The 115,343-nt window shown below is 44.4% G+C and carries 95 protein-coding genes, 2 tRNA genes and 3 rRNA genes (2 of these 100 running past the window's edge); 34 read left to right on the top strand and 66 right to left on the bottom strand.

All coding sequences use genetic code 11. The annotated features are described in order from the left end of the window. The 4 genes from ADH67_RS04890 to ADH67_RS04875 form a co-directional block, all read right to left on the bottom strand. Positions 1 to 158, bottom strand: the 5' end (the start) of a protein-coding gene (locus tag ADH67_RS04890; RefSeq protein WP_158212624.1) for a DUF4198 domain-containing protein. Its footprint begins 496 nt before the window's first position; the window shows 158 of its 654 coding nt (coding positions 1–158); its start codon is at positions 156 to 158; its stop codon lies off the left edge, out of view. 457 nt (positions 159 to 615) lie between these two features. Beyond that, a complete protein-coding gene (gene yddG / locus ADH67_RS04885) occupies positions 616 to 1,503 on the bottom strand; it encodes an aromatic amino acid DMT transporter YddG (RefSeq protein ID WP_066591822.1) in 888 nt (295 codons plus the stop codon). Positions 1,504 to 1,505: 2 nt separating this feature from the next. Next, positions 1,506 to 2,324: an ABC transporter permease gene (locus ADH67_RS04880; RefSeq protein WP_066591819.1), complete on the bottom strand. Its 819-nt coding sequence runs from the start codon at positions 2,322 to 2,324 to the stop codon at positions 1,506 to 1,508. Positions 2,325 to 2,333: 9 nt separating this feature from the next. Further along, positions 2,334 to 3,074 (bottom strand): ABC transporter ATP-binding protein, encoded by a 741-nt coding sequence (locus ADH67_RS04875; RefSeq protein WP_066591816.1) that lies wholly within the window; start codon positions 3,072 to 3,074, stop codon positions 2,334 to 2,336. A 190-nt stretch (positions 3,075 to 3,264) separates the two neighbouring features. Here ADH67_RS04875 and ADH67_RS04870 point away from each other — a divergent pair, with 190 nt between their 5' ends. Next, positions 3,265 to 4,065 carry an aspartate dehydrogenase domain-containing protein gene (locus tag ADH67_RS04870; RefSeq protein ID WP_066591812.1) on the top strand — a complete coding sequence of 267 codons (801 nt, stop codon included), beginning with the start codon at positions 3,265 to 3,267 and terminating at the stop codon, positions 4,063 to 4,065. Between the two features lie 135 nt (positions 4,066 to 4,200). On the opposite strand, the gene ADH67_RS04865 is transcribed toward ADH67_RS04870, so the two are convergent. The 11 genes from ADH67_RS04865 to earP all read right to left on the bottom strand — a co-directional run bounded on the left by ADH67_RS04865 (position 4,201) and on the right by earP (position 16,722). Continuing rightward, on the bottom strand, positions 4,201 to 4,923 hold the full coding sequence (locus tag ADH67_RS04865; protein WP_066591809.1) for a reverse transcriptase domain-containing protein: 723 nt from the start codon (positions 4,921 to 4,923) through the stop codon (positions 4,201 to 4,203). A 107-nt stretch (positions 4,924 to 5,030) separates the two neighbouring features. Further along, positions 5,031 to 5,145, bottom strand: a 5S ribosomal RNA gene (rrf, locus tag ADH67_RS04860). A 122-nt stretch (positions 5,146 to 5,267) separates the two neighbouring features. After that, positions 5,268 to 8,152 (bottom strand): 23S ribosomal RNA (locus tag ADH67_RS04855). 250 nt (positions 8,153 to 8,402) lie between these two features. Continuing rightward, positions 8,403 to 8,478 (bottom strand) — tRNA-Ala (locus tag ADH67_RS04850). Between the two features lie 11 nt (positions 8,479 to 8,489). Continuing rightward, positions 8,490 to 8,566, bottom strand: a tRNA-Ile gene (locus ADH67_RS04845). 81 nt (positions 8,567 to 8,647) lie between these two features. Then, a 16S ribosomal RNA gene (locus ADH67_RS04840) occupies positions 8,648 to 10,189 on the bottom strand. Together the 16S, 23S and 5S rRNA genes with 2 tRNA genes alongside form the textbook arrangement of a ribosomal RNA operon. 374 nt (positions 10,190 to 10,563) lie before the next feature. Beyond that, positions 10,564 to 11,160 (bottom strand): CDP-diacylglycerol--glycerol-3-phosphate 3-phosphatidyltransferase, encoded by a 597-nt coding sequence (gene pgsA / locus ADH67_RS04835; RefSeq protein WP_066591805.1) that lies wholly within the window; start codon positions 11,158 to 11,160, stop codon positions 10,564 to 10,566. Beyond that, positions 11,153 to 13,021, bottom strand: a complete 1,869-nt coding sequence (gene uvrC / locus ADH67_RS04830) for an excinuclease ABC subunit UvrC (protein ID WP_066591804.1) — start codon at positions 13,019 to 13,021, stop codon at positions 11,153 to 11,155. The genes pgsA and uvrC overlap by 8 nt, the downstream gene beginning before the upstream one ends. 272 nt (positions 13,022 to 13,293) lie before the next feature. Next, positions 13,294 to 14,877 carry a Na+/H+ antiporter NhaC family protein gene (locus ADH67_RS04825; RefSeq protein WP_066591797.1) on the bottom strand — a complete coding sequence of 528 codons (1,584 nt, stop codon included), beginning with the start codon at positions 14,875 to 14,877 and terminating at the stop codon, positions 13,294 to 13,296. Between the two features lie 125 nt (positions 14,878 to 15,002). Continuing rightward, positions 15,003 to 15,560, bottom strand: a complete 558-nt coding sequence (efp, locus tag ADH67_RS04820) for an elongation factor P (RefSeq protein ID WP_066591789.1) — start codon at positions 15,558 to 15,560, stop codon at positions 15,003 to 15,005. Between the two features lie 52 nt (positions 15,561 to 15,612). Beyond that, positions 15,613 to 16,722 (bottom strand): elongation factor P maturation arginine rhamnosyltransferase EarP, encoded by a 1,110-nt coding sequence (gene earP / locus ADH67_RS04815; protein WP_066591779.1) that lies wholly within the window; start codon positions 16,720 to 16,722, stop codon positions 15,613 to 15,615. Positions 16,723 to 16,853: 131 nt separating this feature from the next. Between earP and ADH67_RS04810 the strand changes: the two genes are divergently transcribed. Next, on the top strand, positions 16,854 to 17,279 hold the full coding sequence (locus ADH67_RS04810; RefSeq protein ID WP_066591776.1) for a hypothetical protein: 426 nt from the start codon (positions 16,854 to 16,856) through the stop codon (positions 17,277 to 17,279). Positions 17,280 to 17,344: 65 nt separating this feature from the next. On the opposite strand, the gene ADH67_RS04805 is transcribed toward ADH67_RS04810, so the two are convergent. The 4 genes from ADH67_RS04805 to ADH67_RS04795 all read right to left on the bottom strand — a co-directional run bounded on the left by ADH67_RS04805 (position 17,345) and on the right by ADH67_RS04795 (position 21,043). Then, on the bottom strand, positions 17,345 to 17,953 hold the full coding sequence (locus ADH67_RS04805) for a thermonuclease family protein (protein ID WP_084081444.1): 609 nt from the start codon (positions 17,951 to 17,953) through the stop codon (positions 17,345 to 17,347). Positions 17,954 to 17,957: 4 nt separating this feature from the next. After that, positions 17,958 to 18,725: an anaerobic ribonucleoside-triphosphate reductase activating protein gene (locus ADH67_RS04800; RefSeq protein WP_066591773.1), complete on the bottom strand. Its 768-nt coding sequence runs from the start codon at positions 18,723 to 18,725 to the stop codon at positions 17,958 to 17,960. Positions 18,726 to 18,804: 79 nt separating this feature from the next. After that, on the bottom strand, positions 18,805 to 18,978 hold the full coding sequence (nrdD, locus tag ADH67_RS13620) for an anaerobic ribonucleoside-triphosphate reductase (protein ID WP_143597725.1): 174 nt from the start codon (positions 18,976 to 18,978) through the stop codon (positions 18,805 to 18,807). 34 nt (positions 18,979 to 19,012) lie between these two features. Next, the gene (locus ADH67_RS04795) at positions 19,013 to 21,043 is read right to left on the bottom strand and encodes a ribonucleoside triphosphate reductase (RefSeq protein ID WP_066591770.1); all 2,031 of its coding nucleotides are present in this window, start codon (positions 21,041 to 21,043) and stop codon (positions 19,013 to 19,015) included. A gap of 1,231 nt (positions 21,044 to 22,274) precedes the next feature. On the opposite strand from ADH67_RS04795, the gene ADH67_RS04790 reads away from it, so the two are divergent. The 3 genes from ADH67_RS04790 (at position 22,275) to ADH67_RS04780 (ending at position 26,915) form a co-directional block, all read left to right on the top strand. Beyond that, a complete protein-coding gene (locus ADH67_RS04790) occupies positions 22,275 to 23,069 on the top strand; it encodes a hypothetical protein (protein WP_143597722.1) in 795 nt (264 codons plus the stop codon). A gap of 131 nt (positions 23,070 to 23,200) precedes the next feature. Continuing rightward, positions 23,201 to 25,078 (top strand): AMP-dependent synthetase/ligase, encoded by a 1,878-nt coding sequence (locus ADH67_RS04785; protein ID WP_236578473.1) that lies wholly within the window; start codon positions 23,201 to 23,203, stop codon positions 25,076 to 25,078. Between the two features lies 1 nt (position 25,079). After that, positions 25,080 to 26,915 (top strand): AMP-dependent synthetase/ligase, encoded by a 1,836-nt coding sequence (locus tag ADH67_RS04780; protein WP_066591761.1) that lies wholly within the window; start codon positions 25,080 to 25,082, stop codon positions 26,913 to 26,915. Between the two features lie 55 nt (positions 26,916 to 26,970). Here ADH67_RS04780 and cysE read toward each other — a convergent pair whose 3' ends face one another. Further along, a complete protein-coding gene (gene cysE, locus ADH67_RS04775; RefSeq protein ID WP_066591757.1) occupies positions 26,971 to 27,681 on the bottom strand; it encodes a serine O-acetyltransferase in 711 nt (236 codons plus the stop codon). A gap of 42 nt (positions 27,682 to 27,723) precedes the next feature. Continuing rightward, entirely contained in the window at positions 27,724 to 28,503 is a 780-nt protein-coding gene (locus ADH67_RS04770) for an RNA methyltransferase (RefSeq protein ID WP_066591754.1), read from the bottom strand. 91 nt (positions 28,504 to 28,594) lie between these two features. Here ADH67_RS04770 and ADH67_RS04765 point away from each other — a divergent pair, with 91 nt between their 5' ends. After that, positions 28,595 to 29,515, top strand: a complete 921-nt coding sequence (locus ADH67_RS04765; RefSeq protein ID WP_084081443.1) for an inositol monophosphatase family protein — start codon at positions 28,595 to 28,597, stop codon at positions 29,513 to 29,515. A gap of 95 nt (positions 29,516 to 29,610) precedes the next feature. After that, entirely contained in the window at positions 29,611 to 32,250 is a 2,640-nt protein-coding gene (gene mutS, locus ADH67_RS04760; RefSeq protein ID WP_066591749.1) for a DNA mismatch repair protein MutS, read from the top strand. Between the two features lie 56 nt (positions 32,251 to 32,306). On the opposite strand, the gene ADH67_RS04755 is transcribed toward mutS, so the two are convergent. Beyond that, positions 32,307 to 33,413, bottom strand: a complete 1,107-nt coding sequence (locus ADH67_RS04755; protein WP_066591748.1) for an amidohydrolase — start codon at positions 33,411 to 33,413, stop codon at positions 32,307 to 32,309. A 204-nt stretch (positions 33,414 to 33,617) separates the two neighbouring features. Next, entirely contained in the window at positions 33,618 to 34,943 is a 1,326-nt protein-coding gene (ltrA, locus tag ADH67_RS04750; RefSeq protein WP_066591653.1) for a group II intron reverse transcriptase/maturase, read from the bottom strand. A 658-nt stretch (positions 34,944 to 35,601) separates the two neighbouring features. Here ltrA and ADH67_RS04745 point away from each other — a divergent pair. After that, on the top strand, positions 35,602 to 36,528 hold the full coding sequence (locus ADH67_RS04745) for an autotransporter outer membrane beta-barrel domain-containing protein (protein ID WP_066593728.1): 927 nt from the start codon (positions 35,602 to 35,604) through the stop codon (positions 36,526 to 36,528). Between the two features lie 79 nt (positions 36,529 to 36,607). Next, a complete protein-coding gene (locus ADH67_RS04740) occupies positions 36,608 to 37,792 on the top strand; it encodes an MFS transporter (protein ID WP_066593731.1) in 1,185 nt (394 codons plus the stop codon). Here ADH67_RS04740 and miaA read toward each other — a convergent pair. Together miaA and mutL are read right to left on the bottom strand one after the other, a co-directional pair. Next, on the bottom strand, positions 37,785 to 38,690 hold the full coding sequence (gene miaA / locus ADH67_RS04735; RefSeq protein WP_066595833.1) for a tRNA (adenosine(37)-N6)-dimethylallyltransferase MiaA: 906 nt from the start codon (positions 38,688 to 38,690) through the stop codon (positions 37,785 to 37,787). The genes ADH67_RS04740 and miaA overlap by 8 nt on opposite strands. A 36-nt stretch (positions 38,691 to 38,726) precedes the next feature. Then, complete coding sequence (gene mutL / locus ADH67_RS04730) at positions 38,727 to 40,631, bottom strand: DNA mismatch repair endonuclease MutL (RefSeq protein ID WP_066593733.1); 1,905 nt, start codon at positions 40,629 to 40,631, stop codon at positions 38,727 to 38,729. A gap of 176 nt (positions 40,632 to 40,807) precedes the next feature. Between mutL and ADH67_RS04725 the strand changes: the two genes are divergently transcribed. Then, complete coding sequence (locus tag ADH67_RS04725) at positions 40,808 to 41,464, top strand: VTT domain-containing protein (protein WP_066593736.1); 657 nt, start codon at positions 40,808 to 40,810, stop codon at positions 41,462 to 41,464. Positions 41,465 to 41,583: 119 nt separating this feature from the next. On the opposite strand, the gene ADH67_RS04720 is transcribed toward ADH67_RS04725, so the two are convergent. The 4 genes from ADH67_RS04720 to tkt form a co-directional block, all read right to left on the bottom strand. After that, positions 41,584 to 42,393, bottom strand: coding sequence for a MetQ/NlpA family ABC transporter substrate-binding protein (locus ADH67_RS04720; protein WP_066593737.1), 810 nt, complete (start codon positions 42,391 to 42,393; stop codon positions 41,584 to 41,586). 506 nt (positions 42,394 to 42,899) lie between these two features. Beyond that, positions 42,900 to 44,108 (bottom strand): phosphoglycerate kinase, encoded by a 1,209-nt coding sequence (locus ADH67_RS04715; protein WP_066593738.1) that lies wholly within the window; start codon positions 44,106 to 44,108, stop codon positions 42,900 to 42,902. A gap of 56 nt (positions 44,109 to 44,164) precedes the next feature. Beyond that, positions 44,165 to 45,178, bottom strand: coding sequence for a type I glyceraldehyde-3-phosphate dehydrogenase (gene gap / locus ADH67_RS04710; protein ID WP_066593740.1), 1,014 nt, complete (start codon positions 45,176 to 45,178; stop codon positions 44,165 to 44,167). A 3-nt stretch (positions 45,179 to 45,181) separates the two neighbouring features. Then, positions 45,182 to 47,173 carry a transketolase gene (tkt, locus tag ADH67_RS04705; protein ID WP_066593742.1) on the bottom strand — a complete coding sequence of 664 codons (1,992 nt, stop codon included), beginning with the start codon at positions 47,171 to 47,173 and terminating at the stop codon, positions 45,182 to 45,184. Between the two features lie 217 nt (positions 47,174 to 47,390). Here tkt and ADH67_RS04700 point away from each other — a divergent pair, with 217 nt between their 5' ends. Then, on the top strand, positions 47,391 to 48,104 hold the full coding sequence (locus ADH67_RS04700) for a 16S rRNA (uracil(1498)-N(3))-methyltransferase (RefSeq protein ID WP_066593744.1): 714 nt from the start codon (positions 47,391 to 47,393) through the stop codon (positions 48,102 to 48,104). Between the two features lie 76 nt (positions 48,105 to 48,180). On the opposite strand, the gene ADH67_RS04695 is transcribed toward ADH67_RS04700, so the two are convergent. The 7 genes from ADH67_RS04695 to ADH67_RS04665 form a co-directional block, all read right to left on the bottom strand. Continuing rightward, positions 48,181 to 49,017 carry a transglycosylase SLT domain-containing protein gene (locus ADH67_RS04695; protein ID WP_066593746.1) on the bottom strand — a complete coding sequence of 279 codons (837 nt, stop codon included), beginning with the start codon at positions 49,015 to 49,017 and terminating at the stop codon, positions 48,181 to 48,183. Between the two features lie 335 nt (positions 49,018 to 49,352). Next, a complete protein-coding gene (locus tag ADH67_RS04690; RefSeq protein WP_066593748.1) occupies positions 49,353 to 50,552 on the bottom strand; it encodes an MFS transporter in 1,200 nt (399 codons plus the stop codon). Positions 50,553 to 50,707: 155 nt separating this feature from the next. Continuing rightward, entirely contained in the window at positions 50,708 to 51,703 is a 996-nt protein-coding gene (locus ADH67_RS04685) for an asparaginase (protein WP_066593751.1), read from the bottom strand. A 10-nt stretch (positions 51,704 to 51,713) separates the two neighbouring features. Continuing rightward, the gene (locus tag ADH67_RS04680) at positions 51,714 to 52,928 is read right to left on the bottom strand and encodes a hypothetical protein (protein WP_066593754.1); all 1,215 of its coding nucleotides are present in this window, start codon (positions 52,926 to 52,928) and stop codon (positions 51,714 to 51,716) included. A gap of 50 nt (positions 52,929 to 52,978) precedes the next feature. Continuing rightward, positions 52,979 to 54,262 carry a citrate transporter gene (locus ADH67_RS04675; RefSeq protein ID WP_066593761.1) on the bottom strand — a complete coding sequence of 428 codons (1,284 nt, stop codon included), beginning with the start codon at positions 54,260 to 54,262 and terminating at the stop codon, positions 52,979 to 52,981. A 169-nt stretch (positions 54,263 to 54,431) separates the two neighbouring features. Beyond that, positions 54,432 to 55,142 (bottom strand): response regulator transcription factor, encoded by a 711-nt coding sequence (locus ADH67_RS04670; RefSeq protein ID WP_066593763.1) that lies wholly within the window; start codon positions 55,140 to 55,142, stop codon positions 54,432 to 54,434. Then, a complete protein-coding gene (locus ADH67_RS04665; RefSeq protein ID WP_158212623.1) occupies positions 55,139 to 57,643 on the bottom strand; it encodes a sensor histidine kinase in 2,505 nt (834 codons plus the stop codon). Before ADH67_RS04665 ends, ADH67_RS04670 begins: the two co-directional genes overlap by 4 nt. A 333-nt stretch (positions 57,644 to 57,976) precedes the next feature. Between ADH67_RS04665 and ADH67_RS04660 the strand changes: the two genes are divergently transcribed. The 3 genes from ADH67_RS04660 (at position 57,977) to ADH67_RS04650 (ending at position 61,297) form a co-directional block, all read left to right on the top strand. Continuing rightward, positions 57,977 to 59,467 carry an FAD-dependent oxidoreductase gene (locus ADH67_RS04660; protein WP_066593765.1) on the top strand — a complete coding sequence of 497 codons (1,491 nt, stop codon included), beginning with the start codon at positions 57,977 to 57,979 and terminating at the stop codon, positions 59,465 to 59,467. A gap of 135 nt (positions 59,468 to 59,602) precedes the next feature. After that, entirely contained in the window at positions 59,603 to 60,292 is a 690-nt protein-coding gene (locus tag ADH67_RS04655; RefSeq protein WP_066593767.1) for a Crp/Fnr family transcriptional regulator, read from the top strand. A 42-nt stretch (positions 60,293 to 60,334) separates the two neighbouring features. After that, positions 60,335 to 61,297 (top strand): NAD(P)-dependent oxidoreductase, encoded by a 963-nt coding sequence (locus ADH67_RS04650; RefSeq protein WP_066593769.1) that lies wholly within the window; start codon positions 60,335 to 60,337, stop codon positions 61,295 to 61,297. A gap of 62 nt (positions 61,298 to 61,359) precedes the next feature. Here the strand turns inward: ADH67_RS04650 and ADH67_RS04645 are convergent, their stop codons facing one another. Beyond that, a complete protein-coding gene (locus ADH67_RS04645) occupies positions 61,360 to 62,529 on the bottom strand; it encodes a histidine-type phosphatase (protein ID WP_236578539.1) in 1,170 nt (389 codons plus the stop codon). 452 nt (positions 62,530 to 62,981) lie between these two features. Here ADH67_RS04645 and ADH67_RS04640 point away from each other — a divergent pair, with 452 nt between their 5' ends. Further along, positions 62,982 to 63,194 carry a TOBE domain-containing protein gene (locus tag ADH67_RS04640; protein ID WP_066593772.1) on the top strand — a complete coding sequence of 71 codons (213 nt, stop codon included), beginning with the start codon at positions 62,982 to 62,984 and terminating at the stop codon, positions 63,192 to 63,194. A gap of 117 nt (positions 63,195 to 63,311) precedes the next feature. Here the strand turns inward: ADH67_RS04640 and mgtE are convergent, their stop codons facing one another. The 5 genes from mgtE to mpl all read right to left on the bottom strand — a co-directional run bounded on the left by mgtE (position 63,312) and on the right by mpl (position 69,869). Next, positions 63,312 to 64,769 (bottom strand): magnesium transporter, encoded by a 1,458-nt coding sequence (gene mgtE, locus ADH67_RS04635; RefSeq protein ID WP_066593773.1) that lies wholly within the window; start codon positions 64,767 to 64,769, stop codon positions 63,312 to 63,314. Positions 64,770 to 64,807: 38 nt separating this feature from the next. Further along, the gene (aroE, locus tag ADH67_RS04630; RefSeq protein WP_066593776.1) at positions 64,808 to 65,629 is read right to left on the bottom strand and encodes a shikimate dehydrogenase; all 822 of its coding nucleotides are present in this window, start codon (positions 65,627 to 65,629) and stop codon (positions 64,808 to 64,810) included. 284 nt (positions 65,630 to 65,913) lie between these two features. Further along, on the bottom strand, positions 65,914 to 67,905 hold the full coding sequence (locus tag ADH67_RS04625; RefSeq protein WP_066595845.1) for a ribonuclease catalytic domain-containing protein: 1,992 nt from the start codon (positions 67,903 to 67,905) through the stop codon (positions 65,914 to 65,916). 28 nt (positions 67,906 to 67,933) lie between these two features. Then, positions 67,934 to 68,515, bottom strand: coding sequence for a YqiA/YcfP family alpha/beta fold hydrolase (locus ADH67_RS04620; protein WP_066593779.1), 582 nt, complete (start codon positions 68,513 to 68,515; stop codon positions 67,934 to 67,936). Continuing rightward, the gene (mpl, locus tag ADH67_RS04615) at positions 68,508 to 69,869 is read right to left on the bottom strand and encodes a UDP-N-acetylmuramate:L-alanyl-gamma-D-glutamyl-meso-diaminopimelate ligase (protein WP_066595848.1); all 1,362 of its coding nucleotides are present in this window, start codon (positions 69,867 to 69,869) and stop codon (positions 68,508 to 68,510) included. Before mpl ends, ADH67_RS04620 begins: the two co-directional genes overlap by 8 nt. A 186-nt stretch (positions 69,870 to 70,055) precedes the next feature. Here mpl and ADH67_RS04610 point away from each other — a divergent pair, with 186 nt between their 5' ends. From ADH67_RS04610 to ADH67_RS04585, 6 genes are all read left to right on the top strand, one after another. Then, on the top strand, positions 70,056 to 70,685 hold the full coding sequence (locus ADH67_RS04610; RefSeq protein ID WP_066593781.1) for a hypothetical protein: 630 nt from the start codon (positions 70,056 to 70,058) through the stop codon (positions 70,683 to 70,685). A 225-nt stretch (positions 70,686 to 70,910) separates the two neighbouring features. Next, positions 70,911 to 71,345 (top strand): type II 3-dehydroquinate dehydratase, encoded by a 435-nt coding sequence (gene aroQ, locus ADH67_RS04605; RefSeq protein ID WP_066593785.1) that lies wholly within the window; start codon positions 70,911 to 70,913, stop codon positions 71,343 to 71,345. Positions 71,346 to 71,359: 14 nt separating this feature from the next. After that, entirely contained in the window at positions 71,360 to 71,821 is a 462-nt protein-coding gene (gene accB, locus ADH67_RS04600) for an acetyl-CoA carboxylase biotin carboxyl carrier protein (RefSeq protein WP_066593792.1), read from the top strand. Between the two features lie 2 nt (positions 71,822 to 71,823). Beyond that, positions 71,824 to 73,182, top strand: a complete 1,359-nt coding sequence (gene accC / locus ADH67_RS04595; protein WP_066593795.1) for an acetyl-CoA carboxylase biotin carboxylase subunit — start codon at positions 71,824 to 71,826, stop codon at positions 73,180 to 73,182. 8 nt (positions 73,183 to 73,190) lie between these two features. After that, positions 73,191 to 74,090 carry a 50S ribosomal protein L11 methyltransferase gene (gene prmA, locus ADH67_RS04590; protein ID WP_066593797.1) on the top strand — a complete coding sequence of 300 codons (900 nt, stop codon included), beginning with the start codon at positions 73,191 to 73,193 and terminating at the stop codon, positions 74,088 to 74,090. A gap of 15 nt (positions 74,091 to 74,105) precedes the next feature. Next, positions 74,106 to 74,960, top strand: coding sequence for a DUF3426 domain-containing protein (locus ADH67_RS04585; RefSeq protein ID WP_066593799.1), 855 nt, complete (start codon positions 74,106 to 74,108; stop codon positions 74,958 to 74,960). An 89-nt stretch (positions 74,961 to 75,049) separates the two neighbouring features. Here the strand turns inward: ADH67_RS04585 and modC are convergent, their stop codons facing one another. The 3 genes from modC to modA are packed head-to-tail and all read right to left on the bottom strand — an operon-like array spanning position 75,050 to position 77,592. Continuing rightward, complete coding sequence (gene modC, locus ADH67_RS04580; RefSeq protein ID WP_066593802.1) at positions 75,050 to 76,141, bottom strand: molybdenum ABC transporter ATP-binding protein; 1,092 nt, start codon at positions 76,139 to 76,141, stop codon at positions 75,050 to 75,052. Positions 76,142 to 76,150: 9 nt separating this feature from the next. Continuing rightward, the gene (gene modB / locus ADH67_RS04575; RefSeq protein ID WP_066593804.1) at positions 76,151 to 76,831 is read right to left on the bottom strand and encodes a molybdate ABC transporter permease subunit; all 681 of its coding nucleotides are present in this window, start codon (positions 76,829 to 76,831) and stop codon (positions 76,151 to 76,153) included. Positions 76,832 to 76,842: 11 nt separating this feature from the next. Then, positions 76,843 to 77,592, bottom strand: a complete 750-nt coding sequence (modA, locus tag ADH67_RS04570; protein WP_066593807.1) for a molybdate ABC transporter substrate-binding protein — start codon at positions 77,590 to 77,592, stop codon at positions 76,843 to 76,845. Positions 77,593 to 77,679: 87 nt separating this feature from the next. Between modA and ADH67_RS04565 the strand changes: the two genes are divergently transcribed. Both ADH67_RS04565 and ADH67_RS04560 read left to right on the top strand, forming a co-directional pair. After that, positions 77,680 to 78,423, top strand: coding sequence for a TOBE domain-containing protein (locus ADH67_RS04565; protein ID WP_066593809.1), 744 nt, complete (start codon positions 77,680 to 77,682; stop codon positions 78,421 to 78,423). A 214-nt stretch (positions 78,424 to 78,637) separates the two neighbouring features. Next, positions 78,638 to 79,261: a cytochrome c3 family protein gene (locus ADH67_RS04560; RefSeq protein ID WP_084081509.1), complete on the top strand. Its 624-nt coding sequence runs from the start codon at positions 78,638 to 78,640 to the stop codon at positions 79,259 to 79,261. A gap of 118 nt (positions 79,262 to 79,379) precedes the next feature. On the opposite strand, the gene ADH67_RS04555 is transcribed toward ADH67_RS04560, so the two are convergent. Continuing rightward, a complete protein-coding gene (locus tag ADH67_RS04555; RefSeq protein ID WP_066593811.1) occupies positions 79,380 to 80,810 on the bottom strand; it encodes a C69 family dipeptidase in 1,431 nt (476 codons plus the stop codon). A gap of 185 nt (positions 80,811 to 80,995) precedes the next feature. On the opposite strand from ADH67_RS04555, the gene pepN reads away from it, so the two are divergent. Beyond that, complete coding sequence (gene pepN, locus ADH67_RS04550; RefSeq protein WP_066593822.1) at positions 80,996 to 83,671, top strand: aminopeptidase N; 2,676 nt, start codon at positions 80,996 to 80,998, stop codon at positions 83,669 to 83,671. A gap of 13 nt (positions 83,672 to 83,684) precedes the next feature. Further along, a complete protein-coding gene (locus ADH67_RS04545) occupies positions 83,685 to 84,677 on the top strand; it encodes a class 1 fructose-bisphosphatase (RefSeq protein ID WP_066593823.1) in 993 nt (330 codons plus the stop codon). 58 nt (positions 84,678 to 84,735) lie between these two features. On the opposite strand, the gene ADH67_RS04540 is transcribed toward ADH67_RS04545, so the two are convergent. After that, entirely contained in the window at positions 84,736 to 85,296 is a 561-nt protein-coding gene (locus ADH67_RS04540; protein WP_066593825.1) for a hypothetical protein, read from the bottom strand. A 111-nt stretch (positions 85,297 to 85,407) separates the two neighbouring features. Between ADH67_RS04540 and upp the strand changes: the two genes are divergently transcribed. Together upp and ADH67_RS04530 are read left to right on the top strand one after the other, a co-directional pair. After that, a complete protein-coding gene (upp, locus tag ADH67_RS04535; protein ID WP_066593827.1) occupies positions 85,408 to 86,058 on the top strand; it encodes a uracil phosphoribosyltransferase in 651 nt (216 codons plus the stop codon). Positions 86,059 to 86,225: 167 nt separating this feature from the next. Further along, positions 86,226 to 87,071, top strand: coding sequence for a fumarate reductase cytochrome b subunit (locus ADH67_RS04530; RefSeq protein ID WP_066593829.1), 846 nt, complete (start codon positions 86,226 to 86,228; stop codon positions 87,069 to 87,071). A gap of 335 nt (positions 87,072 to 87,406) precedes the next feature. Here the strand turns inward: ADH67_RS04530 and ADH67_RS04525 are convergent, their stop codons facing one another. Further along, positions 87,407 to 88,675 (bottom strand): amidohydrolase, encoded by a 1,269-nt coding sequence (locus ADH67_RS04525; RefSeq protein WP_066593831.1) that lies wholly within the window; start codon positions 88,673 to 88,675, stop codon positions 87,407 to 87,409. 129 nt (positions 88,676 to 88,804) lie between these two features. Beyond that, a complete protein-coding gene (gene dcuC, locus ADH67_RS04520) occupies positions 88,805 to 90,079 on the bottom strand; it encodes a C4-dicarboxylate transporter DcuC (protein ID WP_066593833.1) in 1,275 nt (424 codons plus the stop codon). 202 nt (positions 90,080 to 90,281) lie between these two features. Between dcuC and ADH67_RS04515 the strand changes: the two genes are divergently transcribed. The 3 genes from ADH67_RS04515 (at position 90,282) to narL (ending at position 94,190) form a co-directional block, all read left to right on the top strand. Then, positions 90,282 to 91,559 carry a Zn-dependent hydrolase gene (locus ADH67_RS04515; RefSeq protein ID WP_066593835.1) on the top strand — a complete coding sequence of 426 codons (1,278 nt, stop codon included), beginning with the start codon at positions 90,282 to 90,284 and terminating at the stop codon, positions 91,557 to 91,559. 156 nt (positions 91,560 to 91,715) lie between these two features. Then, positions 91,716 to 93,506, top strand: coding sequence for a histidine kinase (locus tag ADH67_RS04510; RefSeq protein ID WP_158212622.1), 1,791 nt, complete (start codon positions 91,716 to 91,718; stop codon positions 93,504 to 93,506). A gap of 30 nt (positions 93,507 to 93,536) precedes the next feature. Then, positions 93,537 to 94,190 carry a two-component system response regulator NarL gene (narL, locus tag ADH67_RS04505; protein ID WP_066593838.1) on the top strand — a complete coding sequence of 218 codons (654 nt, stop codon included), beginning with the start codon at positions 93,537 to 93,539 and terminating at the stop codon, positions 94,188 to 94,190. 75 nt (positions 94,191 to 94,265) lie between these two features. Here narL and ADH67_RS04500 read toward each other — a convergent pair whose 3' ends face one another. From ADH67_RS04500 to ADH67_RS04480, 5 genes are read right to left on the bottom strand one after another with little or no spacing between them, the layout of a single operon-like run. Further along, the gene (locus ADH67_RS04500; RefSeq protein ID WP_066593840.1) at positions 94,266 to 94,577 is read right to left on the bottom strand and encodes a nitrate reductase cytochrome c-type subunit; all 312 of its coding nucleotides are present in this window, start codon (positions 94,575 to 94,577) and stop codon (positions 94,266 to 94,268) included. Further along, on the bottom strand, positions 94,570 to 95,475 hold the full coding sequence (gene napH / locus ADH67_RS04495) for a quinol dehydrogenase ferredoxin subunit NapH (RefSeq protein WP_066593842.1): 906 nt from the start codon (positions 95,473 to 95,475) through the stop codon (positions 94,570 to 94,572). The genes ADH67_RS04500 and napH overlap by 8 nt, the downstream gene beginning before the upstream one ends. Continuing rightward, a complete protein-coding gene (gene napG, locus ADH67_RS04490) occupies positions 95,465 to 96,241 on the bottom strand; it encodes a ferredoxin-type protein NapG (protein WP_066593844.1) in 777 nt (258 codons plus the stop codon). Before napG ends, napH begins: the two co-directional genes overlap by 11 nt. A 36-nt stretch (positions 96,242 to 96,277) precedes the next feature. Continuing rightward, positions 96,278 to 99,037 (bottom strand): nitrate reductase catalytic subunit NapA, encoded by a 2,760-nt coding sequence (gene napA, locus ADH67_RS04485; protein ID WP_066593845.1) that lies wholly within the window; start codon positions 99,035 to 99,037, stop codon positions 96,278 to 96,280. A 19-nt stretch (positions 99,038 to 99,056) separates the two neighbouring features. Beyond that, the gene (locus tag ADH67_RS04480) at positions 99,057 to 99,335 is read right to left on the bottom strand and encodes a chaperone NapD (RefSeq protein WP_066593847.1); all 279 of its coding nucleotides are present in this window, start codon (positions 99,333 to 99,335) and stop codon (positions 99,057 to 99,059) included. Between the two features lie 692 nt (positions 99,336 to 100,027). Here ADH67_RS04480 and ADH67_RS13435 point away from each other — a divergent pair. Further along, on the top strand, positions 100,028 to 101,077 hold the full coding sequence (locus ADH67_RS13435; RefSeq protein WP_237307762.1) for a transposase: 1,050 nt from the start codon (positions 100,028 to 100,030) through the stop codon (positions 101,075 to 101,077). A 287-nt stretch (positions 101,078 to 101,364) separates the two neighbouring features. Here ADH67_RS13435 and ADH67_RS04470 read toward each other — a convergent pair whose 3' ends face one another. After that, entirely contained in the window at positions 101,365 to 102,726 is a 1,362-nt protein-coding gene (locus ADH67_RS04470) for an anaerobic C4-dicarboxylate transporter (RefSeq protein WP_066593853.1), read from the bottom strand. A 344-nt stretch (positions 102,727 to 103,070) separates the two neighbouring features. Here ADH67_RS04470 and larB point away from each other — a divergent pair, with 344 nt between their 5' ends. Genes larB through larE form a run of 3 tightly spaced genes read left to right on the top strand, consistent with a single transcriptional unit; the run spans position 103,071 to position 105,404 of the window. Next, a complete protein-coding gene (gene larB / locus ADH67_RS04465) occupies positions 103,071 to 103,739 on the top strand; it encodes a nickel pincer cofactor biosynthesis protein LarB (protein ID WP_066593855.1) in 669 nt (222 codons plus the stop codon). Next, entirely contained in the window at positions 103,736 to 104,581 is an 846-nt protein-coding gene (larC, locus tag ADH67_RS04460; RefSeq protein ID WP_084081510.1) for a nickel pincer cofactor biosynthesis protein LarC, read from the top strand. Before larB ends, larC begins: the two co-directional genes overlap by 4 nt. Then, positions 104,574 to 105,404: an ATP-dependent sacrificial sulfur transferase LarE gene (gene larE, locus ADH67_RS04455; RefSeq protein ID WP_066593857.1), complete on the top strand. Its 831-nt coding sequence runs from the start codon at positions 104,574 to 104,576 to the stop codon at positions 105,402 to 105,404. Before larC ends, larE begins: the two co-directional genes overlap by 8 nt. Here larE and ADH67_RS04450 read toward each other — a convergent pair. The 11 genes from ADH67_RS04450 to ADH67_RS04400 form a co-directional block, all read right to left on the bottom strand. Further along, positions 105,357 to 106,019: a response regulator transcription factor gene (locus ADH67_RS04450; RefSeq protein ID WP_236578543.1), complete on the bottom strand. Its 663-nt coding sequence runs from the start codon at positions 106,017 to 106,019 to the stop codon at positions 105,357 to 105,359. The two genes, larE and ADH67_RS04450, sit on opposite strands and share 48 nt — an antisense overlap. Next, a complete protein-coding gene (locus ADH67_RS04445) occupies positions 106,006 to 107,823 on the bottom strand; it encodes a sensor histidine kinase (RefSeq protein ID WP_066593859.1) in 1,818 nt (605 codons plus the stop codon). The genes ADH67_RS04450 and ADH67_RS04445 overlap by 14 nt, the downstream gene beginning before the upstream one ends. Before the next feature lie 160 nt (positions 107,824 to 107,983). Continuing rightward, entirely contained in the window at positions 107,984 to 108,577 is a 594-nt protein-coding gene (locus ADH67_RS04440) for a TlpA family protein disulfide reductase (RefSeq protein WP_066593861.1), read from the bottom strand. Between the two features lie 11 nt (positions 108,578 to 108,588). Then, entirely contained in the window at positions 108,589 to 109,395 is an 807-nt protein-coding gene (locus tag ADH67_RS04435; protein ID WP_236578545.1) for an ABC transporter permease, read from the bottom strand. Further along, positions 109,392 to 110,267 (bottom strand): ABC transporter ATP-binding protein, encoded by an 876-nt coding sequence (locus tag ADH67_RS04430; protein WP_066593863.1) that lies wholly within the window; start codon positions 110,265 to 110,267, stop codon positions 109,392 to 109,394. The genes ADH67_RS04435 and ADH67_RS04430 overlap by 4 nt, the downstream gene beginning before the upstream one ends. Before the next feature lie 88 nt (positions 110,268 to 110,355). Then, complete coding sequence (nosD, locus tag ADH67_RS04425) at positions 110,356 to 111,648, bottom strand: nitrous oxide reductase family maturation protein NosD (RefSeq protein ID WP_066593865.1); 1,293 nt, start codon at positions 111,646 to 111,648, stop codon at positions 110,356 to 110,358. Then, positions 111,648 to 112,148, bottom strand: a complete 501-nt coding sequence (locus tag ADH67_RS04420) for a nitrous oxide reductase accessory protein NosL (RefSeq protein ID WP_066593867.1) — start codon at positions 112,146 to 112,148, stop codon at positions 111,648 to 111,650. Before ADH67_RS04420 ends, nosD begins: the two co-directional genes overlap by 1 nt. 100 nt (positions 112,149 to 112,248) lie before the next feature. Beyond that, a complete protein-coding gene (nrfD, locus tag ADH67_RS04415; protein WP_066593868.1) occupies positions 112,249 to 113,187 on the bottom strand; it encodes an NrfD/PsrC family molybdoenzyme membrane anchor subunit in 939 nt (312 codons plus the stop codon). A gap of 2 nt (positions 113,188 to 113,189) precedes the next feature. Continuing rightward, the gene (locus tag ADH67_RS04410; RefSeq protein WP_066595855.1) at positions 113,190 to 113,948 is read right to left on the bottom strand and encodes a 4Fe-4S dicluster domain-containing protein; all 759 of its coding nucleotides are present in this window, start codon (positions 113,946 to 113,948) and stop codon (positions 113,190 to 113,192) included. Positions 113,949 to 114,102: 154 nt separating this feature from the next. Further along, positions 114,103 to 114,897 carry an FKBP-type peptidyl-prolyl cis-trans isomerase gene (locus ADH67_RS04405; protein ID WP_066593869.1) on the bottom strand — a complete coding sequence of 265 codons (795 nt, stop codon included), beginning with the start codon at positions 114,895 to 114,897 and terminating at the stop codon, positions 114,103 to 114,105. Positions 114,898 to 114,950: 53 nt separating this feature from the next. Beyond that, positions 114,951 to 115,343 carry the 3' portion of a rhodanese-like domain-containing protein gene (locus ADH67_RS04400; protein ID WP_066593870.1) on the bottom strand. Its footprint extends 33 nt past the window's final position, so the window shows 393 of its 426 coding nt (coding positions 34–426); the start codon falls outside the window, past its right edge; its stop codon occupies positions 114,951 to 114,953.

Genomic DNA, 115,343 nt, shown 5'->3' with positions numbered 1-115,343 from the left:
GCTAATTGGTTGTTGAATTGGGCCATGTAAGTAATGGCTTTACCATTGACTACGATAGTTTCAGGTTTTGCCTGATTCAAAAACCATGCGGGGCTTGAATTGTCAATTAGATAGCTTGCTCCGATTGATTGGGAGAGACAGGGTGTGCTAAGAGACATACTGGCTGCCAGTAAGGAGATTGCAATCGTTCTTTTAAAACAATACATCTGTGTTCCCTTCTTTCATAAGGATAATTATCGGTTTGAGTGTAGGGGATATTGTTAAAAGGAGTAATTGTTTTTGCTTAGATAGGGCAGAGAGAGGGCCTAATTTCAAGCAAGAAGAAAAGATCTATTCCCATTTAGGTTAGAAGTCCAGTCCTTCCTTTAACTGTTATAAGGTTCGATACTGTTTCGAAGCAGTTCTTAAAATACGACTGACATGAAACCATCTCAAAAATACATAGAGTTGCCGAATTCAAACGAGGTGGACCCACAGTCTCTATTCTTGTTCCGAACTCTCTTTTTAGCATTATTAAAAGCTGTTGTTTAAATCTTCGGCAACATCTATAAAAAAGCTCAAACTCTAGGTTCCTATAACCCCATCTTCTAAATTCCGGAGGCTTCGCCTAAGTTCTTATATAGTTGCTCTCCAGCAAATAAAAGAAGCAACAACTACCATACCTACCCCAATCCAGAAAGCTCCTGTTAGCTGAGCCCCAATAAAAATAGATGCAAATACGCATGAGAGGACCGGTGTGAAATAGGAAACAATCGACAGAATGGTAATATTTCCTTTCTGAACACCAATAGTCCAGAAGCCATAAGCAAAGCCTAAAACCAATGCTGCTAAAACTGCGATGCCTAAGCCGAACCAGGTAAAGTCTTTGGGTACTTCAACACCGGATAAGTTCAGCACATTAAAAATAATGACGTCAGCGGCAAAAACTAAGACGGTAGGATTTTCTCCTCTAGACCACGCTTTTGTAAAATTGGAATATGCCGCCCATGAAATAGCAGCCGTCAACCCGAGAAAATAACTCAAAGGATTTTCGAGAATATGGAAATACATTCCTTTGAAGTCAACCAATACATTTCCGCTGAGAACAATACATATACCGTAGATAGCACCGAGCATGCCGATCCCTAACCACCATTTAGCCTTTTGATGGTTAAAAATAACCGCAAAAAGAATTGTCAACGAGGGCCAAAGATAGTTAATCATTCCTACTTCCATGGCCTGAGTCCCGCCCTTAGAAAGAGCCAAAGAAAAAGCAAAGCTCATGGAGCAGGTTATCGCACTTCCTAATCCGCAAAAGTAATATTTCCAAGGAATCTTCTTTAAGTTCGGAAGCCCGAATAGAAAGAACACGATAATAAAGGAAAGTGTATAAGTTATCGCTAAGCCTCTTCCTACCCCCAGATAGTCGGTAATTCCTTTGATAAATGAAACAGAAAGGCCCCAGGTAATTGGGGCTGTACATCCAAGCAATGTGGCCTTTTTAGCCGATAAATTAAACTGCATTTCTAATTTTGTAAGCTTTCTAATCGAATGAATTGATCGTCACGAGTAAAGAACAGGCTTCGAACCATTCTAATTGAAAGCCAAGATACTAAAGCCGCTGACGCAGCAATACAGAAGAAAATTAATAATTGATATCTGACCGCCAATAACGGAGAAACGCCTGCAAGAATCTGACCGCTCATCATCCCGGGCAAAGCTACGATACCGAGAACCATCATAGAGTTGATAATCGGCATCAAGGCTGCTGTCATAGCCACTTTCACAGATTCTCTGCTTGCTTCCGCAGAAGTTGCTCCCAGAGCCAATAAAGTTTCTATTTCATCAGCTCGAGCTTCAAATTCACTTCTCAATCTTTCAACTGCCAGAGATCCGGCAACCATGGATTGAGCAATAAGCATTCCTCCCAAAGGAATGATGTACTTACCCTCCCAAAGAGGCTCAGGTCTAACGACTACAAACTGTAAGTAACATAAGACTGATAAAGCACCTAAGGCAATAGATACGAAAAGAATCTTGATAATTTTAAATTTGATTTTTTTTGAAGATATTCCCTTCAGAGCTCTTTCAGAAGCCTGCGAAGCGAACGCTACCATAATAATGAGCAGCAGAGAGATAACCCAAGGGTTGTCTTGAGCAAATACCCATACCAAAAGATATCCCATGATTCCTAATTGAATACATGCCCTTACTACTGCGATTACTAAAGATTTAATAAGGCCTAATTTATAAACTGCAGACAAAAGAATGACTATTCCAAGAGGAACCATGCCAATTGCCATTTGAGCATACGAGATCTCAATTGAACCTAATGTGGTTGACATATTTTCTCCTTACAATTTATAAGCCTTAAGAAAGTTTGCAACTCTCTCATTGGAAGGATTATTGAAGAACTCATTTACGGGCAAGAAAGCAACAACTTTGCCTTCCTCCAACATCAAAACTTTATCTGCTAAGAAAGATGCCTCTTCAAGCCGATGCGTAATCATCAGACTTGCAGATTTTTTTTCTTTCAGATGCTCTTTTAATACCTTAAGAGTTTTGCAAAATTTATTAGAGGTTTCCACATCCAACGATGCGGTCGGTTCATCAAACAGTAATACAACCGGATCGAGCATTAGGGTTCTGGCAATCCCTACCCTTTGCTGTTGGCCGCCCGACAAATCCGCAGCTTCTACTGACAACATTTCCGGCGTGATTCCCGCTTCTCGGATAGCTTTAACGAACCTTCCCTCAAGCTCCTGTTGGGTAACATTATGTTCAAATTGTGCTCCCATCTTGATATTCTCTTCCGCACTTCCAGGAAACATAACGGCTTTCTGAAAAATATAGGCCACCTGTTCACGAAGAACATGAACGTCATACTCTTCTAAGCTTTTACCATTCCAAAGAATCTGACCGCCAATGCGACCATAATCAAGACGATTTAACTGTCTTAATAATGTGGACTTTCCAGCTCCACTCGGACCGACAATACAGACAAACTCCCCTTCTTGTACATCAAAGGAAACGGAATCGAGAATTTTCTTCTCACCTTTCACAACAGTGAGATTTTGTATACTGAACGCTGTCATTTTTTTATATGTTTCTCAACGTAACTCACGGAACAATCTAAACTTATATTGTAAGAAAGTAAAAGAAATAACTCTAATACGGGTCATCCTCATAGTGGATGGACTGATTTTTAAAGATTTTTTCTGGTTTTTCTGTATTTTCTTTTTACAATTAATATGAAATAAACAATAGGAATGAAAGGAAGAATTTATGAAAAAGATTGCAGTTCTGGGATGTGGAGCTTTGAGTCAAACATTCTGTATGAATGCTATTCGTCTTTTAGAAGATGACTACTTCATTACAGCTGTTTTGGCAAAGCATCATGAACACGCCGTTGATTTGTCTATGAAGATTGGGAGCTTCGCCTGTCGCAGCCTCAGTGAATTGCTCTCTTTAAGACCGGACATAGTCGTTGAATTTGCCGGCGTAGAAGCTGTAGAAAAATATGCTGAAGATATTCTTTCATCCGGATGTGATTTAGTCATCGCCTCTGTGGGAGCTTTGGATGACAAAGACTTCAGAGAACATATTATCAAGGTCGCAAAAGATCATGAACGTCACATCTATGTCACCAGCGGCGCAATCGGCGGCATGGACATCATGTCTACTTTCGCAGCATACGGCAATCCTGAAGTCAGCATTGTCAGCGTAAAACCACCACAGGTTTATGACAACTCTCCGTATTTGGCCAATAAGCCGGTACGTAGAGATCAAGAAGTGGTGGTGTTTGAAGGTGACGTACACGCAGCTATAAGAGGTTTTCCAAGAAACGTTAACGTTTCCGCAGCTACAGCCTTGGCCTCACATGCACATGACATGAAAGTCAAACTGATCAGCGATCCAAGTGCAACAAGAAATACTCATACGGTAACTTTGCATAATCCGATTATGGACGCACAGCTTACCTTCTCTGCTGAACCGGATCATGAAAACGAAAGAGCCAGTATGTCAGCAGCCTGGAGTGTTATCGCTCTTCTGAAGAATTTATCTTCTCCGCTTTCCTTCTTCTAGCTGGACAACCTTCTTAGATACGAAGCCTCGCCCAAACGCGAGGCTTTCTAATTGTGGACAAGATCGAGTAGAGGGTTGGGTTGCCCCGTCCCCCTCTCACAGCACCCACCGTACGGTTCCGTAGTGGGCGCTTCATTAACAAATCGCCATAAAGCGGAGAGAATATAACCCTAATCTGGCGAAACGGGCGTTCTTGATGGTTAGGTTCATATGAGCCTGACCCGAGTTCCACCATGCACCTCTGCCATTAACCGAACTTTTCCAGGCGGTCTCGAGATCCAGACCTAGTTTGATCAGGTTCTGTGCCCTAGTTTTCGGCCTCTTCCATGCAATCCAAATAAGTTCCCGAAGATGATGTCGGATTCGTTCATCCATCTCATTCCAAAATTGCTTCCTGGTGTCCAGTCGATAGTAGTTTCTCCATCCTCTTAGGACTGGCGTCAATCTTTCTATCGTCTTTTTCAAAGAAGTTCCTCGTGCTGAGTTAAACATCTTGTGGAGTTTCGTCCATAGTCTCTTCATCGACTTTTCCGCCACGACAATACGCTTACTGTCTGCTTTGGAGAACGTGTAGCCAAGAAATGTTGAGTCCTTAGGACGAAAGGTTCCGCTCTTGTCACGATTAACTCGTAACTTGAGCTCTCCTTCCACGTATTGTGTGATGCTGTTTAATACTCGTTGAGCTGCTTTCTCAGATTTAACGTATATGTTGCAGTCATCGGCATATCTGACGTGACTCAGCCCTCTAGACTCGATTTCCCAATCGAGTTCGGTGAGCATAACATTTGACAACAGTGGACTTAAGGGGGAGCCTTGTGGAACCCCTTGGGTCCTAGGGCTTACAAGCCCCTCTTCCATGATACCTGCGTTGAAGTATCTCCTGTATAGAGAGACGCCCTGCTGGGCGCACAAAAACAAAACCCTCGGAGCCGTAATGACTTCGAGGGTCTGTTTTAAATAATTGAGCCCGGAGGCTACCTACTTTCGCAAGAAATACAACTCACTATCATCGGCGTGGAGGCGTTTCACTGTCCTGTTCGGGATGGGAAGGAGTGGTTCCACCCTGCTATGGCCTCCGGGCTTTAACTTGTTCTGCATCTTTCGATGCTCGGAAATTCTTATCAATCTTGACGAGCATTTAAGCTCTGCTTTGTTTAACTTTACTTGCTACAACCAACGCGGGCTTTAAGCTTCACGGTTATAGGATCAAGCCTCACGAGCAATTAGTATCAGTTAGCTCAATGCCTTACAGCACTTACACACCTGACCTATCGACGTCCTGGTCTCGAACGACTCTTTTGGGAGGTTTTACCTCCGGGAAGACTCATCTTCAGGCAAGTTTCCCGCTTAGATGCTTTCAGCGGTTATCTCTTCCGCACTTAGCTACCCGGCTATGCCACTGGCGTGACAACCGGTACACCAGAGGTGCGTCCACTCCGGTCCTCTCGTACTAGGAGCAGCCCCCGTCAATCTTCCAACGCCCACGGCAGATAGGGACCAAACTGTCTCACGACGTTTTAAACCCAGCTCACGTACCTCTTTAAATGGCGAACAGCCATACCCTTGGGACCGACTTCAGCCCCAGGATGAGATGAGCCGACATCGAGGTGCCAAACACCGCCGTCGATATGAACTCTTGGGCGGTATCAGCCTGTTATCCCCAGAGTACCTTTTATCCGTTGAGCGATGGCCCTTCCATTCAGTGCCACCGGATCACTATGACCTGCTTTCGCATCTGCTCGAGTTGTAGCTCTCGCAGTCAAGCACGCTTTTGCCATTGCACTATCAGCACGATTTCCGACCGTACCTAGCGTACCTTCGTACTCCTCCGTTACCCTTTAGGAGGAGACCGCCCCAGTCAAACTGCCTACCATGCACGGTCCCAAACAGTGTGGTCCTGTCTTGGTTAGAACCGCAAACAAATCAGGGTGGTATTTCAAGGTTGACTCCAGAGGAGCTGGCGCTCCTCTTTCTCTGTCTCCCACCTATCCTACACAAATCGGTTCACAGTTCAATGCAAAGCTGCAGTAAAGGTTCATGGGGTCTTTCCGTCTAGCCGCGGGTAGATTGCATCATCACAAACACTTCAACTTCACTGAGTCTCGGGAGGAGACAGTGTGGCCATCGTTATGCCATTCGTGCAGGTCGGAACTTACCCGACAAGGAATTTCGCTACCTTAGGACCGTTATAGTTACGGCCGCCGTTTACTGGGACTTCGATCAAGGCCTCTCAGCCCATCAATTAATCTTCCAGCACCGGGCAGGCATCACACCCTATACGTCGTCTTTCGACTTTGCAGAGTGCTGTGTTTTTAATAAACAGTCGCAGCCACCTATTCTCTGAGACCGTCTCACGCTCAAGGTGTCTCTCCTCTCACGCTACTGCGGCACACCTTCTTCCGAAGTTACGGTGTCAATTTGCCGAGTTCCTTCTCCCGAGTTCTCTCAAGCGCCTGAGCATATTCAGCTCGCCCACCAGTGTCGGTTTGCGGTACGGTCCTCTCAGACTGTAGCTTAGAGGTTTTTCCTGGAAGAGTTTCCAATCACTTCGCTCCCGTGGGAGCACCACTTCCGATCCGGACGATCCGTTGGCGGATTTGCCTGCCAACCGTCCTCGTCTAAGTACCGAGTAGTCCAACACTCGGATGACCTTAGCCTCTCCGTCACCCCTTCGCATCTGACAGCGGTCCGGGAATATTAACCCGGTTCCCATCGGCTACGCCTTTCGGCCTGACCTTAGGGGCCGACTCACCCTGCTCCGATGAACGTAGAGCAGGAAACCTTGGGCTTGCGGCGAGAGGGCTTTTCACCCTCTTTAACGTTACTCATGTCAGCATTCGCACTTCTGATATCTCCAGCAGACTTCTCAATCCGCCTTCTCAGACTTACAGAACGCTCCCCTACCACGCATGGATTTTTCCATGCATCCGCGGCTTCGGTTAGCAGCTTAGCCCCGTTACATCTTCCGCGCAGAAAGACTCGACCAGTGAGCTATTACGCTTTCTTTGAAGGATGGCTGCTTCTAAGCCAACTTCCTGGTTGTCACGGCCTTTCCACTTCGTTTTCCACTTAGCTGCTATTGGGGACCTTAGCCGGCGGTCTGGGTTGTTTCCCTTTTGAGTCCGGACGTTAGCACCCGGTGCTCTGTCTCCCGTGTATAGCTTCCAGGTATTCGGAGTTTGCCTTGGTTTGGTAAGACTACATGTCCCCCTAGCCAAAACAGTGCTCTACCCCCTGGAGCCTTCACACGAGGCACTACCTCAATAGTTTTCGGGGAGAACCAGCTATCTCCAGATTTGTTTGGCCTTTCACCCCTATCCACAGCTCATCCGCTAATTTTGCAACACTAGTCGGTTCGGTCCTCCAGTGTGTGTTACCACACCTTCAACCTGGCCATGGATAGCTCATCTGGTTTCGGGTCTACACCCTGCGACTTTTCGCTCTATTCGAACTCGCTTTCGCTTCGGCTTCCCTATTCGGTTAACCTCGCCACAGAATGTAAGTCGCTGACCCATTATGCAAAAGGTACGCAGTCACCTCAAAAAAAGGCTCCTACTGTTTGTATGCATGCGGTTTCAGGTTCTATTTCACTCCCCTCCCGGGGTTCTTTTCGCCTTTCCCTCACGGTACTGGTTCACTATCGGTCGATCACTAGTATTTAGCCTTGGAGGATGGTCCCCCCTTCTTCAGACAGGATTCCTCGTGTCCCGCCTTACTTCTCGTTTCCTTAGTACCATTCGGACAATTTTAAATACAGGGCTATCACCTTCTCTGGCTGAGCTTTCCATCTCATTCTTCTATTATCCAAACTATCAAAAACTAGGCTCCTCCGGGTTCGCTCGCCGCTACTGCCGGAATCTCGGTTGATTTCTTTTCCTGAGGATACTTAGATGTTTCAGTTCTCCTCGTTCGCCTCGCATGACTATGGATTCATCATGCGATAACCCTTATCGGGCTGGGTTCCCCCATTCAGATATCTGCGGATCTATGCTCGTTTGCCAGCTCCCCGCAGCTTTTCGCAGGCTGCCACGTCTTTCTTCGCCTGTGATCGCCAAGGCATCCACCACATGCACTTAGTCGCTTGATCCTATAACCCTGCCGCCTATTGCCCGGCAGCGTTACAAGCAACCGCTAAACGCTGTTCCCATTACGCTGTTTATGTCTTCGCTTTCAAGTTTCTCACAAAGTTTTGCTTTGTTAATGACTCGTCAATCTTTACCCGTTTACGTTTCCATAAACGTTTTCAATTGATTCAAATTTCCGATTTTTTAAAGAACAAATTTTCAGGCTCTAAATTGCCTGAAATAAATACTCACTAAGCACTTATTTCAGTAATCTGGTGGAGGTAAACGGGATCGAACCGTTGACCCCCTGCTTGCAAAGCAGGTGCTCTCCCAGCTGAGCTATACCCCCATGAAAGACTTTGGTGGGTCTTGATGGACTTGAACCATCGACCCCCGCCTTATCAAGACGGTGCTCTAACCAGCTGAGCTAAAGACCCTTAGCCTTTGGCCTATTCTCTTCTTCAATCTATCGACTGCCGATAAGAGCGGACACTCAAATCTTCAAGCAAAAACTCTTGAAAGGAGGTGATCCAGCCGCACCTTCCGGTACGGCTACCTTGTTACGACTTAACATTAGTCACGGTGCTCACCGTGGTCGCCGCCCTCCTTGCGGTTAGGCTAACGACTTCTGGTAAACACCACTCCCATTGTTTGACGGGCGGTGTGTACAAGACCCGGGAACGTATTCACCGCGGCATGCTGATCCGCGATTACTAGCGATTCCGACTTCATGCAGTCGAGTTGCAGACTGCAATCCGGACTACGATCGGTTTTCTGGGATTTGCTCCGCCTCTCGGCTTCGCTGCCCTCTGTTCCGACCATTGTATGACGTGTGAAGCCCTACCCATAAGGGCCATGAGGACTTGACGTCATCCCCACCTTCCTCCGGTTTGTCACCGGCAGTCTCACTAGAGTGCCCTTTCGTAGCAACTAGTGACAAGGGTTGCGCTCGTTGCGGGACTTAACCCAACATCTCACGACACGAGCTGACGACAGCCATGCAGCACCTGTGTGCAGATCCTCTTGCGAGCTCTCCTCATTACAAGGAGTTGTCTGCCATGTCAAGGGTAGGTAAGGTTTTTCGCGTTGCATCGAATTAATCCACATCATCCACCGCTTGTGCGGGTCCCCGTCAATTCCTTTGAGTTTTAGTCTTGCGACCGTACTTCCCAGGCGGTCAACTTCTCGCGTTAGCTGCGTTACTGAAAGTTTTACCTCCCAACAACTAGTTGACATCGTTTAGGGCGTGGACTACCAGGGTATCTAATCCTGTTTGCTCCCCACGCTTTCGTGTATGAGCGTCAGTTGCGTCCCAGGGGGCTGCCTTCGCCATCGGTGTTCTTCCAAATATCTACGCATTTCACTGCTACACTTGGAATTCCACCCCCCTCTGACGCACTCTAGTCTTGCAGTCATGTATGGCTTTCCCAGGTTAAGCCCGGGGCTTTCACATCCATCTTGCAAAACCGCCTGCACACCCTTTACGCCCAGTAATTCCGATTAACGCTCGCACCCTACGTATTACCGCGGCTGCTGGCACGTAGTTAGCCGGTGCTTATTCTTAGAGTACCGTCATCGTCTATCGGTATTATCAATAGACTTTTCGTTCTCTACAAAAGTGGTTTACAACCCGAAGGCCGTCTTCCCACACGCGGAATAGCTGGATCAGGCTTGCGCCCATTGTCCAAAATTCCCCACTGCTGCCTCCCGTAGGAGTCTGGGCCGTGTCTCAGTCCCAGTGTGGCTGGTCGTCCTCTCAGACCAGCTACTGATCGTCGCCTTGGTAAGCCTTTACCTTACCAACTAGCTAATCAGTCATCGGCCGCTCCGCTCGCGAGAGGCCCTCGCGGGTCCCCCTCTTTCATCCTCGGATCTCATGCGGTATTAGCTCCCCTTTCGGGAAGTTGTCCCCCACGAGCGGATACGTTCCGATGTCTTACTCACCCGTTCGCCACTCGTCGACAGAGGAAAGCAAGCTTTCCTCCTCGTTACCGTTCGACTTGCATGTGTAAAGCGTTCCGCCAGCGTTCAATCTGAGCCAGGATCAAACTCTTTTGTTTAATCTCTGTTGTCGCTCTTACTCTTCGTTTCGGTTTTGACGGAGCATTTCCTACTCCGTTTGCCTCACAAAGCGAGCTTCTTAAATTTAATCTCTTTGCTTTCGCTCTTAAACTTAAGTGCCCGCTCTTATCGGTTCGTCGATAAATTTTTAAAGAACTTGCGTCGCTGATTTCGTGTTCGTCATCAACAACGAGGTGCGAACTATAAATACCTTTTTTGAGCTTGTCAAACCTTTTGAGAGAAAAATTTAATAAAAAAGCACTAAAAACTAGTGCTTCTTATTTAATTTCAAATAGTTATATAAAATGTAAAAAAAATTTGTAATTTCACAACATTTTGGATTTTTGGGAATTTAATTAATTTCAAACGGATTTTATTTCCGGGGATTGCTATCAAAATATGGCGCCGCTGCTTTGAGGTATACAAACATGGAATAAAGCGTCAACAGTGCGGCGATATAGATAAGAATCGTACCTAACATTCTCATATCGATACCCCAGAGAGGTTCAAAATAGAGCAGCATCGGGATTGCAACCATTTGCGCAATTGCTTTAATTTTGCCGTACCAATTGACTTTAACCTTTCCGGACATACCGACTTGTGCCATCCACTCTCTTAATGCTGTAACGGTAATTTCTCTGCCGATAATAATTAAAGCAATAAGCATGTCGACTCTTCCAGCCGCTACCAAAACGATGAGAGCCGCGCTGACCATCAGCTTGTCGGCAACCGGATCTAAGAATGCTCCTAGCTTGGTCCCCATTCCAAACTTTCTAGCGAAGTAACCGTCTAGCGCATCTGTAATTGCTGCAATAATAAAAAGGGCGCAGCCGATAATGTTTTGCCACTCCATACTTACCCATGAAATTGGGAGCATAAACACCCCAACAATCAAGGGAATAAAAGCAATCCTTGCCCAAGTGAGCCACATAGGCAAGTTAAAAGATAATTTTTGTATTTGTTTAGCCATGTAATTGCGAATAAATTTGTTTTGCTATCGAATGAGAAATTCCCTCAACACTAGCAATATCCTCTTCTGAAGCATTGGAAAGAGCTTTCAAGCTCCCAAAATGCGCTAATAGTTTTTTTCTGCGCTTGGGACCCACTCCCTCTAAATCTTCAATTTTAGAATAATTTCTTGCTTTCGCACGCTTTGCTCTCATTCCCGTAATAGCAAATCTGTGTGCTTCATCTCGAATTTGCGCAATAAGCATCAAAGCTGCAGACTCTTTTCCCAATTTCAGAGGAAGTTTGTCCGGATCAGCAAAAATTAACTCTTCCAACCCAACTTTTCTTCCTTCACCTTTCGCCACGCCGACGATGGCATTTTTATCTAGTCCAAGTTCATCAAAGACTTCACAAGCCATAGAAACCTGCCCTCTTCCGCCGTCAACTAAAACGATGGTAGGAAGTTTTGCTTCACCACGGGCCACTCGAGAATATCTTCTCGTTAAAACTTGACGCATGGCTGCATAATCATCGCCCGGTGTTACATCGTGAATATTGAATCGGCGGTATTGGCTTGAATCCATTTTATTGTTTGCAAAAACAACGCAGGATGCTTGAGTAGCTTCACCCGAAGAATGACTGATGTCGAAACATTCCACTTTGAAGTTAGAATAATCTTCTCTGTCAAACTGCAGACCTAAAGCCTCTGTCAGAGCCTCTATTCTTCCTACCTGATGAGATTCTTCGCTAAGTTTTCTGCCCAAAGAAATCCTTGCATTCATCGTAGCTAAATCCAGCCACTTCTTTCGGATACCTTGAGGTTTTCTTGCGAAATAAACCGTTCTCGGAGAAAGTGCATTTAGCAGTTCTGAAATCGTATCGCCATTTTCTTCAACATTGGCTAAAACAACCGGCGGTACATCCATTTCTAAGTAATGCTGGGCTACGAAAGCTTCAATGACTTCATCCACAGACGGAAGCTCCGTGTCCTTAGAAAATTTAGGGAAAATAGAACGATCTCCTAAATGCTGACCGCCTCGAACCATTGCCAAATTAACGCAGATTTGACCTCCTTCAATTACGGCGGCAATGATATCGACGTTAAAGTCTGGAGTTGCAGTCATGGTCTGCATCTGGGTAACATTCGAAATGGCTGCCAATTGGTCACGAACTGCAGCCGCTTTTTCGAACTCTAACTTCTCAGCATACCTTTCCATCTTCTGTTGTAAAGTTTTTTGAATCTCCGCACTTTCTCCCCTTAAAAACTCTTTTGAGAGTCGAACTGACTCGGCATATTCTTCTTGACTAATGCAATTACAGCATGGTCCGCTACATCTGCTAATCTGGTGGAGAAGACAGGGTCGGGAACGATTATTAAAGACAGAATTCTCACAAACACGGATCTGGAATACCTTCTGCACCACATTTAGAGCTTCTTTCGCAGCCGTAGCATTCGGAAAAGGACCAAAAAAAGTTTGTTTTTTATCTAAGGCACCTCGGAAATAAGACAGACGAGGAAAATCTCCTGCACTGAATTTCAGGTACGGATAGGACTTATCGTCTCTGAAAAGAATATTGAATCTCGGAGATTGGGATTTAATTAGATTGGACTCAAGAATAAGAGCCTCAGCTTCACTATTAACAACAGTAATTTCGGCCCTGGCAATTAATCCCACCATCATCTCGGTGCGAGGAGCAAGCGTCTTTTGAAAATAACTTGACACTCTCCTTTTCAAATCTCTTGCTTTTCCTACATAGAGGAGATTGCCTTGCGCGTCAAAATATCTGTAAACGCCAGGAAGTCTTGGAAGGGTCTTTAAAAACTCGGAAGCGTCAAAAGGTCTTGCTTCCGCGTCTTTCTCATTCGTTGCATTGGTCGTCACAACTTATTGCCTGCTCAAAAAATATTCCGCAATTATGGAAGAGTTCTTTGACTCAAGTCAAAAAAAAAGGCACCAGGTATTTCGCACTGGTGCCCGACTAACGGTAAGCGGACTCTGATTGGGCGATTCGCCCAAGTCCTTGAAACTTACCAACCTCAATCCCAAGGAGAAGAGAGAATTAAATCTCTCAGGTGCTATATTAGCAAAAGCATTTAGGTATTTCTACTACCTTCGTAAATACCTAGCTCAATTTGAGTTGAGGTATATGTCCTTTATTTAGCTGCCGCCATCTTTTCCTCAACACTAAGCATGTTTTCAAATTTCTTAACGTCAAAGCTTCTGTTCCACATAACAGCCAAGAAACCTGCAAAAGCCACAAAAGTAGCACCGAAACTGATAATCCAGTTTCCATGACTTAAACCGGCGGCCAAGTATCCGACTACGCAGCAGCCTGCCACAAACCAGGCGTAAGGAAGCTGAGTCGTTACGTGAGACATATGCGAACATCCGCTGCCCGCACTTGACAAAATAGTTGTATCGGAAATCGGTGAGCAGTGGTCGCCGAAAACAGAACCGGCTAAAGTAGCGGACAAACACACCACAGTCAAGCTAGGATCGACTGAGATAGCAACTGGGACTGCAATAGGAATCAAAATACCAAATGTACCCCATGCTGTTCCTGTCGAGAAGGACAACAATCCTGCAATAATGAAAATAACTACGGGAAGGAAGTAATCGAGACCTGTACCTCCAGCGACAAAACCTTGAACAAAGGTCTGAGTCAAAAGAAGGTCGCGGCAAACACCCGAAAGAGTCCAAGCTAACACCAAAATAATGTTGGCCGGAAGCATGAGTTTCATGCCTTCAATGCAGCCTTCCATAAAGGAACCAAACTTCACGATGCCGCGCGGAATATACATTGCCATCGCAACGACAATCGCTCCAAAAGATGCCCAAACAAGAGCCTTAGAGGCTGAACAGTTGCCCAGAGATGCGGCAAAAGTATGATAAGCAGGATCGTCTCCCCAATAGCCGCCGTCATACATGAAGGCTAAAACGGCGAATACGATTAGGGCAATTAATGGGACCAACATATCCCAGATAGTCCCGCGAGTGCTCGGAAGGTGCTTAGGTTTATCGGTAATTTCGTTCTCTACTTCCTTCAATGCCTTAGAAAGAGCTCTTTCTTCAGCAAGTCTCATCGGACCGAAATCTCTGTTGGTAAGACTTAAATAGAAAACCAATAAAAGACAGAAAATGGCATAGAAATTGAATGGAATGGAAGAAACGAAAGCTTGAAAATCGCTTTCAAACTGCCCGGTGGATTTCAAACTGCTTCCGACAGCAGCTGCCCAGGAAGAGATCGGTGCGATGATGCACATCGGAGCGGCGGTTGAGTCAATGATATAAGCCAGTTTTTCTCTGGAGACACGATAAGAGTCAGTCAAAGGTCTCATGACGGTACCGACTGTTAAACAGTTAAAGTAATCGTCAATAAAGATAAGAAAGCTCAGACCAAATGTAGCTAAGATAGAAGACCTTCTGCTTTTGATTTTTTCTCTTGCGATTTCACCGTATTTGCGAGTGCCTCCGGACATTCCCAAGACGTACACCAATGCCCCTAATAAAGTACAGAATAAGAGAATTTGAAAGTCAACCTTATCTCCCATTAATTTAAAGGTAACTTCCAGGCCTTTGACCATTGGATCGGCAGCTCCGCTTCCGAAGGAATAAATATAAGCTCCGGAAAGAATACCGATCATTAGGGAAGAAAAAACTTCTTTTGTTATAAGGGCCAATACGATTGCGACTACGGGAGGAATAATCGACAACCAACCTGCTGCGTATGGATCCATTCTTATGCTTCCAAGTTAGAAAAATAAAATAAATTCTAACAACGCAAAGTTTGCTTATCCCCGCCCGGCTCTTAAAAGATACGAAAAAAGCGGCCTAAGCCGCCTTTTTCAAGAGTAATCCCTAATTACATTACTCTGCTGCGATACTCATCAGTTCTTGTATCGATTTCAATCTTGTCGCCTGTGTTGACGAAAGCTGGAACTTGAACGATGTGACCTGTAGAGAGTTTGGCTGGTTTCATAACCTTACCGGATGTGTCGCCCTTAACTGCAGGTTCTGTGTAAACAACTTCGCGAACCAAAATTGTAGGAAGTTCGATAGAAATAGCACGGCCATTGTAGAAAACGGCTTCAGCTTGCATGCCGTCTTCCAAATATTTAAGGCAGTCTTCCATCACTTCAGCTTCAACTTCAATCTGGTTGTATTCGTCGTCCATCCAAACATAGTGAGGATCACCGTAGTAGGAATATGTAACTTCCTTCTTGTCGAGAATGATGTCATCGAAACGATCGTCAGCTCTGTAAACAGTTTCAGTTCCGGCGTTGCTCAGAAGGTTCTTCATTTTGAGCTTAACTGTGGAAGCGCCGCGTCCGCCTTTGCTGTATTCGCTTTTAAGGACAACCATAGGATTGTTGTCAACCATGACAACATTACCAACTCTAAGTTCTTGTGCTGTTTTCATAATAAAAAATTACCTGATGTTTTCTAACTGCCAATCGCAGATATAAGAGATCTTATGATTTTAACTTGCTTTCTATGAATTTGCACAAATTCTCTGTAAGTGAACCTACCGAATGTAAATTTTCTTCCCAAGCTGCGGCACTCTCTGTTAATTCAGAAGTCGCGTCGCGCCATTGACGCCATAACTCTATAAAGGAAGAGTCTCCCTTATTAAAAGCAAGATTAATTTCTTTCAAAAGCTCGAAATTCTTTTGAGAATAAAAAGGTTTTAAACGATCTTCAAAAGCTGTCAGTTTGTGAATGTGCGTATCCTCTGTCTGAGGATAAATATTCCAAATAAAAGGTTTACCAGCTAACTGAGCACGAGCAAAAGAATCTTCTCCTCGAATAATCAAAGAATCAGCAACCCAGAGCAACTTATCAAAATCAGTCTGAGGAAGCATAGGAAGAGGAACACACAAAATGTGAGGATATAGCTTTGCCAGTTCTTGTATCTCTTTTCCGGCACCACCGGCCGCCAACAAAAGCTGAATAGGTCTCCGATCAGAAGCCAAGGCTTCAACCAAAATTTTAAGGGGCGCTGACGGATAACAAAACACGAAAGTATTAAAGGGACTCTCCGGATTTGCTCCTATAGTTTTTAGAAAGACTTCTTTTTTACTCTTAAACAACTGACGGTGTTCGTTGAGTCCTGTCTCGCAAATAATTCCCCCTGTTTTATTGGTAACTCCCGGGAAAAAAAAGTATTTTTTCGTGCCATACCGCGGATGAGGCGAAGGGAGAGTGTGACAGCCCTCAACCCAGTCTTCCGCTGACAAATATTCCAAATTGATCCAGATTGGAGAAGGATTTCTTTCGGCAATTCTTTTTTCAAAAGGGTCAGGAATTCTGCACCCGAATGTCTCTATAACAATATCAGAAGGACTTTCTCGCTCCGCGTATTCCCATTTAAGGAGCTCAATTCCTGCAGCATGCTGTCTTACTTTTTCACTGTCGACTCTTGGTTCAATCGCCGATAAGGTTTCAAGATTATTTATATAGAAGCGTACATTCCAGCCCTTCTCTTTCCTGATATCTCGCGCCAATCTCCAGCACACCCCTGCGTCTCCGAAATTGTCAATAACATCGCAGAAAATATCGCAACCTATAGTATTTTTTTGCATGCCTATTCCATTCAATTAAGCTCGAAATATAGTACTCAAGTTGACTCAAGCCTTTTGAATTCTTAACTACAATAAAAATAGAGAGAGATTCTGCAGTTCTAAAATTCTCTCCCGTCCTAATTTGAAGAAGTATGAAGAAGTTCAGTAAAAAGATTAATTACGATGTCACTCAGTTTGATAATTCGTTTTTTGTACCTTACAAACTTAAAGCCGATGTAAGAACCATGATTGAAGAAAAGGTCCGACCCGATAAGGTTGAGCCTCTTATTGCAACATTGGAATATATCAGCAGCCGAGTTATGGATTCTTTGGAGGACGACGACCGAGAGCCCAATAAGTTCCCTTTTTTTGATAACGAATTCGACAAAGACTGGCTTCTGGAAGGATTTGAACATGAGTCCATCGACCATATAGCCGAAAACAGCCCCAACAGGCTGTTTTCTGAACCGGTTTTCACCCCTGCTATCAGCGGTAATCCATCAAAGGTCTCCTTAATCATTTCTCCGACCTGCTTCGAGCAAGATGAAAATTTCGGAGACTTCATCAGACCACAGTAGTCAACCAGCCCGGGCTAAAACCCGAGGCTTGCAAAAGCCTGGTTGACTGGCTTCAATAAACCTGATTAATCTTTACGACGGTGAGTTTTCCTCCACTCCCAAGGTTCTAGAGGATTTGGCTGAGCCCATAATCCGCGTTTAGTCCTCTGTGCCTCATACATTGCTTCCTGGTAAAGGACACGATCTTTCGGCATTACGTCTTTCTGATAGTTTCTGTAAAACCAAGCGTGGCCGTCGAGCACCATTTGTCTATTGACATCAATATTGTTTGTAACGACCTTGCCTATTATTCTTCCGTATCGATCAAACTTCTTTTTGGAAAGGTAGTAGATTCTCACCTGGTTGTTGCCGCTGCGGATAAGGTTTTCCAGATGACGTCGACTCGCGTTTCCTCCTTCCATTTTTAGTTCCGGAGCATCAATTCCGAGAAGCCTGATTTTGATTTTATTGTTAGAACCCTTCTCGCGGACAGTTAAAGTATCTCCGTCAGCAACGCGAGTGACTCTGGCTTCGATGTACTCGTATCCGGGATGGCCGAAATCTTTTTGATCGGCAGCAGTGGCAGTCTCAGATTTTTGAAAAAGATTTCCGATTTCGCCAAAAGAAAGTGCATGAGCAGCCGATGCTAAAAGGGCAGAAACTGCAAAAGCAGATAATATTTTTATTAATGACATATAGTTATGGTCTTCTCAGAGTAAATTTATCGAACGAGGATTCTAATTGCTTCAATACTTCGTTAGAAGGATAGTCACTTCCCACTCTTGGTAAAGGATGCTCTTGAGTATGCATAGGAGGTTCCCGGTAAATTTGCAGAGCATACTCCCGCACTCCTCTCTCCTTAAGTTGCATTGCCAGGGCTAACAGCTGCTCTTCTGAAAGATAATCAGGATGGGCTGTCGTTCGGACTTCGAACGGGATTCCACTCTCGAGAAGATCATCCAAGCTCTCCTCCACTTTTTCGATATGCACTCTCTTGCCGACAACTTTTTCGTACAAGTCACGTTCTAATAAAGGGGCTTTAATGTCCAGACCTACCCAATCAAGGAAAGGGAGAATTTCTCTTAATTGGTGCGGATACATTCCTGCCGTATGAAGGCCGATTTTGTAGCCGAGCTTCTTGGCTGTTTGAACCGCTTCGTAAAGTGCAGGATCGGTCAGTGGCTCTCCCCCGCTGAAAACGACTCCATCAATCAGGCCTATTCTTTTCTTCAAAAAATTTTCTAGGTAATCCCAAGAAACAGCCTCTTCATTCTCAGAGAATTCTTTTAACTGAAGTTCTGGATTTTGGCAATAAAGACATTTCCAAGGGCAACCTTTAAGAAATACGACTGCCGACAAAAATCCGGGAAAATCAATTGTTGTAAACCTCGTCACTCCGGCAATTCTTAGTTGATTTGCAGGACGATGTTCCACTGCCGGAGGAACTTGTATTGAAATCACCTTCATGAAGTTTCCTACTCGTTGAATTGTGTAAACGCAAAAAACTCCGCAGAGTTAGTGCGGAGCTATGCAAAATAAAATGGACTTACTTAGAGCAGCCGCATTTCTCTTCGGTGAAGTACTTTCTTTCGGCGAATTCACCTTGTTTTCCGATGTTGAACGAAGAAGTAGGACGGTGATAACCCATAACGCGTGTCCAAACTTCGCATTTTGTTCTTTCTTCGTCTTTCAAAACGATGTCTTTATCTGTGGTATTCATAGCAACTCTTCCTTATGAAATTAAAAAACAAATGTTAAAAATTATCTGTTACTGAAGACTGTTCCAATCTCTTCTTAGCAATCAATTCAGCATCGCACTTAGGACAGAACTCGTGGTTGCCCGGGATATAACCGTGTTTCGGACAGACGGAGAATGTCGGTGTAATGGTGATGTAGGGCAAGCGGAATTTCGTCAACGCTCTTCTAACGATATCGCTGCATCTTTCCGAGCTGGAAATAGCTTCGTTCATATACAAGTGCAGAACTGTACCGCCGGTGTACTTCTTCTGAAGATCTTCTTGCATTTCAAGGGCTTCGAAAGGATCATCCGTAAAGTTAACCGGGAGCTGAGAGCTGTTGGTGTAATAAGGATGGTCCGGTGTACCGGCTTGAAGAATCTTCGGAAAGCGCTTCTTATCTTCTTTAGCGAATCTGTATGTGGTTCCTTCGGCCGGCGTAGCTTCCAAGTTGTACATATGACCGGTTTCTTCTTGGAAAATAACAAGTTTTTCACGGATGAAGTCGAGAACTTTCGCAGCGAAGGCGTGCCCTTCAGGAGTTGTAATGTTATGTTCGTCCTGTGTAAAGTTTCTGATCATTTCGTTCAAACCGTTAACACCGACTGTGGAGAAATGGTTTCTCAAAGTACCGAGATAACGTTTGGTGTATGGGAACAAACCTTGATCCATATGACGCTGGATAACCTTACGTTTTAATTCTAAGCTGGTTCTAGCGATTTCAAGAAGCTCCTCAATTCTCTTGAATAGACCTTCCTCATCCTGCGCAAAAACATAGCCGAGACGTGCACAGTTTAAGGTGACAACGCCTAAAGAGCCGGTTTGCTCAGCAGAGCCGAAAAGGCCGTTGCCGCGCTTCAAGAGTTCTCTCAAGTCCAACTGGAGGCGACAGCACATGGAGCGAATCATGTTCGGTTTCAATTCCGAATTAATGAAATTTTGGAAATACGGCAGCCCGTACCGTGCAGTCATGCTGAACAAGAGCTTAGAGTTTTCGCTCGTCCAATCGAAATCCGGAGTAACGTTGTAAGTCGGAATCGGGAAAGTAAAGACTCGGCCTTTAGCATCGCCTTCAAGCATGACTTCGATATAGGCACGGTTGATCATTGCCATTTCTTCTTGGAGATCGCCGTAGGTGAAGTCCATTTCCTTTCCGTCGATGACAGGCACCTGCTGCTTCAAATCTTCCGGACATGTCCAGTCGAATGTAAGATTTGTAAAAGGTGTCTGAGTACCCCATCTGCTAGGAACGTTCAGGTTATAAATAAGTTCCTGGATGCACTGTCTGACTTCTTTATAAGAGAGTTTGTCAACACGGATGTAAGGTGCGAGATATGTATCAAAAGAACTGAATGCCTGAGCACCGGCCCATTCGTTCTGCATCGTGCCTAAAAAGTTAACGATTTGACCGATAGCACTGCTTAAGTGCTTCGGTGCACCCGCCTCTACTTTACCCGGAACACCGTTAAGGCCTTCATTGAGGAGTCTTCTTAAAGACCACCCGGCGCAGTAGCCTGAGAGCATATCCAAGTCATGAATGTGAATATCTGCTTCTCTGTGTGCACGGCCTACTTCCGGAGGATAAACAAAGTTAAGCCAGTAGTTGGCAACAACTTTTCCTGAGACGTTCAGAATCAAACCGCCTAAAGAATATCCTTGGTTAGCATTAGCATTGACGCGCCAATCCTGCTGAAGCAAATATTCATTCATTGAGCTTTCTACGTCCACAAGGCTCTTGCGGGCATCTCTCATTTTTGCTCTTTGTTCACGGTAAACAATATAGGCTCTGAGAGTTTTCCTATAGCCGGTATCGAAAAGAGCGTTTTCTACGGCATCCTGAATTTGCTCGATGGTCGGGGTTGTTAGATCGTTCTTCTGGAGGTGACGAACAACTTCAATATGAGTGATTCGATTAGCAGTGGCATCATCGAACTCACCGGTCGCTTTACCTGCCTTAGCAAGAGCGTTGGCGATTTTTGTTATATCAAAATCTTTAACACTGCCGTCACGTTTGATGACGAACTTAGGCAAAGCCTCTGTAGAGTTCATGAAACACACCTCCAAAAAACAAGTAATTAGTATTGACGCAAACCTCATTTTCGAATTTGCGAGCTACAGATCTTATCTCTTTTTTGTTCTTTTGAGGAGGCTTTTAACACAACAGTTAGATACCCCCTATCTAAGCTACTACTATATATAGTAGTTTAAAAATTTTTCAAGAATATCAAAACAGAACCAATCTTCAATCATTTAGCTCTCGTTTAGAGAGACTAACTTATTATTCTTCCAGGTATTTTATCTTTTTTAACTCCGACAAAATTACCCCACACAAGATATTGAAAAAAATTTGTTTTTGAATTGAATGGAACAAACCCTAAATAGGTACATCTTTTTTCAATTTCGAGCCGGTGAATTTTCGGGTTGTATTTTGATCAAAAAATCTTTACCGAAACACAATTTCCATCACATCAGCAGGGGAGGAATAGATAAAGTTATTTTTATGTTAAATAAGTTTAATCCTTAATTTATATCTATTTAATATACTTTAAAGAAATATTTAATTTATTTTAAGTTTTTAGTTTTAAAAATTAGGGACGAATTAAATTGAATCTATTTTTTACTTCTGCTGATTTTAAACATTAGCTACTTAACTTCCAATCTGAAAAATTATTTTTAAAACATGGAAAGAAATTACGATAAAAAAAAGGAAAGATAAAATATTTTTTTATTAAGGAGAAAGCCTGTCAGATCTAGATTAACAGGAGAAGAACATAATAAGTTAGAAAAAAGGCTGTCGAACTACTCGACAGCCTTTTTAATTTACTGTGGATTTTTTCCGGGACCAACCAGAAAGAACCCGATGCGTTTTGTTTGAGGAGCGACGCAACAATTTCAGTACGTACAGAATACACTAATTTTTATAATTTTTACATCTTCGAGATTACTAATTTATCCTTAAAAAATAAGTAGTTACTCGTATTTATTGCTTCATAAAAATAACCATTAGTTATTTTTTATAGTTATTCCTCGATAACTACTTTTTTTATTTTAAATGTTTTGTATTAATCTGTCCCTTAATTACTACTTCATAGGTATCTGCCCTCTATTTAAATTCTCTCTCTTGGGTCTATTCTCGCTTTGTCGGCAAAACATCTCTGAACTCTGTAAAATTGTCATCCCTTAAACGAACAATATTTATTCTGAAATGCGTTTGACCAGTCACACAAAAACAAATATTCCTATTTGCCTAGCGATATATGGCAAAGAGTCTTTGGAATTTGTGACTGAATTCATCAACCAGCACCGCGGTTTCGAAGATAGTGCGGGCAACAAATTCTCTGTGAGCCAGTTGGCCGGCCAGTATGCTTTTGAACAAGTAAAACTGGATAGAAAAGGATATGACAGTAGAAGATTAGAAAAATATCTTTCTTACTTGTCTGATGCCGGTGCAGTTTTTTCTTTTAATGAAGCTCTCTCTCATGCCGATGATTTGATCAACTGTTTTACCGCTGATTTTGGACATGATGAAGACGGTGAGGCTACTTTCAGAATTAAAGCTCAGTCTTATCGTTTAAAGAAATATGATTGTCAGGCTTTGTGGGAGAGAGTCAAGCAATCAGAGCTGACTGTCTCTTCAGTGAAAACCGGAAGCCTAAGTTTTGATGATCTTTCTGACGAAGACTCCTCTTCTGAAGGGCTCTCAGATGATATTCTTGACTTTACCGTCAAGTTTGAACTGAAAGACTGCTCAGACGAAGTCTTTGCCTATTTATTCCGTTATGTAACGGCGGACAGCGGTCAATTATCTGTTGAGGATCTGGTTGATTTTCAATTTGTAGATTACCCCAACTTTCACGACGAAAGCATGACTATGCTTAACATGATGGAAGTCAAAGCAAAAGAAAAAGATGTGGAATGCCTGACTTCTGTCTTGAAATTCGTGGAAAATCAAAATATGCAGTTAGGTTCGGCATTGCCTGAGCCGGTCGGCAAAACCGTCAAAACTGAACCAAAATCTATTGATATTCCTGCCTCGGTTGTTGCAACACTTTTAGTTCGCAAGAATTTAGTGTAGTTTTTTTTCAAATTTAAGACCGGCATCCTAACTTTGTCTACACAATTAATCTGAGCCTTTACATTGAATTAGGCTAAACTTGCAAAGTTGAATTAGTAAGAGTTTGCAAAGAAGGGGTTTTCTCTTCTTTGTTGTCTATTTTTGTAAGAATTCTGCTTTATATGATTGAAAACGGTAAAACAAGAGCAAATGAAATACGCTCACTTTTTGTCCTTCCGGAATTAGTAAGCCATCATTTGGATAAAAGACCCAATATTCCTGCGGTCACCGAATATGATGCCGCTCAACAGCGTTGGGTTACTCTTACCTTTAAAGAACTCTACGATCGTTCCGTTATGTGGGCTAAAGCTTTCACTGCAGCCAACTTAAAAAAGGGAGATCGAGTTGCAATGCTTCTGCCCAATTCAATCGAAGCAGTTTGCTTTGATCAAGGGGCCCTTTTGATCGGCCTCGTCCCAGTTCCTCTCCATATTATTGATACACCTGACAACTGCGCCTACATCCTCCAGGATTCCGGTACAAAAGTGCTGGTTACTTTAAACCACGCACGATGGCATGCTATTGAGAAAGCTGCGGGGCCCAACGGTCTTCCTGATTTGCAAACGGTGGTTTTTATCAACGATGAAGACGAAGATAACGGCAAAGTTAAAGGCATAAGTCTGCAAAACTGGTTGTCTAGCGGAAAGGAAATCTCAGAACTCCCTCCTCTGCCTAAACAAGAAGATCTTGCATGCCTCGTCTATACCTCTGGTACAACAGGAAAACCAAAAGGCGTCATGCTGACTCATGAAAACATTATGAGCGACATCTCCAGTCTGCTTTACAACATCGCTCCTGAACCCACAGACAGCTGGCTGTCTTTTCTACCTCTGAGTCACACGTTTGAAAGAACTACGACTTACTACATTGGTTTAGGAATGGGCAACCAAGTCACATTCAGCCGCGGTATCACACGTCTTGTTGATGATTTGAAGACTGTCAAACCTTCAATTCTGATGTCCGTTCCTAGGATATATGAAAAAGTAAATGCAAAGATTCAGGAACGTTTAAAGACCAAATCTCTATTAGCCAGGAAATTCTTTACAGGAGCCATTGAATCTGGTTGGAGAAAATTCTGCAAAGAAAATGGTCTTGAGGGCGAAGAACCTAGATTCACGGATAAGATTCTGGAACCTCTTTACGAGAGGTTTGTCCGACAGAACATAAAGAACCAATTCGGAGGCAGAGTCCGAGTTGCCGTTTCAGGAGGAGCCGCAATCAGCCCTGAAGTAATCAAAACCTTTATTGGCCTTGGAGTACCCATTTACCAAGGTTACGGCATGACTGAAACCTCCCCGATTATTTCGGTTAATAAAATTGGTAATAACGATCCTTTGACCGTCGGGCAAATCCTTCCCGGAATTCAAGCCAAACTCGGGGACAAAGATGAGCTTCTAGTGAGGGGGCCGCAGATTATGCGAGGCTATTGGAATCGTAAAGAGGACACCGCTAAAGCAATTACTGAAGACGGCTGGTTTTCTACCGGAGACCAGGCTGACATCCTTCCGAACCGTTATTTAAGAATCAAAGGACGAATAAAGGAAATTATCGTCACATCCAACGGTGAAAAAGTACCGCCGGTCGATATTGAACAGTTGATTGAAACCGATCCGCTGTTTGCACAGGTTATGCTCATCGGAGACAATCGTCCCTTTATTTCCGCTCTTGTTGTTCTTAATAAAGACGAGTGGAAGCGTTTGGCAGTTACTTTAGAGCTAGATCCTAATTCTCCGGACTCTTTAAGTAAAAAAGCCGTACAGCAAGCATTGCTTAGAAGAATGAAGGCAGCAGCTAAGGGTGCTCCGCAATATGGAATACCTCGAGCCGTCACAGTCACACTGGATCCTTGGACTATCGAGAATGGTGCCTTAACTCCGACTTTAAAAATTAAACGTAGAATTCTGAACCAAAAATTTGAAAAAGAAATTGAATCTATGTACACCGATTTTGGAAAAAATAAGGACAACTAACATGACTTCCTCACCCCAAGAAGAACCGATCACGATAGTTCCGGATTTTCTGAAAGAAACACTAAAAAAATTTCCCACGCGTGAAGCTTATGGAGAATGGGATCAGCAGACTAATTCATGGCGATCGGTCACTTGGTCGGAATTTGCCGAAGAACTTCTGAAATGGAGAAAAGCCCTCCAAGCTTCCAATATTAAACCCGGAGACAGAGCCGCCGTCCTTCTTCCTAACTCGATTGACTCGGCCCTTGCAGATCAGGCTATCTTGGGAAACGGATGCGTTCCAGTTCCTCTTCATGCCGTCGATACGCCGGCAAGCAGCGCTTATATCATTAACAATTCCGAAGCCTCCATTCTTTTTGTTCCTAAAACATTACGATGGAACGCTATGGTCAGCGCTTGTGACAGTTTTCCGAACTTAAAGCTGGTTGTAGTGGTTAAAGAAGACACTTTAGAACATGCTGAGAACTCTCCTGTTCCAATCGTGACATTGAAAGATTGGCTGAAAGCCGGTGAAAAGGAGACTTTGACAAAGCCGAAGATTTCTCCGGGGGATTTAGCTTGCGTGGTATACACTTCCGGCACCACCGGTAACCCGAAAGGTGTCATGCTAACCCACCGCAATATCGTTTCTAACGTTCAAGGCTGCGGTCAAGTAATCGACATCAATCACAATGACGTCTATTTGTCTTTCCTCCCCTTCTCCCATACTTTTGAACGAACCGTTACTTATTACCTGGCTATTTGTACCGGCGCTAAAGTAACTTTTTCTCGAGGCGTACTTAAGCTAGCTGAAGATTTACAGCAGGTTAAACCGACAATTTTTATTTCTGTTCCTCGTGTATACGAGCAATTTCACTCGAAGTTCTTGGCTAAAATAGCTGAACAAGGCTCAATGAAGAAAGCTTTAGCAGAGCACGCTATTGACGTCGGCTGGAGAAGATTCTGTCGTGAAAACAACTTGGCAGTACCCTCCTCTTCCATGAGTTGGTTGGACAATGTCTTCTGGCCTGCAGTCGGTAAGAAATTCGTTGCCGCGCTCAAACAGGTTTTCGGAGGAAGAGTTCGTTTAGCCATTGCAGGAGGAGCTGCTTTAAACAACTCTTTAGGAAGATTTTTCTGTGCTTTAGAGCTTCCCTTAAGACAAGGATACGGTTTAACTGAGACTTCACCGGTTGTGAGCGTTGCTGTCGTTGGAAATAATAATCCCGTCACTGTCGGAAATCCGCTTCCTAACGTCCAAGTCCGAATTGACGATGCGGGAGAGCTCCAAATTAAAGCTCCTTCCGTTATGAAGGGTTATTGGAAGCTTCCCGAAGCTACTAAAGAAGTCTTTACTGAAGATGGATGGTTTAAAACCGGAGACTTAGCGAGCATTTCTGAAACTCACGGAAGAATCCGTATCAACGGCAGATTGAAAGAAATTATTGTGACATCTACCGGTGAAAAGATTCCTCCTACAGATTTGGAGCTTGCAATCCAATCTGATCCTTTATTTGAACAAGTTCTCTGTGTCGGTGAAGGACGCCCGTTCATTACAGCTCTTGCTGTAGTCAATGAGAATGAATGGGTTAAATTTGCCGCCTCTTTGAATGTGGATCCGGAAGATCCGAACTCTTTAACAAGAAGGGACGTGCGCCTGACCGCAATCCGCAGATTAAAGAAGTCAGCCTCTAACTTCCCCCAGTACGGCGTACCTAGAAATGTTTCTCTGATGCGTGAGCATTGGACAATAGACAACGGACTTCTGACAGTCACGATGAAATTGCGTCGTAAGAAAATTTTGGAGCGTTTCCACGATAGAGTGGAAGAACTTTACCAAACACCGCAAAATAAATAGATGGGAAAAGGCTGCTCATCGGGGCAGCCTTATTAGTTGTATTGCAAGATTAATATTAATTTTTAACTTTTTCTTTTAATTCTTCAATCAATTTTTCTTGATTCTCTAATCTTTGCTCCATCGCTTTAAGTTTTTCTGCGTAAGGGTCTTCTTCGTTTGCCACAAAACCGTAAGCAGCCATGCGAACGTGGAGTTTAGGATCTTGAATAGCTTTTTCTTGTCTTTGCTCTTCCGCATCCACTTTCTTATCTTTCCTTTTGACGATTCGTGCCGGATTACCAACGGCAGTCGAATCAGGGGGAAGCGGCTTAATGACGACAGCATTACTGCCGATTCGGCAATTGTCACCCACGGTAAAAGCTCCCAATACTTTAGCGCCGGCTCCGATAATGCAGTTTCTGCCGATGGTCGGATGTCTTTTTGTTCCTTCGGAAAGGGAGGTTCCTCCAAGAGTAACGCCGTGATAAATCGTACAGTCATCACCGACTTCTGCGGTTTCTCCAATAACCACGCCCATACCGTGGTCTATCAAAACACGTTTTCCAATCTCAGCGGCCGGATGAATTTCAATTCCGGTTAAAAATCTGCCTACCTGAGAAAGCCATCTGGCCGTGACCTTCCAATCAGCTTTCCAAAGTTTATTTGCCAAGCGATGAATGATAACGGCGTGCAGACCGGAATAGCATAGGAGAACCTCCCAACGAGATCGAGCTGCAGGATCTCTTTCGTAGATACTGTTGATGTCTTCTTTAATACTCTTAATCATGAAGATCTTCCCGTTAAAACCTCCTTGATTCTAACTTCACATTTACAGTTTTTTACTGCCTTTTCGTTCATCTTTTGAACGAATGATGGAGGAGTAGACTCCGCGAAGCAAATCCACTTCCGTCTGGGTCAATCCTGCCCGGGAAAATAAATGTCTGAACCGTTCCATCATGAATTTAGGCTTTTGAGGATCTAAAGCCCCGCATGCCACCATTGCCTGCTGCAAATGTCCGAACATTTTCTCGGTAGAGTCAACGGACGCAAGTTCACCATAGCTGAAGCGACGGCTTTCTTTGCTCAATAACGGTCCGCGCAGATCGGTTTGAAGTTGATAAGCAGTAACTTGGACGGCTTGAGCAAGGTTCAAAGAGTCACACTGCGGATTAGCAGGAATTCCCACACATCTTTGACACTGATTTACTTGTTCATTGGTCAGTCCGCTTCTCTCGGTTCCAAAGACAAACGCGATTCGGATATTGGAATCCCCTAAAGCCTCCTTGGCCTCTAGGCAAGCCTCCGTCAGAGAGACAAAGGGAGGCCCGAATTCTCTGTCATAGCCCGAAAGAGCATAGGCAAGTTGAATATCCTGTAAAGCGCTCTGTAAATCCGGTACGCATATCGACGAAAAAAGCACGTCAGCTGAACGGGTACAAAATGACAAGGCCTCTGGATTTCGTTTGTAGTCCCGGTCTCTGGGATTAACCACATACAATTCCGTGAATCCCATGGTATTGATAGCTCTAGCCGCTGAGCCGATATTGCCTGCGTGACTAGGCTCAACCAACACAAACCTAACCCGCCCTCCTTGAGGCACAAAAGCCATATGCAACCTCCAATAGTTTAGAATCTGACAATATTAATTTATTTAGAGCTCTTTTGCGGAGCTCGGAAGATATTCAAAGGTTTATTCAAACATGGCAACTAAGTCTCCTGAACAGAGCAAAAAAACAACTGCTCCAAAAAGAACTTCCAAGAAAAGCTCTGCGGAACCGGCCCCGAAAAAAAATAAAACGCCGAGACCCTCTACTGTCTCCCATAGTTTTAATGACGGTATGCTCAATGTAGCCGTTAGAGCCGCAATCGAAGCAGGAAAGATTCAGGCGAGAGCTTTTGGCAACCGCAAGAATCTTTCTATTTCCGCCAAATCATCCGGCGACTTTGTAACAGAAGTGGACCAAGCCTGTGAACAGGTCATCATCGAAACTCTTTCTAAGGCCTATCCGAATCATCGTTTTCTGGGTGAAGAAAACGGCACTCAAGGCAACAAAGAAAGTGAATACGAATGGATTATTGATCCGTTGGACGGGACCACGAACTTCATTCACGGTATTGATCAATTTGCTGTGTCTATTGCTTGCAAAAAAGGTAAACATTTGCTACATGCCGTGGTCTACGATCCATGCAGAAATCAGTTATTTACAGCAACTAAAGGCAAAGGAGCTTTCCTTGACGGCGCCAGAATCCGTGCCTCTGCTGCCACAATCCTGAGAAACTCCTTGATTGGTACCGGTTTTCCCTTCAGAGAAGGTGATGACTATGAATCCTACATGAATATTCTCAAAGACATGATGGAATCCACATGCGGCCTGAGAAGACCTGGTTCTGCAGCCTTAGATTTGTGCTTTGTTGCATGTGGCCGTTATGACGGATTCTTTGAAAAAGGCATCAAACCTTGGGATATCGCAGCCGGTGCTTTGATCGCCAAAGAAGCAGGAGCTTTGGTAACTGACTTCTCAGGAGAAAGCGATTATCTCGATAAAAATGAAATCGTTGCAGCTGCTCCGGGAATCTTCCCGGCCCTTCTCAACGTCGTTGAAAGAAATTTGAAGAAGTAATTTTGTTTTGCTTCTAGTGCAAAAGCCGGTCTTCGGATCGGCCTTTCTTTTTTCCGTTAACATTGTTTCTATCCTTGTTTATCCGGTATTCATAAATGACCAGTGATTATTTAAATTTTGATGAGAACGATCCTGCTTTCAATGCAAAAACCACGCCTACGATGCGTCAGTTCCTCCTTATCAAAAGAGATAATCCTCACCTTCTGATTCTTTACAGAATCGGTGACTTTTATGAAACTTTTTACGATGATGCAGAACGAATCCATCGTCTTTTGGGTCTTACACTTACTTCCCGTTCCAACTCTCCATCCGGAGAACGCATTCCGATGGCCGGGGTACCCTTTGTCACTCTTGACCAGTACCTAGTCAGACTTGTCAACCAAGGCGTCAGCGTGGGCATTTGCGAGCAAATCGGGGATCCCAAAAAAGGACCTCTTAATAGAAAATTAACTCGTATCATTACGCCGGGAACGCTGACCGATGAAAACCTCCTGAAAGAAAGAAACGAAAGCATTTTGATGGCTTTGAATCCATCAAAAAAAGGCGATCGTGTAGCCTTGTCTTGGCTTATCCTTTCCTCGGGTGTTTTCAAAGTGATGGAAGTTAACGGCAATGAGCTAATAAATGAAATAGCGAGAATCGGTCCGTCCGAACTGTTAGTGCCGGAAAGATTTAGAGAAGAGACAAACCGGATAATTGCCAGCGGCAGTGTTAATTTTCTGCCGGATTGGAACTTTGACAAAATTCGTGCCGAAAAAACGCTTTTAAATCAGTTTAAAACTTCCACGCTTCTTCCTTTCGGACTTGAAGGTCAAGACCTTCAGATTACTGCTGCCGGGACAATCCTCGAGTACGCAGTACAAACACAAGGCACTGAGTTAAGTCATATTAATCACATCGTAATCGAAAAAAAAGAAGAAACCGTCGGCATTGACGCGGCCTCCAGAAAGAACTTGGAAATCTCTCAATCTCTTCGAGGAGATTCCAAAAATACTTTGTTCGGCGTACTAGATCATTGTAAGACACCGATGGGGAGCCGAAGACTTTCTTCATGGCTTAACTCTCCGTTAAGAGATCAAAAAGCCGCTCAGGAGAGGGCTGACACTATCGAAGCTCTTTTAGAAAAGACTTATCTTTTTGACGACTACCAAAATGTCTTAAAAATTATTCCGGACTTTGAAAGAATTGCCACTCGGATAGCTTTAGGAACCGTTCGGCCGAAAGACCTGGCTTCTCTAAGAGATGCCCTTCCCTCCTTAGAAAAACTTTCTGATATCGCGAAGGGAATCGATACGGCTTTATCTCGTACCCTTGGAGCAGACATGCCGCTAAATTCCGAACTACATGCTCTGCTTCAAAAAGCTATTGTGGAATATCCTCCGACCTTCTTAAGGGACGGAGATGTCATTGCCCACGGTTTTAATGCTGAATTGGATGAATACCGCGCCTTAAGAGACAACAGCGGCAGCTACATCATGGAATACGAAGCGGCAGAAAAAGTCCGGACGGATATCCCGAATTTAAGAATTGAATATAACGGCAAGCTCGGCTACTTTATCGAAGTAACCAAAGCTCAGCTTTCTAAAGTTCCTGAAGATTATCTGCGGGTACAGACACTAAAAGGAACCGAACGTTTCACCACCCAGGAATTGAGAGAATATCAGGAAAAGCATATTGTTGCCGACGAGAAAAGCAAATCTCTCCAACAGTCTCTTTATACCGAGCTGGTTGAATCCATCAAGCAATTTACCCAGTCTTTGCTTCTATCGGCGCAAGCCGTCAGTATTTTTGATGTTCTACTGTCTTTGGCCCTTCATGCCGATTTATGCCGTTGGGTCAAACCGTCCTTTACAAAATATCCGGAACTGAGCATAAAAGGCGGCCGTCACCCGGTTGTTGAGAACACTATCGACAATTATGTGCCGAACGACTGCTTTATGAATCCTCAACGCAAGCTAATGATAATTACCGGTCCGAACATGGGCGGTAAATCCACATATATGCGTTCCGTGGCATTAATTGCGTTGCTGGCCTATTGTGGCAGCTACGTCCCTGCCGAAGAAGCCGTACTCGGTCCTATAGACAAAATTCTGACCAGAATCGGTGCTTCCGATGACTTGGCCAAAGGCTTGTCAACTTTTATGGTAGAAATGACGGAAGCAGCAGCTATTCTTCGTCAAGCGACTTCAGAAAGTCTAGTTCTAATGGATGAAGTTGGAAGAGGCACCTCGACTTTTGACGGACTTTCTTTAGCTGGCGCTATTGCCGAAGATTTGGTCATTACCCGTCAAAGCATGACGCTTTTTGCCACGCATTACTTCGAACTAACTCAGTTGGAAAAGAATATTCCTGGTGTCGTTAATGTCCACGTATCAGCTGCTGACTCGTCTTCTAGATTAGTTTTCCTTCATGAGATTCTTGAAGGACCAGCAAGTAAAAGCTACGGCATTGCTGTGGCCAAGCTTGCAGGAATACCAAAATCCGTGATTAGGACTGCGCAGAAGCTTCAAAGAATGCTGGAAGAAAAAGCTGCTCAAACCGACGAACCTCAGCTCGATTTATTCTTTGACTCGGGCCGCGGAGGAAACACAGAGGAAAAAGCAGAGCCTCTCCCAGAAAAAGAAATCGGCGATGAATTAAGGAATTCTTTGCTTGCCCTTGATTTGGACGAACTCTCGCCTAAGCAGGCATGGGAAAAGCTCTACAAGCTGCAGCAACAGGCTAAAGAAGAATAGAAAAAGAGAAGGATGATGCCCAATTTTGAAGCACCATCCTTTGTTAGTTTTTAAGATTATCCGTTAATCTTACGGATGAATTCCACCAAGAGTTGTGAAGCTAACGGCAAAACAGAGTCGTCGAAATGCATATCTCTTGCGTGAAGTCCCGGAGTTGCGCCACTTCCTACTCCAAAATAGATGGTTCTGACTTCAGGATTTGCAATTTTGTAGAAGTGGAAGTCTTCGCCGCCTCCTCCGCAGTCATTGGCTAATGCTTTTTCTCCAAACTGTTCAACGATGGTTTTCTTCATCAGGTCAACCAGTTCAGGATCGTATTCGGGATCCGGACAATAGTCAATGATTTCGCTGGAAGCCTCCGCACCGAAAATTTCTTTAAGAGCACGGCATGATCCCTTCATTTTGTCAAGAATTTGCTGAAGAGCTTCATTATCTTGAGCACGGATGTCAAAAATAACCTTCACATAGCTCGGGATGGAATTAGTTGCCCCTTTTTCCGAATGAATCTGAGTCGGTTTAATGGACCAAGATTTATTCGGATCTACCTTAATGAGTCCGATTGCCGTTATTAACTGGCTGGCTGCTTCGATCGGATTAATGCCAAGATGAGGACGTGCAGCATGAGCCATTTTACCGTTAATCGTAATTTCTGCAGTCGCGCAAGCAACATGATTAACAGAGGCGCAGAAAGTGTTGAACGGAATGTCTTGAACCGGCCGAATATGAGAGCCGACAACAATATCAACACCGTCAAGAACATGGTCTTTGATCATGTTCTGAGCGCCTGTCAGGCTTTCCTCCCCCGGTTGAAATGCCAAGCGAAGCTTACCTTTCTTCAAAGTATTTCTGAGTTCCTGAGCGGCTCCGAGAAGAACTCCGCAATGAGCATCATGCCCGCAGGCATGGATAGCGACCGTTTTTTCCGGATCGTTTTCATCCGGATACGGCAAAGCATCCATATCCGCGCGAATCATTGTCGTAGGACCGGGAAGTCCTGAATCAATATCAACAGTTACGCCGTAGCCGCCGACATGGTCTTTAACGTTGAAGCCCATTTCACGGAGCTTCCCGGCAATATATTCTGATGTTTTCTTTTCTTGATTGGATAGTTCAGCTAATTCGTGAAGATCACGTCTGAAGGAAACTGAATTTTGGTAGGTCATTTAGAGAGTCTAAATAAGACGATCGGCCGGTCTCAACAGAGCCTAATCCTCCGATCGGATAATGGCAAGATTGTATTGCTGCTTGGAGCAAGAATCAAATATGGAAAACGCTCAGATATGAAATCGAGTAGGGCCGGTTATTACCCGTCCCTCTCACACCACCTGGCATGCCGTTCGGCACCAAGGCGGTTCCAGTAAACATCCCTACGTTCCAGATGCGGTTCGCAGGGCCTTTTCTAAACTGTACCATCCCTCTGATTCCAGCACATTGTTGCTTAGACCGGTTTGTAGGGGTCTGCAAGTGACGATGTGCCAGTATCGATTACTGGAATAAGCAAATTTTTCTACGTTTGGAGCTTTGTTCCACCTTAGCTTCAGCTCACGGTATCGATTTGCCGGCTTCTTCCACTGTTTCCACAGAAGTTGCCGAACCCTTCGCCTAATCCATGAGTCTAGGTCCTGAACCCAGCTTATAGGAACTGCCTTTTTAAAGTAGTTGGCCCACCCTCTGAGTTTCAGCCTCAATTTCCTCTTTATCCTGTCTATCCCTCCTCGGGCACGTCTGTCTAGCAATATTCTCAGGGATTCCTTGAGCTTCTTGCGTTTCTTTACGTGCACAGTAGGGAAGTATCGGTATTGCGGGAATTTCATCTTTTTAGCCTTTGAGACTTTAGTCGTGAAGCTAAAACCTAGGAATTGAACATCGGGGCTTCCTACTTTTAGAATTTTTGTCTTGTCCTCGTTGACTCTGAGGTGAAGCTTGCTCTCGATGAATTTCTTAATCCACTTAAGTGCTCTCTCCGCGGCTTTCCTGCTTTTGCAGAAGATGACGGCGTCGTCGGCGTATCTGCATGCTCTCATGTTCTTCTCACGGAGTTTTATATCCAGTTCATGAAGAACTACGTTCGCACACACGGGAGATATAACACCCCCTTGTGGACAGCCGAGTCGATTCGCTTTCCCAACTTTCCCTTCCTCGCTAATCGGCGCTCGAAGGAATTTATGGATTAGAGAGATTACACGTCCGTCCCTTATCCTTCTGGATAGGAGTTGAACTAGGAAATCATGGTTAACCGTATCAAAGAACTTACGTAGGTCGATATCGATTACCCATTCGTATCCCTCTCGAATATGCTCCATAGCTCGCCTTACGGCTTGCCGGCAGTCCCTGTTGGGTCTGAACCCATAGCTGTGATCCACAAAAATCTTTTCGTATTCCTCGCTCAGTACTAAGGCTATTGCCTGTTGCACAAAGCGGTCGATTACCGTGGGTATCCCCAAGGGACGTTGCTCCCCGTTGTCTTTTGGGATGTAAACCCTCCTTATAGGCGAGGGCTTAAAAGTACCTTGAAGAATTTGCTCTGTAAGTTTCCCAGGGTTTGATTTGAAGTAGGCTCTCAGCTCACTTGTTTCCATGCCGTCAACACCGCATGAACCTTTATTTGCTTCCACCTTCTTCAGAGCCTGCATTAGGTTCCCTCTGGCGAGTATCCTTTCGAGCGTGATTTCTCCAAATGTTTCGCTACTCATAAGTTCCGTCTGCTTGGTGTCATCGAACTCCTTTGCTCTTAACTTTCGTGTTCCGCACTATCCTTCAGAGCCTAGGTGTACTTCCTTTTTTTCCATTCTTGCCTTGCAGCGTTCCTCCTTTCACGGTTTACTAGTTCGGTCCTTCCCCCTTACTCTTGGGTACTATGACCTCTGCTGACTTCTTGCCATTCGTTGTTACTACCCCTGTCGGAGCTGACAAGACCTCCTCGGGTAAGAGTGCACTCTTTCACCTCATGTAACTGCCGTCTTTACATTCGCAGATTCCGGCTAGTTTTCGGACTTCGAATTATTTTGCATTCTCATCCTCTGCGCCTGCCTATAGACGATTTCTGTTCGTCAGTTCAAGGTTTTGCTATCTGCTTCTTTCAGCCTGTACATCACTGCACACACCTTGCAGATTCGCTAGCTCTTCCCACTAGCGGGCGAGCTCGGGACTTTCACCCTTTAGATTGCACTCATGCCGAGCACACAGAAAGCGGCCGCATAAGCGGTCGTTTTCTTTTCGATGGCCGTCCAATCAAAGATTTGACGTTTGTTTGGCTTTGACCTTGCTTGTATACTTAGTCTTATTAGCCATAACCAACGTCCCATCTGCCAGTAGTTAGGCAGAGAATGACTACAACTTAATTAAAGAATCATGAAACTTTCACAACTTTCCGCTTTACTCTTATTAGCTGTTTCTGCACCGTCCATGGCTTTGGTGACAACCGCTAACCGGTATGACGTAAGCAACATCAACCAAGATATCATTGAATCTCGTTTATCCATGTCCGGCCCTCTGTTCAACGGCTGGAATGTTCAATACAAGCAAGGGGATCCTTGGTTAGAAGGCTTTGGTTACACCCATCGAATCAGCCACGAAGACATGAGAAATAAAGGTGCCGGGCTAATTCTCGGTTACGACCACGTCATTGCTGACAGCTTCCGTCTCGGTCTTTCAATTAATGGAGGAGCCGGCAAGCTAAAACGTACCGGAGAGGATGAGGAAAAATTAGATTCTCATTGGGGCGGCGCCAACCTTTACTCCACTTGGAAAGGACAAAGAGTTAACGTCATTGCAAACCTCGGTTATCTCTATAGCAAAGATAAACCTGATTTCAGCCATGTCAAAGGATCCTCCATCAACGCCGGCATCCGCTTTGAAACTAGCTTCGTTGCCGGAGGTATTAGCTGGGTTCCTTATTACAGTGTCCGCTTTACTCATCTCAAAAACGACAACTACACAGACATTGAGGGAGATACTATCCACCTCGGAGATCAAAACATTTGGCAATTCCCGGTCGGCGTGAATGCAGGCTATGAATTTACCTGCGGTGGCGGCTGGAGAACAAGAACCATGTTGGATTTGGCTGTCATTCCTACTGCCGGTAAGAGAAAAGTAAATGTCAGTACAGAAGATGATTTCTACAGCACAAGATTTGCAGACTCCATCTCTTTCCGAGGCAAATTCGGAATTGAAACTACTAAAGGTCAGCATGCATTCGGGTTGACCTACGGTGCAGGTGCAGCCCCGCACGGCAGCTTCAAACAAGACTTGATGGTTAACTATCAATTCATGTACTAAAGCTAAAAAGGGCTGAGGCACCTGCCTTAGTCCTTTTCTCCGATAAGAACAACGAACACCTCTTCTCTAAGCAATCTGTATGAACAAAAACGGCTGGATAATCCCGCTTATTGTCTTAACGGCATCGGGTTTCTTGATGGAACTATCTTTTACGATGGTCACACCGTTTTTGCCTCTCTATCTTGTTCAAGACCTTAAGGTTGCTCCGGATGATGTCAATCTTTGGTCCGGGGCAGTCTTTTCCGTCACCTTCTTTATCAGCGGACTATTAGGTCCTGTTTGGGGAGTTATTGCAGACAGAAAAAGCCGTAAATTAATGGCTTTGCGGGCATCAGTTTGTTTGGCTATAAGTTATACGCTTTGCGGCCTCGTCAGTACCGTCGAAGGGCTGTTTGCTGCAAGAGTTTTCCAGGGCCTTTCCGCAGGTCTTTATCCTGCCCTTCTCGCTCTTGTGGCCACCACAATGCCGAACAATAAAATCGGATTAAGCATGGGTTTACTTCAGGGAGGGATGACAATCGGAGGAATCGGAGGTCCTTTCATCGGAGGCGTACTTTCCACTCAATTCGGCATGCGGAATTCTTTCTATATTGCCGGAGTGGCATTAGCCATTATTACCGTTTTAATTTTCTTTTACTGTAAAGAAGGAAAACACGAACCCATTAAAGAGAAAAAGCCATTTTTTGATTTTTCCGTTCTTAAGTCTCCTGCCATCATGCAGATGCTGATAGGCTCGGCTGTCATTTATGCGGCTTTGTTTTCTCTTCAGCCGATTTTCCCGCTCTATATTGCTGAACTTCAAGGAAGCATGGATAACATTACCCTCGTGGCGGGAACCGTTTTTTCGATCAGCGGAATCTCCGTCATGATTGCTTCTCCTTTATTAGGAGCCGCCGGTCAGAAGTTCGGTTTTATGAAAGTCCTCCTGATCTGTCTTGTGCTTTCCGCTGCAGTCATCGCTCTCCAGGTGGTTCCGGACAGCGTGGAAGGTCTGACCTTCTGGAGATTCTTAGGCGGTTTTGCAGTTGCAGGCTTAATTCCGACCGTTAATGCCATTCTGTCTCAAGTCTGTCCTCCGGAAGAAAAAGGACAGATTTACGGATTCAATTTCCTGACCGGACACGTTGGAATGGCACTTGGTCCGCTTATTGCAGCTTGGGCTGCCGGAGTCTGCGGTTACGCTTTCGTTATTGCCGCTTCCGGCCTTATTCTCCTTCCCTACGCAGCTTGGTTAATTCTCTGCAATCGAAAAGCCATTAAGTAGCCGCAAGACGGCACGCTTCTAAGAAAGTATTTTCGTTTTCCTGTGAAGTGCCATTTAATAAAGTAACGTCTTTCATCGACCTCAGCCAGGTGATTTGACGTTTAGCTAACTGACGGGTAGCCGCGATCCCAGCTTCTTTAAATTCATCAAAGCTTGTAAGTCCGTCAAGATAATCCCACGCTTGACGGTAGCCGACGCAGCGTATGCTGGAATGATCTTTTGTTAGGCCCGGTATTTCTTTCAAGCTTCTGACCTCATCAAGGAACCCGTTTCCCAACATCTGTTCAAAGCGAAGGGCAATTCTTCGGTGAAGTTCTTTCCTGTCTTCGGGAAAGAGAGCAAAGGTCGGAATATTTAACTCCGTTCCTTTTGCTTCTCCAAAAAAAGAAGTCAGCGGGCGCCCTGATAAGTCATAGACCTCCAGGGCCCTCGAAATTCTTTGTGTATCGTTTGGAGATAAGCGCCGGGCTGAGTCCGGATCGACTTTTTTAAGCGCTTCATATAGGAAAGAAAGGCCTTTTTCTTTAAGCAGATTTCCAATCTTATCCCTTACTTCCGGTGTGCTAGTCGGCAATTCTGACAAACCTTCCCTCAGTGCTTTGGCGTAGAGCATCGTCCCGCCCACTATAATGGGAAGACGTCCTCTGGCTCTTATTTCTTTTACCAGTCTTTCGCAGTCGGAAACAAAACTTGCGGTCGAGTATGCCTCCGTCGGCTCAATAATATCGATAAGGTGATGAGGAACTTGTTCCAGCTCTTCTTTTGTGGGCTTTGCGGTTCCAATATTCATCTTTTTATAGACCAGTGCCGAGTCAATGGAAATAACTTCGCAAGGCACCATCTTGGCAGCTTTTAACGCAAGTGCGGTCTTTCCGCTGGCTGTCGGTCCGAGAAGCATCACCGCATCAGCATCTTCCAGTTTTTGAGTCGTCAATTATTTTCCCCGCATAAAGAAGCCGTCGAGTTCTCGATGAGAAATCTGAACCCAGGTTGGACGCCCATGATTGCATTCGTCTGCACGATCAGTTTTTTCCATGTCTCTTAAAACGGCATCCATTTCAGAGAGGGTCAAGAGCCGATTTACGCGAATTGCAGAGTGACACGCAATCGTTGCTAATACTTCATTTCGTTTTTCTGCAAGAACAGATGACTTTCCGTACTTTCGCATGTCTTCGAGAACATCACGAACCAAATCTTCGCCCTCTTTGCCGATTTTGGAGTCGAGCATGACAGGGGCTCCTCGTAAGCTAAGCTGTGTCGGACCAACGGCTGATAAATCCAGACCCAACTCGGCGATTTGGTCCCTACACTCTTCAAATACTGCCATCTGCTCTTCGGTGACGCTGAAAACATAGGGAATTAGGAATTGTTGAGTTACAACCTCTCGTCTGTCGAAACTTTTCTTCAGGCGCTCATATACGATTCTTTCATGAGCGGCGTGCATGTCGACAATGACCATGCCTTTATCATTTTCCGCAATGATGAAAGTACCGGCTATCTGTCCTACCGCCCTTCCCAAAGGCTGGTAGACCTCATTTTCTGCCTTTACTTCTTCAGCGACGCGAGATGATGTACCGGCGCAGAGATCTCCTGCTTCCTCGTCTGCCTCCATAGAGTAAATAGTCTTAGGAAAGCTTGACTGAGCAGAAACAGCAGAACGCTCATTCTTTCCGTAAAAATCTAAGTAATGCTGGTAGCCGTCATCTCCGCGCAATGTGTATTCTTTTCTCGGCGAAAAACTATTTTCTCCCACGCTCCCGTAGGCAGTCCGTTTTGGCTCGTCCTCCTGAAGTCCCGTAAAACATTCCTTTTCCGTGAGTTCGCCTGTCAATGGATCCGCAAGAACCGACTGAGATATTGCGTTTTCCACTGCATGAAATACGAACTGGTGAATAGCAGATGAGTCTCGGAATCTGACCTCATTTTTTGTTGGATGAACATTAACGTCTACCTTCAGCGGGTCAATCTCTAAAAACAGGCAGTACAGGGGCTGAGAAGAACCGTGCAAAACATCTGCATAGGCTTGTCGGAGAGCATGAGTAAGCACCTTGTCCTTAACAAAGCGTCCGTTAACATAGAAGTACTGGCAGTCCGTACGGGTTTTAGCGGCTGTCGGCAAACAAACCCAACCGTACAATTTGACTGAGGGAGTTTCGGCACTGACAGTGCGATGAGCTTCTAAAAATTCTTTTGGCATCATGCGCTCTAACCTGGCCTCTAAAGTTGAAGGAGGGAGAGACAACACGCCTTTGCCATTTGCAAAAACTGAAAAATCTATCTCCGGGTTAGCCAAGGCGATGCGTTTGATACAAGTCAGGCAATGTGCCTGCTCAGTTGGTTCTCCTTTTAAGAATTTTCTGCGGGCCGGTGTTTTATAGAAAAGATCCGTGACCTCGATACGTGTTCCCTTCTTCAAAGCCGCAGGTGTAATTTCTTCTTTAAAAATAGAGAAGCCGTCCGACCCTTCAACTTTAGATGAGAGATGAAGATCGGCTACGCTGGCAATGGATGCTAAGGCCTCGCCTCGAAATCCCAAACTCGAAATAGATTCAAGCTCATCTAAATTTCTAACCTTACTGGTAGCGTGACGCTTTAAAGCAAGCGAAAGCGACTCTTTCGGAATCCCGCAGCCGTTATCCTGGATCAATATTCGTTTGATGCCGCCGCCGTCCAATCTAATTTCGACATGAGTAGAACCCGCGTCAATGGCGTTTTCCAAAAGTTCTTTCACTACGGAGGCAGGTCTTTCAATGACCTCTCCGGCTGCTATTTGACTAATAAGCTGGTCAGGAAGCTCACGAATCTCCCGAAAAGCTCTTCTTTTTTCAGTTTCGATCATTCCGGTATTGTATATCCGAAAGTTTTTTCTGTTTTGCCATCTTCTTGAAAACAGAGAGAATTTTTCGGCTTCAAGTCTATTTCTTTTGAACCTGCTCTGGTACTTATCCTGCTTAGTGAAAAAATTCTTTTTCGTCTAGAATTACGTGGTCATGTGACTCACTGAGAAAGTTTTTAATGGAATTCCTTAACCTAGCGATTGAGCTTTTTAGAAACGCCGATCAATTTATTCTTCATATTGCCGAGGCCTATGGGATCTGGATTTACATAGTTCTCTTCCTTATCTTCTTTGCAGAAACCGGCATTGTCATTTGCGCTTTTTTGCCCGGTGATTCTCTCCTTTTTATTTCGGGGGCAGCCGCAGCAACCGGAGTCATGAACCCGATCGCTCTCATTCTGATTATTACAGCCGGTGCCATTGTCGGAAACACAACCAACTTTTACATCGGATCGTGGTTGGGTAAAAAAATCTACGACGGCTCGATTGGATGGATTGATCAATCTGCTCTTCAAAAGACACATTCTTTCTATGAAAAACACGGCGGTAAGACTATTGTTCTTGCCCGTTTCGTTCCGATTGTTCGTTCCTTCGCTCCGTTAGTTGCGGGGGCCGCTCAAATGAACACCGTTAAATTTGAACTTTACAGCGGTTTCGGGGCCCTCTTCTGGGTAGGCTCTATCGTTGGAGCAGGATATCTTTTCGGCAATATCCCGTTTATCAAAAACAATCTTTCTCTGATTTTAATTGTCGGTATCTTGGCTGCACTCGGACCATTCACGATTGCCATGTGCATCCAATTGTGGAAAAAATATTTCGGTCCCAAAACAAGTTAATTAATCGGCCTCAGAATTGCCTTCAGCTGTCTTCCGCTCCCGGAAGACAGCTTTTCTTTTGAGCTCATCAAACTCAGCCTCTTGTTGATTAGCTCTTTTAACTCAAAAAATTTCTTCTCTTATTCCCAGGCGGGTACAACGGCACCCTTAAACTCCTCCTTTATAAACTTAGCCACTTCCGGAGATTGGAAGGCTTTCACAAATTTCTTAACCTGCTCATCGTTTGCATTATTAGCACGAGAAGCGATGACAATCAAAGCGTACGGAGCATCCTTGGATTCAAAGTAAAAACCTTGTTTCTGAGGAGATAAAGATCCGCTGATTGCATAGTTCATCGGAATGCAGGCAAAATCAACATCCTCTAAACTTCTTGGCAGCTGTGCAGCCTCGAGTTCTTTAAATTTCAATGTCTTCGGATTTTCAATAATCTCATGAACAGTAGCGGTACCGCCGGCACCGGCTTTCAGCTTAATGAGACCGGCCTGTTCAAGAAGGATCAAAGCTCGGCCCTCATTGGTCGGATCATTTGGGACGGCGACCGTTGCGCCTGCAGGAATTGTCTCCAGGCTTTTAATCTTGTTAGAGTAAAAGCCCATCGGCTGTACCACTGCTTTGCCAATATTCTTAAGGTCGCTACCTTGCTGTTTGTTAAAGTTATTCAAGAAAGGTTCATGCTGATAGACAACCACGTCCAGAGCTCCTTCAGCCAAGCTCTTATTCGGCGTGATGTAATCGGTGAACTCAACTACCTTCACGTTTAGGCCGTCTTTCTTTGCAACTTCAGCAGCTTTTTGAACATTAGCAGCGTGCGGACCGGCAGTTGCTCCTACCTTCAGCTCGGAAGGTTTCTTATCCTGGCAGCCTGTCAAAGCTAAGGCGGAAACAATGACGAGAGAGGAAAGCAGCTTTAAGGTTTGTCTTTTTAACATGATGATTCCTTTGAAAGTAATAAGAAATTAGAAATGGAGATGCCTAGCGTGTCGTAAAACTCGGCGGACACGCGAATTTGATGGGAAACTAATTTCAACAATAACTTCTCGAACTCTGCGGAGGTACAGAGAAAGTTTGTGTGAGTTGTAGATACTTTTATGTCTGTAATTGCCGAATTCATGATCTTTTGCTAATTAAATATATTTAAAAATATATTTATTCTTTATAGAATTTTCGATAGAAAAATATAAAGATGCCCAATCCTTTAAGGGAATTGGGTTAGCACATTCGGCACATTCGCGGAGAAAAATCAATAGCAGCAGCGGCGTTGGTAAACGCTTCATAGCCGGCTGTGTTATTGATATAAGACATTTTTTTGAACTTAATTTCGTTTCAACGAAGATTAGTTTATTAAAAAAATCGCGTTTTTTTCTTTTTCAAAATACTTTTTGCAAAAAGCCGGGTTTTTACCGGCTTTTTGTTCATCATGAGGTTTCAGCAAAAATTATTTTTCAAATCTTGCTTCGAGAGCTGCAACGGCAGGAAGTGTCTTGCCTTCCAAGAATTCCAAGAAAGCGCCTCCGCCTGTAGAAATGTAGGATACTTTATCTGCTACGTCGAAGGCCTTTGCAGCAGCAATGGTATCGCCGCCGCCGACGATACTGAATGCACCGGCCTTAGTCGCTTTAGCAATTGTACGGGCTAAATCATGTGTTCCTTCCTTGAAGTTATCCATTTCGAATACTCCGAGAGGACCGTTCCAAATGATAGTCTTTGCGCCATCCATCACGCCGCGAAGCATCATGCTTGTCTTAGGACCAACGTCAAGAATCATTTCATCATCTTGAATATCGTCAACGTCACAGATTCTGAAACCGGCGTCGTAACCGATATGGCGAGCAACAACAACGTCAACAGGAAGCGGAAACGGAAGCTTTCCTTCCTTAGTTTTCATCACTTCCATAACCTTCTTGCATTCATCAACAAGTTCCGGTTCAGCCAAAGACTTACCAATCTTCTTGCCTTGAGCAAGCAAGAATGTGTTAGCGATCCCGCCGCCGACAATTAAGGTGTCAACCAACGGAGCTAAGTGAATCAAGATGGTAAGTTTAGTAGAGACTTTAGATCCACCGACAACAGCAACAAGCGGATGTTCGGCGCCTCCGACAGCTGCAGTCAAAGCATCAATTTCTTTAGCCAGAAGAGGACCTGCGCAGGCAACTTTGGCGTACTTAGCCATACCTTCTGTAGTGGCTTGAGCACGATGGGAAGTACCGAAGGCGTCATTGACGTAAATGTCGCAGAGAGCAGCCATTTTCTTAGACAGCTCTTCATCATTTTTCTTTTCACCGACGTTTCCCCGGCAGTTTTCAAGAACAACGACTTCACCGGGTTCAACATCAACACCGTCAACCCAGTTTGTAGCAAACTTAACTTCTTTACCGAGAAGCTTGCCGAGGTAATCAGCTACGCCCTTTAGGCTGTCGTTCTCAGTGAGTTCGCCTTCTTTAGGACGGCCGAGGTGAGAACAGACCATTACTGCAGCCCCACCCTCCAAAGCCATTTTGATAGCTGGAAGAGACTCACGAATGCGGTGGTCGTCAGAAATTCTGCCTGTCGGTCCGCGAGGCACGTTTAAGTCAGCACGGATGAAAACTCGCTTACCTTTAAGTTCGCCGTCTTTGGCTAATGACTCTAATGTCTTAACTTTCATTTCTAATCCTGTAAAAAGGAAACCCGAAGATTTCTTCGGGCTCCAAATCGAACTAATTACTTGGCGTTATACATTGCGGTTGCTGTGTCGAGCATGCGGTTGGAGAAACCCCATTCGTTGTCATACCAAGCAACGGCTTTCACGAGAGTTCCGTCGATAACCTTAGTCAAGGTTGCATCGAAAATAGAAGAATACGGAGAATGGTTGAAATCAGAAGAAACTAGAGGCATTTCGTTGTAGCCCAAAATTCCTTTGAGTTCTTTAGATTCAGAAGCTTCTTTAAGAATCTTGTTAACTTCTTCTACAGTTGTCGGACGAGTTGCGTTGAAAGTTAAATCGCAGACGGAGACGTTGATTGTCGGAACGCGCATTGCGTAACCGTCAAGCTTGCCTTTCATTTCGGGAATAACTTCACCGACTGCCTTAGCAGCGCCTGTCTTAGTCGGGATGATGTTGTGGCCGGCAGCTCTGGCTCTTCTCAAGTCTTTGTGTTTAACGTCTGTTAAAACCTGGTCGTTTGTGAAGGCATGAACGGTTGTCATCATGCCGTCTTCAATACCGATTTTTTCCATCAAAGGCTTAACAAACGGAGCCAAGCAGTTTGTTGTGCAGGAAGCATTGGAAACAACGACGTCGGTGGCCTTCAATACGTCTTGGTTAACACCGTAAACGATAGTGGCATCAACATTTTTACCCGGGCATGCGATCAATACTTTCTCGGCTCCGGCTTCGATGTGGGCCATGCAGCTTTCTTTATCGCGGAAAGCGCCCGTGCACTCTAAAACGATATCAATATCCAAATCTTTCCAAGGAAGCTTGCGCGGATCACGTTCGGAAACCATTTTGATGCGGTCGCCGTTAACAACAAGGTAACCGTCGTCCCAAGCTACATCGCCGTTGAATCTACCATGAGCTGTGTCGAACTTAGTAAGATGGACTGTGGCTTCAGGTTTGGCTGTATCGTTGATAGCGACAATCTTCATATCAGGCCATTTCTTTTCTTCATAGAAAGCACGAAGAACCATACGGCCGATACGGCCATAGCCGGTAATTGCTACTCTGATAGTCATCTATTATTTCCCCTTGTTAAGTGTGGTTTTGACAGTATTCACGATATTTTCAACAGTGAATCCATAAAGTTTAAACAGATCCTTGGCAGGTGCTGACTCTCCGAATTGATCGAGTCCGATTACAGTACCGTTGCCTTTGACGTATTTCCACCAAAGTCCTGTGGAAGCAGCTTCGATAGCCACGATTGGCAAGCCGTCGCCCAAAACGTCAGTCTTATAGGCTTCATCTTGGCGGTCAAATACGGTTGTGGAAGGCATGGAAACCAAACGAGCCTGAACATTTTCAGCGGTCAAAATCTTTCTGACTTCGGCAGCAAGTGCTACTTCGCTGCCTGTAGCCAAAAGAACAACTTCGGTTTGTTCTTTGCCTGCAGAAGCTTCTTCCAAAATGTAGGCGCCCTTTGCGATGTCATCTGCGTTAGTTTCTTCTCTAACCATGAAAGGAAGGTTCTGGCGAGAGAAAATCAAAGATGTCGGGCCGTCCTTTCTTTCGATAGCGCTCTCCCAAGCAATAACGGTTTCAACGGTATCGGCTGGTCTCCAAACATCCATGTTCGGAATCAGTCTCAAGCTGGCCAAGTGTTCAATCGGCTGATGAGTCGGGCCGTCTTCTCCTAAACCGATAGAGTCGTGGGTATAGACGAAAATTGTTCTGAGCTTCATCAAAGCTGCCATTCTCATGGCATTCTTCTCATAGTCGGAGAATGTCAAGAAAGTTGCGCCGTATGGAATGAATCCGCCGTAGAGAGCAATACCATTCATGATGGCGCCCATACCAAATTCACGTACGCCGTAGTTGATGTGACGGCCAAGCATGTTGTCGGCTCTTAAAGCCTGTACACCGTTCCAGTTGGTTAAATTGGAACCGGTAAGGTCAGCAGAACCGCCGACTAATTCAGGCAAATGCGGTGCCAATTCATTCAAAGCCATCTGGCTGGCTTTTCTGCTGGCGACCGTTTTTTCTTCTTCAACAGCCTTCAAGATGGCATTAAAAGCAACATCATCCCAATCAGCAGGAAGTTCGCCGTCCATTCTGCGTTCTAACCCAGCGGCAAGTTCCGGATAAGCTTCCTTGTATTTGGCATAAAGATTATTCCATGCAGCTTCTTCCATGTCGCCTTTAGCTCTGGAATCCCAAGCTTCATAGACTTCTGCAGGAATTTCAAAAGGACCGTATTCCCAGCCGATGGCTTTTCTGGTTACGGCAATCTCTTCATCGCCGAGTGCTTCTCCGTGGGCTTTGCTGGTGCCTTGTCTATTGGGAGAGCCGAAGCCGATGATGGTTCTGCAGTCAATCAAAGTCGGTTTGTCGGACTTCTTAGCCTGAGCAATTGCTTCGGAAACCGCTTCGGCGTCATGACCGTCGATAGGACCGATTACATTCCAGCCATAGGATTCAAAACGTTTGCGGGTATCATCAGCGAACCAGTATTCAACCTTTCCGTCGATAGAAATACCGTTGTCGTCATAAAGAGCGATAAGTTTATTGAGCTTCCAAACGCCGGCCAAAGAGCATACTTCATGGGAAATTCCTTCCATCAGGCATCCGTCTCCGAGGAATGCGTAAGTGTAGTTGTCGATGACGTCAAAGCCAGGACGATTAAATTCGGCCGCCAGCATTTTTTCTGCTAAAGCAAAACCGACAGCGTTTGCAATTCCCTGTCCCAATGGGCCTGTGGAAGTCTCCACACCTGGAGTTACACCAACTTCCGGATGTCCCGGTGTTTTGCTGTGCAGCTGACGGAAATTCTTGAGGTCATCAAGGCTCAAATCGTAGCCTGAAAGATGAAGAAGGCCGTACTGAAGCATGGAACCGTGACCGTTGCTTAATAAGAAACGATCTCGGCCGATCCATTTCGGATTATTTGGGTTGTGACGAAGATGATTTTTCCAGAGGGCAACTGCGATATCTGCCATTCCCATCGGCATTCCCGGGTGGCCAGACTTTGCCTTCTGTACTGCGTCCATGGCTAATGCACGTAAAGCACTAGCCATAGTCTTAGCGGAGACTGATGATGTCATGATAGAAAGATAAATATATTTAAAAACCTGCCGTGGGGCAGGAAGTTCAAGACTCTGCCATTTTACCAAGATGAGTACGCATATAACATACTGAACTTAGTTCAAAATATTTCAAAGTAGAGCTCTTCGGGAAAAAAGACTACAAACAGTATTATTCTTACCTAATTCCACAAGAGAAGTTCGTAAATTTATGCCGAGATTTTATGTTCCCGACATCGCTTATAAAGTCGGCGAAGAAGTTGTTTTGCCTCCGGAGGCCATACACCATGCAATGAGAGTTTTGCGCATGCGCGAAGATGATGAGGCCGAACTTTTTGACGGCAACGGAAAGTCAGCAAAAGGCACGATCCACTTTGCCAAAGACTTCGCGTCCGTAAAGATTTTAGAAACTGCATTCACCCAAGAAAACTCTCTAAAAATCGTCCTTCTTCAGTCCTTAGTCTCTAATGAAAAAATGGACTGGATTGTTGAAAAAGCCTGCGAGCTCGGAGTAACGGAACTTATCGTCTTTCCAGCCGATCGTTCTGAAGTAAAGTTAATAGGAGACAAACTTCTTAAAAGAATAGAACGCTGGAACAAAATAGTCGTCTCAGCGTGCAAACAATGCAAAAGAAGTGCTTTGCTTAAAGTTTCCTGGCTTCCCTCCCTCCAAGATTTCAATCCTGAAGGAATCCAGAAAAATTTTATTATGATACCTCAAGCCACTCTTTCAGAGAAAGCTGAGGAAAAAATAGAGTCAGTTTCTTTTGCAATCGGACCTGAAGGCGGTCTTTCCCAACGAGAGATCCAGCTTCTGATGGAGAAAGGATTTGAGCCGAAACAGCTAGGCCAATTCGTTTTCAGAACTGAAACCGCCGGAATTGTGGCTGCCTCTTATGCCCACACATTATGGGACTGGAATTAAGATCCTTTTGATGGACACATGCTATAAGAGCTTTTCTTCGCGGAAGAAAAGCTCTTGAAAAATGTGGTTAGATAAATTAATTTGTAGCACTCACACTACCATCAGGATTGATGTGAGTGGAATATGAAGCCAAGTGCTTAGTTTCTTTAGCCGGAAGAACCTTCTTCCCGCTCCTCGCCATTTTTAACGCTGTCGAAACATCTCCGGAAATCGCATAACGAAGATTGTCTCTCATCACCAATACCTTATTCCCGTAGCCCTTATCAGTTCTATGATTTGCTGCGCCAACGTAGAATTTCAGTCCTTTAGCCAATGAACCTGTTTTGTTGATGTACTCTCGTAAAATCTCAGTACCGACTTCGATTCCAGCCTCAATATTGTTGGCTGCTTTAAGACCTCCAAACCGTTTGTATTTCGAAGTATGCACACGTACATGAACCTGCATCAAACCTTTCGCTCCTGCAGCGCTTTTAGCATTCGGATTAAAAGAAGATTCAATAGCAATAATTGACAGAATCAACAAAGGGTCAATGTCGTATTTCTTTCCGGTAATGAAAGCCTGAGCTACCGCTTCTTTAATATCTTGTTCCTTTGCTTTAGTAAAGTATTTTGATATGAAAGATACAGCACGCTCTTGAATGACAGATAATCTGTCTTCTTCGTTTTCTTGAGCAACAAACGGTTCCAGATCCAAATTCAAATAAGAAAGGACCTTTTGACTAGCCGCCTCTGAGTTAGTTTCAGTAGCAGGTGCCTCCACACAAAGCGAGTTTATGTAGTAGGTAAGAAGACAAAAACCAGCTGCTACGAGAAAAAACTTGCGAAACTTGACGGCTGCGCTCATTGTTTTTGACCAACGGCGACCAGCTGTCACAACACCGGCTCCTTCGGATAGTGTATTTTTATCAATCATTTAAAAATTATCTCATAGGGTTTTTCTCTTGAAAACCAAAGAGAAGCAATGATTAAGTGAAATTGTGTAGGCAGATGCAATTAAATGTGACACCTAAATTGGGGATGTTTTTTCTTGAAATTTTTCCTTCAACCTTTGACTTTAGTGGTTCAATCCAAACTCTTAAGAAAAAAAAATTGGACATTTTGGGTTCTTAAGATTGTTAAATATATTTACATTTTATCGAACTCGGTTACTTCTCTATATTGCCCAAGTAAGCAAAATCCCAGTTAACAAGTTAAAAACGTTATAGCTTTGTCAAAAATTCTTCTGGCAGAAGCAATCTCCATTCCATATCAGCCTTTATTTGGTGTTCTTTTTTGAGAGTCCTCGTCTCCGCCTCCACTGCTTTCAGAGGACAAATAAGCGAACAGGACCATTAATACCATTGCAATAATTGAACAACCGCGAACAGCGAGCTCTGCCCCGAAGAACTTTGCCGAGAGGCCCAAAATCAATTGTCCTACCGGAACAAGTCCCAGCATCACGGCTAAGTACATGGCAGAAAACCGTCCTCGATAAATGTTGGGAGCTTTACGCTGAACCGCATTATTGGCAGCCGCCAAAGAAAAAGTTAATGCGGCACCGGCAACTAAAGCGCAAATCCATTGGGAACCTAGGGACTCCAGTGCAGGAAGTACGGCAAAACCGATACACGTAATCCACCCGCCCATCCAGACAGTGGTGACGTGATTAATGATTCGCTTGTTTTTCTGCATAAGCACGGCAGCAGCAACCGCTCCAAACCCCAAACCGGAAGACATAGAACCGAAACTTACCAGCTCAGAACCCTTCAATGAAATTGCCGGTAAAAGCGCAACTGACGGCATCACTAATATAGAAAGACAAGCGACCTGAGGCAAAACTTCTTTAAGCACCTGGTATTTAGCAAAAAGTTGTCGAGAAGTCATCCCTGTGCTTTCTTCTCTTTCCTGTTGTGTCGTTGCATTCGGAATGCGGACAACGGCCATGATGTAGATCATCGGGATAAAGCAAATCGCATTCATGGCAAAGCACCAGCTGTTGCCGACGGACTCAATAATTGCAACAGCTAATAAGGGTGCAAAGGAACGAGCTACGTTCATAATCAGCGATTGGCGGGCTACAGCTTGGGAAACAGTTTCTCCGCTTTCGACCAACATTGAGTGCAGAGCTGGCCCGTCAACGGAACTGATTATTCCGAAACATAAAGCTAATACGGCCAAGATAGTTGGGGTCAAATGGTTGTGATAAGCCAAGAAAGCCGTTATTGCCGCCACACAGCAACCCAAAGTTTGAGTAACTAAAAGGATTTTATGTCGGTGAAAACGGTCGGCAACCTGTCCGGCTAAGGGAGCAAGCGGAAGAGTCGGCAGAGCAGAAAGCAATGCGATTGCACTTAGCCATATAGGCGAATGAGTAAGCGTCCATACAACCCATGACAGTGCCATCCCATGGACAAAACGCCCTAACGTCGAAAAGCTGTATGCATACCAAAAGTAACTTTTCCCTTTCAAGGCTCATCCTCTCTTTCTCTGTGTTCAGCGAAATATTCTAGATTAGTTACGAGCCCCTACGGTAAAACCCGACATCCTTCCTTCCAAAAAAAACCGGTCATACAAAATGGCCGGCTGCTTAAAAATAAAAGCTAGTATTTCATGTCAAATCTTTTCTACACATCCATGAGTTTTTCCAATTCCTCTCTATTGCCTGCTAACTCCGGTTTCTCGGACAAGATAACCATTAATTTAAGACGAGCTTTTGCAGCTGAGGTTTCTCCTCCACGGATTGCCCCTTTGTTTCTGCTGTCAGTGACCGAACCCGGATAGGCGTAGACCTGGTAAGGACGGCCTCCGTGAGTTCGGGTAGTTATGACAACTACAACACCTTTGTCTGTTGCGTCTTTAATTCCTTCTACCATCATCGGCGGAATATTTCCTCTGCCGAATCCTTCAACAATGATGCCTTTGCAGCCTTTTGCGACAGCGTAATCGATGTAATCTCGGCCGATACCTGTCTGGGCCGGGACAATATCAACGCGTGCCGTGAGAGATTCAGGAGCGAAAGTTTGACGATTCAAAGGCTCTCTTCTGAATACAACTCTGTCTACATCGCAGTAACCAATGGGCCCCCACCATGGAGAGGCAAAAGTAGCAGGGTTGGCAGAATGAGTTTTGCGGACTTGTCCGGCTGCATGAATAGTTTCATTGAGAAGAACCATCACGCCTTTCCCTCTAGCTTCCTCGCTAGCTGCTGTCTTTACTGCACAATAGATATTTGCGGGACCGTCAGGACTTGTATCTCCGGCACCTCTCATTGCAGCAGTAAGTACAACTGGCTTTTCGCTTTGATGAAGCAAATCCAGCATGTAAGAAGTTTCTTCCACTGTGTCAGTACCATGTGTAACCACAGCACCAGCCACATCATCACTTTCTAAAGCTTCATTAATCATTTTTGAAAGCTGGAACATCATCTCGGGAGTCATTCCAGGGCTAGCGATATTGGAAAACTCACGAACTTCGACATCAGCGACTTTATCTAAACCCGGAACAGCCGCTGCCAAATCTTCTCCGCTCACGGCAGGAACAAGGCCATTAACCTTGGGATCGTATTTCATAGCAATTGTGCCGCCGGTTGTAAATACGATGACTTTCTTCTTTCCGCTCATTATTAACTCCTTATAGATTGAATTGTTTCTTAATCTCAGCTAAGCGCACTGACGCTTCTTGTTTTCTTCCGTTTAGAACTTCGATTCCTTTGATGATTAAATTTACATATCTGTCTACATCATCTAAGGAAAGCGTAGGAAGCACTTCTTGTTCCAACTGGCTGTTCGGAATAAATAAGCTTAATACACAGCTGGTGCCGGGAATACAGCCCACTCCGCCCATTACCTTATGGATAGAGTTAGACATGAAAGTCGTACCACCTAAGTCTTCACTCGCAAATCTATTAAGTTCTGCAGCTATCTTTACCTTTTCAAACGAAGTTGTAGCGGCGGAAAACTTCTTTCCGAGTTCCTGAATGTACTCTCCCTGCTCTTTGGTGAGCGACTCCATGGCACTCTCAGATCTGCGCAGCAGCTCAGGACGATAAATTGTTGGATAACCTAGATTTTCTGCACCCTTCAAAAGACATTCTGCAACCACTGAGTTGTCATGTTCCTCGTTTCCTCTGATAAGGAAAGTAGGTTTTGTAATTTCTGATGACACAGGTTGTGCACAAACTTTTCCTTCGATTACAAACGAAGGCAAACCATCAAGCCCGAGCTTTTGCATCAGCTCAAACTTGCCAAAGAGGTTAACATTACCTTCAATATCTTCATTCGGCCCTAGTCCTCCGACGGAAGCGTTAGTCAGACCCATTACTGAAACGTTAATGCCGTTAATGTTTAATCTGGCTCCTATGACTTTGCCGCAATTTCCTTCGACTTCTTCATTCGAGGTCAGGAAAAAGTCGGGATACTGCTGCAAAAAGCTGTCCATAGCAGCATTTGCCACTGCTGTCTGAAAAGCAACCGGAACTTCCATGGCACCTTGCCCAAGAATTCTTCCAAAAGCTTCGCATGCAATAGCTTGAGAATTGATAGCTTGTTTTCCGAGAGCATAAGAAGAAAGTCTTTTTTCAAAAGCTGTAATACCTCTTCTGGCAAAAGCCTTCCCTATCCCTCCGCTCTTAGTTTTAACTTCAAAATAGGCGTCTTTACGCCCGGTTTTAACGTTTATTTCTACTATTTCCAAATCAATACCCGTTGCTCTTTGAAGCAACGCAGTCACTGCGCTTAACCCTCCTGAATCGTCCTGAATAAATCCAAGATGGCTATTTGCATGACCATATCCGGCGTGTCCCACAATTCCCAGCTCGGTTTTGCCCTCTTTAATTAATTTAATCATTGACGCTCCCAAAAAGGCGAGAGATTTCAAATCCCTCGCCTATTTCAAAATTAGAGAATAGAAAGTGCCATGGAAATGCACAGAGCTACGAAGCAACCAAAGAGAATGGAAGGTCTTTGGAACAAGTTAGCTGGTTTAAGAGCTGAACCAGGCACAACCGGAATAACTGTAGCCAGAGCTGCAACCGGACCGCCTGTCAAGAAGTATTGAATCAAAGATGCACCGGATGCGGCAGCGAAAGCAGCTGCAAAAGGATCAGCACCTGAAGCGAGTACGACTTGAAGGAATGGAATAACTACTGCAACGGAAGCACCGTAGGATTGAGTCATGAAACCCGTGACGAAAGACACGCAGAACATGATCAAAATCGGAGAGAAGGAAAGCATCGGGGCTGCAAATGTGGAGATAGTATCTGCCAAACCGATCTGCTTAATAACCGTACTCATGAATAAAAAGCCGATAGTGGCAACCAACGGAGTAGCAATAAGTCCAACACCTTGCATCATAGTCTGTTCGGAGGACTTCATGTCCTTATGGGCAAGAACCATCACAACCAATGCTGAGACCAAACCTACTAAGAAGATAGGCAAGCCAAGTACGAAACCAACAACCAAAACAATGAATGGGAGGAAAGCTCGGAAGGAAGTAGTCTTGTACTCTTTATTGTTAATCTCGGCCATGACTGCCAGTCTGTCTTCTTCAGAAATAGTGACGCCGCGCTTGTGCATATCACGGATAACACGGAGGCAGGACATGAAGAAAATTGAAAGAGCTGCAATTAAGCCTAGAACATTGAATAAACCGTATCCAATACCTGCAGTTGCCAAAATTGCTACCTGAGTTGGATGTGTAAAGCCTGCCAAGTTGCCGATATGACCGGCGTGGCCCTGAATACCGGCGACTTTGTTCGGATCAACGCCTAAACGCACAGCAGCAGGACCTGTGATCACAGCAGTAATAACCGGCTGTGTAAAACCGGTTAAAGCACCAATACATCCGGCAGCAATACCGCCGGCTGTACAGACACCGGGGCCACCGCCAATTTTATTTCCAACACGAACGATATCGCGAACGATAACATCTAGGAAACCGGTAGCCTGCATGATACCGATAAAGAGCAAGATGCCCGTCATATCTGCAATAACCGGATTCAAGCCGGAGTTAATCATTTTTGCGACTGTGACCGGAGCACTTCCCGCGAGCGGGAAGCCGGCAACAATGGCGGAAATAGCTGCACCGGTAATAGCAGTAATGTAAATAGGCGTTAAGCCTGTAATCATAACTATTAGCGTCAACACCATAATGCATTGCGCTATGACGATTTGAGTTGTCATTTTTTCTCCAATGGATTTGAGTTTTGAGATTTCCTCAAGAAAATGATCTCAAGATCGCATTGCAGCTCAATAACAAAACTTTTAAAAATATTGCAAAAAAATTGCTAAAGCTCAGTAATTACTCCTAACCAAGAAAAATGGGCAAAAATAATGAGTTACTGCGGATAAGTTATTCTTCGAGCAGAAGATATCCAACGCTCGAATATGCTCCAATCACATCTCTCGTCAAACCAGCTTGCTCTAGCTTTCTTCGGATTCGGGCAAATGTAACTCGTAAATATTGAACTTCGCCTATGTATTCGTCACCCCAGACTGCTCTCAACAATCTTTCATGGGTTAAAACTTCTCCGGGATGTTTCATCAACTCAAAAAGTAAACGAAATTCTCTGTCGGTCAGCTTCACATGTTCATCGCCGACCATACAGTCCCTCTGGGAAAGATTAAGGGACAAGTTGCCACTTACCAAAACTTCCTGGGCTGGCTTTTGCACTGACTTTACTCTTTGGCTTCTACGAAGCACAGCCCGAATTCTTTCCAAAAGTTCTTGAATGTAAAACGGCTTGGAAATAAAGTCGTCGGCTCCTTCTCTAAAACCTTCAATAATCGTTGGTCTTTCATCTTTTGCTGAAAGAATAATGACGGGAACGTCTGAGTACCTTCTTAATTGTTTTAACATCGCCATCCCATCCATTTCCGGCATCATCAAGTCAAGAAGAATCAAATCGGGTTTATTCAAGGAGTGATTAAAAACCTCCAAGGCTCGCTTCCCGTCCTCTGCTTGGACCACATCGAATCCCTCAAAAGCTAAATTAGTACTAATAAGTCTTCTGATCTTTGTTTCGTCGTCAACCACTAGAATCAAAGAATTATTTGGATTCATACCGCTAACCTCAATTTAAAAGTAGTACCTGTTTCTTTATTTCTTTCTGCCCAAATTCTGCCGCCGTGAGCAGTCATAATGCCGCGACAAATGGCTAAGCCTAACCCAGTTCCTCCCACTTTTCTATCCGAACCCATTTCTACTTGGTAGAAAGAATCGAATATCTTCGAGAGATAATTCTCCTTTACTCCTATTCCGTTATCTTGGAAAGCAATTTCTATTTCGTCTTTTACCAGACGAACCGTTACACGGCAAACTGGCTCTAATTTCGATCGATAGCGCGCCGCGTTACCAAAAATATTGATAAATACTTGAATCAGTCTGTCCTTGTCTGCCTTTAAAAACTCTGCACCTTCTTGGATTTGGGTAGTAATTTTTAGTTCGGGATAGTGTTGGCGGACAGCACCAATTGCCTGATCAAGGAGGCGCCTAATGGAATAAATCTTGGGACGCAGAACAATGGAACCTGCCTCTATTCGGGACATATCCAGCCAATCTTCAACGAGCCGCTGCAGTCTTGAACTCTCTTCTAACATCTCCGAGAGCAATTCATGAGAAAATTCAGTATCTCTTTGGACAAGTTGCCGTTGAAGAGTCTCAACTTGAAGTCTCATTGTTGTCACAGGAGTTTTTAACTCGTGAGCAACCATCGAAACCAGGTTCTTTTTCATCCTTTCCATTGCTATATCTTGAGATATGTCTCTTATTAAGAGGCCGCGGCGTCTTCCGGAAAATCCGTAAAAACCGGGAACGTTAAAAGCTGATGTTTCAATAAAAAAATCAGAATCTGTTGTGCTTGAATATCTTCGAGGACGCTCTTCTTGTTTATCGAAACCTTCCTCTCCAAGTTCTGACGAACGGAATAGAGAAGAAAATAATTCTTCAAAATTTGGCACTTCCTGTTTAGGCATCAATCCTAAAAGGCCTCTAGCTGCCTTGTTACCATAGAGAAGACTTCCTGTTTTTCCTACCAAGATAACTCCCTCAGTCATTGACTCCATCAAAGCCGTAAAGCGGGAAGCTGAAGTTTTCAAGGAAGAATACATTTCCTGATTATCCATAACAATTGCAATGGAATGGGCGAGCCTTAGAAGAGGACCGGAGGCGAACGAGGAAGGATTTCCATCTCCGCAATCAAAGTATAAATAACCCAATCTGCTTCCATCATTAGCTTTTACAGAGATGTACTGAAACACGCTGTTCCCGAGCATCTCCTTGGAAAAGAAAAGCGTAGGAATAGTAAAAATATCCTTGAATCGATTAATAGTTTTTGCGATAACAACGTCTACCGAGTCCTCCAGAGGAGCCAATAAAAGCTGCAGGCTCTTCAACTCTTCTTTTCTTTGGTTTAAAGAAGCGGTCCGTTTTTCAACTTGCTCACTCAATGCTTCATTAACAGACTCAAGCCTTTTTTGGCTCATCAGAACTGTGGCCGCCATTTCTTCGAACTTAGTTGAAAGAAGCTGCAGTTCTAAAGGCGCAGTTTCTTTGAACACGTCGTCCATTTTAGAAATCTTCCCGGTTTTCTCAAACGCACTGAATTGCTCAATCAACTTATGAACAGCCTCGTTGAGCTGTCTTCCTAAGACCGTCCCAACCACAAAGGCCGCAAGAATTGCAACCAACAGGAAAATACCTGAAGTCGTTAGTGATGAAAGAAGTTGCCTATCTCGAATTGCCAGAGGCTGACCCACAGCTAAAAGAAGATCACCTGGAGATACTTTCATTGCCGTTATTACTTGGGCTTCATTTCTTTTCTTGTCTGTTCTCCAGACGGCCGGAGAATTCTTTATCTTTTCATGCACCTCCTCGTAGAAGTCTTTTCCTCCGAGCGGAGAGAATGAAAAGTTTTCTCTTTTGATGGGCTTCTGAAAGAAACTTTGTCCTGAACTGTCTAGAAGCTGAATAGAGAACGGTTCGAGACCGATAATATGTTCGAACACTTCAGAAAAATATTTTTCAGAAACGCAAGTTGTCAGCCAATAACCTTTGAGCAGTCGCTCTTCCTTCACGGGAGAGCCAAAGCAATACTGCGGCTGAGTACCTTCCGTATATTTATAGAATTCAAAATTGCTCGCGGCGTGTCGAAACTTCTGACTGAGTAAATGAAATAATCTTTCATCTCCGGGACCTAGATTCTCCGACTCATGGAGATTAATGGTCTTATCGGAGAATCCCTCTTGAGTAGGAATGAGAAAAAGGGAGTTAAACGATGTCTGACGCGTAACTCTGGTCTGTGCCCATTCTTTGAAATAACTTTTTGGATTCTGTAAATGAATTGATAATGAATCCAGACTTGAATCTAAAAATGATCGGATAGTTTCGATTTCGTTCGAAAGCTGTCTTCCCAGCTGCTCCATTACTGCGATCTGTCTAACATCATTTTCCTCATTTTCTCTTTGAATCTGATTAAGATGCATGAAAGCAAGCATGAACAATGGCATTAACGCTGTCCAGGTAATTGCTCGGGTTAAGTAGCCGCGAAAATCCTTCTGGATCATTTGCTCTTCCACTCGTACCTTTACAGTAGTGGGCAATGGAACTGAGAAACTAGGGTTGGGAGAAGGCATTTTTAAATCCTCTTTTTTCGCCATTTTTACATAGTGAAAATCTTTTGGTAAGTGTCTTTCTCATTTTTTGTTAACTTACACCATTCAAGTAATTACCCCGAAAATGTATCCCGAGATACAACTCTTCTCTTTTTCGTGTAAAGAAAGTTACGGACAAAACGAGCTTACTCGGAGCAAAATACTCACCTATGGTGATTGGCAAAATTAGCTCGATAATTCAAAGAGTTATTGCTGTTAGCACTTAATTCCAAGGAGACTATATAAATGAAAAAACTGCTCACTATTGCCGTTTTAGCAACATTGTCCACAATGACATATGCCGCCGACAAAGTTATCGACACTGACATCGTTGTCGTCGGTCAAGGCGCCGCCGGTACAGCGGCTGCTTTCGCAGCAGGCGAACTTGGCGCTAAGGTCGTCGGATTAGAAAAGAAAGGACTCCCGGGCGGAACAGGCAACTTCTCTGAAGGTATCTTTGCGGTTGGTACAAAGATGCAGCGTGATTACTACATTCCTCTCACAAAGGATGAAACCTTCAAGAAGATCATGAACTACGGTCACTGGAGAAGTAACGCTCGTCTCGTAAGAGCTATCGTTGACAAATCCGCTGACACTGTTGACTGGATGATTAAGCACGGCGTTAAGTTTGAAAAACTTACAACAAACTATCCAGGCGGTCTCTACACTTGGCATATTTATGAAGGCCGCGGAGCCGGTTGGATTAACCTCTTCCAGAAGAAATCAAAGAGCGATTACGGTGTTGAAGTCCTTTTCAATACACCTGCTGAAAAACTCCTTATGAAAGACGGTAAGGTTGCCGGCGTTATTGCAAAAGACAAAGACGGCAATACAGTTACTGTCAATGCGAAAGCCGTTATCATCGCAACCGGCGGTTTCGCTGACAACCCCGAAATGATGAAGAAGTACACACGTTTCCCAAATACTGACGGATTAGCACAGTCCGGTAAAAACGGTGTAGGTATTCAGATGGCTTGGTCTGCCGGCGGCGGTAAAGAAGGCTTGGATGTTCAGCAATCTTATCGTCCGGGCCCAAGAGGAGTGGGAACGACAAATCACGTTTCCGCAACAGCTAAGCAGCCTCATCTTTGGCTGACACCGGGCGGAGATCGCTTCTGCGACGAAACAATTATGGGTGACTGGCCCGCAGCCGGCAACGCTCTTGAAAGAATCGGCGGCCAGATGTGGGTTGTTTATGACAACAAGAACCTCAATTCCATGAAGCATGACGGTATCGTCCAGGGCGTTGGCGTAATGGTTCCAATTGGTGCCAAACTCACCAAGTTTGAAGAAGAATGGCCGGCAGCTGAAAAAGCCGGTTGGGCAGTAAAAGCTAATACCTTGGAAGAATTAGCCAAGAAGACCGGTATGGATCCTGAAAAACTGAAAGCCAGCGTTGAACAATACAACAATGCTGCAGAAGTTCGCCATGACGCACTCTTCGCAAAAGATCCGCAGTACATCTTCCCAGTTAAAGAAGGTCCTTTCTACGCAATCAAGAGCGTTGCCTCCTCTCTCGGAACACTCGGCGGCATCAAAGTTAACGATCGTCTCCAAGTCGTCACAGACAAGGATAAAGTTATTCCTAACCTCTACGCAGCAGGTTCCGACGTCGGCGGTATGTACGGTGACTCTTATGACCTCTTGATGGCCGGCTCTACCATTGGTTTTGCCGTTAACTCCGGCAGAATCGCTGCAGAAAGCGCTGTCAAAGATCACAATATCGGCAAAAAATAAAAAATAGTTTCTCCTGAACTGAACGGAAGCCGCCCTCGGGCGGCTTTCGTTTTGGCTGGAACGGTGTAATACCGACTTTTCAAAACTTGGTGCACGTGAAAAAATTGACCCGTCCAATATTGAAATAAGAAACAAATGCGTCAAATTTTTCATGCCCTTCCCTGGATCCCTCCGAAGGAACCGCGAGAAGTCGCTGAGCTGTTCTCCCAGTATGGCGTTCCGCTCACTTATAAGTCAGGTCAGCTGCTTAAAAGCCGCGGAGAAAACAACAAACTATTCCTGATAACGAAAGGAGCGGCCGCCTACTACATCGCTGACAGATATAAAAGTCACCCAAGCGTTCTCAACCTATTAATTCCAGGCAGATCTGCCTGTGATTTATCCGCTTTGACTGAAACCAAAGTCAATGTAACGACCCGCGCAATCGGCCCTTGCGAAGTTTTGGCTATGCATCCCCATTTGATTTCCAAATTTATGCTTGAACATTCGGAATTCAGTCTTGATTACGCCAAACATGTGGTCTTCAAACAAGAATGCTCAATAGAAGCGATGGTTGCCAATTTCACATTAGAACCGGCGGAACGGCTCAGGCGCTTACTCAAAGTTCTTCTCATCAGCTATGAAAAACCGATCCCGCCAAATTCTTGGATTCGGATTCCTCTCGACTTAACGAACGAGCAGTACGGTTCCGTCGTAAATTTGACTCGTGTCTCCGTAAGCAGACTCTTTTCGGATTGGACGTCTAAAGGTCTTCTGAAAAAGAGTGGCCGCACTGTGTATGTAATGTCTTCACTGTTCGATAACATGTACGATTGGGTTAAGTAATCTTTTGGACAACGTTTCCTTACCTCTGGAGAACCATAAAAAATGAATGTAGTTATAACAACCGTAAATTTCACAGATACGGCTCTCAGCAAGCTTAAAGAAGCAGGACTTAACGCATGGAAGTACAGCGGACCTGCCTTGGGTGCGGGCGTAAGCGAAGATATTCTGTATGAAGCAGTTAAAGATGCCGACATCATCATTGCAGGCACGGAAACTTATTCACTGAACCTTCTTAAACGGCTGAACAGACTCAAATTCATCTCTCGAAACGGTATTGGATACGACGCAATAGATTTGAATGCTCTCAAAGAGCTCGGTATCGGTCTGACCCGAACTACAGGTTTTGTTGAAGGTGCCGTAGCCGAACATGTTATGGCATACGTTCTTTATTTCGCCAGAAGAATTGATGCTCAAAACAAATTGATGCATAAACATGTTTGGAAACCAACATTGGAACCGGGTGCCAAAGGAAAAACTTTAGCTCTTTATGGCTTCGGAGGAATTGGAAAAGAGATTGCTAAAAGAGCCGTTCCTTTCAAAATGAATGTGATTTACTACTGCCGTCATCCGAATCTCGAGGATGAAAAAACTTATGGTGTCAAATACGTCGATGAAGAGACCCTCCTTAGAGAGGGAGACTTCCTTTCTCTGAATGTTCCGTTGACGGATTCCACTTTTCATCTAATCGACAAGAATAAATTAGATCAGATGAAGACAGGCTCGATTTTGATCAATATTGCCAGAGGTCCCGTTATCGACGAATTTGCAGTAACAGACGCATTAAAGTCCGGAAAACTTGGAGCCGCTGCAGTGGATGTATTTCCCTCCGAGCCTTGCACGGACTCACCTCTTGCTGACTGTCCCACGGCAGTCCTCACTCCTCATACAGCTTCTTCTACTGTAGAAAATTCTGCTGAAATGAACATCGCTGCCGTTGATAATGTTTTGAATTATCTACAAGGAACTCTCGACGACAAATACCTGGTCATCAAAGGAGCTCGCTAACGTAAATTCTCCACTTAACCATATACATCGAGAGAAGGATTTTACATGAGTTGCTGAAAAAATCAGTCGTTCGCTATACACCGGCTATCTAATCGACCGCGATAGTGTCTTACCCACTGAGAAAACTCTACCCCTTTAGGAAGGATCTGAGTTTCTACCGGAGGAAGCGTTACTTCGGAAGCATGCATTTGTTCCGGACTCAGTGCTGAATAAGAAACACGAATTTCTTCTCTATCTCCTACTTTCCATTTTTCGAAAGTCAAATAGCCACCCGGAACATTCTCATTTCTCATTCTGTCCGGCTGCTTCCAGTTCAAGTCAAACAAAGCACCAAGATTGGCCAAGTTAGTGTCATGTCCGACCAAAAAAGTATATTTAGGACCGTCTGTTTTTTCTAATGAGTCGATAATCTTCGCTCCTAGGGCCGATCCTTTATACCGAGCCACTTCCATATCCCGGTTAAGAATTGAAAAAACGCCAACCCGTAAAGGCATAACTTTCAGAATTTCCGCCCATGGCATTTGGCCCCAGCCCGGGATTTGATCAGGCCACTGGCCCCACTCTAAGGCCAGAATTTCCGTAAAGCTTGAACCATAGTAAGGCCCCCCGCTCAAACCAACTTTATGTTTACTTGCATGCCCTACCATTTCGCCGGAAAAATTGCCTTCGGTGACTTTATTTAATAGAAATATCTCGTGAGCGTAGACCTTAGAAACGCCTCTAGAGTTTTGAGTCAATTTCTCGGCTAAAGAATCAGGATGTCGAATCTTACAAACCTTGGCTTTAAGCGGTGAAAACAGCTTCGAATGTTTTGCAGAAGTAACTTTGACCTTTATTCCGCACTGTGGGAATAAGCCTTCGCTTATAGCCTCAGCAGTTTTAATTGTCCGTTCGTCTACGTCGGCAATGATTTCAACTTCATTCGGATTGGGACATTGACTAAAAACGAACGGGCTTATTCTGCTGTTTTGTTTCCACGTTCCCTTAACCAATCCATATCCTCTTGGGGTCAAATACCCTTTTTCTACTCCCCACTCGGGCCATTGACGAGGACTCCATGAAGCAAGCGTTTCAACTGACTGAGTCGGTGACCGAACTCCGTGTCTGGAAACTACTACAACTTTCTCTAGCTCTTCATAAACCGGTGTCCCTGGAATCGGCTCTTGAGCAAAACTTGAATTACATACGGATATAACTAACGCAGAAACTAGATAGGGCCACTTTTTATTCATCATCAACTCCAGGAGGCTAATAAAATGAATATATAGCGTGGAAAACAGTTTTCGGTTTAAAACTAACCGAATCGGTTAATCTGAAATAGTCAACCAAGTAGCTTTCTAATTAAGAAGTTTTTCTTGCTTCGAATAGCGGAAAATGAATCATTAGTTCCAAACCCTAGGCAAAGACCCTTAGAAACCAAAATAGAATGTATCAATTTATTTCAAACAGACTCATTACATCTTTTTCTGTCAATCCGTTATTCAAATTCCTAATCCTGCAAAAGCGAGCTTCTCTTACGCAAACACTGATACCCAAGAGTTCCCTAATGGAATAACGCTCTTTTACTTTATCTCAGAGAGGAATATTCTCCTTCAAAATAACGCCTCAAAAAGTTGTTTGATGAAGTGAGACTTCTTAAGATTTTTCTCGCTTAATTATTCGAATTAACACATTGGAGTTTCAAATGAAATTATCTGCACGTAATGTTTTAGAAGGTAAAGTTGTTTCCATCAAAGAAGGCCCTGTTTCCACAGAAGTTACTATCGAACTCGCCTGCGGCACACAGGTTGTCTCCTCTATCACTTCTACTTCTGCTAAGTCTCTTAACCTTGAAGTCGGCAAAAAAGCCTACGCCGTAATCAAGGCTTCCAACGTTATGGTCGGCACAGACGAGTAATTAATTCTCACCTGCGAGAATTAATAGGCGCAAAGCGCATCAACCTCCTTCGGGAGGCTTTATCTTTTCTGAACGTCCTCTTGTAGGAGACAAATTCAAGTCTCACCGCAAAAGGCTCTAAACGCTAAAAATATAAGTAGCTAAGGCTAAGAAAATAAAGAAGCCGCCGGAATCTGTGATAAAAGTAAGAAGAACCGAGCCACCTAACGCCGGATCCCTTCCTAATTTTTTAAGAGTGAGCGGAACAAGAATAGCTACAACGGCACCCATCAGCATATTCAGCATCATCGCCATAAACATAGTCAAGCCGAGAAGTTTACCGTCCGGTGAGTTGTAGTAAAGAGCCCAAGCAAAAAGCCCCGCAATAATTCCCCAGATAAATCCGTTGATAAGAGCAACTAAAACTTCTTTCTTAATAACGTCCAACTGGTTTGATTCTGTAATCTGGCCTGTCGCTAAAGAACGAACCAGCAGAGTTAATGTCTGGTTGCCGGAATTCCCAGCAATACCTGCAACAATCGGCATCAAAGCGGCCAAAGCCACAACCTTTTCGATTGTCCCGTCAAATGCAGAAATCACGCGGGATGCAAAGAATGCTGTAAATAAATTGATTCCAAGCCAAATCCAGCGGGCTTTTGCAGATGACCAAATAGATTCGAACAAGTCCTGATCATCATCCAAACCGACGGCGCCGAAAGCTTCTTCATCACTTTCTTCACGAATAATGTCAACGACTTCATTAACGGTCAAACGGCCCACCAATCGTCCGCTTTCGTTAATAACTGGTGCACTAACGAGGTCATAACGTTCGAAGGCGGAAGCCGCATCTCCGACATCTTCCAAAGGGGAAAGTGTCAAAACGTCTGCAACCATCACATTTTTAACCAACTGATCCGGAGCATGAGTAAGAATTCGGTCAACCGGAAGAGTTCCCATTAACCTCTCGTCTCGGTCTACTACAAATACTTGGTCAGTGTGATCAGGGAGTTTCTTTAAACGGCGTAAATAGCGAAGAACGACATCGAGCGTAACATCTTGCTGAATTGAGACAATATCGAAGTCCATACGGGCACCCACGGAATCTTCCGGGTAGCTCATTGCCGCCCGCAGCTGTGCTCTCTCTTCGTGGGAAAGACCTTCCTGAACCTCAGCAACAACATCCGGCGGCAAGTCTTCAACAAGATCAGCAATCTCGTCGGTGCCCAACTTTTCAACGGCATCGACAAGCTCGTCCTTGTTCATCGCATCAATAAGGGTTTCACGAACCGCTTCATTGACCTCAACAAGAATTTCACCGTCCTGACTAGACCTGACACAGTCCCAGACAATCAGACGTTCATCAAGAGGAAGAGCTTCCAGAATATAGGCAACGTCAGCAGGATGCAGTTCAGACAGAGTATCTCGGAGATCAAGCCGGATGGCCTCTCTGTCTTTCAGATCTTTTCTATCCTCGGCCTCTTCGCCTTCTTCGATTAACTGTTGGACAAGTGCCAAAGCACGTGCCGCTGCTTCGGGGTCACGTGCTGAAATCTCTTCATCCTTGGCCAAGCCAATAGTGTTTTCTTGAAGACTCAAGCTTCACTCCTCAAAGAGACACCTTGTCTCTCACTTTTCTATTTTTTCGCTAACAGTTTCCTAATATATTCATAGACCGGCGTCGTTTCGGGCCGATGTCCAAGCCAGAAATTATAAGAATCAGCGGCCTGCTCGACAAGCATTCCCAGGCCGTCAGATGTAACTTTTGCCCCACCTTCTTTTGCAACTTGCATAAACGGTGTCGGATCAGCAGCATAAACCAGATCGAAAGCTAGTTCACAATCTTCAAAGGCATTTGCAGGAATTAGAGGAGCCTTATTCTGAAGGCTTGCGGGAGTGGCGTTAATAATAAGATCGTATTGTTCAGAGCCTGTCTCATCGTACAAAATACTTTGGATTCCGAATTCATCGGCCAGCTGCTGAGCCCGAGCAACCGAACGATTGGCAACTGAAATCTTTTTAGGAAGTTCGTCAAGAATGACTGGGAGCAGTCCTCTAACGCTTCCGCCGGCACCTAAAATCAAAATATTCTTATTTTTCAAAGAAAAGTTCAGGCGCCCTTTTAAATCCTGGACAAAACCAATCCCATCGGTGTTCTCTCCGAGAACTTTATTTCCTTCAAATTTGAGAGTGTTAGCGGCGGTTGCCTGTCTTGCATAGGCCGTCGTTTTAGTGGAAAAACGATAAGCATCAACCTTAAAAGGAATGGTCACATTGACACCCTTATATCCCTCTGAGATCAGATCTTCAATGTAACTTTCAAATTCTCCTAATGGAATTTCTATTTTTTCATAAGAAATATTGTCGCCAAACTGTTTAGCAAAGGCTTCATGAATTTCCGGTGACAAACTGTGGGCCACAGGGTTACCGACTACGGCGTATTTCGATTCTTTACCCATGTTTTTCCCTTTCTTAAAAATTTTTAAAATTTCTTTTTTCCAAATAATAACACTCTCATGGGATGGCTCAATAGCTAATTTTTCTTATAAAAAATTTAATACCCAGAGAGCAAAAAAGATCTTCCGCGCAAAATTAAACCCGCGGGGTCATTTTGCGGGTCTTATCCCTTGATTCCCAAAGGGCAAAACGAATCTTTTTTACTTTACGAAGCCTTAATACATAACTTTGAATATGTAGAAATTTCTTTCAGAAACCATTTTGAATTCCCAAAAGAAGAAATCTCTTAACTTGCTTCATTAGATTTTGGTTGTTCCGAATCACTGGAATTAGTCTGAGGAGCTGGATTTTCTTGTGGCTCTTCAACTTCAACGAGCTCTTCCTCCGATAAGTCTTCGGCATCCTCCTGATCCAAAACTTCAACTAAACGCAGTTCGAGAACAAGCTCAATGTAATCGATGCCAACTACTTTCATAAGAAGGTTCTGGCCTCGAGAGTACTCCGGAAGTCCCGGTACTCTCTGCATCATTGGCAAACCTTCCAAGCGAACCAAATCCCCCTTAACGACGGTGACTTTTATATTTTCGATTTTTTCCTGTTCAATCCAGCGTAAAGACCAATAACGGTTCATTCGAGTCTGGAAGTCATTAAAGGCGGTGTATTTCGTATCGAAGTTGGAAATAATGCTGAACAAATCCAGATCATTAGCCTTAAACGGAGGCTTCTCATCTCTGACGGCAGCTATCAATTGACGTTGGTTAACCATGTCGACGTAACGCCGCAGCGGAGAAGTCGACCAAGCGTAGTACTCAACACCGATTCCGTCATGCGGTCCCGGAACGGAAGTCATCTTCACTTTGCCCATTCGTTGACTGCGGTAGATGCCGGCAACCTTCTTTTTCTCCAACCACTCACCCCAAGAAGCATTGGCAAAAATCATTACCTCGGCCACCAATAAATCAAGTGGAGCACCGCGTTTTCTGCCTTTCAGCTCAACGGTTGCGTTTTCATCTTCACCTTTCAGATCAAAATACCAGTCAATTTTTCCTACCGGCTCAGGACGCCCGCGAACTTCTTCGCGTTTTTGCTGAAGATGTTTTGCAAAATGCCACACCCAGGACATTTCCTTACCGAACGGTATGTCCAAAGTATTGTCTCGGACAGCCTCTTCTGTTACTTGGCTTTCAATCTTGTCGTACCACAAGTTGGCGGCGATTTTGATTCTCTCTAATCGTGTTTCCGTCACGACTACTTCGAACGTCTCGTTATCTACTAAAGCATACAAAGATAAAACCGGACAAATGTTTCCTTCATCCAAAGAAAAGGCTTTAACCCAGCTTTTCGGCAGCATCGTTGTCTTCAGACCGGGAGCATACACAGTAGACATTCTTTCTCGCGCAGCTTTATCTACTTCAGAGTCAGTCAAGATTCCAAGACCGGGCGCTGAAATGTGAATACCTAGCTTGGTTCTGTTGTCTCCCACGGGTGTCACGGAAACCGCATCATCAATTTCAGTTGTGTTGGAATCGTCAATCGAAAAAGCTTGGCCGTCAGCAAGAGGAAGATCCTCAAAACATTCCTTCTGAGGTTCCGGAAAGGTCTTCGGAAATTCCTTTCCTTTAGGAAAGTTAATTGAAAAGAAATTCTCTACGTGGTATCTCCATGCGTTAGGAATCGCTTTTACTTCTAAAAGCAGTCTTAGAGGAGAACAGCTTCTAATGTCAGTGGCTTCTTTCAGCGCTTTCCACTCAATAGAGTTTTTGTCGGGCTTAGACAAAAGCTGAATTGCCTGAGCAGCGATAGCCTCGGGAGCTCGGCCTTCGAGAAGTTCCTTGACGTAAGCATCTTTTTGTTCGTCCAGCTTTCGCTTTCTTTCAATTGCCGCCAGAGCAAGTTTGAGAGTCTCTTCGGGAGCTGCTCTGTATTTTCCTCGACCTTTTCTATAAAAGTAGACGGGATAGGCATGAAGACGGAAAAGAGTTCCGGCCTGTTCAAGCTTGCCGGCTTCTTCCCCGAAATATTCCTTTGCAGCATCCTGATAAGTAAATTCTTCAGCTGCAGCGAACTCCCAAAGCAAATCTAAATCAATAGTTTCAGCTACAGCCTGAGCCTGCTGAATAAATTCGAGAGGAGAGGGAGCGGAAAATTCAAAAAAACTATGTGATTTTTTAACTTTTATTCTTTTTCCTGTCGGTAATTCGATCTGATAAGCAGCGTCCGTCGCGTTCAGAATGACTCCTGCCTTAAAAGCACCGTCTTCTTCGAAAAATAAATTCATTGTCATCCTTTCTTTGAGAAAGCAGATCTTACCTGGAGATCCTGCCATGAAGGAAATTCATAACATCATCTGCAAGAGAATCAAAGCCTGAGAGTCTATGGTCCGCTCCGTGCACTATCTTGACATTAGTCCCATGGTAAAACTCCTCACCATCGTGCCAATTGAGCACTTCATCCTTATCTCCCAAGATGGTCAAGTAATTAGAAGGAGCTTTAAGACTGTTAACGGCTAATGCCTTTAATTCTTCTTCGTACTCCGGATAGACAACGATTTTGTCGCCGGTTTGTTCCACGTAGTGCACCCCGACCTTATCTTCCATAAAAAGCCAAGGACGAACGGCAGGATTTAAGAGAACCGCCTTTCTACTAAACTTTTCCGCTGCCCAGGTGGCATAAAAACCGCCTAGCGATGAACCGATAAAACAAAAATCGTCCGTTTGAACCTGATCTACGGCAGCTATAATTATCTCGGCGGCTTTCTTCGGTCCTACAAAAATTTCCGGAGCAATAAAAGGAATTCCTCTTTGAAGATGCCTTTGCTCCAAAATCTTTCCTTTGTTGGAATACGGAGAAGAAAGAAATCCATGAATATAGATAGTAGTGCTATTCATTAATAGACCTCTGTCGGAGAACATTCAGAAGTTTTTCATGGATATTGCCGAAGCCTCCGTTGCTCATTACCAAAATTGTATCTCCCGGCTCGGCAGTCTTCACTGCTGCTTCGGCAACTTCCTCAAGATGACTAAAGACTTTAGCTTTATTCCCAAGCGGCTTGAGAGCTTCTGCCACATCCCAATGCACTGCAGGAGATTGAAAGCAGACAACTTCATCGGCCAACTCCAATGATCCGGGAAGTTTGTCTTTCATGCTTCCAAGTTTCATCGTATTTGACCGAGGTTCAAGCACCGCAATGATTCTTCCCTCCCTCTGGACGCTTCTTTGTGCCTTAAGAGTCTCTTCAATGGCGGTTGGATGATGGGCGAAATCATCAATAACTTTGACTCCGTCTTCCGTTCCTCTAAGTTCCAGTCTGCGTTTTACACCTTCAAAGGATTCCATATGATGCAAAGCATCGACAGCAGAAATTCCGATTGCTGCTGCCGCAGCTACTGCGGCAATTGTGTTCATTCGGTTATGATGTCCGGGCAACGGAGAAGAAACTTCTCCGATTTCCTTGGAACCGGAGAACAATCGCGAATCCTCATGATCTTTTAATTGCCAGTTGTCCGAATCTGAAGTACCGAAGGATTCAGCCAGCGTCCAAAGCCCCATTTCTAATACTTCTTTAAGAGCTTCGGATTCGCCGTTATAAATTACTCTTCCCTGCGATGGAATAGTTCTGACTAAATGATGGAACTGTCTTTGAATTGCGTGGATATTCGGAAAAATGTCGGCATGGTCATACTCTAAGTTATTCAGAATTGCCACCCAAGGACGGTAATGAACAAATTTGCTTCTCTTATCAAAGAATGCTGTGTCGTACTCATCTGCCTCAATAACGAAGTATTCTGAGTCAGTCAAACGGGCAGAACGATGGTAATTATTGGGCACTCCTCCGATTAAAAAGCTTGGGTTCAAACCAGCTTCTTCCAAAATCCATGTCAGCATGGAACTTGTAGTGGTTTTGCCATGGGTGCCCGCAACAGCTAAGACTTTCTTCTTCCACAAAATGTTTTCTGCGAGCCACTGTGGTCCCGAAGTGTATGGAGCCCCTGAATTAAGAATAGCTTCAAGAAGAGGGTTTCCTCGAGAGATAGCATTACCGATAATATACAAGTCAGGATTTAACTTTAACTGCTCAGAATCGTAGCCCTCGATCAGTTCAATCCCAGCTTCTTTAAGCTGATCAGACATTGGGGGATAGACAGCTGCATCACAGCCGCTGACTTTTATATCTAAGGATTTGGCAAGCTGAGCGATTCCTCCCATAAAGGTCCCGCAAATACCAACAATATGAATATGCACAATTTCTCCGAACATCTATCTCGTAATCAGAGAACTATAGATCGAGGCGCTCTTTAGTCTCAAGAATATACATAAGAAATTTAGTAACGATTTGGACATCGGGCAGCTCAGAATAATTTTTTCTTGGTTTTGCGGCATTCTGATCGCCTAGAATTTGTTACGTTTTCATAGAAATCTAAGGACACCGTGATTCAGCCTAATAAATATGCAGCCCTTGCTGCCGGCATAATCGCCGAAAAAGGGCTTCCTTGGAACGAAGCCAGAAGCGAAATACTTGAAAGTAATCCGCATCTTTCCACTTCTATGCTTCCGTCCGATGAACAAATCGAGACGGCACTAAGGGAACATTACGCAATTTTTGATCCGGAAGGACATAAAGGGCGTCTAAGGGAGCTTCGGTTGATGGCTCTAACGGTCATGAAGGAGTTAGAGCAATACTCTCCGCTTTTAACTAAAGGTGTTCTCAACGGGTGCGCAGATAAATTCTCTAATATTTATATCGATCTAGCTGCGGACGATCCTAAAGAAGTAGAGTTATTCTTGTTGGATAGAAATATTGATTTTGAGTCTTATCCGATAGAAGGAAGAACTAAAAGAGATCCGGTTGAAGAACTTATCGTCGAAGCCCCTTCGTTGAGAAACGGTGTACTTCGGGATCAACACATCTCTGTCTGGGTAGTATTGCGCGTCTACGACGGGCACCAGCAAGGAAAGAAAAAGCAAAACAAACTTCCTGATCAATGGCAAATCGAAGAAGAAAGCTTCAAATTTGCCACAATTGAAGATCTTAAAAAAATTCTTGATAAAACTAAATAACCAGGCCATTTTCTGCCTTTTTCGCGTATCTTCGCCGATCTTTACATTTGTCTTTGACGCTTTAATAAAGGGCTTAAAACTCTTTTTTCCCCCTCACAGATCCATCAAGATAGATACAAATAGCCCGATTTCTTAATGTTTTTAGGGAAAGTTAAGTACTATACTTACGAAATAAATAACTCTAAGGGGAGCTGAGAGATTTTCCGCCATCCTCCCCTGAACGTGATGAACAAAATTTTGCTGCTTAACGGCCCCAATCTAAATCTTTTAGGCAGAAGAGAGCCTGAAAAATATGGATCTGTGACCTTAGAACAAATTGAAAACGAACTTAGTCAAAAATGTGCTTCTTACGGTGTTGAACTGATTTGCTATCAGAGCAACCACGAAGGAGACCTTGTTGACAAAATTCATCAAGCCGCCAGAGAAGAAGTCGACGCAGTCATCATCAATCCCGGCGCATACACTCACACAAGCATTGCCATTAGAGATGCCTTCTTGTCAGTCAACATCCCTTTCATAGAAGTGCATCTTACAAACATCTTTGCTAGGGAACCTTTTAGACATCATTCCTATCTATCCGACATTGCTAGAGGATGCATTATTGGCTTAGGGTATAAAGGGTATCTGCTGGCGGCTGAATATTTAATTAATTCTAATTAGAGAAGAGGATCATCATGGATCTGCGTAAACTTAAAACACTTATTGATTTGGTACAGGCTTCAGGAGTTTCCGAATTGGAAATTACTGAAGAAGGCGAAAAAGTCAGAATCGTCAACAAACCGGTATCTGTTGCTGCACAACCAGCCGTAGTCGAAGTTCCTCAGCCAGTTTACAGACCGGCAGAGCCGGTAGCTGCACCAGTGTCAGTACCCACTCCTGCCCCTAAGGCCGCTGCTCCGTCCGGGACTCAGGTAACAAGCCCGATGGTCGGCACTTTCTACCGCGCCCCTAGCCCCGGTGCCGATCCTTTCGTTCAGGTCGGTTCTCAGGTAAAGAAAGGCGACACCTTATGCATTATTGAAGCCATGAAACTGCTTAATGAAATTGAAGCAGAAGTCAGCGGTACCGTAAAAGAAATTCTGGTTGATAATGCTCAGCCTGTTGAATTTGGACAAGCCCTCTTTGTTATTGAGTAACCATGTTTGGAAAAATCTTAATTGCCAACCGAGGTGAAATTGCCCTTAGAATTCAGCGTGCTTGTAAAGAAATGGGCATTAAAACGGTGGTTGCTCATTCTTTAGCAGACACTGACGCCAAGTACGTTAGGCTTGCAGATGAGTCCGTCTGTATCGGACCGGCTCCCGTTCACCAAAGTTATTTGAATATCCCGGCTTTAATTAGTGCGGCTGAAGTCACCGATGCCGAGGCTATTCACCCGGGTTACGGTTTTCTGTCGGAAAATGCAGACTTCGCTGAACGGGTTGAATCCAGCGGATTCGTATTTATCGGACCTCGCCCGGAAACTATTCGTTTAATGGGAGATAAAGTTTCGGCCAAACAAGCCATGATTGAAGCCGGCGTTCCCTGCGTTCCGGGTTCAGGCGGCGCGCTTCCGGATGACCCGAAAGAAATTATTCGTCTGGCACGTGAAGTCGGCTATCCGGTCATTATTAAAGCAGCCGGTGGCGGCGGCGGACGAGGAATGAAAGTCGTTCATACCGAAGCTGCTCTGATTAATGCGGTCAATACCACAAGACAAGAAGCTAAAGCCGCATTCGGCAACGGTACCGTCTACCTTGAAAAATTCCTTGAAAATCCTCGTCACATTGAGATTCAAGTACTTTCCGACTCTTTCAGAAATGCTATCTGGCTTGGCGAAAGAGACTGTTCTATACAAAGACGCAATCAGAAAGTCATTGAAGAAGCTCCGGCTATCGGTATCCCTCGCCGTCAAATCGAAAAAATCGGCGAACGCTGTGTAGACGGATGCAGAAAGATAGGTTATCGAGGCGCAGGCACTTTTGAATTCTTGTACGAAAACGGAGAATTCTACTTCATCGAAATGAATACTCGTATTCAGGTGGAACACCCTGTCACGGAATTAATTACAGGCGTCGATTTGGTTCAAGAACAGATCAAAATTGCTGCCGGCGAACGTTTAAGCTATCGCCAGAGAGATATTCAAATCAGAGGCCACGCCATTGAATGCCGACTTAACGCTGAAGATCCGTTTAGATTCACACCGAGCCCGGGAAGAATCTCGACCTTCCATGCCCCTGGCGGTCCAGGAATACGCGTTGACTCCCACATTTACCCGGGATACTTTGTACCTCCGCACTACGATTCAATGATCGGCAAGCTCATCTCTTACGGGGACACACGTGAGCAAGCAATTGCCCGCATGAGATGCGCGTTGTCCGAAACTGTTGTAGAAGGAATTTCAACCAATATTCCTCTTCACAGAGAAATGATGATTGACCAAACTTATTTAAAGGGAGGCCCAAGCATCCACTATCTGGAAGAAAAACTCTCGCACATGAACCGTAAACACGCATAGGCTGCTAAATGCTCAAAGAATTTTCAATTTTGGTCGAAAAAGACGAAGCCGAAGAACTTTCAGATTTCTTAATGGACGAAGGTGTCTATTCAGTCAGCATCGAAGATGCCGATGCTGATAGCGAAGACGAGGCTCCGCTCTACGGAGAGCCTGGGCTGGAGCCCGAGAGACTGGCGTGGAATCGTTCCAGATTGAAAATTCTTGTCCCCGCAGACTTTCCTATTGCTAAGGTTTTAAATAAATGCTGCGACGAACTGCATTTCAAAGTACCGGAAATTGAAGCGGAAACAGTCGTTCCGGATAACGATTGGGTTCGCATCACGCAAGCTCAATTTTCTCCGACTCAAATTTCCGAAAAGCTATGGATTGTTCCGTCCTGGCACGAACCTCCTAATCCGAATGCAATCAATATCAGACTTGATCCGGGCGTTGCATTCGGTACAGGGACTCATCCCACAACCCATCTTTGTCTTGAATGGCTGAGTTCGCATGCTCTTTGCGGCCGCAGTGTTCTCGACTACGGCTGTGGTTCTGGAATTCTTGCCGTAGCCGCAAAGAAACTTGGTGCTGATATTGTTATGGGCACCGACATCGACCCGCAATCCATCGAAGCGGCTAAATACAATGCCGAGCAGAATGGAGTTGAGGCAGGCTTCTATCTCCCATCCAAATTGCCTGATGAAAAATTTAATGTGGTGGTAGCTAATATTTTGAGCAACCCCCTCCGAATCTTGGCTCCTGCGCTCATATCCCGCGTAAAAGAAGGCGGATCCTTGGTTTTATCGGGTATATTAGAGAGACAAGCTGAAGAGCTAATAGAACTTTACAACGGGCTGTGTGCCACTCTGGATCTGAAGATTTGGAAAACTTCGGAAGGATGGGTGTGCTTAGCAGGACAAAAGAAATAACCGAGCGAGCAGAATATGGAGCCGAAAATCTCTGGCAATTCAAAAGGTCTTAGATTTCCTTATGAACCGAGTCTTTCTCAACCTTTAAAGCGAAAAGAAGATTTAATTCCGAGAATTGTGCCCGCTGAACTGAATTCTCCGGTTCCGACATCTGCCAAGACTGAAACTCCAAAAATTTCTCCCTCTCCTACAGAACCCTCTTCTGCAGGCACTTCCACCGGCTGTCCCGCTGGACAAACTCCTCAGGCTCCCATTTCTTCAACCGCTGAGCCCTCTTCAGTTAAGCGCAAAGATCCTCGTGAAATGATGGCTGCGCTTTCCAAGGATTTAGAGGAACTCTCAACGCCTTTAAGCCAAAAGCCTAAAGCCGTCATGGAACCTCCCGATGAAAATCTAGAAGCTCCCGAAGAAGCTCCGACTCCATCTGGCGTTCTGAGATCAGTGATGCTTTTTATTTGCTTTATTGTGGTTTGCCTGTGCACCTGGCAAGTTGCCTTATTCTTGCAGCCAAGCATCATGCAACAGGATCCTCTTAACTCAATTTCTGAAAGAAGCTGCAAGTTCTTCTACTGCCCTCCGATGAGGCCGCTGAGAATCCTGACTTCGGAGATGAATGCCACAGGCAGAGACACCTGGGACGTCTCGCTCCAAGTACAAAATCAGGATATGAGAACTCAGAGACTTCCTCAGTTTCAAGTCACTTTTGTCAACACCAATAAGACTATCTTCCAAAAAACTTATCCGCCTTCTGAATACACAGTCATCCCGGATATGAAGAGCATCAAAGGAGGACTCTCGGTCAAGATTCAAATTCCTGTTGTCTATTCTGAAGGAAGACCTTCGAACTTTATGGTTAAAGTCTTGGAATAGTCAGGTTGGACCAAAATTCAAAGGAGATCAGTCTAAAAAACTTGATCTCCTTTTGTATTTCACAGCAAAATTTTTAAGTCTTAGGCAAATCACTGGGAACTTAAGCTCATCGATTTAAATTGAACCCAAACATTCGAGCCCTCTTGGAGACAGAGAGAATTTAAAGATTTGTTTGTCACCAAAGACAAAAATTTCTGACCGTTGCAGTCAATTTGAACCAAGCTGTCGATATGATTATCTTCTTGCCGTATTTGGGTGACTATACCCGGCAAGATATTTAAAATTGAGGTCGATTCAGGCTTTGCTGCAGCAATAGAAACGTCTTTAGCCAACACCTGCAAACTCACGGAGTCTCCAACCCCTTCTCCTCCGTCAGGGACGGTAATATCAAACTTTTCGATTCTTACTGTCAATAAATTCCAGCGGGCGTCCTTATTGATCACTTTTCCGCGCAGAACCACTCCAAGTTTTCCTTCGAGCTTAACGGGAAGATCTACGTTGGATAAAACGCTTTGCAGAGAGCCGCTGGCTTTCAAAAGTCCTTTCTCAAGCACAATGATGTGATCGGCAAGTTTCACTACTTCATTTGTAGAGTGAGTCACATAAAGCATTGGTATTTTGAGTTCTTCTTTAAGCTTTACCAGCCAAGGGAGAATTTCAACCTTTCTGGCAAAGTCCAAAGAAGCTAGGGGCTCATCAAAGAGCATTACATGTGGATCCGTCGCCACGGCTCTGGCAATTGCCACTCTTTGCCGTTCTCCGCCCGAAAGCTGAGAAGGCATGCGGTTAAGCAACGTTCGAATTCCTAACAATTCAATAGCGGTTTCCATTCTCTCTTTGGAGTTGGGACTTTTGCTTCTCTTGATAGCGAACTCTAAATTTTTTAACGCGGAAAGATGAGGAAAAAGAGAAGATTCTTGAAATACATAACCCAGCTGGCGCTGCCAAGTCGGTAAAAAGATATTCTTCTTGTCATCCTGCCAGAGTTCATTGCCGACATGAACATAGCCATGTGCACGTTCAAGCCCCGCCACGCATCTCAAAAATGTTGTCTTACCGGAACCCGACTCTCCAAAAACAACAGTAATTCCCTCTGTGGGGAATTTAACGCTGCAGTCAAGCTTAAAACCTCCTTTCCTTTCCAGGAATAAGTTCACTTCACTTGTACTTATTGATTCCAACTTATTCTCCTAGGTCAAGAAGCGATCGTTTTTTCTATTTAATAATGTTAGTCCGAGTAGAACAAAGAAACTAAATAAGACCATACCGCCAGCCAGCCAATGGGCCTTTGAGTATTCCATTGCTTCCACATAGCTGTAGATTTCTGTGGAAACAACTTGAGTTTTTCCGGGAACATTGCCCCCAATCATCAGAACAACGCCGAACTCGCCAATTGTGTGCGCAAAAGTAAGTAAAGAAGCAGTTACGAAGCCAGGCTTCGCTAGTGGTAGAATTACATTGAAGAAAGTATCCCACGGCGCGGCCCGGAGTGTTGCAGCGACCTCCAGCGGCCTTTTGCCGATAGATTCGAACGCTCCCTGCAGCGGCTGCACAGCAAACGGCATCGAATATACGACGCTGCCGATTACAAGCCCCGGAAAAGTGAATGTCAGAAGCCCTACCCCTAAAGCTTCTGTCAATTTACCCAAAGGCCCATTTGGCCCCATGGCTACTAAAAGATAAAAACCTAATACACTGGGCGGTAAAACAAGAGGTAATGTCACCACTGAACTCACTGCGGATCTCAGCTTCGACTTTGTATTAGCGAGCCACCACGCCAGTGGCGTGGCGACAATTAAAAGAAACACTGTAGTTATGGCAGCTAGCTCTAGAGTTAGTTGGATAGGCAGTAATTCTTCAGCGGTAAACATCTAAAACTCTCTTACAGTCCGTATCCGTAGGACTCAATTAACTTCTTAGCTTGAGGATTGGTTTCAACGAACTTAAGGAAGTCAGCAACTTCTTTGTTGCCTTTACCCGGCTTCAAGACAACGACGTCCTGACGAATAGGCTGATACAAGTCAGTTGGAATAATCCAGCCGGAACCGGAGGTCATCTTTCCGTCTTTGAATACTTGAGACAAAGCGACGAAACCAACCTGCGCGTTAGCTGTCTTGGCATACTGGAATGTCTTACCGATATTGTCCCCGGTTACAAATTTGGGTTCCGCTTTCTTCAGATTGCCCCAAGCTGTCATTGTTTGATAAGCAGCCTCTCCGTATGGAGCTAACTTGGGGTTAGCAACGGCAATCTTCTTAACTTTGTCAGAAAGAATAAAGTTCTTATCTTCTTTTACAAAGTCAGGTGCGGCGCTCCACAAAACTAACTTACCGTACGCATATACCTTATTCGTACCTTCAGCACCCAAACCTTCCTTTACAATCTTAGCTGGGGTTTTTGCATCAGCGGCAAAAAGAACCTGATAAGGAGCACCGTTTTTTATCTGTGCGTAAAAGGCACCTGTTGCGCCGTAGGAAGCTAGAATCTTATTACCGGTTTCCTTTTCATACATAGCGGCCAACTCTTTCATAGGAGCGGTAAAATTGGCGGCTACTGCGATATTAATGTCGGCGGCATCGGCTGAGGTTGAGAAGATAGCTGCTACAGCTAAAAGCAATAAACTTTGTTTCATGATGCTCTTTTAAGAAATAATTATCTTGTCGTTATTCTAGATTAGAATAACGATATTGTATACGTAAAATAATTAATTGGTAAAGATATGAACATCTTTGATGCCCTGGGATTAGAGAGTGTAGATAAAAGAATAGATATTCTTCAGAGAATCGACAGTCTGGGAAGTATTTCTCAGGCAGCACGTTCAGCCGGAATCAGCTATAAAGCCGCTTGGCAGGCAATCGAAACTCTGAGTAATCTTGCCGGCGAACCGCTGGTTGAAAAAGCTGTAGGTGGCTCCTCCGGAGGCGGAGCAGTCTTGACTCCTGCCGGAAGACTGGTACTGGAAGCATCCGCCTCTCTGAACAAAGTTCGCTCACAAATTTTGATGGATATTGAGAACGGACAACATTCAAAACTTGCATCTCTAGCCGCCAGTACGCTCAAAATGAGCGTACGAAATGTGATTCCTTGCCTGATTGAAGAAATTCATGGAGGTCTTTCTCAATCCAAGGTGGTTTTAAAAGTTGCTGAACACGCCTATTTAAAAGCCAGCATTACGACAGAAAGTCAGCAGCTGCTCGGTTTAAAGATAGGAATGACTGTATTAGCCTTGTTTAAAGCTACCGGAGCAAAAATTCTTGACTCCCTCCCGGAGAACTATGACAAAGAAGTCTTAAAAGGCCAGGTTGCTCGCTTACCCCAAAGAGATAAAGGTGGTGAAGTTACTCTACGACTAGCGAATGGAATTAATGTTGTCGGTTTTGTACATAGCCCGCATACACTGACTATCGGTTCGGACGCCTACCTTGAAGTCGACCAAACAAGTGTGATTATCGGCCTGATGTGATGACCCAAAAAGATTACCTCGAATTGGGGAGAACCCAGGATTAGTAGGGTTAGTTCCATATTTTTTTTATTTCCTCTTTTTATTTCCAATTATTTCTTAAGATAAACTTAGTTCATGTCGCTCTCTCGTACATTCCAGAAGAAGCATAGAGCGACACGACTCACCCTTAGAGTCAGAACATTTTGACTAACTAACAACAGCAAGGAAGAAGAATATGTCCTCTAGAAGCAAATGGGGAGTTTTTTGGCTCTTAGTTATTGGTATTGTTGTCGGTATCGTGATTTCTGCTTCCACCGTTTCCGTTGTACAGTGGGCTGGTTCCGACAAATTCTGTACGACATGGTGTCACTCCATGGACGGCGTAGCCTATGCATGGAAGCAAGGACAGCATGCCAGAACTCCGACTGGCGTAACAGCAGGTTGCTCTGACTGCCACCTTTTAAATGAAACAAATCATCCTTTGACCCCAGTTGCCTATACTCAGCTTCTTTTCGCAAAAGCTGAAGCCGGTTTCGTTTCTCTCATCGGCGAAATCAAGGGCAACTACTCCACTCCGGAAAAATGGATTGAAAGACGTAAAGTTACCGAAAAACGCGTTATCGACACAATGACCGGCAACAACTTCAAGAACTGCCGCGGCTGCCATAACCTGGAAGAAATGTACGATGCCAAGAAGCCGATGATTGCTCAGTTCCACAAGGGCTTTATAGACAAACCAACCAACTGCGTACAGTGCCATAAGACAGCCGGCCACAACTACAAAGAAGTTGATGCTTACATCGCTGAAAACAAGAAGTTCCCTCCTCTTGAAGATGCATGGAAAGCCGCTGCTAAATAACCAACTGTAATGCACAGGATAAGGCCTCCTCGGAGGCCTTTTGTCTGCCTGAAGCTTTTCGGATGCAAAAAATACCTCCTAGCTTTCCAGATAGGAGGCGGTTTTCAAAAAAGAAAGATTAGTCTTTCATTTTCTTATTTGCGAAGAAGTTTTCTTTCTCGATCTTTGCTGTGAGAACTGTAAAGAGCTCATTCATCAAACCATCAATGACTTCTTCTGTCTCTCCGAAAACTTCCAAATTGAATTTCTGAAGCAGATCATGAGCTGCCTGCTTATCAGTTGCATACAAGCTGGTGTATTCTTTTTCCATAGCAGACTGCTTTTCACTCATAGCAGCTTCATGCTCAGCAAATTTCTTCTGAACGATCGGAGCCAGAGTCGGAAAGTCTGTCATAGCAAGCGTTTGGAGCTTACGGAACTTCCAATAGATAGACTTGTCGTCTGCATGATCAGTTCCTTCGCCGAACGCAACAGGAACCTGATCTAAACCTTGGTAGAAAGGCATGAAGCAAGAAAGGCAAGCCATACCGAACGCAACGTAAATCACGTCGCCGATTTCTCTCGGCATCCATGGACGAACTTGAAGAATATGAGCTTCATAAGTTCTAAATACGCTGATTGGTCTCCAAGGTTCGCTTCCGTTTAATCCAAAACTGTAAGGGTCGTGAGCGTAACCTTCGAAGTGGTTGCGCATAATATCTTTCAGATTTTGAAGAGTAACGGGCTGTTCAGGCTTGAGATAAACATCAAAGTTTCTTCCGTCAGCAACTTTTTGCTCTAAAGACGGATTCAAAATCTTCTGCATTACCCAAACGCGCGGATCGTTATAAATACGATCTCTGTCATCGTTGCGGGTGTAAGCGGCAGCGAAATCAAACTTGCCTGACTTAGGATCGTAGAAGCCGTGTTCTTCTGCGAAAGAAATCAATGTAGGAGAACCCATCATTGTGTCGTCTTTCGGATCAAAGAAGCGCAATCTGCCTTGGTTGCCGGATGCAAAGTAGACTTCGGCCGGAGTACGCTGAGCCATCCATTGATGACCTGTTCCGGTCTCGAGATACCAGACTTCTTTGTCGTCGGCAAAACCCACACCGAAACCTTCTCCGGCGCCTTGTGTTTCGATAATCTTGCCAAGAAGGGCCACTGCTTCGCGAGCTGTTTTGCAGCGTGGAAGAAGAACGTCAAGAATATCGTCTTCAGTAATGCCGGATTCCTTATTGTAGGGGTCAATAGCTAAAGCATCATCACGAGCAAAGATAGATTCAGTGCCGGTGATGCCGAGACCTTCGGAGTTAAATCCTACTGCACCGTGCAGTCCTGTTTTCCAGTTAGGAACCGTTGTGTAGCGCATTGCCTGTCTTGGCAACGGATAAGAAAAGTCTGTGGCGCCATCGTAGTCCTTGGTGCGGTACATCGCACCTTCGGGATATTCTTTTGCCGGATGAATTACAAAATGTTGGGCCTTTAGAGCAGAGCTGTCAGCGCTTCTGGCCATCAGAAAAGAGCCGTCGTAACTGGCCTTTTCACCAACAATGACTGTTGTGCACATAGGAATCTCCGTTAAATATTTGAAAGGATTCTAGCTATTGAAAAATTATGAAGCTACATTTTTTGGTGATTATTTGTTTCTGGAGCTTAAGCTCCAGAATTTCGATGTCTATTCCGATTTGGTAATTTCTGATAACTTCCTCGATATTAATTAGAATAATCGGACAGTTTTACGCGAGGATTTCAATGTCAAACAGACAAACGGTCGTTTACCGTAAAGATTACAAAGCACCTAACCACGATGTTGAAACGATTAATCTCGTTTTTGATTTAATTCCCGATAGAACAATCGTCACCTCTACCATGCATGTCGTCCCGAGAGAAGGCAGAGAAAGCGACGAATTTGAATTAAACGGTGAAAGTCTCCAGCTTGTCTCAATAAAAATTAACGGACAGCCGAGCTTGACGAATCAGTATGCCATGAATGCCGGCAAATTGATTTTTCACTCAATTAAAGAGCCCACCGATATAGAAATTGTTACTCGAATCAATCCCAAAGCTAACCTTGAGCTTTCCGGTCTGTACCTTTCGAACAACAACTTCATAACACAGTGCGAAGCAGAAGGCTTCAGACGTATCACTTACTTCCCTAATCGCCCGGACGTATTGGCAAAGTACACCGTGACGCTTCATGCTCCTAAAGAGTGCAAAGTTCTTCTTTCCAACGGAAACCTTGTAGATCAAGGAGTGCTTCCTGACGGGCGCAAATACGCAATCTGGCACGATCCTTTCCCGAAACCTTCTTACCTGTTCGCCCTTGTTGCCGGCAACTTCACCGTCAACGAAGACAAAATTGAACTCAACAACGACAAAACCGCTCTTCTGCAAATTTATACAGAACCAGGAAACGAGAATAAGACCGTCCACGCTATGGATTGCCTTAAAAAAGCTATCCGCTGGGATGAGGTCCGCTACGGCCTTACCTTAGACCTGGAACGCTTCATGATTGTTGCCACTAACGACTTCAACATGGGTGCAATGGAAAACAAGGGATTGAATATTTTCAATGCCAAATACGTTCTTGCCGATGACGGAGTTGCGACCGATTCCGATTACGCTGCTATTGAATCCGTTATCGGACATGAATACTTCCATAACTGGACCGGTGATCGCGTGACTTGCAGAGACTGGTTCCAATTGTCTTTGAAAGAAGGCTTGACGGTTTTCAGAGAACAAGAGTTCGCAAGCGATATGCTTGGTTCTGAATCAGCAAAAGTCGTAAAAAGAATAAAAGACGTCCGGGCTTTGCGCACCGCTCAGTTTCCGGAAGACTCCGGTCCTATGGCCCACCCGATTCGTCCCGATTCCTACAGCGAAATTAACAACTTCTACACCATGACCGTTTACGAAAAAGGTGCAGAAGTTGTCCGTATGTATCAAACCATGTTCGGGAAGGAAGGTTTTAAGAAAGGGCTTGCCGAATACCTGCGCAGATACGACGGGTCTGCGGCGACTTGTGACGACTTCCGTACTGCGATGGCAGAAGCCAACGACGCTGATCTTTCTCAGTTCGCTCTTTGGTATTCCCAGGCCGGTACTCCTCGCGTCTCGGTGAAGACTCAATGGGACGAAAGCAAGAAGACATTTACTATTACCACAAGACAGTCCAACCGTACCCTTCCTGGTCAACCGAAACCACAGCCTTTGATGATTCCTTTAGCTGTCGGAGTACTCAATGACAAAGGCGAAGATATTCCTTTGCAGCTGGAAGGTGAACCGCTGCCCGTCGGAACTACTCGAGTCCTTCTTTTAAATCAAGACGTACAAACTTGGACTTTGGTCAATGTAGACAGGAGACCTCTTCTGTCTTTAGGCAGAGGCTTCTCTGCTCCCGTCATCTGTGACATGGATTTAACCAGAGATCAACTAGTCTTCTTAGCCAAAAACGACTCGGATCTGTTTAACCGCGCTGAAGCCTTTGAGAAGCTTTCTATTTTAGCTATCGACGCCTTCATCCAAGAATTAAGAAAAACTCAAAATGCGAATTCTCTTTCTCCAATGGAAGCTTATTTAGCAACTTTTGAAGAAATTCTTAACGATGAAAGATTGTCCCCGGCTTACCGAGCAGAGATTTTAAAGCTGCCTAGCGAACAAGCCATTTATGAAAGCCAAATCATTATTGAACCGGCTTTAATTCGTGCGGCTTGTCAGGCGATGCAAAAGAAAATTGGGCAAAGACTCAAGACCAGCTTTGAGGATAAGGTAAAAACCTGCACAACCGAGGGAATATATAAATATGATCCGGATCTCGCCGGAAAACGAGCTTTGAAGTTCCTTTCTTTGTCCTATCTTGTCGCTTCCGGTAATCCGAAGGGGGTTCAGCAAACCCGCAACTTCTTTGAAAAAGGGAACAACATTACGGACAAACTAGGCGCCTTAAGCATAGCTGTACACTCCGGTCTTCCCATTCGTCAAGAAATGCTCAACAAGAGTTCTATCGCATGGGCAACAGAGCCTCTCCTAATTAACAAATGGCTCGAAGTTCAAGCCTTAGCGACCTCGGTTCACGGAGAGATGCCGGTTGTGAACAAAATCCGCTCTTTGATGATGGATCCACTTTTCTCCATTAAGAATCCGAATAACGTCTACTCGCTGTTAAGAACTTTCTTTGCCAAAGGCGGTCCTGAATTCCATACTCTTGACGGCAGCGGTTATCAGCTCTGGATTGAAACTGTTCTTAATATCGACAGTTTTAACCCGCAGGTCTCTGCCCGCTTGGCCAGAACACTAGAAAATTGGAGAAGGTATGAGCCGAGACTGTCTTCAATGATGTACAAAGCATTAAGATACGTAAGTCAACAAAAGAATCTCTCAGCAGATCTCAGAGAGATTGTGGATAAAGCTATTAACGAACCCATTTAATCGGAGAAGTGTTGTGTCTATTACTCTTTCTCAATATCTAACAACTGCCGTTCAAAACAATTTGATTGACAGCGAATTATCCGCATTAATCAGTGCCGTTGCTCAGTTAAGCAAAGACATCAACGATAAAGTTACTCATGGTGCGCTGGCCGGCGTTTTGGGAATGGCTGGTACTGACAACGTCCAAGGAGAGCATCAAAAGAAATTGGACGTTATTTCCAACGAGATCTTTGTTTCCGGAGTTGAATGGACCGGTTCTGTTGCCGGTATGGCTAGCGAAGAGATGGATGACTGTCTTGTCACTCCTTCTCAGTTTAAGAGAGGCAAATACCTCATTACCTTTGACCCCCTCGACGGCTCCAGCAATATCGACATTAATGCTCCTATCGGAACAATCTTCTCAATCACAAAGGCTCCGGAAGGTGAAATCACGAACGAAAGTTTTCTGATTCCGGGACGACAGCAAGTTGCTGCGGGCTACGTCATGTATTCTCCGCAAACTATCTTGACATTCTCGTTCGGCAAAGGAGTCGTCATGTTCACTTTAAACATGAATACCGGCAACTATATCCTTACCAAAGAAAACGTCCAAATTCCAGCGACTACGGAAGAATTTGCAATCAATATGTCCAACATGCGTCATTGGGCGGCTCCGGTCAAAGAATACGTTAAAGACTTATTAGCAGGAAAAGACGGACCTTTGGGCAAAAACTACAATATGCGCTGGGTTGCCGCCATGGTTGCGGAAGTTCACCGTGTTCTTTGCCGCGGAGGCATTTTTATGTATCCATGGGACAACAGAAAGCCCGAGCAGCCTGGTAAGCTTCGTCTTATGTATGAAGCTAATCCAATGTCATTCTTAATTGAACAAGCCGGCGGAGCTGCTTCCACCGGTAAAGGCGCTATTCTTGATCTTCAACCGGAAAAACTTCATCAACGCGTACCGGTATTCTTAGGAGCTAAAGAAGAAGTCGCTCGCGTTGAGGAATATCACAAAAAATTCTAGTTAACTTAAATATTTTAAAGGCCGGTTTAACCGGCCTTCATTTTTGTACTGCTCAGAATTATTGCTCTGTCTGCGATGCAGGGGCGCTCTTAGAAGACGCCGTAACCTGTTTAACGTCGATCAATACTTTGGTGATCTTATCGTCCATCGTATCTAAAGCCGTTGTAATGTTCTTACTTAAATCTTGATTGCTTTGCTCATTATTCTTGAGTGCTTCTTTGAAAGATTCAAGTAAATTAGTTTGTTCCTGCATGATTCTCTTTTCAGAGGCTTCCAGGATTGCAGTTTGACTGTCAACGAGCTTCTGCCATTTAGCATCAAATTCTGATTTAACGTTAGTAAGACGAGAGTCTTCGGCATTAGCTGCCAACTTTCTCTGAGCCTCTAACTCTTTGGCCATCTTATTTGCTGTAGTTAATGCTGTAGCTTGCTGCTTAACCAGACCATAGCAAACAACAAGAAAAAGGATACCGAACCAGACTAAAAGCATCATCCCGAGAGGGGCTTGAGCTTTGGTGAATACCATATTGACTTCAGTCGGACTGCATACTGCATCCCAATTCAGGAACACAAAGCCTGCTCCTAACAAAAGCAGAACTAAAAGTACAAGATAGCGCATGTAATTTCCTTTAATTTGTATCTATTATTGCAAGTTTAAACAATTTAGGAGAAGTCATGGAAACTTCCTATCAGTGGGAGGATAATTAAGACACTTTTATGGGAGTTCTAAATGAAGACAGATCCGAGATTTCCTAACCTTTATATAGTCGATCATCCACTCATCCAACATAAACTCAGCACAATGCGTCAAAAAGGTACACCATCTAATACCTTCAGACAGCTTCTTCGAGAAATATCTTACCTTTTAGGTTATGAAGTAACCCGAGATCTTCCGTTAGAAACTCGTGAAATTGAGACTCCTTTGTGCAAATGCAAGACAAATTATCTTTCCGGTAAAAAACTTGTTATCGTTCCGGTTCTCAGAGCCGGCCTTGGTATGAGTGACGGACTTTTGGATTTAATGCCGTCTGCGCGTATCGGCCATATCGGAATGTACCGCGGGCCTGACCATCGTCCTGTTGAATATTTAGTTAAGCTCCCTTCCAATTTGAAGAATAGAAAGATCCTGGTTGTCGATCCGATGCTTGCCACCGGATACTCTGCAGTTGCAGCAGTAGATGTTCTTCTCAAACGCGGTGTTAAAGCAAAAGATATTGTTTTCGTAGCCTTGGTTGCAGCTCCTGAGGGAGTCCAGACATTCCAAGAAAAACATCCCGATATCAAAGTTTTTGTCGCCTCGCTTGACGATCATTTGAATGAGGATGCCTACATTATTCCAGGTTTAGGTGATGCCGGAGATAGAATATTTGGCACCAAATAGGTGCATAAATAGATATAAATAGGATAAAACCCTTAAATTTTTACTTAATTTTCAAAATATCGAAGGAAACTCGTTTTCTTTCGATATTTTTTTATTCCTTAAAGAAAGATTAAAGAGCAAGATCCTTCTCAGTTAAATTGCTTTATTAATTGAACTAAGGTTTTACTATGGCCGACGATTTTAAGGACATCTCCCATTTATATAAGGTCACTCCAACCGCCAAAACTATTATTGACGGTGTTGATCTGACAGAAACTCAGCACAAGTCTCATGCATACGCATGGGTTGACGTGCTTCAGAGCGGAACAGGCTTGATTCTTGGTTTGTTCCTCTTCTGCCACATGGCTTTCACAAGCTCCATCCTTCTTGGTAAAGACACCTTCTGGAACTTAGTTTCCTTGACAGGCGGCTACTTTATTGACGGTGTTGATCACCTCTGGATGCACTCCTTGTTTGTTGGAGTTATTTTCGTATTGGTAGTTATCCACGCTATCACTGCCCTTCGCAAATTCCCATCCAACTACAAAGCCCTCCGCACTATGCGCGGCCACGTTAAACTTCTCCGCCACGGAGATACAACTTGGTGGTGGTTCCAGTTCTTGACTGGTGTTGTTCTTACAGCTTTGGTTTTCCCGCACATGCTCCCAATGCTCATGAATCCGGGCGAAATCGGACCTTACGGTTCCGGCCTCGAAGTTTACAATTCCTGGTTGTGGGTTGTTTACCTGTTCCTCATCGTTACTGAAGTTCACGGCATGATCGGTTTGTATCGTCTCTGCATGAAGTGGTGCGGTCCTTCCAACGCTACACGCGTTCTCCTCCGCAAGATTACAATCGGCTTGATCATTTTCATGATTGCTCTCGGAAGCTTCACAATCATGGGTTACTACAATGCAGGTAAGGAAGCAGCTGAACTTGGTAAGACACACTTTGTTCCTGGCTATCTCCAGACACCTCAGACTCAGCCGTATCCATCTTGGTGGCCTGAGAGACTCAAAGGTATCTCTCACTAACAAGTAATATAGATATCGTAGGGGGCTGGTTATCCAGCCTCTTTTTTTTGCCTTCAAAAATGGGTATTAAGTCTGCGCAATTTAATTTGAAGGAGTTATCCGATGAGAAACCGTTTATGCCAACAAACCACTCTTACTGTAACGGTTGTTCGAAATTGTGAATTGCCACCCGTAAATTACTGGATTTTGCACCATTGGTAAATTATTGGATTTGGTACTCTCTTAAGTCATTCCTCTCAAACCTTCGCCAGAACGCTTCTTTTAAGCAAAAATTTAAGGCTGCTTTAACTCGAACAATCCGAGCCTCAGCAGCCTATTTCAGCTAACTATTCAGCTTACTTATTTACTTTTTCAACAATGCCTTTGTACATATCAAATGCTGTTTGCAAAGCATTTTCGTCGATATCAAAGGTTCCTTGATGGTGGCCTGCTGCTCTGTCAGCACCGCAGATGAAGAATGCTGCCTTACCTCCGTTGGCCTGTACTCTTCTGCCTAAAACAGAATAGTCTTCAGAACCGCCGAAATTGCCGTCCGGAATAATCTTATTAACGCTAGGAACTGTCTTAGCTACATTTTCAATGATGTCGCTGCATTCCTTGTCGTTCGTAAAGTCAACGGCTGCGCCCATCTGAGATACTTCATATGTGACGTCAAAGCCTTTGGAAATACCTTCAACGATGTTCATAACTTGTTCTGTCATGTAGTCGTTGATAGAGCTTGTTTCGCCACGAACTTCTAGAGCCATATGAGCATGTGTAGGAATAACGTTACGGCCTTCACCGGCTCGGAGAGTACCGACGTTAATACGTGTCATGCCGCCGCCGTGACGTGGAATTCCCATCATTTGTACAACAGCATTGCAAGCTGCTGCTAAAGCATTACGGCCTGCATTTGGCTCTTTACCTGCGTGAGCCGGTTTTCCTGTAAATTTAACGTCAAATTTAGATGTGCAGAGCAAACCGTAAGGGGCTACGACGATTTCACCGCTGTCAGCCATGAAGGAGATGTGGCTGCCGAATAAATAATTGGCATCATCAAGAATACCGGAGCCGGCGATAGCGGAAGCACCGCGAACACCTTCTTCTGCAGGTTGGAAAACAATTTTGAATTTGCCTTTAAGTTCGTCCTTGTGATCGGCAATCCATTTTGCCAATGTCAGACCAATAGAAGTATGGGTATCGTGGCCGCAAGCATGCATAAAGCCGTTGTGCTGGCTGCGGAACCCTTCTTTATTCGGCTTGTGATCAGCATTTGCTGTTTCCTGAACGCAGACACAATCGATATCGAAACGGAATGCCGTTGTAGGACCTTCTTTACCTGTATCCAACAAACCTACTGCACCTGTGTAGCCTTCCATTTCCGCGATTAATTCTTCGGAAACTCCACGGGCCAAAGCGTTTTTCTTACCTTCTTCAACTAATTCAACATTTCTGCCGAAAACTTGCTCTGGGTTAATAATTTTTGTTCCAAGAAGAACTTCATATCCAAAACTGCGCAGCTTCTCGACAATGTATGCAGTAGTCCAGAACTCTGTCCACCCTTCTTCCGGCCATTGGTGCAAAATTCTTCTTTGTTCGATCAGCTGGGATGAATAATCTGACATTGTGTCTCCTCTTTAGGGTTTGTATTAATTATTGGATCATAGCGTTTTATTGGGAATTTTTCTAGCAATCTTTTACAAATTCCCATTAAAAAAGGTCCCAAAGGACCTTTTTTTTTCGGTAGCAAAGAATTAAACCATAATCAATGCCAGTGTGAACACGGCAATAATCATTGGGATAAATGTCCTCTTAACCAATTGCATCGGCTGAACCATAGCAAGACCGGAAACAACGATCACAACACCAGCGATCGGGGACATTGTTCTGCCCAAAGATCCAGAGATAAGAGCCAAAGCACCGAGGTTAGGAACCTGCATACCAAAATCAGCAGCGTGAGGTGTAACAGCTTCATTGAAGGCGAATGTAGCAGCGTCGCCGGAGCCAGTAATAACAGCGAGGATGAATGGTCCTAAAGAACCGCCCCAACGGGCAATTTCGTTAGAAGCCTTAAGACCTGCGACGAATGCATCGACCAAACCGGCAGCTCTCAAGCCAGCAGCAAAGACACCGGCCGCAATGATGATACCCATCACAGAACCGTAACCTGAACCCATTCCTTTAAAGAATTCTTTGGAGAATTGTTGTGGATTTGTCCAGCTGACTGCCAATGTGTAGATAGCACCGCAGACCATGGCCTGTGCCACGCCCATCTTGATGGCTGGGAACCATTGGTTGCCGGCAACCAAAATGCACAATGGGACAAGCGGAGCAAGAGCCTTGAGGATGTTGATGCGACCGATTTCGCCGGCCTGACCAGCCTGAGCATAGTAGGCATCAAGTTCTTCTTGACTTGGCTTGTTATCGCGCAAGACTAAGCAGACGATTGTGATACCAACAAGGCCGATAGCCATCATGATCAATGTGAATGGTGTGTGGAGACCGATAACGTCCATAACGTCCATGTTGGAGATCTTAGCTACGAAGTTATTATGGCTCATACCTGGAGACAAGCAGGAACCATAAGTACCCATCAGAATAGCTGCGCCTGCAGCGGCTGGACGGATACCGGAGCGGATCATCACAGGAATCAAAGTTGCGCCTACGGCAGCGGCACAGCCGGCTGCTGAAGGAAGTGCAATGTTAACGAAGAAAGTAACAGCTGTAGCGGCTGGAATTAAAAGAATACCAATTTTCTTCAGAGGAGCGGCTAACAGAGAAACTAAATGCTTATCACACTGTGTGTGAGTCACGACATATGCGAACCCCATTGATCCGCAGATTGCCATGATAAGAGTTGCAGTTGTCATGCTCTTTGCGAACTGGTCCAGAGCCATCATCGGCTTCATGGAAATGCAGCAAAGGAACAAACCTGCCGTGAAGAGAACCAAGCGGGTCTCATAGCGTTTAATTAAGCAATAGACCGTGACGATAACCACAGCTACTGCTATCCAAGCGGTTAATGACATGAATAACACCTTTCAAACTAGCTAATTTTTGTAATCCCCGTAAGATATTCTCTTCCGGAGAATGCCTTACTATTTCACATCTTGTAATATCTAGTAAACCGTACTAACCCTGTAATTTACAATTTTTTTTGAATAGTTATTTAATTTTCATCTGTCTCGTTCTTCTAAAATAAACAGATTTAATCCAAGGAGAATCTTAAAAATGCCTTCTGAATTCCAAAAAAAATCATCAGAATTTGCTAAAAAATGCTTCGACGACATCCGCGAGATGTCAAAAGATGGTCAAGGCGTATCCCGTCAGGGCTACTCTCCCGTAGAAACCCAGGTTCTCGAATATTTTAAGAAAATCGGAAACGAACTTAATCTTGAAATTTCTACCGATAAAGCCGGAAATGTTTGGATGACCATTCCGGGTAAAAATCGTAACCTCCCCGCCCTTGTCAGCGGCTCACATGTGGATTCCGTACCACAAGGCGGCAACTATGACGGGCTGGCAGGAGTAGTCGCTGCTTTGACTGTTGCTCGCTGGATGAGAGAAATCAACTACGTTCCCGAAAGAGATTACACAGTTCTCATGATGAGAATGGAAGAAAGCTCTTGGTTCGGCAAGTGCTATGTAGGCTCTCTGGGTATGACTGGACAGCTCACGGAACAAGACCTTGCTCTCAAGCATCGCTCCACCGGCAAAACATTAAAAGAAACCATCAAGGCCTGCGGTTTTAATCCGGACGACTTAACTACAGGTGTTCCTGTCGTTGATTTAGCTAAGATGGCAGCTTTCATCGAACTTCACATTGAACAAGGGCCTACTCTCGATTCTTCCGATACAAGAGTCGGCATTGTGACAGGTATTCGCGGCAACTTCCGTCATAAAACTATCAAATGCATCGGTGAAACAGCTCACTCAGGTGCTGTTGATAAGCAATTCCGTCACGATGCTGTGTTGGCAATGGCTGAACTCGCTTACAAGATGGACTGCTTATGGGATGATTGGCTCAAAGACGGCAAAGACTTAGTTTTCACGATCGGTGTTGTCCATACTGCTGCTACTTCAGCTATTGCCATTGTTCCGGGAGAAGTCACTTTCTGCTGCGACATCAGATCTCTTCATCGTGAAACTCTTGAACAGTTCCATGCTCTCTTATTGCAGCAAGCTGAAGAAATCGGCAAGAAACGCGGAGTTAAGTTTGAATTTGACAAGACTATCATCAGCGAACCGCTTGCTATCCATGAAAACCTTATGAATCATTTGGATAAGAGTGCCCGTGAAGCCGGCCTCAATGTACGCAAGCTGCCTTCCGGTGCAGGTCATGACTCCGTTATCTTCGGTAACTTGGGAATTCCTGCCGCTATGATTTTTGTGGCAAACCAAGATGGTTCTCATAATCCTCATGAAAAGATGAAACTTGAAGACTTCATCCAAGGGGCCGACGCTCTTTGGAATGCTGTCAAGAACTTCCCGATTGAAGGCATTAAGTAACCTTTAGATCACTATCAAAAAAATCGCCCCACCTTTTTGGGGCGATTTTTTTCTCCCTGTTGCTACAATTAGTCTCACAGCTCAGAATTCTCACGTGTAATGACCTTACTTAAGACTCTCCAAGGAAAGAAACTTTTCTTTCAATTTGCACTGTTAATGCTTATTTTCTCTCTTGGCATTACATTCACGCTTTTCTCTATTTTCTTATTGACTGGCCAGTCGTCAAATAAAGGAAGCGCCATCAACATCTCCGGCTCATTGAGAATGCAGAGCTACGTAGTTGCTCTAACCGTGGCTGAATATGCCACTAGAGAACAGGAGCAAAGAACTAAGGCAATTACGAGGGCAGTCAATGAGTTCGAGCGAAGGCTAAACAGCCCCGGGTTGGTTAAAGCTATACCAAACAAACCCAACGACTCGCTTCGAATCCTCTACCACGAAATCTATTCAGACTTTTACGGCATGCTAAAGCCCATGGCTGAACAAGTCATTGAAAATCCGTCAACAGAAGCCAAGTTTCTTAACTATGTGCCATCTTTTGTCTCTAAAGTCGACAAGTTTGTTTTTGATATTGAACAAAGTCTGGCTGTACAAATGACTTGGCTTCGAATTGGTCTGATAGCCACTTGTATTTTGGTCCCCCTCTTGGGAGCCGTCTTCTTAATATACTTCCAAAGGGTATTCTTCCTCCCATTGCAAGCTCTGGCAGATGTTGCCTCTGCAGTCAGAAAAGGCAACTTCACAGTTCGCTCTAATTACAAAAAAGAAAACGAACTTGGAGTGTTAGCAGGGAGCTTTAATTACATGATTGAAGACTTATCCAGACTTTACGAATCTCTGGAAGAGGAAGTTAAACGAAAAACCAAAGATCTGGATCAACGAAACAAGACAGTAAATTTGCTGTTTACCTTACGCAGTATCTTCAGCAGTTCGCCCACTCTCCAAGGGGACACTTTAGCTAAAGCTCTAGCAGAGTTGATGCATTACATCCATGGAAACAGAATTGCCCTTTTCCTAGTATCCGACGACCTGGACTCTTACCGTCTTTCTACTGCCTATCCGCAGTTAAACGATAAAGCTAAGAAAGAATTCCTTCAAAACTTAAAATCTCAATTCTCCTCGGCCAATCAAAATAAATTAGCCGAAGAAAGCGGAAACTATCTCAGAATCCAAGTCAAAGATGCCTCTAGACTCGTTGGATACCTAGTGATCCATTTCGAAGAAACACAGGAAGAACCTAGAGATTACCGGTTATTCGAAAGCGTCAGTGAAATCTTTGCGACAGCATTAATCAATGCTCGTAAAAGAGAAGAAGGTTACCGCCTTGCTCTGTACGAGGAACGTTCAACTATTGCCCGCGAACTTCACGACTCTATTGCTCAGTCCTTAGCCTTTTCTAAAATTCAGCTTACACGCCTTTCTTTAGGGCTAAAAGAAGAACTTCCCAAAGAGCAACTTCAGGAAATCGTAAACGAACTTAGAACCGGTGTCTCTACCGCTTACACACAGCTCCGTGAGGTACTGACGGCCTTCCGGCTTAAACCCACTTCCGCGGACATTCGTCAATCTATTCATAAATTATTGGAAGAATTCCATGAGCGTTCGGGGATCGAATACAACCTGAAGAACGACCTTCTCGATTTTGAAATTAATGCCAACAAGCAGGTACACTTAATCCATATCCTTAAAGAAGCATTAACTAATGTTGAAAAACATTCTCGAGCATCAAAGGTCAATGTTTCTCTTTCCATTGACTCCGATAATTTCATTAATGTTAGTATTGCTGATAATGGAAAAGGTTTGCAACCGGCTGAGCGTGAAAAGAAAGGCCATTTCGGACTTTCCATTATGGAAGAGAGAGCAAAAGCTTTAGACGCAGAAATTAACTTCCTGCCCAATACTCCTACTGGCTTGATTGTTAATTTTAGATTTAGGACTGCAAATTAGAAAATAAGTTAATGAGGACGGATATTGGTCATGGCCGAAAATGAAATAACAAAAATCTTTGTTGTAGACGATCATCCGCTTTTTCGTAAGGGTGTTGTTCAGCTTCTCCAGCTGAATCCAAATTTTCAAGTTATTGGGGAGGCCGGGACCTTTGAGGCTGCTGTCGCCGGCATAACCTCTAAAGAACCGGATTTAGTACTTTTGGACTTGAACATGAAAGGAACGAGCGGTATCGAAATCCTCTCAGCCATCAAAAAACACGACCCTTCTATAAAAGTAGTAATGCTGACCGTATCTGACTCTCCTAACGATTTGCTGCAAGCAATTAAAACGGGAGCTGACGGTTACCTGCTCAAAGATCTGGAGCCTGAAGAAATCCTGGAAAATATCAATCGAGCAATCGAGGGACAGGTTGTTTTAAGTCCTGTTCTTACCAATGCTTTAGCAGAGGCCCTTAAAGAAAAAAGAGACGAATCGTCACGTTCTCTTCAAGGTCTCACAGAAAAGGAACTGATGGTTCTTAAGGGAGTTTCTCAGGGACTGAGCAACAAACTCATCGCCCGAGAATTAAATATTTCAGACGGAACCGTAAAAGTTCATGTAAAGCATATTTTGAAAAAGTTAAATTTTCATTCCCGTGTGGAAGCCGCAATTTGGGTGAGTGAGAACAATATCAAGCTTTGAGGTCTTCATCTCTTTGCCAAAATGCCGGTATTTAACCGGCATTTTGTTATTAAGGAAGCATAACTGACTTACTGATTACTTCTTCTCAGGAAGTACTTCAGCATGGCAGAGCATGCATTCATAGCGATTCGGATTAACCTTATCTCCTGTTACATGGCTCGGCGGCAATGGAGTCGGCATACCTTTCATCTTCTGCATTCCGGGTTTCGGAATCTGATGGCACATCAAGCATGCGTTCTTTGTCGGAGTAATCGGAAGATAAGCCGCTACCGGATGCGGGATCATCGGAGGAGTAAATTGATCTGTGATGGCGGCATCGGCGGCCGGTTCTTGTGCGAAAGCAGCAAAGCTTAATGCCATCAGGGGGACTAATAAGAGTTTATTCATGAATGTCTCCTATTTTTGCGTTTTCAGTCTTTTTCTGGGGTACAAAACGCAACTTAAAATTCAAACTATTTTCAGGACAAATTGAAATACATTTTCCGCAGTTAACACACTCGCCGGAAGCAAATCTTCCGACTTCGGCGGCTTCTTTAAAGTTAATCACCTGAGGTTCAGGACAGACTTTAAGACAATCACCGCAACGTGTACAAGTATTGTCATCATAACTGACCTTCAGCTGTCCGAAGCGTCCCCAAAGTGCCCAGAAGGCGCCCAGAGGACAAAGATGTCCACACCAGCCTCTCTTAGTGATAGCCAAATCCAGCGCAAAGATCCCGAAAACCGCGCTTAAGAATCCATAGCCGATGCCATAGACCATCTCGCGCCAGATAATTCCTTGGGGACTAACTGCTTCAAATGCGGCTTCGCCTGTAAGAATACATAACACCAAGCAAACTGCAAGCAAGACATAACGCATTGCTGAAGGGACAGCAAGCATCTGAGATTTAATATGCAGCTTTTCTCTAACCCAAAAAGCGAAGTCCGTGACTAAATTCATAGGACAGACCCAAGAACAAAATGTTCTGCCGCTGACAAGGGCATAGAAGGCCAGAATGATGAAGGCACCAAGCAAAGTTTCCGGAGAAAGCCAATACTGCGCCAATACTCTCTCTAAAGCTGCAAACGGATCAGAGAGCGGAACTAAGGAAAGAATTCGGGAGGAAGACAAATCCCCTTCCAACAGAGGAACCCCCAACAAGTTCCATCCAAGTCTGAAAGTTCCGATAAACAAAGCGATAAGTGTAAATTGGACTAGTCGCCTTGCAATGGTATACCGCAGTCTGAACAGCCGCTCCTTCAAGTTCTTGGGAGGCGGCAAATGTCTAATTTCCCTATTTGCCATTAGGCCCCTCCGAATTCAAATAATCCAATCCTCCTGGAGGAAGCTCGTGTGTCGGGCCTTCTCCAAGCATTGGACTGTTAGGAATAGGTCTGGCATCATCAGCTTCTTTCCAACCGAGACGATAATGATCGCCTATCCTGCCAAGGAATTTATCCGGATCAACAATGTTGATGCAGGGCACCGTAGTTGGACAGCTATGAACGCACAGTCCACATCCGGTGCACTGATCCGGCTGAATAACGGGCAGAAACATTCCGTGTTTACTGATTTGACGAGGCTGCGTATCGATAATGATTGCCTTGTTTTGTTCAGGGCAATCGCGATAACAGATTTCGCATCTCAGGCCTTGCCAAGAAAGACATGTGCTGTGGTCAATCGCAGCAATTCCCATCTTTGCTTTCGTAATATCCGTCAGATCCGGATCCAACGCTCCTGAAGGACAAGCTTTGACACAAGGAAGGTCTCTGCACATATAGCACGGAATTTCTCTTGGTTCAAAGTAAGGAGTCCCAGGCGCGGCGATATCACCAAACTTGGCCAGTTTGAGAGTTTCATAAGGACACGCTCTGACGCACAAACCGCATTTGGTGCAGGCTGTATCAAAATCCTTGCCTTCGAGTGCTCCCGGAGGTCTCGGAATGAATCCTCTGGCTTGGGCACTTTGTTGAAGAAAAAGATTCCATAGCAGACCTGCACCTACTCCTGCAGCTCCAAGCTGAACGGAACGAGTAACGAAATCTCTTCTTGATGTCTTTTTCTCAGTCATGCTTTGGACGGAGCCTTTCGGCTCCGCATACTATGGTTATTGAGCCTTATAAATCTTGACTGCAGATTTCTTGAAGTCAGGTTCTTCAGAAATCGGGTCAGTTGCGTCGATAACTACCTGGTTGGTTTGAACCTTTTCGTCAAAGAAAGCGAGCCAAGAAGAACCCTTAGGCATGAAGTTGCGCTGATTTGTCTGGACGATCGCATTGATCTTTCCGCGTCTGCTTTCAACTGTTGCCACATCGCCGTTCTTAAGGCCGCGCTTAGCAGCATCGTCTGGGTTCATGTAAACAAAAGCGTTTGGCTGAGCTCTGTAGAGTTCAGGAACTCTCATGGTCATAGAACCTGTATGCCAATGTTCAAGGATTCGACCTGTGCAAAGCCACAAGTCGTAGTTGGCATCCGGTTGTTCAACCGGGGCTGCATACGGACGGTAGAAAATTTTTGCTTTATTGGGCAACGGAACCGGCTTCGGATCTGTGATGCCCCAAAGGTTGCCAGTCGGGATAGCTTTAAAGAGCTTGCCGTAGAAAGCATATCCGCCTTCCTTAACATACGGGTCGAAGTCCTGATTAAAGCGATACGGTGTTTCTTTTCCGTTCACAACAGGCCACATCAAACCTCGTGTCTTGGAGTTGAGATATGTATCGAAATCCGCAAGGTCGTGACCGTCGCCCAAAGTGAATTGGCGATATTCAGAGAACAAAGCCTTTTCCGGGAACCAGTTAAGTTTAGACGGAGCCGCTGTACTGTTAATCTTGCAGACAAAGGCAGGATCAGGCCATGCAACGTTAGTATTGGACTTACGGGCATACAACACTTCATAAAGAGTCGTTTCAGGTGTGTAGCCCATCTTCTGAGCTTCATCCAAAACGCTCGGAAGCTTGCCGTCTTCGTAACCTTCTACCTTCAAACCGGGAACTGACTGTTCGCCCCACACATCTTTCAGTTTGATGCGCTTAGCAAATTCCATCATCATCCACAAGTCGGTTCTTGCTTCTCCCGGAGGAGTTGCCATTTGCTGCCAGCCTTGTGTACGTCTTTCTGCGTTGCCGTACAAGCCCCATTTCTCGAAGATCATAGCGGCAGGGAGAATCAAGTCTGCATAGCGGCAGCTGTATGTCGGATAAGCGTCGGCAACAACAATAAAGTTGTTTGGATGGCGGGCTGCCTTCAACCAGTGGTTGCTGTTAGGAGCAGCTTGGAACGGATTAACAACCTGTGTCCAGACGAAATTAACGGAATCATCTTCCATACCGCGCAGAATTTCCATAAAGGCTCTACCGACTTTCGGATTGATAGTCTTTTCCGGGATGCCCCAAATCTTTTCAGATTTGACGCGTGCCGGTTTAGCGGCTACCAACAGATCAGATGGCAGACGATGGCAGAAAGTACCAACTTCACGAGCCGAACCGCAAGCAGACGGCTGACCTGTCAAGGAGAAAGCGCCATTACCCGGACGTGCATGCTTAGCCAGCAAAAGATGAACGGCATAAATCTGTTCGTTTACCCATACGCCTCTTTGATGTTGGTTAGCTCCCATACACCAGAAGCTGAGAATATCGTTGGCCTTATCAATGTAAGTATCAGCAAGGGCGACCAATTTCTTCTTGAAGTCTTCCATGCTTTCGTCAGGATCTCCCTTGGAGAGCTCAGCTACGAAATCAAGAGTATACGGTTCAAGCCCCTTCTTGAATTCTTCAAAAGTAATGGACCAGTGACCGCCGGCTTTACCGCCCTGCTGAACTTGCTTAACAACCTGACCTTCTTTGCGGCCTTGGGCAATAGCTTCCCACTTGTCTAAGACGATCTCATTTTGTTTCTTTTGAACATCTTTTTCTGCCGGGAATGCAAATTTATCGGTAGGACGCATTCCGTACCCGATGTCAACGTTACCGGTTGCGAAAATACAGTGTTTATTAACGAAATCCTGCTCAACGGCACCACGATTAACGATTTCTCTCAAGATGTAGTTGAGAATAGCAAGATCAGTATTCGGCTTGAAGATAATTGTTGTGTCTGCCAAGTTAGAACTCATGTTCTTATAGGTAGTCACGTTAATAATCTTAGTGGCTGCGTGGGTCAATTTTCTGTCGGCAACTCGAGACCACAAAACCGGATGAGCTTCCGCCATATTGTTGCCCCACAAAACCATTGTGTTGCATTTTTCAATATCGGAATAGTTATTAGCCGGTTCGTCAATACCAAATACCTGATAGAAACCTACCACTGCGCTTGCCATACACAGACGGGCATTTGGGTCCAAGTTGTTAGAGCGCCAGCCGGCCTTTACCAACTTGCTTGCTGCGTAAGCTTCAGGGATGGTGTACTGACCGGAACCGAGGATAGCAACAGCAGTAGGACCTTTAGCCTTGTATGTCTGAAGGAATTTATCCGCCATAACATCAAGGGCTTCTTCCCATGAGACAGCTTCAAACTTGCCGTTCTTGTCGTATTTTCCGTTTGTCTTTCTTAGCAAGGGCTTGGTAAGTCTGTCTTTACCATACAAAATCTTGGCGTTGAAATAACCTTTAATGCAGTTGAGACCTCGATTGACAGGAGCGTCAGGGTCTCCTTTCGTTGCAACTACACGGCCATCTTTTACGCCGACAGACAAACCGCATCCGGTTCCGCAGAAGCGGCAGACGCCTTTTGTCCAAACAATTCCATTTTCAGCAGCTCCGGCGGCAGCCTTAGCTACTTCTGAAACAGGAATGCCAACTGTCATTGCAGCTGAAGCAGCAATACCTGCTTTTAAAAGTTCACGACGCTTGACTTGGGGTAAATTAGTCGTCATACGCTCTCCTAAACCAAAGTTATTGGGTTAACTTTTCAAAATTATCAAGAGGATTAATTTCAGCGGATTCTTCAAAATGATGGACCAAAAGGGAAACATCCATAACGGAGTCAAGGGCTGAAATCGATTTAAATATTTCTGTCTCTTCAGTGACCGACGGAGCCTCGACCACCACAATAAAACGACTGGCTTCTTCTTGTTTTTGGTGAACTTCTGCACCGGAAATCGCAGAGACAGCTTCCAAGGCTTGCGAAAAGCATCCGGGTTTGCAAGCCACCAGCAGGCCAGAATAATTCATGGGACACCTACTTACACTAGTTGTTCATTAGGGGTTTTTAAATTATGGATAATCTTGCGCAAGGAGCAAACATTCTACCCAGAAATAACCAAAAATATTAGGTAAAAACCCTAGATATTTTAGTTATTTGTATATGATTTTTACGCTTTCTTTCCACAAAAAAGGGCCGTTGCAAAATTCACTCGCAAAACGAAAGGATTTTCCAACCCTTCTTCTATTACTGAAAAAACTAAATATTAGAATTAACTCATTGATTTAAAAGCAAACATAGGAAAGAAATCCCGCTGCATGCTATGGTGAAGTGATCTCTTGTAAAGACACTTCCCATGACCTATTTTACCGTTTAGGAGGACATGCTTTTTTATGCGTGTCCTCTGCCGCTCTCAGAGCGTAAAAAATTAGACACATATTTGTTACTTTCAGAGAATTCTAATACATGGAAATACCTAAACCTAGAAATTGAGCCCGGCAGATCAAAAATTGACCAATGCCTTCTCTTTGCCGCTGTTCTTCACTGCTTCGTACTTGGCAAGGCTTCTCTCCGAGAAATGGAAGTGGCCTGCTTCACAGATCTACGGATCATTTACCTCATAGGAGAGGCTCAGCCAAGCCGATCTAGTTTCTCCCGTTTCATCACAGACCTCGTTCCCAAAATCTCTTTCATATTTGTTGCCTTAATGAAAAGAGTTTTTATGGAATGCTCTAAAAGCATGAATACCGTTTATTTAGATGGCAGCAAGTTCGAAGCAAATGCCAATAAACACAGGTTCGTTTGGAGACCAACAATCTTTCACCTTCGACTTTGTGAGAAGGTTACAAACCTGCTCCGTTTAATGCATTTAGAAAAAGGGCTTCCTGAAGCCGGGATTATTCCCTCGAAAATAATTATGGAAAAACTGGCGGACGTAGACAATGTAAGTCCCGCACTCATTGAGGGAGGCCAGAATACTCTTGCAAAGATGAGAAGACAGCTCTCTGGGTACCTGTTAAAAGCTTTGGAATACGAGGAGAAGGAAGCCATCTGCGGTGAGCATCGGAATTCGTATTACAAGACCGATCATGACGCAACGGCCACGTGTCTAAAGGAGGATTATTACAGTGGCCTTGGAAGTCAAATGCATGCCGCATATAACGCCCAGATCGTAGTCAGCAACGGCTTTGTCGTCTCTTATTACGTTTCTCAGGATCGAACGGCTATACGTACACTTCAGCCGGCAATGGAACAATATTACCGCTGGTATGGAACCTATCCGGAAAGACTATGTGCTGATGCTGGCTACGGCAGTTTGGCCAATTACGAATATTGCGACCAGAAAGGGATAAAAGCCTTCATAAAGTACGGCTCCTGGAACAGAGAGAAGACTGTCCGGAACCCTGCTACTTACGAGTATGTGGATGAGAACACCTTTCAATGTTTGGGCGAGAGCAAAGAACAAAGAGTCGAGCCACCGCCCAACTATAGATATAAGTCCAATTCTGCCTACTTCTACGTTAAGGATTGCAGTAGATGCAATTTCGGCCTCTACTGTAGACGTTATTTGAAAAACAAATCTCAAAACTCAAGATTGTTTGAAATCCATCCGCGCTACGCCCTATTAAAACAACAGGCTAGAGATTTGCTGCTTTCACCGGAAGCAATTGAAATGCGTGTCAACCGGAGTTGCCAAGTTGAAGGCGTATTTGGAGCTATAAAACAGAATATGGAATACACACGCTTCCATCGAAGATCCCGCATAGGGTAACAGTGGAATTTGCTCTGACGAGTACGGGCCTAAATGTAAGGAAGTATCTTAAGTTTGTTGAGTCAGAGAAAGTGCCTTTTTATTGGTCTGCTCAACGAACTTTAGAGCCCGAAACTTTAAAAAAACCATCAGCTAAAAAAATAGAAAATAGGATAAATAAGAGGGAAAAACTTCAACCCAACGAGATAGCAAAAAAAGCTACAAAAATAAGGGGATGCGCTAGTCCGACGAAAAATCGAATTTTGCAACAGCCCCTTTTTAGTTCAAAAGAACTTTAGTTTTGTGAATTAGATCCAGCCGCGCAAGTATGCCATGCAGTAACCGGCAACCGTAGCGGTACACACACCAATCAAACCCGGAAGGATAAAGGAATGGTTAATAACAAACTTACCAATCTTAGTTGTACCAGAGCGGTCGAATTCGATAGATGCTAAGTCAGATGGATAAGTCGGGATGATGTAGTAACCGTAGCAAGCAGCCGAGCAACCGACTACAACACCCGCCGGCGTACCAACAGCCAGGGCAACCGGAACGATTGTAGCCACTGCAGCCGCCTGAGAGTTAACCAACTTAGAAACCAGAAGGATAACGAAAGCATAAGCCCATGGATAGACCTTAACGTATTCAACCAAGACTTCCTTAAGATCATTCAAGTGAGCTTTAAATACTGTATCGGACATCCATGCAACACCGAACACGCAAACCACGGCAACCATACCTGAACGGAAGACAGGAGTAGCGCCGATGGACTTCGGAGCAGTTCCTGTCGCGAATACAATGATGGCACCGCAAGCAAACATGAACATCTGGATTACTAATGTCATGGAGAGCGGCTTCTTACCGACTATTGGTCTAAATTCGGCAACAGCACCAAGCATTGCAACGACAGCAACAACGGCCAAGAAAATCCACATAGCTGTCCATTGCTTAGCAGGAAGCTTCTTACCCAGGAGAGTCAATGTTTCGCCGTAGACATACTTCTTAGCTTCCGGATCAGCAATAAGAGCCTGGAATTCCGGGTCTTTATCCAAATCTTTACCACGGAAGTTAGACCAAGTTGCCATGACGAGCAAACCGATCAAACCGGCAGGAATTGTCAGAGACATCAATGTCAACAAGTTGATTTCTGTACCGTTTGCCATTGGATGACCAGCCATCAAAGCGATCATAGAAACGCAAGCTACGGAAACCGGGGAGCAAATAACGCCCATCTGTGCAGCAATTGAAGAAGCTGCCATCGGACGTTCCGGACGAATCCCTGTCTTAATAGCCACGTCATAAATAATCGGGAGCATTGTGTATACAGTGTGGCCTGTACCGCAGAGAATGGTCAATGTGAAAGTGACCAATGGAGCGAGAAAGGTAACCATCTTCGGGCGATTACGAAGAATTTTCTCAGCTACCTGGAGCATGCAGTCCAAACCGCCGGAGGCCTGAAGTGTGGCGCCAGCGGCTACTACAGCGATAATAGTCAGAATAACGTCAACTGGAGGTTTTCCTGGTGGAAGTCCAAGCCATGGCTTCGGGCCAAAAACGAAAATGATAAGGCCAATACCGCCCAAGAGGCCCAAACACATACCACCTTTTCTTGCTCCGAAGAACAAGAATGCTAAAAGCAGTAAAACTTGAAACCAAAAAATAGCACCCATAATTTTCTTCCTGAATGAATTGTAAAAATGTGTCAAATATGGACAACGTGAATAATTACCGAATTTACGAATTGATACAAGAGTTGAGCCGACTTTTTGAATAAATATTAGGGTAAATACTAATTAGGAAAAACCCTTATTATTAAATAACTCAATGATTTTAAATATGTTGAATAAAAACATATTTTTAAGGGTTATTTCCTACCTAGGCAAAAAATATTAAGAGTTCTTCCGAATTAATGAATAATCTCGTTTCTAGTGAAATATCTAGTAAAAATTCTTTTGAAAAACATTGTAGAAACTCTTTCAGATCAAAACTAACAGCCTCCCAAGGTTATAGCTTTATGAATGAACATATAAATTTTGATTTCGGCCGGACCAACCGCACCGGTATTCCAGAAGTCATTTACGCTGAAGGTAAAGAAGAACCAATAGTCCTTAAGCTTTTAGAGGACTTCGCTTTAAACACCGAACATCCAATTATGTTTACTCGGTTATCCCCTTCCGTCTTCAGACGACTCAGTCCTGAATTCCAATCAAAATATAGTTTTGACGCTTTAGCCAAAACTGCTTATTCGAACCAGATACCAAAAAAAGTCAATGGGCGAGTAGCTATTGTCTCAGCCGGAACTTCGGACGGCTTCGTAACATGGGAAGCCAAAAGAACTTTGGATTACCTTAATGTAAAAAGTGAAGTATTTGAAGACTGTGGAGTCAGTGGCTTATGGAGGCTGCAAGAGAAATTATCTCAAATCAATTCCTTTGACATAATCATCACCGTTGCCGGAATGGAAGCTGCGCTTGTCAGTGTTCTGGCCGGCCTAACGAGCAAACCTATCATTGGAGTTCCCACTTCGATCGGATACGGTGTTTGCAAGGGAGGACAGACAGCATTAAATTCAATGCTTGCCTGCTGTGCACCGGGTGTTGCGGCAGTAAATATTGATAACGGTTTCGGCGCAGCATGCATGGCATATAAAACATTACTGTCCTGCAAAGGATCTACTAAATGACAAACGAATACCACCATTCTCATCACGACCAATCTCACTGTAATATTGGAGTCTCTCACCATCATCATGAACACGGCAAGCATTCGGAACAAGGCTACAAACTCAAGGCAGGAAAGAAAGTCTTGACCATCAGGTCCCACTCAGGACTTTCAGGTGACATGTTCTTGTGCGGCCTTATCCGCACACTCGGACTTTCTTCTCAAGAGACCGACAACATCCTTAATGGTATTTTCCCTGCCTTAAAAGGTTCGGTCCAGCTCGTTAAAAAGGAGGTTAATCACATTGCAGGCTGGCATTGCTCAGTTCAGCTGCCACACGAACATCAGCATAGAAACCTTGATGATATTTTTAAAATTATTTCTCAGGCACAACTTTCTGAAAAAGCAAAGTCCTATGCCGTCTCGGCCTTCTCTTTTGTTGCTGAAGCTGAAGCCGCCGTCCACAGTCTTAATATTGAAGAAGTTCATTTTCACGAAGTAGGTGCGTTAGACAGTATTTTGGACATCTGCCTCACCTGCGAACTTTTTGTCAGATTAAATCCTGATTATTTCGTGGTCAGCCCTCTTCCGATAGCTGACGGAGTAATTCATTGCGCTCACGGCTTTATTCCATCTCCAGCTCCGGCAGTTCAAGCATTGCTTGCGGGAATACCAGTGCGCCCCTTTGGAGCCGAAGGAGAAACAATCACTCCGACAGCATTAGCACTTCTTAAAGCATTTAATCCTACATTCGGTGGCTGGCCGATGATAGTAGTTGAAAAAATAAGCACGATTTACGGCACCTACACTTATCCCGAAGTCCCTAACGGAGCGCTTTTTGTTTACGGAACAAGCTATGTTTAATTCGAAACTCGAAAGATTAAGAGCTTTTCTATCGGAACAATTTGGAAAAGAACCTGTAAACATAGCTTTTTCAGGAGGCCTGGACAGTCGGTTTCTTGCGCATGCTTGTGACTATTTAGGGCTCAAAGTCCGACTGTTCCACATCTCCGGGCCGCATCTTTCCCTTCAAGAAACCAAAGATGCGGAAAGATGGGCAAAAAATCACGACTTTCCGTTAGAAGTGTTGGTTCAAAATCCCCTGAAAGTACCGGAGGTCAAATGCAACTTAAGAACCCGCTGCTTTCACTGTAAAAAAGGGCTTTTCTCATTTTTATTAACACGTGTTAATAAACTCTGCGACGGTACTAATCACTCTGATTTGGAATGCTATCGCCCGGGCATTCGCGCCTTAAAGGAATTGAATGTTCTCTCGCCTCTGGCAGAGGCAGGACTTTCGAAGACAGAAATTCGAACCATTGGAAAAGAAATCGGATTGGATAACTTTAACCAAGTATCTAAACCTTGTTTGCTTACAAGGTTTCCTTATAACTTCGAGATCACGACAGAACAAATCAACTCAATCGAGAAAATTGAGCAAAGAATTCAGGAAATCCTGGGGGAAGTGTCACCAGAGATACCTTTTCGTGTCAGAGAAATAGGGGAACCCTATCTTGCTGTTCACATCCCTGAAAGTCATAGGGCTTCCCTCTCAGATTCTCTAATAAGGAAAATTGAACACGCAGGCTCTTTAGAAGCAGCTTCCGGAAAAGCTTTAAAAATCGTATTTCTTCCTGTTTTATCCGGTTATTTCGACCATTTGTCCGGTATTAATAAAGAGGGCTAACGGAAAGTTTCCGAGCTTGAATCTTCCTCGTGGATTATCGAGAGTAAGTTTGCGGCACACTACACCTCTATGGACTTGGACAGTTTTTTCACTGATATTCAGCTCATCAGCGATTTGCTTGTTTAGTAAACCGCGGGCAACTTTTCGAGCTACCATCTTTTCCCTAGCGGTCAACGTATTGAAAGCTTGTCGGGTTTCTTCAGCCAGTTTCTTTTCTTTCCGGCGTTCTAAGTCTTTTTTTACCGCTTTCTCAATGGCCTCTAAAAGCCGGTCAGCGCTCACAGGTTTTGGGAGAAAATCAGAGGCACCGTCCTTGAGAGCTTGAACAGCCATATCGATATCACCGTGGGCCGATACAAAGATAATAGGCAAGCCATTCTTTTGCAGCATCATGACTCTCTGCAGCTCAATACCGCTCATATCAGGCATTCTGACATCTAACACAACACAGCCGGGCTCTTCGCGGTTATCTTCCTCTAGAAAGCGAAGCGCAGAAGAATAACAAACCGTGTGCCAGCCTTCACCTTCAATGAGGAATCTCCAAGATTTTCTCATTGCATCATCATCGTCCACAATTCTGATAAGGGCACTTTCCTGCAGCTTATCTAAGTTCATCCTCATCCTCCAAAGCTAATGGCAACGTTACTACACAGAGAAGGCCCCCTGTGGAAACCCGCGAGAGTTTAAGTGAGCCGCCGTTGGCCTCGAGAAGTTCTCTAACAATTGCCAACCCTAATCCTAGTCCATCTTTTTTACTTGAATGGCCAAGATTGCTCAGAGAGGCCAATTTTTCATCACTCATTTCCGGTCCATTATCCTCGATTGTCACCTGAGCCGTTGATCCAACCTTTTTAATTTCAACATGAATTTTTGGAGAAGGCTGGCCTGCCACGGCTTCTTCTGCATTTTTCAATAGATTGATTAAAACCAGGTCAACATTAAGAGGATCCGCATAGACTATCAAATCCTTGTCGCCGCTCAAAGTACAATTTAGATTGAGCCTTCCTAACCTCTTCATTAAGCTAATAATCCTAGAGACGGTTCTCTCCAGATTAAATTGCTTTCTCTCCCTTCTCTCTTTGCGGCCAATCGTTCGAACGAAATCAATAATATCTGAAGCTCGGGTGCTTTCACTCTTGATCTCTGAAAGAGCCTCCTTCAAAATCTTCTCCGACGGACTTTTATTCCGACTAAGTTGTCTAAGAAGCGCCTCGGAATAATTGTTGATCGCCCCTAGAGGCTGCTTCAGCTCATGGGCAACCATGGCAGAAATAATCGCAATGGAATTAGTCTTTTCCAAATTTTCAATCCTTTCCTGAATTTTTCTATTCTCTCTCTCGTACTCCTCGTTTTCTTGATTTTTCTTCTGCAGCTGATGAGTCTTTCTCCGGATCGCAAGTCCTAGGTAGACTGAGTTAAGCAGGATCAGAAGCAAAACAGCGGCGCCGGCGATGAAATACCACTGGTAATAATGAAGAAGCCAACCTAAAGTTCTATCTTCTAAGTATCTAACTTGGGATTTCTCCAAGAGCAAATTCATCTGGTCATAATCGTTTGCTACTGTCCAATATGCACCTTCATCTTTATCGACGGGAAGCTGCAGCAAGCTTATGGTAATTGCTCGTAGAGTTGGAGAGTCCAACGTCGGCTGAATGGAGAACATCCAGCCGGGATAAAGGTGAGTAGAGTGACGACAATAGAAGTTATTGTCAAATTTTTCATTAACAACTTTGATAGAGCTTAGGTCACCCTCAAAGTTTTTACGCTCCATATTCTCCAGAATACAGCTTGCGATAAATGCTACTTCGATTTCTTTGTTAAGAACCCTTTTAACTAGATCCGTCATGGGCTTATGGGTAGTGGTCACTGAACCGAATAACTTATTGGGATTCAACCCCTCCGTTTCAATCTCTCCCATGATTGCAAGAAAGCCTGCAAAGGCTTTAGTACTGGAAACTCCAACTTTTTTGCCCTTTAAATCGGCAAGATTATTGATGTCGGTCCTATCTTTGTGCGTGATGATGACGCCGGCATTAGCTCTATTCGGATCGGGAGTCCACTTATTGATAGCAGTTAGAAGAGAGATTCCTCCGCTGGAGGCCTTCATCATAGCGGTTAAGCCACTCGAGGCAATTGAAAGATCGAATTTCTTCTCGGCGGCATCCTTTAAGAAGTCATCTTGATCATAAAAATGTACTTCTAGACGACGAGGTGCGATCGCAGCACGGATGGCTGCAACAGTATTGCTGAAGTGCTTAGCGGATATACCGGCGTCATAACTATTTACCACCGCTAATTTAACCGGACCATCATCCGGAAGGGCAAAAGAAACTTTGGAAATAGAAGTAAAAAAAATAGTTATGCAGAAAATAAGGACTAAGCGCCCCAAATTCGTTGTTCTATTCAACCTTAAAACCATTTTCCTTAAAACAAATCTTGCGTCTTATTATCTTTTTTCTATCTTATCCTTCAAAAGCCTGCCGAGAAACCTAACTTTTGAAAACTATTGTCAAAACGCAGGCCTTTTTCAGTCTCAAAGTTAACTAAATACAAAGCAATCCACAGGATTGGGAAATTCACTATTTTGTGGCCGGTACGTACTTCTTTTCTAACACCTTAAGAAAGGGAAGGATATTTTCATCATCCCAAGGAAGAAAGCCTGGAAGATAGCCGATCAAGTTTCCCTTTGCGTCAAGAAGAAAATTTGTTGGCACAACTTCCATCGGCATTACAGCCTCTACAGAAGTTGTCGTATCAAACCAAGTTTTAAAGTCCGTCTGTTTATGTTTCTTCAGAAACTCTTCGACTTCCGCCGGATTAGCGTCGATAGATACACCCACGAGTTCGATATTCGTACCGGCCAACTTCTTCTGCAGCTCGGCCAGTTGAGGGATTTCGCGAATACAAGGAGTACACCATGTAGCCCATACATTTAAGATAACCAACTTACCTTTCAAAGATTCAAGCTTAATGGGCTCTCCTTTGAGGTTCTTGATTTTAAGCTCCGGCATCTTCCGTGCCTTGGAAAACTCTACAAATGGCTTCATGACTCTTGGTTTTTTCAGAGCTTCGCCGGTGCTGTAGAGTCCGGGGGAAAAGATTGCCTGAGCGTTGGTAGATAACGAGAAAGTTAAGGCCGCAGCAAAGCAAAGTGATTTAAGTAAAAATTTCATTTTCAAAACCTTTAGTACGTTCTTCTTACCAATAACCAACGATCAATCAAGAAGAAAACAACAAACCAAATACACAAATACATTCCCATCAGCAGAGCATTCCGACTAGGAACTTGAGCTTCAATTAGGTCATGATTTAACAATCTAAACAGGGTTGAAGGGTTAATCATCAAACAAATGTTCATCAATTCATTTGTGATTTTTCCTTCAAAGGCAATTGTGAAAATCAAAAGTCCCAAATCGTAGAGAAGAACTGAAACCAGCCAAATTAAAAGTAATGCCGCTAACGCCTGAGCTTTAGTAGAGACGCAAAGACTAATTGCGTATGAAATTAAAATAAAAACCAGACCTAAAAGCCAACCGGAAATAGCCAAAGCAAAGGTCAGTTTACACACTTCTATCAAATCATAAGGAAGCAAATGTGCTGCCGACAAAATTGGTAACACAGAAGAGCCGACAAGAAAACATAAACCGAAGGCAAATCCTTGTCCTAAGAGTTTTCCGACTAGTAATGCGGTTCGGCTAACTGGATAAGTTAGAAGCAAAAGCAGAGTTCCTTGCTCCTTTTCTCCTACAAAAGCATCGTAAGCCATCAGAACGGCGATAAGCGGAATAAGAAAGACATCCAGTATCAGCAAGGAATTCATTACAGAAGTCAGAGGTCTGAAAGTAAAATCTCCGCCTAACGCAGCCACTCCGTATATAACAGATAATGATGTCAGAACAAAGAGACAGGAGCCGGCTAGAAGCCAGAAACTACGTGCCGTATCTTTAAATTCTTTACAAGCGATAACCCAAGTAGAGGCTCTTTTCATCATTGCAGTCTTCCCTTTCCTATGGCTTTCTTGTATATATCTAGGAGCGAGGGAGAAACCACCCGTACACTTTTGATGCCGTATTTTCCCTCCAAATACTCTTGGGCCTTCTCAAGCTTATTGGCAGGACAAAACAAACGATTTTCTTTCAGAAAGGCAGAAAGTTTACTGTCCGAACGGGCTACATCCACTGCCTTGGAAGAAACGATTTCGTAGGGAACATCAAATTGTTCGCTCAAGCTTCTTACAGTGCCGTCTGCCACTTTAACGCCGTTGCATAGAATAACCGCACGGTCGATAAAATCCTCAACCAATAAAAGTTCGTGGGTACACACTACCACTGTACTGCCGCTATTCTTTAATTTGACCAACTCGCTATACATCAAGTCAGAGGCGAGGGGGTCAAGTCCAACAGTTGGTTCATCTAAAAACAACAATTCCGGATTAGTCAATAGGGCCTGGGCTAAGCCAAGGCGCTGACGCTGCCCCTTGGAGCACAACGAAACTTTCTGATTAGATACTCTGGCAAGTCGAAGTGTCTCAATAAGTTCCTGAACCCGTGCCTTAGGAACTTGTTTGAGGTCTGCAAAGTAATTTAAGTTTTCTTGAACTGTTAGGTTTTCGTAAAAACTGACATTCTCAGGTAAATATCCAATTTTTTTAGCAGCAGATCCTGGTTTATTTCCGAGAACGGAGAGTTTTCCGGAAGAAGGAGCAATGAGCCCTAATAACATTTTTATTAAAGAAGATTTACCGGCTCCATTGTGTCCGATTAGCGCCACGAATTGTCCCCTCTTGATTGAAAGAGAGATATCTTTGAAGATACATACCTTTCCGCGCTTTAATGAAATATCTTGGCATTCAATTGCTGTCATCTTCTTTTAGTACTTTTGTTTTAATAAGCTCTAAACCACGTTTTAGCTGAATTTTTCTCATCGAGGCATCCGGCTCAGCTTGTTCCCATTAATTGGAACTTACCGGCCAATCCTTTTTTGGTTTTAACGGATCTTGAATTAGTGGATTTGAATCCACGATCCCTTTTCCCTTATCTAATTGAAACTGAGCATTCAAATAACGAAGAAGAGAAGCCAAAGGACTGTTCATCAGGAACCGAGCTTGCGGATACATCCAAAACAGCCTGTCGAGAGAATCGTTCGGCTGATAAGCTTGGTCCCCAATTCCATCTTGATTTAAATCCCAGCCTTGATAGTTGCTCCAAAAATTTCCTACTCCGTTAATGCTCCATTCAACTGAACCGGAGCCGACATAGCGAACCTGCTGACGGTTATGGATAAAGCGGTTGCGGGAAAGAATCGTTCCTTCTCCGCCCATGGCCACTCCAACCCCAATCTCGCATTCCTCGAAGGTATTGCCATCAACGATATTTGTTCCTCCTCCATAGATAAAGAGGCCTTTTCCTTCGGTATCCAATGAAGCCTTCCCTCGCGGATTTTTGACTTTAGTCACATGATTATTTTCAACCGTCGATTTATCACTTTCGTTAAGAAGAATGCCGAACTCAACGGTACGCTTGCTGGTATTGTCAGCTACTCGAACTCTTTCCGAACTCATAACGGCATATCCGCCGATGCACGCCTTTGCTTCATTGTTAAAAGCCGAGTCTCCTCGGGTGTACATGTAATGAATCCCATACTGCAGAGCTGCAAAATAATTATCTTCGGATATTGTGTTATCTGTATTTTCGAAGTAAAAGCCGTCTCTTGTGTAGAGGACACGGTTGTTTACAAGCTTAGCTTTTTTAACATAATTGAAATAAACACCGTCTCCGCGATCTAAAACATGACGGCGTTTGTATCCACGAATCTTGCATCCGGAGATTTTGATATCTGAAGCTTTATCAGCCCGAATTCCAAATCCAGCGGTATTGATTTTCAAGTTTTTAATATCGATGCCGCTGAAGCCTTCTTTTATAAGAACACCACTCTGTCTTTCATATAAATCTTTTCCGCAATTCTGCAGAGACAGATTTTCAAGGGTGACGTTATCAGCCTCAACTACCAGACAAGAGCCTATGTCGCCGCCATCAATTACGGCTTTCTCGGTTCCTTTTAACACAATGCTTTTGGTGATCGAGAAATTGCCTTCATAAATACCTGAAGCAAGAGTGATAGTATCTCCCGGCACAGACGATTTCAGAGCTTTTTCCAAGCTTGCTGCAGAATCCGCCTGCAATTCTGCGCTTCCGGCAGCTGATGCGAGAAGCGCAAGGATAAGAGCGAAAACTCTTAACGTCATTAATGACCTTTTAATGACTTCAGAAGTTCTAGGTTAACTTCAGAATAATTAACGATTTTGCCGCCATGCTCTTTGGTAAATTTTTCAACTGCTTCTTTGTTTGCGAAAGGCAGGATAGATTTACCCATTGCTCCTCGGACGTCTGAGCCGGCGTTATAGACGGCTTTTTCAGCTAAGAGCATTTTTTCGTGTAAAGGAGCATCTTTGGTATTTCCGAAATCACTCACGAAGAAAGCCTCTACTTTTTTGGCATTTTCCGGTTGCAAGGAATAAACGAAACCGTCTTTTACTGAGCAGAACTTAAGCGGCTCTTTTTCACCCTTTACATAAACCTGAGCCTTGGCTCCGGGATAGTTGAGAATAACCATGCCGCAAATAAGGCAACGGTCATGTTTTGTAAAAGCCGCAGGAGAAAAAGTTTTGGTATCTTTTTCTGAAGAACAGCCTCCGATAACTAAGACACAAGCAGCGGCGGCTAAAAGACTAAAGATTTTTTTCATAAGTTATTTCTAACCCTTTTCACCTATTACACGGTGCAGAGAGGTCTCCAAAAGAAGAACTCTGTGCTGAGAAAGTGTTCCAAGCACAGAGTTGTTTTAATTACATGCCGTTGATCTGGCCGGCGTAGATGATGAAGAGACGCAAGCACATCATGCCGCAGATAGCCGCAATGCCTGATGTATAGAAAGCGCCCGCACTGTCTCTGAATGCTTTGCTTCCGAAGAAACTCAGAGCCAATGGAACGAGGAAACCAACGCCCACGGCCCCAATCCAGAATACCTGTGACCAAATACCTGTTGTAAAGGCTACGGAAGCAGCTTGAGCAGCAGCATTGCCGCTGACCAGAGCAACCATAATCATCAACAAGCACATTGCTTCGACCGCCATAATCGGCCATTCAGCAGCGTGAAGGACATGAAGATCTTTTCCATGACGATCTGCAACAAACAACCAAGCTGCAAGAACCTTGGTAGCTGCACAACCGGCAGAAAAGCCGGAAGCAACGAACAAAGCAGGAAGAACAGCAGTGTTGATCAGAGGGAATCTGATAAGAGCAGAAATCAAGAATCCGGTATAGGCACAAATTGCAATGGCCAAGATTAGAACCAGCCAATCTAAGATAACTCTAAATTTGGCACAGAAACTAATAATGGGGTCAAGCCACTTGAGCCAGCTAAATGACGTAATTTCTGTTTGCAAAGAAACACACATCAATACGAATACCAACGGGATGTAGAAAAGAAGTGCCATCACGCCGATACTCATCACTGAGGTTGGGTTGTAGTAAACAAGAATACGCCAGAAAAAGAGCGGATTAGTCAAGTCAAGGACAAGACAGATCATACCGAGAACGATCGTAATAAAGCCGATCAAGCTGGCTGCTTTCATAATCGGAGTATTTAGATGTGTTCCTCGGAAGAGATTTAAGCAAATAGCGATAGCTACAGCACCTCCGGAAATACCTGCTAAAAACAGATATACGGCAATCGGCCACGGCCAGGCTACGCCTTCGGATAGACCAATAGTGAAATCCAGCATAATCAGACTCCTTGTTTAGTGACAGGGACATATCTCAGGTTCGGATCCGTTCCCAAATGAGCACGAATTCGTACCGTATCCTTGACACGCAGCAACCTGCTGATAATACTTTGAGGGTCATTTAGATCGCCAAAATATAAGGCGCCATGACGGCATGCGTTAACGCATGCAGGCTCCAGCCCTTTACTCAACCTGGTATCCAAACAGAAGTTGCAGTTATCGGCAACTTTAGTTTGAGAATTGATGAAACGGACATTGTACGGGCATGCCGCAATGCAGTATTTGCAGCCTACGCAACGATCCGGATCCATAGTCACGATATTTGTCTTCGGATCGCGGTGCGCTGCACCGGTAGGACATACTCTTACGCAAGGTGCATCCTGGCACTGCTGGCAGGAAACTCGAACATAAACGCGTTCACAGTCGCAGTCTCCGGGACCTCCGCAAATCGGACAAGTTGTCCCCGGAATATGGGTGGTCTGACGCTCCAACAAAAGCCTTGAAATTCCGGGAGGAAGATTGTTGGCTTCGTTACATGCATCCTTACACTCGCCGCATCCAATACATTTATTCTGGTCAAAGACCATTCCATAAACTGGATGAGGCTGGACACTGCCTGACTCTGCTGCTACCGCAGTCTGAACTGCAGTGTTGGCTGCCTTTTTGTCGTCTCCGGGTTTACAGCCTCCCAGGGTTAACAAAACTAAGGAACCCGCGGTTGTACCGGCTAGAAATGTTCTTCTATCGATGTTTTTACTCACGGTGATTCTCCATAACGGACGAGATTGGTCTGTCAATAATTCTTTTGAGCTAAGTGCTCTGAAACTCATACCAGCTGCTTACGCAAATGGATTGCTTCAGAACCTCTAAAACTTAATGTCGAGAAAGCTCCCTTCATTAGATTTAGTAATTTCATTAGCCGTGCGGCCATGCCATCTTCGGACGGTTTCCTTCAACTTTAGGATGTCCAGCCGGCAATTGCCCATCGGCAGATTTATTAGCTCCGGGTTTTTCGACCTTTTTCAATGTCACTTCGAAAATCAAAGCGGATTCCGGCGGAACTGGCCCTGCTCCTTCTTCGCCATAAGCCAGGCTAGCCGGAATAACAAAAATCGCTTTGCCGCCTTCTTTCATTTGATACAGACCTTCTTTAAAGCCCGGGATAAGAGTCATAACAACATCTTTTTCCTCAACGGTCTTTCCTTCAGAATTGGTGAAGGGAGTTCCGTCTACGAGCTTGCCGACATAGTCCATCGTCACTATATCTTCTTCCTTCGGAGCAGCTCCTGTACCAGCCTGAAGTTCTTCATATTGCAGACCTGATTCAAGCTGTTTTACGCCTTTGCGAGCTTTATTTTTGGCTAAATAAGCTTCGCTTTCAGCTTTGTTTTTCTCTTTTACCTGCTTGACTCTAGCTTCATGAAGCTTATTCAGCTTTTCAGCCCTAGTATTTAAAGCTGCGATGATCTCTTCTTCAGTAAGCTTAGACTTGTTTTTCAGAGCATCTGTCAGACCTTCCATTACCTGGTCCATGTTGACAGGAACACCGAGTTCAGACTGTTTATAAGCCTGAGAAGAAAGATAGTTACCTAACGAAGCACCAAGGCTGTAGGACTCCTTTGCATCTTGGGAAAACTCTTGTGAAACAGCTGTTCCGACAAATGCGACGGCTAAAACAGCAGACAAAATAGATTTTGTGAAAATTGACATAGTGTTTCTTTCAAATAATTTTGGGTGGGGGATTAGAAATGTGGTTTATCAAGTTACGGTCTTTCAATCTTACGGCCTGAAAGTTTCCAACCTTCAATTCCGTCAGGCATCTGGCGGACGTCGGTATAGCCAAGCTTCATCACTTCTCTTGCTGCCATTTCACTCGCAGTACAAAGTCTGTTGACGCAATAAAACACAATGGTTTTACCTTTGTCTTTCGGGAGAAGATCCTTCCAGTTTCGTACATTAAAAAACTTAGCACCAGGAATGTATCCCTGAGTCCAAATCTCAAGCGTATTTACATCAAAGAAAGGAACTCCGGACTCCCAAAGCATCTCTGCTTCACGCATCGAGATCTGATTCAGAAGTTCATCGTAAACCGGCGCCTCCACCGGTTCCCCGCCGCCACCCGCAAAATTGACTTGCGAATAAAGGCAAAGAAAAGA

This window comes from Turicimonas muris (assembly GCF_002221595.1).
GTDB classification, from domain to species: Bacteria; Pseudomonadota; Gammaproteobacteria; order Burkholderiales; family Burkholderiaceae_F; genus Turicimonas; species Turicimonas muris.
The sequence above is the reverse complement of the archived record's forward strand: the minus strand, read 5'-3'. Positions and strand labels throughout refer to the sequence as shown.

What these genes read in the sequence shown, in the direction of transcription:
- ADH67_RS04865 (WP_066591809.1), bottom strand. Translation starts at nt 4,923, where the DNA reads ATGGAAGAGGGGCTTGTAAGCCCTAGGACCCAAGGGGTTCCACAAGGC.
- earP (WP_066591779.1), bottom strand. Translation starts at nt 16,722, where the DNA reads ATGCAAAAAAATACTATAGGTTGCGATATTTTCTGCGATGTTATTGAC.
- napG (WP_066593844.1), bottom strand. Translation starts at nt 96,241, where the DNA reads ATGACTGAGAAAAAGACATCAAGAAGAGATTTCGTTACTCGTTCCGTT.
- ADH67_RS04675 (WP_066593761.1), bottom strand. Translation starts at nt 54,262, where the DNA reads ATGACAACTCAAATCGTCATAGCGCAATGCATTATGGTGTTGACGCTA.
- mutL (WP_066593733.1), bottom strand. Translation starts at nt 40,631, where the DNA reads ATGATCGAAACTGAAAAAAGAAGAGCTTTTCGGGAGATTCGTGAGCTT.
- accC (WP_066593795.1), top strand. Translation starts at nt 71,824, where the DNA reads ATGTTTGGAAAAATCTTAATTGCCAACCGAGGTGAAATTGCCCTTAGA.
- ADH67_RS04780 (WP_066591761.1), top strand. Translation starts at nt 25,080, where the DNA reads ATGACTTCCTCACCCCAAGAAGAACCGATCACGATAGTTCCGGATTTT.
- ADH67_RS04560 (WP_084081509.1), top strand. Translation starts at nt 78,638, where the DNA reads ATGTCCTCTAGAAGCAAATGGGGAGTTTTTTGGCTCTTAGTTATTGGT.
- cysE (WP_066591757.1), bottom strand. Translation starts at nt 27,681, where the DNA reads ATGATTAAGAGTATTAAAGAAGACATCAACAGTATCTACGAAAGAGAT.
- prmA (WP_066593797.1), top strand. Translation starts at nt 73,191, where the DNA reads ATGCTCAAAGAATTTTCAATTTTGGTCGAAAAAGACGAAGCCGAAGAA.
- ADH67_RS04725 (WP_066593736.1), top strand. Translation starts at nt 40,808, where the DNA reads ATGGAATTCCTTAACCTAGCGATTGAGCTTTTTAGAAACGCCGATCAA.
- ADH67_RS04800 (WP_066591773.1), bottom strand. Translation starts at nt 18,725, where the DNA reads ATGAAGGTGATTTCAATACAAGTTCCTCCGGCAGTGGAACATCGTCCT.
- efp (WP_066591789.1), bottom strand. Translation starts at nt 15,560, where the DNA reads ATGAAAACAGCACAAGAACTTAGAGTTGGTAATGTTGTCATGGTTGAC.
- ADH67_RS04685 (WP_066593751.1), bottom strand. Translation starts at nt 51,703, where the DNA reads ATGAGCGGAAAGAAGAAAGTCATCGTATTTACAACCGGCGGCACAATT.
- ADH67_RS04670 (WP_066593763.1), bottom strand. Translation starts at nt 55,142, where the DNA reads ATGAATCCAAATAATTCTTTGATTCTAGTGGTTGACGACGAAACAAAG.
- larB (WP_066593855.1), top strand. Translation starts at nt 103,071, where the DNA reads ATGAATGAACATATAAATTTTGATTTCGGCCGGACCAACCGCACCGGT.
- napA (WP_066593845.1), bottom strand. Translation starts at nt 99,037, where the DNA reads ATGACGACTAATTTACCCCAAGTCAAGCGTCGTGAACTTTTAAAAGCA.
- ADH67_RS04480 (WP_066593847.1), bottom strand. Translation starts at nt 99,335, where the DNA reads ATGAATTATTCTGGCCTGCTGGTGGCTTGCAAACCCGGATGCTTTTCG.
- ADH67_RS04765 (WP_084081443.1), top strand. Translation starts at nt 28,595, where the DNA reads ATGGCAACTAAGTCTCCTGAACAGAGCAAAAAAACAACTGCTCCAAAA.
- nrfD (WP_066593868.1), bottom strand. Translation starts at nt 113,187, where the DNA reads ATGCTGGATTTCACTATTGGTCTATCCGAAGGCGTAGCCTGGCCGTGG.
- upp (WP_066593827.1), top strand. Translation starts at nt 85,408, where the DNA reads ATGAAGACAGATCCGAGATTTCCTAACCTTTATATAGTCGATCATCCA.
- accB (WP_066593792.1), top strand. Translation starts at nt 71,360, where the DNA reads ATGGATCTGCGTAAACTTAAAACACTTATTGATTTGGTACAGGCTTCA.
- ADH67_RS04430 (WP_066593863.1), bottom strand. Translation starts at nt 110,267, where the DNA reads ATGACAGCAATTGAATGCCAAGATATTTCATTAAAGCGCGGAAAGGTA.
- ADH67_RS04875 (WP_066591816.1), bottom strand. Translation starts at nt 3,074, where the DNA reads ATGACAGCGTTCAGTATACAAAATCTCACTGTTGTGAAAGGTGAGAAG.
- ADH67_RS04715 (WP_066593738.1), bottom strand. Translation starts at nt 44,108, where the DNA reads ATGAAAGTTAAGACATTAGAGTCATTAGCCAAAGACGGCGAACTTAAA.
- napH (WP_066593842.1), bottom strand. Translation starts at nt 95,475, where the DNA reads ATGGCAAATAGGGAAATTAGACATTTGCCGCCTCCCAAGAACTTGAAG.
- ADH67_RS04805 (WP_084081444.1), bottom strand. Translation starts at nt 17,953, where the DNA reads ATGTCATTAATAAAAATATTATCTGCTTTTGCAGTTTCTGCCCTTTTA.
- ADH67_RS04625 (WP_066595845.1), bottom strand. Translation starts at nt 67,905, where the DNA reads ATGAATTTATTTTTCGAAGAAGACGGTGCTTTTAAGGCAGGAGTCATT.
- ADH67_RS04650 (WP_066593769.1), top strand. Translation starts at nt 60,335, where the DNA reads ATGAATGTAGTTATAACAACCGTAAATTTCACAGATACGGCTCTCAGC.
- ADH67_RS04500 (WP_066593840.1), bottom strand. Translation starts at nt 94,577, where the DNA reads ATGAATAAACTCTTATTAGTCCCCCTGATGGCATTAAGCTTTGCTGCT.
- ADH67_RS04435 (WP_236578545.1), bottom strand. Translation starts at nt 109,395, where the DNA reads ATGATGAAAAGAGCCTCTACTTGGGTTATCGCTTGTAAAGAATTTAAA.
- ADH67_RS04880 (WP_066591819.1), bottom strand. Translation starts at nt 2,324, where the DNA reads ATGTCAACCACATTAGGTTCAATTGAGATCTCGTATGCTCAAATGGCA.
- ltrA (WP_066591653.1), bottom strand. Translation starts at nt 34,943, where the DNA reads ATGAGTAGCGAAACATTTGGAGAAATCACGCTCGAAAGGATACTCGCC.
- dcuC (WP_066593833.1), bottom strand. Translation starts at nt 90,079, where the DNA reads ATGTCATTAACCGCTTGGATAGCAGTAGCTGTGGTTATCGTCACGGTC.
- mutS (WP_066591749.1), top strand. Translation starts at nt 29,611, where the DNA reads ATGACCAGTGATTATTTAAATTTTGATGAGAACGATCCTGCTTTCAAT.
- ADH67_RS04510 (WP_158212622.1), top strand. Translation starts at nt 91,716, where the DNA reads ATGCTTATTTTCTCTCTTGGCATTACATTCACGCTTTTCTCTATTTTC.
- aroQ (WP_066593785.1), top strand. Translation starts at nt 70,911, where the DNA reads ATGAACAAAATTTTGCTGCTTAACGGCCCCAATCTAAATCTTTTAGGC.
- ADH67_RS04405 (WP_066593869.1), bottom strand. Translation starts at nt 114,897, where the DNA reads ATGTCAATTTTCACAAAATCTATTTTGTCTGCTGTTTTAGCCGTCGCA.
- larE (WP_066593857.1), top strand. Translation starts at nt 104,574, where the DNA reads ATGTTTAATTCGAAACTCGAAAGATTAAGAGCTTTTCTATCGGAACAA.
- ADH67_RS04445 (WP_066593859.1), bottom strand. Translation starts at nt 107,823, where the DNA reads ATGGTTTTAAGGTTGAATAGAACAACGAATTTGGGGCGCTTAGTCCTT.
- ADH67_RS04645 (WP_236578539.1), bottom strand. Translation starts at nt 62,529, where the DNA reads ATGAATAAAAAGTGGCCCTATCTAGTTTCTGCGTTAGTTATATCCGTA.
- ADH67_RS04870 (WP_066591812.1), top strand. Translation starts at nt 3,265, where the DNA reads ATGAAAAAGATTGCAGTTCTGGGATGTGGAGCTTTGAGTCAAACATTC.
- miaA (WP_066595833.1), bottom strand. Translation starts at nt 38,690, where the DNA reads ATGCTTCTCGGACCGACAGCCAGCGGAAAGACCGCACTTGCGTTAAAA.
- modB (WP_066593804.1), bottom strand. Translation starts at nt 76,831, where the DNA reads ATGTTTACCGCTGAAGAATTACTGCCTATCCAACTAACTCTAGAGCTA.
- ADH67_RS04540 (WP_066593825.1), bottom strand. Translation starts at nt 85,296, where the DNA reads ATGCGCTATCTTGTACTTTTAGTTCTGCTTTTGTTAGGAGCAGGCTTT.
- ADH67_RS04745 (WP_066593728.1), top strand. Translation starts at nt 35,602, where the DNA reads ATGAAACTTTCACAACTTTCCGCTTTACTCTTATTAGCTGTTTCTGCA.
- yddG (WP_066591822.1), bottom strand. Translation starts at nt 1,503, where the DNA reads ATGCAGTTTAATTTATCGGCTAAAAAGGCCACATTGCTTGGATGTACA.
- ADH67_RS04720 (WP_066593737.1), bottom strand. Translation starts at nt 42,393, where the DNA reads ATGTTAAAAAGACAAACCTTAAAGCTGCTTTCCTCTCTCGTCATTGTT.
- ADH67_RS04795 (WP_066591770.1), bottom strand. Translation starts at nt 21,043, where the DNA reads ATGAACTCTACAGAGGCTTTGCCTAAGTTCGTCATCAAACGTGACGGC.
- ADH67_RS13435 (WP_237307762.1), top strand. Translation starts at nt 100,028, where the DNA reads ATGGAATGCTCTAAAAGCATGAATACCGTTTATTTAGATGGCAGCAAG.
- larC (WP_084081510.1), top strand. Translation starts at nt 103,736, where the DNA reads ATGACAAACGAATACCACCATTCTCATCACGACCAATCTCACTGTAAT.
- ADH67_RS04655 (WP_066593767.1), top strand. Translation starts at nt 59,603, where the DNA reads ATGCGTCAAATTTTTCATGCCCTTCCCTGGATCCCTCCGAAGGAACCG.
- ADH67_RS04555 (WP_066593811.1), bottom strand. Translation starts at nt 80,810, where the DNA reads ATGTGCACAACAGTCATTGTTGGTGAAAAGGCCAGTTACGACGGCTCT.
- ADH67_RS04585 (WP_066593799.1), top strand. Translation starts at nt 74,106, where the DNA reads ATGGAGCCGAAAATCTCTGGCAATTCAAAAGGTCTTAGATTTCCTTAT.
- ADH67_RS04565 (WP_066593809.1), top strand. Translation starts at nt 77,680, where the DNA reads ATGAACATCTTTGATGCCCTGGGATTAGAGAGTGTAGATAAAAGAATA.
- nrdD (WP_143597725.1), bottom strand. Translation starts at nt 18,978, where the DNA reads ATGAATACCACAGATAAAGACATCGTTTTGAAAGACGAAGAAAGAACA.
- ADH67_RS04470 (WP_066593853.1), bottom strand. Translation starts at nt 102,726, where the DNA reads ATGGGTGCTATTTTTTGGTTTCAAGTTTTACTGCTTTTAGCATTCTTG.
- gap (WP_066593740.1), bottom strand. Translation starts at nt 45,178, where the DNA reads ATGACTATCAGAGTAGCAATTACCGGCTATGGCCGTATCGGCCGTATG.
- ADH67_RS04420 (WP_066593867.1), bottom strand. Translation starts at nt 112,148, where the DNA reads ATGAAAAAAATCTTTAGTCTTTTAGCCGCCGCTGCTTGTGTCTTAGTT.
- ADH67_RS04680 (WP_066593754.1), bottom strand. Translation starts at nt 52,928, where the DNA reads ATGATTAAATTAATTAAAGAGGGCAAAACCGAGCTGGGAATTGTGGGA.
- ADH67_RS04810 (WP_066591776.1), top strand. Translation starts at nt 16,854, where the DNA reads ATGAAGAAGTTCAGTAAAAAGATTAATTACGATGTCACTCAGTTTGAT.
- ADH67_RS04665 (WP_158212623.1), bottom strand. Translation starts at nt 57,643, where the DNA reads ATGATCCAGAAGGATTTTCGCGGCTACTTAACCCGAGCAATTACCTGG.
- ADH67_RS04825 (WP_066591797.1), bottom strand. Translation starts at nt 14,877, where the DNA reads ATGGATCCATACGCAGCAGGTTGGTTGTCGATTATTCCTCCCGTAGTC.
- ADH67_RS04700 (WP_066593744.1), top strand. Translation starts at nt 47,391, where the DNA reads ATGCCGAGATTTTATGTTCCCGACATCGCTTATAAAGTCGGCGAAGAA.
- ADH67_RS04695 (WP_066593746.1), bottom strand. Translation starts at nt 49,017, where the DNA reads ATGATTGATAAAAATACACTATCCGAAGGAGCCGGTGTTGTGACAGCT.
- pepN (WP_066593822.1), top strand. Translation starts at nt 80,996, where the DNA reads ATGTCAAACAGACAAACGGTCGTTTACCGTAAAGATTACAAAGCACCT.
- pgsA (WP_066591805.1), bottom strand. Translation starts at nt 11,160, where the DNA reads ATGGCTAAACAAATACAAAAATTATCTTTTAACTTGCCTATGTGGCTC.
- ADH67_RS04530 (WP_066593829.1), top strand. Translation starts at nt 86,226, where the DNA reads ATGGCCGACGATTTTAAGGACATCTCCCATTTATATAAGGTCACTCCA.
- aroE (WP_066593776.1), bottom strand. Translation starts at nt 65,629, where the DNA reads ATGGGTAAAGAATCGAAATACGCCGTAGTCGGTAACCCTGTGGCCCAC.
- narL (WP_066593838.1), top strand. Translation starts at nt 93,537, where the DNA reads ATGGCCGAAAATGAAATAACAAAAATCTTTGTTGTAGACGATCATCCG.
- ADH67_RS04450 (WP_236578543.1), bottom strand. Translation starts at nt 106,019, where the DNA reads ATGAACTTAGATAAGCTGCAGGAAAGTGCCCTTATCAGAATTGTGGAC.
- ADH67_RS04740 (WP_066593731.1), top strand. Translation starts at nt 36,608, where the DNA reads ATGAACAAAAACGGCTGGATAATCCCGCTTATTGTCTTAACGGCATCG.
- nosD (WP_066593865.1), bottom strand. Translation starts at nt 111,648, where the DNA reads ATGACGTTAAGAGTTTTCGCTCTTATCCTTGCGCTTCTCGCATCAGCT.
- ADH67_RS04515 (WP_066593835.1), top strand. Translation starts at nt 90,282, where the DNA reads ATGCCTTCTGAATTCCAAAAAAAATCATCAGAATTTGCTAAAAAATGC.
- ADH67_RS04770 (WP_066591754.1), bottom strand. Translation starts at nt 28,503, where the DNA reads ATGGCTTTTGTGCCTCAAGGAGGGCGGGTTAGGTTTGTGTTGGTTGAG.
- tkt (WP_066593742.1), bottom strand. Translation starts at nt 47,173, where the DNA reads ATGGCTAGTGCTTTACGTGCATTAGCCATGGACGCAGTACAGAAGGCA.
- ADH67_RS04755 (WP_066591748.1), bottom strand. Translation starts at nt 33,413, where the DNA reads ATGACCTACCAAAATTCAGTTTCCTTCAGACGTGATCTTCACGAATTA.
- ADH67_RS04620 (WP_066593779.1), bottom strand. Translation starts at nt 68,515, where the DNA reads ATGAATAGCACTACTATCTATATTCATGGATTTCTTTCTTCTCCGTAT.
- ADH67_RS04525 (WP_066593831.1), bottom strand. Translation starts at nt 88,675, where the DNA reads ATGTCAGATTATTCATCCCAGCTGATCGAACAAAGAAGAATTTTGCAC.
- modA (WP_066593807.1), bottom strand. Translation starts at nt 77,592, where the DNA reads ATGAAACAAAGTTTATTGCTTTTAGCTGTAGCAGCTATCTTCTCAACC.
- ADH67_RS04440 (WP_066593861.1), bottom strand. Translation starts at nt 108,577, where the DNA reads ATGAAATTTTTACTTAAATCACTTTGCTTTGCTGCGGCCTTAACTTTC.
- ADH67_RS04640 (WP_066593772.1), top strand. Translation starts at nt 62,982, where the DNA reads ATGAAATTATCTGCACGTAATGTTTTAGAAGGTAAAGTTGTTTCCATC.
- ADH67_RS04660 (WP_066593765.1), top strand. Translation starts at nt 57,977, where the DNA reads ATGAAAAAACTGCTCACTATTGCCGTTTTAGCAACATTGTCCACAATG.